The sequence below is a fragment of the Thermococcus aegaeus genome, from assembly GCF_055393685.1.
In genome coordinates this window covers 1166506-1276907 of sequence record NZ_AP042464.1, presented here as the reverse complement: position 1 = coordinate 1276907, position 110402 = coordinate 1166506, and the positions used below count along the sequence as shown (strand labels likewise).

Sequence of the window (110402 nt, the reverse complement as noted above, 5' to 3'; positions counted from 1 at the left end):
TGAGACCTTTGATACTTTCAACTGCAAAATAAGCCAAGGGGATGCTCAAAAGAATTCCAGCCGTGCTGATAGGCAGGTTTTTCTTCAAAATCGCAGGTAATAGCATTAAAACAAGCATGAAGTACAATATCACGAAGGGGTACTTAACATGCCCAGTTAATAACGCCACTATACCCAAAAGACCTCCAAAAATGGAAACGAGGAGTAGGGAATTGTTTGTTTCCATTTTGCACACCTCCTATGATCCGATTATCGTACGTGTTTCCTTACTAATTTTTCAAAAGTTATAAATGCTAATACTCCGACAATAGCGTTCGACATCTTTAGAACAACAGTTCTAACAACTTGCTCGGATAACGAGCCCGCAAGGAAGTTTACTAACAGCATCATAATGCCCCACACTGCACTCGCTAGAATAATACCGGGAAATTCCTTCCAAGTTATGAGAAAATATCCCATTACCATGGGGAACGCTATCGTGCCAAAGGCTATAAGAGGCGGCGTGCTGTCCAATATCGCCAACACTGTAAAAAATAAAGATACTATAAGAACCAAATAAAACCTCTTATTCTCTAACCTCTTCATGATCTCCCCCACATTTTTATCTCTCCTACTCCCCTTCACGCATGTTTCTTTACTTCTTCATTTGCTAACAAAAATCCACATAATGGACACTATGACTGTAATAATTCCCCAAACCAGTATATTTAGCGAATCAAGCCCATGCCTATAGTTGTAAAAGGCAATTAACATGAAGAGAAAGATCAACGTAAAAAGTCCGGAAGCTTTTCGTTTGTATTGGAGGTTTAGCTTTTTTGAGAGGGTTTCACTAATAGTTGGAATCCATACTGCTATTGCTGCAAGAAGTAGAAGTTCGGTAAAATTGGTAGAGTTTGTAACTCCATAGTAAACAAGAGAGGAAAGGACAAAAAACATGCTGAGGACTACTGTTTTCAGATATATGCTTGGAGACATTGTTTTTACCCCCCGCTACTATGGTCCGGTCATGGGTTCACAATAACGAGCTGTTTGATCACAACATCTCCAATATCCGTATATACCACAGTACGCTCCAACCAAAAGCAATATTACAAGCAAGCTTAACGTTTTCCTCATTCGCTTCACCCACTAATTAGAGTGACTAGGATGTCCCTAACTCCTTTTTGCATGCAACCACTTCCTGAACCACACTCGTTGAGGAATTGTTAGCACGATTATTATGAATGTTACGACAAAGACCATGTAAGCGGGCATGTCTAATTTTCCGGCCTGCCATGCTCTAGCCCCTATAACAAAGAGAATAAAGTAAAAGAGTACTGACCGTCCAATTTCTTGTTTAACGATCTCGTCCATGCTCATTCCTCCCTAATCTTTTCTATTATGGCCGGTACTCTATCAGAGAATGGTTTGTAATTAAGGAGTTTCCCAATGAGGAGTGTTGTAAAGCTGAGCCCTAATGTGAGAATGAAGAACAATCCATTATTCCTTCGAACTTCATCCCTGAAGACTGTTAATGAAAGCAAAAAGCCCGCTGCAAGGCCAATCCAGGCGTAAGTTATTTGGGGGGCGTAGTAAAAGAGTTTGTCGCCAAAAGCATAGAATGTTGCAGCCACGCCAGCGCCGGCAAAGTAAGAGTACGCAAGGTGTCTATTGTATGGATAAATGAGGGAACCTATTGTGAATATTATCCCAAAATGCCACGCGAAAGTTATAATCCTGTTTTTGAACCTGTTTGGGAGAACTGTACGGAGGAGAATGAGGGTTACAAGAGCGAACAACGTTAAGTAATTCAACTCCTTGAAGGGCACGAGAATGTTAAGTACTCCAATTCCAATCACAAGAAAAGGAAGAGAAAAATACATATAAGCTGTCTTCATTAGTTATTCCCTCCTTAGCTTACCCCGTCAAACTTGCGCACGTTGTAAAACAAAATGCATATGTTAATTGGCCTGACTCTTCTAAAGCTAGATATACTGCTATACATACTGGACATGCGGGAGGATAGAGAGCACAACAACCATATACTCCCATCGCAATGAGTAAGTGGCATAAGACATCACAGGCTATCTCTCCAATTTCGCTTTGTATCCCTATCTTGCCTGATGAACCCGAAGACGTTGAAATTATTTCTTTTGTATTTAAATCGTATGTGATGGATGAGTTCTGAGTTTTTAGAGCGCTCTTGTCATAGAATGCCCTCTCAAGTGTGAATTTGGCAATATTACTCTCTCTATTCACATAAATGGACATCTTATATAATTGAGCAGGTAACTCCTCGTAACCAACTGCGATTTCTTTATTAATTATGGGGACCTGAACAACACGGCGAGGCATTAATATTTTGATAATGGCAACTGTAGAGATTGTAGAGTTATCTATTCCCTTTTCATTCTCGGCAGGGATCAATGGGACATATATCGCTTTTATCATTTCATTAGTGATGTACATTGTGACTCCATCTTCGTACACTTTATATCCCTGTTCCTGGGCTACTTTAATAAGCTCCTTGATGTCACTATACTTGGAGATGTCCACATTTCGCTTTTCCCAAGAGTTTACCTCTTGGAGGATAGCAGACAAAGATTTGCCACACGTTTTGCAACTTGTGCAGTTTGGAAGGGCTTTTGTTTGCTCTGCTTGACTAACTGCACTCCCTGCAACCATTCCTAAAACTAAAACCAAGACGAACAAACTTGCAAGTGCAATTCTCTTCATTCGCCCCCCCCAAGTATGAGGAAATCTTCACAAATAATAAGTACTCAAACTATATAAAATTTACCATTGGAAAAAACAAAAAGACAAAAGTAAAAACAACAAACCACTGAACAAAGTAAAAAAGAAAACTTAATAAGAGAGATGAAAGTGCACGACGTTTTAGCTCAGGTATTCAGATGCCCATCAAACTCTTCGCTTTTTACAAAGTTGGCGTATCCTTTCTTATCGAGCCTCTTACTTACGTAGGGGCCGTCTTTTCTATAACCAAACTTTCTGTAATATTCCCTAACACCAACGCCGCTTATGATGAGCATCTTCTTTACGTCGAACTCTTCCCTCGCTATCCTCTCCGCTTCGGCTAAAAGTTCTCTTCCATACCCTCTGTGCTGCCACTCGTATTTGGGTTTTCCACCTATCGGCACTAATGGACCGTAAACGTGGAGTTCCCTAACAATCGCTGACGGACAACAGTTTATCTCCTTTCTATGGGCCTTTTCGCTTGGAATTCTGAGTCTTATGAATCCTATTAAGATATCATTCTTCACATCCTCGAAGCTCAAGAAAATCTCTTGCCCTTCGCTCGCTTTATAATCCTCCCTCAGCAATTTGATGTGCTCAATTTCTGGCTGAACTCCAAACTTCTGCATCTGGTGACCAACTTCCCTAAAACGGATCTCTCTTGGCCTTATACCCCTCTTTATGAGCTCATTAAACACCAACTGGCCGAGATTGGAGTGCTTCACACCAGCCTCAACAAGCTGAACCGGGATATCTCTTTGAATCCTCATAACCCTAACCCATTTTGGAAGGAGTTTGTAAACCTCAACAAGCAGCTCAACGGCCTCTTCAGTTGTATAAGGCCTGTATTTCCCTTCCTTATACCATCTATAAAGGAGTGTATCCTTGGTGACCAAAGTTGGATAAATTTTAAGCATATCAGGCCTGAAACGCTCATCTTCGAAGATTATTTGGAAGGCCTTTAAGTCTCTCTCAAAGTTGCTCCCCGGCAAGCCCGGCATCATGTGGTAGTTTATCTTGAGACCAGCGTCTTTTAGGAGCTGTGTGGCTTTTACCGTATCCTCAACGGTGTGCCCCCTCTTAACCCTCTCATAAATGAAGTTGAAGACCGTCTGAACCCCAAGCTCAACTCTCGTGGTGCCGAGTTTAAGCATTCTGTCAATCTGTTTTTCCATGGCCCAATCGGGCCTTGTTTCGATAGTTAACCCAACCATTCTAACTTTTGCCTTCTCATTCTTCCTCTGTTCTTCCTCAAGATAGTAGTACGGCTTCCTGTGAGTTCTCTCCCAGGCTTTTCTAAAGAGGGGATCTCTATCAATCTCGCCAAAAAGGACGGCCTTTCTAATCTTTTCTTCAAGATTCTCGATATCTTTAAAGTGTGGAAAGTCATTCATAGCCTTGAAGGCCTCTTTTATGAACCACTCCTGATAGTCCAAATCCACAGCAGGAAACGTTCCCCCCTGTATGATAACTTCGACTTTGTCTATGTCGTGACCAATATCGTAGAGCTGTTTTAAGCGATTCATCATTATCAGATAGGGATGATAAGCGTTCTGAAGAGCCCTTAAGGCAGAGGGTTCTTTCCCCGTGTAGCTTTGGGGAGAGCCTTCACTTGGACCGCCGGGACAATAAATACACCTACCATGAGGACATGGGAAGGGCTTTGTCATCATCGCTACAACAGCCACACCACTTATCGTCCTAGTTGGCTTCTTTTTGAGAAAGTCCTTAAACTTCTCCCTCTCTTCTTTGCTCATCACCCTAAGAACGTCTGAGTTAGTGGGAATCTTTGATAGGTGATATTTCCTCGCTATCTTAACCTTAAACTTGTTAAGCTCTCTCCTATCCCTAATCTCACCAGATATTATAGCCCCTGCAATTTCCTCGCAGGCTTTCCTATATTTTTCTTCCATCCTCATCACGTTCATAAGATAGTACGGGCATTTAAAAGTCTTCACCTGAAAGTGTTTTAAGCATTAGAACGTACTAATTTCGGTGAAGAAAATGACAAGCAGAGACAAAATCGTAAGCTTTCTCGATGAGTTTCTAACCATAAACTCTTTTCCCGACAAATCACGCAATGGTCTGCAGGTAGAGGGCAAAGAGGAGGTAGAAAAGGTTGCCTTTGCAGTTGATGCCTGTATGGACACCTTTATTAAAGCCAAAGCTTTAGGAGCAGATATGCTGATAGTCCACCATGGCTTAATATGGGGAGGAATAGAGTACGTTAGAGGTCTTGTGCAAAAAAGGCTTAAGTTCCTTCTCGAAAATGAGATAAACCTCTATGCTGCTCATTTGCCCCTTGATGTCCATCCCAAGGTGGGCAACAACGTCCAGCTTTTGAGACTTTTGGGATTAGAACCAAGAGAACCCTTCGGAGAGTATAACGGACTGAACATAGGTTATACCTCAGAATTCGACGAACCAAAGCCTTTGCCATTGGTTGCTCAGATACTTGTAGAGAAGCTGAAAACTGACTACGTGAAGGCCTATGAATTTGGGGTCGAGGAAGTAAAAAGCGTTGCAGTGGTCAGCGGCAGGGGAGGATTTGCCATTCCAGAGGCCATAGAAAAAGGAGTTGATCTTTTCATAACTGGTGAATTTTTACACGATGATTACCATACGGCCAAAGAGGGGAGGTTAAGTGTTATAGCCGCCGGCCACTATGCAACGGAAACCCTTGGAGTTAAGGCCCTAATGCCCATCCTAAGAGAAAAGTTTGGGGTAAAGACTGTGTTTATTGACAATCCTACAGGTTTATAATGAAGCCAAAAATTCTTTTACTCTATCTTCAATTTTCTCCGGGGAGATAACCTCTACTTCCACTCCAAGTTCTCTGAGATATTCCTTTACCCAGCTGTTCCTTAAAGGCTCGTCTCTAAAAGGATACACTACCCAGAGGTGTTTAAAGCCAGCACGGTGGGCCTTTATTGCATTGTAAAGAATTCTCTGCTTTATCCATTTATAAGAGTTCTCAAACTCAATTGCCAGAATTTTTTCGTCCTCTCTTAGAATCGCCAAATCTATTCTCGCATTATCCATTGTGGGAAACTCTTTAACTGCCTTAAACCCCATCTCCCCAGCTATTTTGCTTAATTCTTCAGTAAGAGCTCTTATTTTGATCTTAAACCCTCCAAAAATTTGAAAAATTAGAGAGCCTTTTTAAGCTCTCCCAGAGCTTCCTTGGCCTTTAGGACGTTCTTTATCTTTCCTTGAGCAAGATCTTTCTTACCTCCTCCACCGCCACCGGCGACCTTCGTGATTATCTTTATCAAATCCCCGGCTCTATGCGGCACTCCATCCCCAACGCTGACCACAACGGCTTTGCTGTCTTCACTTATCAAAGCAACAACCCTGTTTGCCTTCTTAAGGCTCAGGGCAGCCTCCCTCAGATGATCTATATCCCCCTCAACCACGGCTCCAATGAACTCAATCTCCCCTATCTTTTCAACTTTGCTCTCGAGCTCATAGACTAAAAGCTTTGCAAGCTCCTTATTGAGCTTTTCAACTTCTTTTCTTGCTTGCTTCCATTCTTCAAAGAACCTCTCTGCAGTTTCTGGCAGTTTCTCTGGGGGCACTCTAAACACTTCACTCGTTCTGCTTAATATCTCCCTCTCCTTTTGCCACTCCTTGATGGTTGCTTCACCACATGTGAAGATTATCCTCTCCACCCCATCCTGTATTCTCTCAGTCCTTAGTATCTTTATCGGGCCTATTAAACCCGTTCTAGGCAGGTGGGTACCACCGCATGCCTGTACATCCCAGTCTTTAATGTTCAAAATTCTAATTATCCTCCCCGGCACAATTCCACCCTGGTAAAGCCTAAAGCCATACTTTTGCTCTGCCTCAGTTCTCGGCAACCATTCCCATTTTACCTCTCTATCTTCCATCACAACCCTATTTGCTAAGAGCTCTATCTCCTTGAGCTCCTCTTCGCTGATGCGCTTGTAGTGAGCTATGTCCAATCTAGCCCAATCCGTGCTTAATTGGGAGCCAGCTTGCCAGACGTGCTTTCCAAGAACCCTTACAAGAGCCCCCATGAGAACGTGAGTTCCTGTGTGATGCCTCATGTGCTGTATTCTCCTCTGCCAGTCGATTTTTCCGTGAACGCTGTCTCCCTCTTTGAAGTCTTCAGGCTTCTCCACCTTATGGAGAATTACTTTGCCAACTTTCTGGACATCAAGTACCTTAACACCATTTAGCTCCCCCAAATCGCATGGTTGACCTCCGCCCTCGGGATAAAACGCTGTCTGATCCAAAACCACCCAGTCATCTATTACCCTAAGCACTTTTGCATCAAACTCCTTCATAAACGGATCCTCGTAGTAGAGGGTTCTCGTATCTGGTAAATCTTGGACTAGCTCAAAGTCCACTATTCTTTTCTCCTCTTCTTTTTTGGCAGTCTTTTCAGCCTCTTTGGCAACTAGGCTGTAGAAGTTGTCCGGAACCTTGACTTTCATGCCTTCTTTTTCAGCTACTTCCTTAACGATTTCAGGAGTCAAGCCGTGGCTTTCATAGAAGAGGATAAGCTTTTCAAGCGGAAGTTCGTTGATGCCCTGCTTTTTGAGCTTCTCGATTTCTCTCCTGACTAATCCACTTCCTCTCTTTAGAGTCTCTGCGTATTTCTTCTCTTCTACATTCACCATGTCTAGAACAACGTCTTCCATTTCCTTAAACTCTGGGAAGGTCTTGTGTAGAGCCTTTATATGCATTGCAACTATTTCGCTGAGGGGGATTTCCAAACCAAGTTCCCTAAGGTGTCTTATGCTCTTTCTTATGAGTAGCCTAGCGAGGTAACCCGCTTTAACGTTAGAGGGAACAACGCCATCAGAAAGCATAAAGGTCAGGGCCTTTGTATGGTCGGCTATTGCGTATATTAGTTCGTATGGTCTAACGAGTCTCGTAAGTTCATCTGGATCAATTCCAACTCTCTTTGCAACCGTCTCTCTCAATACTCTCAAATCACCCATATCTTCAATATCAAACATTCCCGCTAATTTTGAGTTCTCCATAAGGATTCTATCGTCTATTTTCTCAATTCCAGCCATCTTTTTAAGGGGTTCAACCACATAGTCCAAGACTGCATCGTAGGCAGTTGGAGTGCCCTGACTCATCCAGACAAGCCTCTCAAGGCCGTATCCGGTATCAACCACTCTAGTCTCCATCGGGACGTATTTATCACCCTTAATCTCCACAACTTGAGAAGGATCAGCATCTGGAGGAGCTAGCTTATACTGCATGAAGACCAAAGTAGCAACTTCTAAACCGCGATAGAGAACCTCAAATGCCGGGCCAGCGTTTCCTCCACCAGCCCATGGGTTTTCCTTGAAGGTTATGTCCTCCCCCTTCATCCCTAGGTCTTTAGTGAAAAACTCGTAAGCGTATTCAACAGTCTCATCCATCCAATAAATTGGCTTTCCCGGATAGTTGAAAGCATGATGAGCCATCATCTCAAATATCGTGAAGTGTCTGCCGGTTATGCCGACGTTGTCTATGTCGGTGAACCTTATTGAGGGCTGGCTTATCGTGAGTGGATTTGCGGGAGGATCGGCTTCACCGCTTATAACCCATGGTTGGAAGTCCATTATGCTCGCTCCAACTAAAAGAACATCGTCCCTCCATCTGGGTAAGACGGGGTAGCGTTTCACCCTTCCATGTCCCTTTCTCTCGAAAAAGCTCAAGAACTTCTCACGCATCTCGTCAAGAGTATACTTCCTCGGTATGCCCGGGTTTCCTATGAATTCATACTCATCACAGGGAGGATCTCCGCAGGTTTCTCTATCAGGATCCAGTGTCCAGAAAGGCTTTCCACAGACCTTACAGGTTTTTCTTACCCACCCTTCTTCCTTAAACATCCTTGTACTCATATCCATGATCATGAGAATCACCTCTCGCATAAAGCTAACTCTAAAAATGAAGGGGTGCTAATTAATGTTTCGGTTCTTCCATTTGATCTTCAGGGATGGTGTAATAGTACATTATGCCCTCTTTGATGAAGAAGAACATGTCGGAACTTTCATCATGTACAACTCTTTCATCCATATCTATGGCTGAGTCTACGAGATCTTTGAGCGTCTCCATCCGTATTTTGGCATAGGGTATGAAATTTTCAAGGTGTCCTCGGCTTATCCACTTTTCGAGCCTCTTTCTCTGTTCAAGGTATTCCATAATGTCCTCAGGAATTTTTGTTTTCCTAGCACTCACCCACAGAACAAGGGAAAGCAGTCCAACTACTGAAGAAGCAATGGCAGTGGCCTTGTAGACCGTGCGCCTTTTCTGATTGACCTCCACGGTGTAGAGTACTTCTCTCGAGGTAGTCACGGTTGAGTTTTTTGAATCTCCTTTTATAGAGTAAAAGCCAGGATATGGGAAGTTTATCTCCCCCCTGAACGTCTGGTTGCCCTTAACAGAGACTCCGTCGATTTTACCTGAATACCTGACCTCGCCGACTAAATCAACACCTATCTCCTCCTTTGGTAACCTGAGGTAAGATCTCATTGCTTCAAGTTCTCGGTACAGGTCAGTTACGTTGAGCGTTATTGTCTCCCTGAAACCCCTTCCACTTTCGCTTTTGACGAGACTTGTATACGTACTCTCAAATATCCTGTTTTCGTCGTAGGCTATGTAATAAACAACTTTAAACGTCCTAGTGAGGGTGAGGTTCACTTCTTTGCCCGAAACATTGAACGAGAACTCCAGTTTGCTCTTTGAAAACAGGTCTTGAGGATACAGGGGGAGGAACACCAGAGAGCCCTCCGGCCACAAGGGGTTGCTCTCGCTGACAATCCCCATCCCACTTATTCTTCCTTCCCAGGAATAAAGGTTCTGGGTCACTATTCTTGTTTTCTGTACGCTTGAAGGGGTTGTGAGGTACGCATAGGCAGAGAAGAAGGCGGTCAGAAACAGCAAAACTGTGAGTGCAACTCCGTACTTCCTGAAAAAGAACCCCTTCTTATACCCTGCGGATAGCATATTTGTTCCTCCTCCTCTCGATTCTAAACCTTAACTCCTCCTTTACCCAGATAGGAAAGGATAGGATAGTTATAGCCAGTGATAGTATAATATTGAGTTCTTTTAGTATAAAAGGATTGACTTCATAGATACGCACGATCCACATCACGGGGAGAATCGAATTAACGGCATAGTCGTACTCACCACCGATGTCCTCACCAGGATGGACGAGTTCATAATCGGGAACTCCCTGTCTAAGAACCAGAACGGACAGCCTCCCAGTGTTCTTCCCGTTCTCGATGGATGGGGGAAGCAGGATCGTGAAGAACACAAGAGACACCAAGAATATCCCTAAAAGTCGAGGGAGGTTCACTACTTCTCTTGATCTCGACCTCCTGATGGAGATCCTAGTTAGTATTTTATCCAGCTTTGGGGAGTAGTAGATTATCTTAGGGAGCTCAGTCATGATGACTCCAATTCCGGGTATTAGGATCGTGAATAGATAAAATAGAAGTCTGACCCGCCTGTTGGGGTTGTGACGTGTCAAAAAGCCCAGCTTTGGGATTGAAAAGACGGCCTTTCCGTAAACGTTCTGCTGGGACACGAGGAAAGGATCCACATCTTCGTTGTTATCACCTTTCGTCTTAAAGTAAAGCGTCCCGTTCTTTTTGATAACGTCCACAACCCTGTGGGTAACGAAGGTTGTTTTGTCCTTCGCATCGGGAGGGTTAAATGCTATGACGTCCCCTACCTTCACCTGTGCCGGGTCTGTTCTTTCGAGCAACACTATGTCCCCAGGGTTGAAGTAGGGAACCATCGAGCCACTAAGGACTACCATAGGTGTTAGGCTTAGAAGATATGGGATAGCCATGGTAAAAGGTAGGACAATGAGCAGAAGTAGAAGCGAGCGGATCTTCACTCTTCATCCCCCAGCCAGAAGCTGATTGTCCTACTGTAGTTGCCTTCGAAGATAAACGTTATCCTGAAGGAGTAACTGTCTCTCAGCCCCATGTTCCTGAACTTGAAGGTTACTGGATACCATTTGCCGTCCCTAAGCTCTTTGTTCATAGGAAAGCTCGCTGGAGAGGTCTGGTTTATTCCCTCAACACCATAAAGACCTACCCAGAACTCTTCCAGCTTTCCTCCGCCATCCCAGCTTATTAAAACCCTCTCCAGAGTAACGTTCCCCTCAACGGGCCGGATCCATATGTTCGTGAGCATGCCTACGCAAGATAACTCATGGCACTCCACACCGCTATGTGATACCAACACAGTCTCTTGCGTATCTGTCTTCCAGCCCCTAGGAGTTACGTTAAAGCTCAGGTCCTTTGAAATCCCCCTACAGTAAAGGAACAGGACTGGATTGGAGTAGAGAACCTCAACTTCCGGCTTCTCCCAGACGCCGGCGGTTATGGTTACGTTCTCTATAGTTGCGGTGTCCGAGAAGTACGAAAAAGTACCGTAGTATGAGTAGAAAGAGAGAACCGATGATAGGATGACCATTACGATGAGAAGCTTCTTCATCATTTAACCACCAGCGAGGTTATTACGAGAAGAAACACCGAAAGAGCAATGATTAGGAGATTCAATTTGATGATTACCTCGATCGTGTTCAGAAGCCCTTCGTAGGAAATTTTCGTATTCGTCAGGCCGATGGATTGCCCGACAACAGCCGAATCATTGGAAACCGTCAAGTTGAGTATCTCCCGGGAGTTTGAGACCATCCTACTGGTTTTAGCAGTGTTCTCGGCAGAGATGAGAACACCTCCTGAGGGAGCATTCTGAATAGTCACGTAAATCATCGAGCTGTACATGACGAACGCCAATGCTACAAATAAAAAGAGGATGGAGAGCGACCTCATCGGCCTCGGCCTCATGAGGACTGGTACAGTGGAACCATTCCTGGCCCGTAGACGACAACGCCTCCTGGAGTGAGTACCGTCTGTCCTGGGGCTTGGGCGAGGGCGACGTGTATTATCATTTCGCAGACGTCACCCTGCCAGTCGTTCTGTGGGGTATTCTTGTTTTCAACCCCATTTATGGTTATGTCCAGTAACGCATAATCGACTCCATTGTTTAAAGGAACGTCGCTCACAGTGAATATCTGGTTGCTAAGCTCCTCCAGAGTACAGTCCTCACAGAGAGTTGTGTAGTTCAACCCGTGCTCATAGGCCAAGTCAGCTGTAATCTCTTCCAGCCATGTTCCTATTCCTGACTGGTTGGTATCTGATTCTGGCCCTACAATGTGCTTTGAGGAATTATAAGTGAAGTCCTGGCCCCAGAGATCAACAAAGATGTCCCCATCGTTATCCTCGTAGCACTTGAATTCAAAGGAAATCTCTATGTGGTCTCCCATGAGAGTGCCATTGTTGTATATAGCCACTTGCCCGTCTATTCCTGGATGATAGTCGGTATCTCCTGGAAACATGTATAGCCATATCCACTGGGAATTTGGATCCGGGTGGTCTGTGAGGTAGATGTCCAAAGTCCCAGCCTGCACGTAGTTCCCTTCACTGGTTTCGGTGTCCTGGTAGACCGCCCACGTGCCGTAGCCGGCCCCTGCAAATACAAGGCCGATGAGGAGGAAGGCCACTGCAATGCTTCTCATCTCTGGTCACCCCTGAAAAGAAGTAAAGGGGGTCACGGAGATGCTCCATCCTGCATGAGCTTGAACTCAACGTCAACAGTTACACTGTCTCCCTGTATCTCGTTCCCGACGGTAGTGGGTATGTACACCTCGATCTTTATATGAGCCATGTTCCCAGCGGCTAAATCTCCAAGTGAATAGTATCCCTGGCTCTGCCACCAAGAGAGGGTCTGGTTGTCTTGGAGAACGCCATCTACGTATACCGCAACGTAGAGGTTATCGTCGAGGACTGCATCATCGGGAGTGCCTTCAGCCTCGGGGTTGTCTCCACCACTCTCAGTGTATGTGACTTTCATGTAGAGGTCCCCATCAATCGATCCGAAGTTTTTGGCATAGAAGTCGACCCAGTCACTCCAGCCTGGGTACACATCGTTGATGGTATAGCTTGGTATGTCCGGGTCGTCGTACCAGTTGCTGCCTCCATCTCCTAGTTTAAGTTCCAGAGTCCCCGCGGCGATGTAGTTGCCGCTGCTTGTCTCGGTGTCGCTGAAGTAGGCCCAAGTCCCTGCTCCAACTCCAACGGCCATCAGGCCGACCAACAACATAGCAACAAACACTGCTTTCATATCCCATACCTCCTGTTGTGGGGGTGTATCCCCCAATTGAATACTATGGTTCAGCCGGTATTTAAGCCAACAGAAAAGAACTTACTAAAACATGTTACTGACGGATGTTAATGATGCAAAATTCAGTAACTATGATCCGGAACAAAGTTACTGGTGAGCTTTAACTCCCAATTTAGCCAACTGGTCACAAACAGATTTTTGATAAAAGTAAAATTTCAAAGAAAGCTGCGTATATCCCGGGTTATCTCAAAGAACTTTCTAAGAAAGGCTTGACCCTTTTCTGTTGAAATGAATACCTTTTTCCTACCCCGTTCTATTTCTTGGATATAGCCGTTCTCTATGAGGTACTCGAGGTACCTACTCGCAAGTTTGAAGTTGAGGTTAGCCCTGTATACTATCTGGGTTTTTGTTGCGCCAACCCCATTGGCAGCGCGGATTATATCCGCAATTATCTCAACTCTAGACCTCCTCATAAAACGACCTCCCCGAATGCTGACCCCAGTAAGTTTTGTTAATTTTAAGTAATGAGTTGTTATTATAAGTTAAGCTAGTAAAAAGTTATTATATAACAGCGTTATTCCTAACTATTTAGACTTCGTCCTATTTAACTTTTTCGGAATCTTGTAAATAAAATTTTCACTAATGCAAATACTTTATGACTTAACATAAAATAATATCAAAAATCATAAACACATATTGGATAATATTTAGGTATGATGCTAACTTGTTTTAATATTTTTAATAAGGAAGTATATTCTATAAGTTTCTTCCGAAACATTGATTCTTTGATTAGATATATTACATAACATTACAAGCCATATTCGATACATAAAGACCATGCAGACAGACACTCAGAGACTACTCACCGGGGAGGTCGATATCCTCAAACTCATCCTCATTTATGACAACAAATGGAATTTTCATTTTTTTAAGCGTCTCAATGAGCTGTTTGTGACTTTTTTCTAGCATTTCTATTTTGTATCTCAGGTTTTGATTTTCGATATAAAGGCTCGTGGCCTCTTCGGTTTTCATGTTGAGTTGTGTCTTTAACTCAATTATTTGCTCCTCAAGCTCCACAACAGAGCGTTCAAGTCGCTCTATTTCTTCATAGAGGTCTTTGCATAGTATTCTTTTTATCATTGCGGTCAGCCCCGCGAAACTTCCTCATCGGTCAGGGGGCTCCAGACTCATCATTCCGTTTTATACTTGACCATTTCCTCTTTTAACTTTTTATTTATTTTTTCCTTAAGAATGTTTATCTCATTTTGAAGTTCTTCTGGCCTCTCAATTTTCAGGTTCTCCAAAGCTTCGTTTATGTTCTCTAAAACATCTTTTTCTTCTCTGGGGATCACATCGATAAGGTTGCTGAGCATGCCTAAGGCTTCAATAGAAGTATTTTTGTCTATGAGTAGATCTTTCAACTTTTCCCAGACAAGAGCCCATACATCTCTATCCCACTTGTGAGAAAGGTAGTATTTGAAAAACCTCACGGCCTTGGTTTTTTCTTTTCCTTCCAAAACAAGAAAGCTTAACACTTGAGATAAGTAACTCCTAGAGGAAGAGTATGCTAAAATCTTTGCCAGTATCATGCTCACTTTATCCACTACCCATTCATTACGAGAAGATGAGAATATCCTAATCAGCTCTGGTACAAAGATGAGAAACTCATCTCCATTTTCGGGTGTTATATTCTTTGATAATTCATACAATTCCCATATCCCGTCTATAACTTCTGTGGGGTCGTTGCTTCTTAATTTCTCCAAAATCTTTTCCACACCTAGAGTTTTTGCGCCTTCATTGCTCCTGTCAATTCCTCCAGAAAATCCAACTTCTGTTTCTTCCTCTTCCTCGCCTATCTTCCTTCTTCTTATTGTGAGGGAACCCAAACTTGGTATGTAGAGTGTCTTCTCTTGCAGATTAAGAGGAGGGGCAGCATATTTTGGCCCTTTCACGATTCTCGGAAGATCATCAATTACTTCTCTCTTCTTCGAAAGGTTTATTTTGTGAGATAACCACCTCAGCATATCCTCATTCCCTATTAAACCCGCTATAAAGATGGCATCTTCATACTTCTCTTGTTTTACAAGCTCTTCAAGCAGTTTTAATGCCTCATTTATTCTTTCACGGTAGTACTCTCTCACAACCTCCGATAAATACTGAATTGCATTTTCAAGTTCGCTTCTTATCAGCCAGCTTCCCGATTTTTTGAGCTCTTTCATTTCCTTTATCCAGGGAATAACCCTTTGTATAATGTTCCCTGAATTCCTGTATTTTGCAACGATTTCCTTAACAAGCTGGAGTGTAACTTCCACCACTGTCTCATCAAGGCTCTCCATCAGAGAAGGTATCTTAGATATTATTTTTTCCAAAATTTCAGCAGCCTGAACTCCCATAATAACAGAATTAAGAAGTCCCCACAGCCCCCATACTCCTAGAACCCTTATTCTTTCGTCCTTAGAGAGAGTCATCTCATTAAGGGCGGTTAGTATTGAAGGATGGTATTTTATGAATTTCAGCCGTTTAAAAATCTCCACAAATCCAAGAAACACAAAGTCGTCTTCAAGCAACCGAGGAATACTCACCGCTTTAAAAATTTCCAACGCCTCTTCAGGAAATAGAGAGACTTCCGTTATTAAAGCCGATAAAACCCTCAAACTCAATTCTTGGACTCTTCTATTGTCATCAAAGAGGTTTTCAAGAAGGGGAGATAAGAGGATATCAAGAATCGATCGGCGTTTCTCTGCAGGCAATTTGGGTATAATTTCGCTTAGCACTTGTAGTATCCTTATCTTAACCGAATAATTTCAAGAGTCCACTAATTTAACTAACTCCTCTAGAGTTTTCTCATCTTCCACTCCTCTCTGAATAAGTTCACCACTATCTATCGATAAGAGTTCGTCTATCATTTTTCCATGCATCGCTCCTTTCATAGACCACAATTAAAAAATTAAAGTTTTGGAGTTACAAAGCATAATATTCGGGCCTTCTATCCTTGAAGATGTCATTAAACTCGTTAAGCTTCTTGTTCCTTGCCTCTTCGATGTTTATCTCAACGACTCCCACTTCTTCCTTATCTTCGCTTGCCCTCAGCAGGATTTCCGCTTTCGGTGAGTTTATTTGACTCATGCCTATAAACCTCAGCCCTCTCTCCTCTCCGATTCTGTTTGCGGTTATGCTGAATACTCTATTTTCAAGGCTCCTTATTGGCATAGCCCTTGGTGCATATGGAAGAACCAGATTAGCTGGATGGGCAACTACATCAGCCCCTTTAAGGGCAAGTGTTCTCATCGACTCTGGGAAGATCCAGTCAAAACATATCATAATCCCAACTTTTGCAATGCCTATGTTAAAAACGTGAAAGCCAAGATTTCCAGGCTCAAAGAAAAGCTTTTCCCTGTAGAAAAGATGGATCTTCCGGTATTTCCCAATGTAGCCCCATCCTATTGGCCCCACGATAACAGCAGAGTTGTAGAGCTTTCCCCTTTCATCTTTCTCAGCGGTTCCAGCCACTATGAATGCTTCATGCTCCCTTGCCTGCTCGACGAGAAATTGAGTAGTCTCTCCATCTGGGATCTGCTGGGCTATCTCTTCCACCTCTTCTTTTGTCTCAAAATTGTAGCCCACGTCAAAAAGTTCTGGAAGAACAATGAGCTTTGCTCCTTGCCTTGCAGCTTCTCTAATTAATCTTTCAGCTTTGCTCAAGTTAGCATTAAGATCCAAAAGCTTTGGCTCCATCTGGACAAATCCAACTTTCATTTCGATCCCTCCTTAATATTTTAAGGTTTCAGCGGTTAATAACTTATCGAACCCATCTTTATCCGAGTAAAGGTTTATAAAAAGAGAAAATCTTCATTGCACAATATTCCAGACTTGCAAAATTTTCTAAATCAACAGAATTGCCAGATACGCCAAGAAAGCCTTTCACAGTATCACAATTCTTGCTATAGACTCTCTAATCATCTCTAATCCGCTATAAAGGTTTAAAAGCCATTTATACAATTTCGACTAAAGACAAGGCTCTGCTTGACCAGATTTTCCTTTAATCTCCTTTATTTTGTTCTTTTTGTCTTTGCTATTTGCTAATTCCTTTTGATGGAAAAGCTTAAAAACCAAGCAAAGTGAGCTTAGTCTGGAACGATTATCGGGGTGATGATCATGAAGAGGAGACCAAGGAAATGGAAAAAGAAGGGAAGAATGAGGTGGAAGTGGATTAAAAAGAGGATCAGGAGACTAAAGAGGCAAAGAAAGAAGGAGAGAGGAATCATCTGATCTCTCTTCAATCTTTATATCTCTTTTAAGTGGTGATCATGAAAAGCTTCCCTTATGATATGCTTTCTCTTGAACTGAGAACTTCTTCTGAAAAGACTCTTGTTCTTGCAGACCCTCACATAGCTTTTGAACTTTCGAGGGGATTAAGGGTAAGGACGAAATTCGAAAAAAGCCTTGCTGAGTTTATAAAAGAAAAAGATCCGGATCTGGTAATTATTCTAGGTGACATAAAAGAACCCCTCGGAATGAATAGATTTGTCAAAAAACTACTGATGGAGTTCTTTTCTGAGATTTTGGATTACAACATTGTCATAACAAAAGGGAACCACGATGGGAAGATAGAAGAAGTCACAAAGGAATTCAAAAATGTAAGCGTTGTTAGTCATTTTATACTAGATGATATGCTCTTCCTCCATGGACATCAAAATCTTCCAAAAGTTGACTTTGAGAAAGCTTTTCTAGGACACATCCATCCTGCAATCAGCTTGAAGATCGGAGGAACAATCAAGAAGGTTAAATGCCTCTTTAAAGTCAGGAATTTTCTGATTTTACCCACGGTAAATCCATACATAGAAGGATTCGACGTAAGAGAGGGTATAAAGATGATTCCATTTTTGAAAGATTCTCCGTCAGGAGAGGCTTTTCTTGGAGATGGAACATATATTGGCAAAGTTGAGCTAAACCGTAAGGCTTAAAATGTATGAAGTTAAATATTCATAGGTGTGAGAGAAAGATGGGGGATGTATACGATAAGCTTGAGGGACTATTGAGGACGTTAGGATTCAAGAAAAACGAACTTAGAATATACCGCCTGCTCTTAGAAAAGAAAGCACCTATGAGGATAACTGAAATAAAAGAGGAGCTTGGAATAAGCGAGAGAAGTGTTAGAGAACATGTCCTCAACTTGTACAAGAGAGGAGTGCTCAAGAGGGAGCTTATTCAGAAGGGTTGGCTCGGCTATGTTTATTCAGCAGTCTCACCTTCAGAACTTTTGGCAAAACTTAAGGAAAATGTTGTCAAAAAGATAAATGAAATTGAGAAAGAGCTAAAAAACGATGATATCTAAAGATCTTAGTATTTCAACTGCTTTTTCAAGCTTTTCTTTCTCGAACTTTCCATACTCCTCTTCCAGAGCTCTGAACGCGTCTTCTTTTGGCATTATCTCTCCGAGCATTAGCAGCTCATGAAGCAAAACACCCATTTTTCTATCTTCCAATATTCTTCCCAGTTCCTCCCCTTTCTTTTCATCAATTTGCTTTATTGATCTTGGGGAGATTATGCCTTTTCTGTTCCACTTTAGCCAAGGTTCAAAAGTAAACTCGTGCCCCGTGTTTAGTCCTAAGAACTTAGAATCCCTTGACAGTCCAAGCATCACCAACTTTTCTGCCACTTCAAGATTCCTTTCAATACTGAGTTCTCCGAGATACTTCATTGTAAAGCCTCTGGCAAATCTTTCTAAATCCTCTTTCTTTCCCTTTGCAAGGGCTAAAGCAGTGGCCAGCACTGCTTTTCCTATGATTTCAAGGCTTTCTTTGCTTATCTTCTCAACACTATCCTCGCTTGAGTGATAAAACTTATCAGGCCAGGTTATGGGCATTACGCTTGGAATCCCAAAGAAGTTGAACACATCATGATCGCTTCCAACCTCATATGGATAGCTTTTGGCCTTCATTTTCGGCAGTGCACTCCCTCCAAAGCTCTCTCCTTCAGAATTTGCAAGACTGATATAATACTCCAAGATCCCAGAAGCTATTGAAAATCTTGACAATGGAGTTCTAATTACCATTATCGTTGAACCAGCCCTGTCTTCACTTCCTCCAACCATGTCAAGGTTTATTGCCACGTAATAATCATCAAGCTTTGCATATTTCTCTATAAATGCCTGCGTCCCATAATGCTCCGGAATCCAGAGGAAGGCAAAGCCAAAGCGGAACGAATCATCGTAAAGGTTGTTAAGCGCCTTAGCTATCTCAATCAGCATTGCCGCTCCGCTTGCATTGTCGTTTGCACCCGGCTTTGGGTGGCAGATGTGGGCTGTGAACAGAACATATGGTGCCTCTCCCACTCTTGCGTAAACAATTGGAAGAATTTGCCTCTCAGAGATCAGAGTGTCAACCCTGATTTTTGCCGTTACCCTCTCACCCTTCTTTAGTTTCTGAGTAACAGTGTTTGCAATCTCTTCGCTTAGAGCAACTGCCGGGATTTTCGCCCATTCTAAATCCCTCTTTGTCAGAAATAATCCGATATAAGGAAAAGCCTTGCCTGTTCCCTTTCTGTAAGCGATAAACGCAAGTGCTCTTTTTTCATTCGCCTTTCTGTAGTTTTCATGCCACTTCTCATTTACCATAACAATCTTGCCATTTGCATTTTCCCAGTCTTCCTCTCTTTCTATTGCTATAATTTCTCCCCCTACTTCTCCGGGTGGCGAGTGTGCCATTACTAGAAGGGGAGTTTTGGAAGTTGTTATTTTCTTCCCAATTATCTCCACTTCCCCATAAATTAGATCCCATGCTATTGGAGAAGAAAGGGTTAGATGCCATTTTTTCCCGTCATAGGAATCTTCAAGTAGTTCCGCTTTTATGCCGTTTACCCTAAGCTCTTCGATTATGTATCTAGCTACTTCAACCAGCTCTTTGGAGCCTTGTATCCTGTGAAACTTGCTTATTTCTGAGATATACCCCAAAACATTTTCCGGATTAAAAACTTCGGCTTCTTTCAAGAACTCTCTCATTGATAACACCAGAATAAGGATAGAACAAAACTACCAATAAAGTTTACTTTTTTCTTTTGAAAGCCTCGCCTTTCAGGGCGGGGAGGAGGTCAGTCCTCTTTACTCAGCATTTTAGGAGGGGAGAGGAGTTTAGGTGCTTCAAGTGTTTTTATAAGTGCAAGTATTTCTGGAGGCTCCACAATTTTTGGAGTTTTTGAAAATCGGGAAAATTCAATTTCAAGCTCTTCCTTTTCCTGAGCATTATCAACCTTTTGTTTTTCTGGCAGGATTTCATCTTCAAGTTTTTCCAGCCCCTGTGTTATCTCCTTCATTCGCCTCTCTTTTCCATCTTGGAGACCTTTCTCATAGGCAATTTTAACTTCTTTATATATCCCCAGCTCCTCAGCCCGCCTGTAAATCTCTCTTTTCTTTCCAGCTATCCAAGAAACCCATTCCGTGTGCCCCTTATACCCAACAAAGTATCCAAAGCGGTATGCCTCTTTTATCAGGTCTTCCTTTTTCATAGTAATCACCATGGAGCCTCATTGTACACAACTATCCCATCTTCGGTGAACTTTATCTTTTTCAGGTTGTTATCGTGTGCAGTTCCCCTCATCTTCAGTATCTGAATTGCCCTGACCATTTGGAACTGCCTCATAAAGTGATGCATCACTATCACTCCACTCGCCACGTAATAATCATCCGTATATTTATCAGACTCCATCATTTCGGTTATTATAATTCCGGTTATTTCCATAGTAGAAAGGAGCTTTATCAGTCTGACTATTTCCCTTCTTTTATTTTCTGGATCTTTCACCATAAACTCTAATGGGGTAAAAGAGTCTATGACAACTCTTTTTGCATTTTCATGGAGAATGATTCTCTTTATCTCCTCGAGGATTTCTCCCCAAGTGGGCTTTGTATTCCCCTTCGTAATGGTAGAACTCAGATCGTATATCACTATTTTCTTGCTTCTAAGGAAAGAAAGCAGATTAAATTTATAGTGAAGCATATCCTGAATTATTGTCTTTGAATCGTCAACGAGAGATATATACAATCCCTTTTCCCCATTTTTCGCGCCTTCCACAAGAAACTGAATTCCAAGAGTTGTTTTGCCACTTCCGGGTGGGCCCGTAACAACATAAACCCTCCCAGGGATTAGGCCCCCTCCAATAAGTTCGTCAAGTCCTTTTACTCCAGTAGAAATTCTTCTATAGAATCCGCTTGAAGAACTCTCCATCCAATTCCCCCTGAAATTTTACAATAGTGGAGTATTTAACAATTACGCCCATGTGATGTTCCGATTGAAGAGGAACCTAACAATGAAAGACCCACCTATGCCAAAGAGGTTGGCTATTAGATAGTTAACACCCAGATATAAAAGAATCAGATAGATACTCCATTGAACCAGAGCTCCTGTAAGTGCGGCAAGATGGAAGTTTAGCAAGCGCAGGTGAGCTGGCTTTCTCTTTAGATCCCTAAACGTCCAGAGGTCATTCCATATAAAATTGTTTAATATGGAAAGCTCAGTTGCTGGGATTACTGCTATCCTCTTGTCCCATCCCAAAAACTCGACAAACCCCAGAAGAGAGCCTTCATTTACAAGGATACCGCTTAAACCAACTATGGAGAATTTAACAAGCCTATCTATCTCTCCCTCCCACTTCATGAGCCTGTAAAGATGGTGGAGGTAATTCAGTATCTGCTTGGTACCCAGCTTACTTTCTCCAGAACTCCTTAACCCAAAGGTAAAGGGAATCTCCACGGCTTTTGAATACTTGCCCTTTATAAGGAGCTCAAGGAGGATTTTGAAACCCACAGGATTGAGCTCAACGTTTTCAATAACTTCTCTCCTAATAGCAAAAAACCCGCTCACGGGATCTCTAATTGTCCTTATTTTTGGCAAAGCAACTCTGCCTATCATTATCGCTCCTTTTGAGATGAGTCTTCTCCACCAGTACCAATTTTCAACTTTTCCTCCCTTCACGTACCTGCTTGCTATAGCTATATCAGCTCCGTTCTCAATAGCTTCAGTCAACTTGGGGATTACTTCTGGAGGATGCTGCAAGTCAGCATCCATAACTACAAAAATTTCTCCCCTAGCTTCTTTGAAACCTCTGATAACAGCAGAAGAAAGCCCTCTTTCGTTTATTCTTCTTACAACCTTTACGGGATATTTTTTCGCTAGCTCTTCTGCTTTTTGCCAAGTTCTGTCCGGGGAATCATCATCTACAACTATTATTTCAAACTCTTTTCCTTCTAAAGCTCTCGCTATCCGTTCAAATAGCTCCTCCAAGTTTTCTCGCTCATTATATGTAGGCACTATTATGGATATCATTGGCATCCTACACCACTATGCCGCTCAAAATTTATATCTTTTGCTAAGAGAGTTGGGAAAGATTTATAACCAGATGCTTGAAAGTTAGCGCTGAGGGGCCGTGGGGTAGCTTGGTCTATCCTTCCGGCTTCGGGAGCCGGAGACCCGGGTTCAAATCCCGGCGGCCCCACCATAAAGTTTCTGGGTGAGAAAAATGCCGTATTTAATAATAGAGCATCTCGAAAAGCTTGGAGAGTGGGTTCTACTTGAATACAAGCATGCAAGCGAGTGGTGGGGAGATAAACTCATATTCACAAACGTTTTACCTGAGGAAAGAGAGGAGCTTGCCAAACTAGGTGGGGTTATTCCACAGAGCGTTACCGAATTCCCCTTTGATCGTTCAAAGATGATAATCCTCGATCCCTTTGCTGAGGAGGAGCTTAAACCGGAAGACATAGAGGAAGAAACGATCATAGTTGTAGGAGGAATTCTTGGAGACTTTGAATTCACAGGAAAGACGAAGAAGTTCATAACCTCAAAGATTGAGGAGGCAAGGGCAAGAAATATCGGGAAAGTGCAGTTCTCGATAGACGGTTCAGCTATAGTTGCAAAGCTCATAGCAGAAGGAAAAAAGCTGGAAGAAATCGAATATGAAGAGCACCCAACGATAAAACTTGATGAGTTCAGCGAGATAACTCTCCATTATGCCGTTCCAAAGCTTAATGGAAAGCTTTTGCTCACCCCCGGCCTAATAGAACTCCAGAAGAAGGAACTTGGGTACGAGGAAGACATAAGCGATGAAGAGCTTATTGAATTCTTTGAGGGAAAAAGAGAACTTTAAACTACCACTTCAAATAACTAAACCCTCTTTTAACGCTTCCCGCACGATTCCAAGGCTTTTCTTCTTTCTCTCAAACTCCTCCGGAGTGTAGCACAGAATTTCAAAATCCCCAACAATGCCATCATTCCACAAAGCTCTCAACACATCACTTGACCTTTTAGTGAAATGCTTCCCTTTAAAAGCCTTGGAAACGATGATAATGTCATAGTCGCTGTCCCTGAGATAATCTCCCCTAACCCGGGAGCCAAAGAATATAATTTTTGCATCGGGATAGCGTTGCTTTATAACCTCCGCAATCCTTAAAGTCCAAGTTTTTGCCTGCAAAACTCAATCACCTTCTTGGCTTTCTCAAGATGCTCAACAGCCATTCTTTCATTATAAATCCTTGCCGGAACTTCATTTGCGGCATCGGGATATCTTACAACGATTTACTCCGGGTTCAAGTCAAGGACAGCGTCATATGCACTAGTGGATTTAACTCTTTCTCCACTTTTCACTAATTCTCTCTATCTCCTCACTAACCCTTTTCCTATCCTTCTTGTCAACAACTAAGAAAATTTCCTGAACACTGCCATCACTCTTCGCTAAAAGCTTCAATCCCGTCAGTGTTTCTCTGACAACCTTAATCTCAAAGCCTCGAGAATCACTTGCATAAATCCTCCCCGGAATAACTTTCTTAACGCCCGGTATACGGGCTATCTCTTCAAGTGGCTTTTCAAGTCCCTTGAGAAAATGGTGCTCTCGCTTGACACCTCTTTTGAAGTATTTTGGCATGGTTTTGAATAATGAAAAAACATTAAAAGTTTTTTCTGACCAGAACCAATGGGAGTAGTAAAACTACTAAAAGTGCTGCAGAACCACATACACTCTCAGCTTTTGTATTGATGGGGGAGGAAGTTTCCAAAGGAGAAGTAGTTGAAGTTGACGTGAAGCTTTCAGCGGAATTTTCATCTTCTTTTTGGAAGATGATCCAGTTGAGAGCCTCTGTATCTGACCTTATATTACCGTATTCAAGTTTAAGTAAGCGTATTGGTCGCATTTTATTATTTTTATAAAAGAACGCATACACATCTGGCGAAAAGTCACTGCTTGATTCATTACTAAACTCGACGACTTCCCTTGTGCTGTTGCCGCAGGGGGCAAAGTAGTGCATAAAGGGAGAAGGGAGTATTATATAGGCATCACCCACTTCAAAAGCGTGCAGGTGCCTTACCTCTATTGGACTGACTGTATAATTTTTAACTGCCCATAAAGGGATCGAAAAGCTACCAAAGGATATTTTATCTCCCTTAACTTCACCGCGTATGTTTTTTTCTGCTCCCAGTGAATTTTTGCCTTTGAGATAAATAACATCTCCGTTTCTTCCTACATTTATCCCTGGGATAATCCCGTTTTCCAGTTCTTTTATTTTCATAGTTTTTTTCTCTCCGGTGAGAACATTGTAAACTAGAACGTGCTCTCTATCCACCCTTAGAGCTACATAAGGAATCGAGACTGCAAATTCACCATAAAGCCAGTTGGCAGTTAGGTTTGCTATGCTTTCAATGCCCTCAACAGAGACGCGGTATACCTTGAGAGTGTCATTGAAGGTGTTATGGGTGAAGGTGAAGATGTAGTAGTCTTCCGAATACCTGTGGATTTGGAGAACATCCGAGAATCCGAGGAACTCAACGGTAGTATCATTCACAAAAAAGTTGGCTAGCAAGCAACAAAAGCCAGATGGTACAAGTGCACATCCGCATCCCTCAGGACACATTCCAGGAGAATAGGGTGTGTAGCTGGCAGATATTACTGCTCCGCTATCTGAAAGGGCATATACCCTGAACCTAAGGCTTTCAGCTCCGTTATAGTCTGCCTTAACTGAAGGGAATAAGAATAAAACAAGAACACCAATGACAATCAACTTTTGCTTCATATTTCTCCCATAATATAATGGAGAATAACTTAAAAAATTTTCATGTCTTCTTCCTGACCTTAACCGCAACTCCTCTCCTTGCCTTCACCATCTCTTCTCCGCTTAGAACGGCTTTTCCAACGCCAACGACTTTTTCATCCCTTACAACACCAACTATATCATTGGGCCGTATCTTCTCATCGGCCTCACCAACTCCCACAGCAAAAACATCTCCCCTGAGATCGAAGTCAATCTTTACATAATAGCTCCCCGTTGCATCGTAAATGCGCTGCATGCCGAATGGAGTTACACTTATCACGCCCTCTTGATACGTTCCGGTCTGCTGGTTGTCTATGAGAATGCGGAGCATTTTAGAGCCAACGATCCTCGCTTCATCAGGAAGAACAGCCTCTCCTGCCCCTATACCAAAGTAAAAATCGAACACCTTCCTTATGTTCTCATAGAAGCGATAGGTTCTGTCTTCCTTTTCAGCAACTAACTCAAGGCCGAGTTCCTTTATCGTCCCCTTTAAGCCTTCTAAGCTCTCTCTACTTGTTGTGCCGTTTTTAACCGGAGTGAATATTATCTCTCTCCCACTAATCTCGCCGGCCCTCTTTGCAACCTCAACATACGCCTCATCCAAATGGGCTATTATGGGAACATCCTTAGGATACTTTTCAAGGGTTTCTGCTAAAAGCTGAGCGGCTGAGCTTATCTCCTCCTCACTCCAGTGACCTGTGACAACAATGTCGTATTTAGCTAACCACTCCCATTCTCTGGGCACAACACCGAAAGGTGAGGTAAGGATAAGCTCGTGTATCTTATATATTCCCTGCCCAAGGGCTTCTTTGAGGGCTTTTCTATAAAGGGTGTGGGAGCGAGAGTGGGAGTAGGGCTTTTTAGCGGAACATGGGAAGAGGAAGAGAGCCTCAATATTCTCAGGGGGCTTAAATCTCTCAACTACTCTCTGCCTCCACCTCACGACTTCAGGCCTGTTTTGGGAGGCATCGCTTATGAAGTAAACGGTATCCCTTTGTATGGGGGTGTATTTTTCAAGATAATCCGAGTGTTCTCTATCCGCTATTCTTAATACTCCAGCATGAGCCTGGGTGTAGAAAAAGTTTTCAACCAGATAACGAAGCTTTCCTTCCTCAAGACCCTTTTTAACCAGGTTTATGATCTCCCTAGCGAATTCTAGAGAATTTTCATTTTCACTCCAAAGGATTGGAGAAAACTGCGTAAAGCCCTTCTTGTGGAAGTCGTAAAGCTTTAAGGAACGGGTATCAAAGGCATCGATGCCAAGATAAACAGCTAAGGGGTAGAAGAAGGGTTCAAGATCCGTAACAAGGAGCAAATTTGGATCTTTTTCTCTAATGATCCTGATGGCTTGAACAAATCTCCGATAATCTTTTACAAAAATTTTTGCACTTCCTATGTAAATAGCATCAAAAGAGTACTGAGAAAGGACATTTTCCAGAAACTCGTCAATGTATTCAAGGTTTCTCACAACCGGAACATAGAGGGCATTGAATTTTGAGTAATCAACATCATACAACCTATTCAGTGCTTTCTCTATTATCTCCCTTGGAGTGTAAAAACTGAGGGGAATTGAGGGCGCAAGGTTAAAGTCATATTCTCCAAAATCTTTGGGGTAGAAGTAAGAATTGAACGGTGAAATGGTAAAATCTACTCCAGACAAAGCAGGCGTCTTAAAGGTCTTATCATTAATTTTGACTAACCCAAGCCTCCCTGGACCCTCGTGTTTTATGATTTCCATGCTTCACACCAGATTGTATCTCTGGAGTAGCAAGAGCTCATCCAAAGTAAGCTTTTCACCGCGCTTGAACTTTTCAAGGGCTTCAACTGCCTTTTCGAATGTGGCGTCCTTCTTTGCCCTCATCTTTGCGACCATCTTATACGCTATAAGCTCCTTGTGCTTCTGATCAAATTCGAATATCTTTCTCTCTACCTCTCTGAGGTCCATCCTAACTTCCCTAATCTTTTCTCTGAGCTCAACTACCTTCTGGTGGTACTCATCAGCTTCTTTTTTAATCTCATCTGCCTGCTGGTAAGCCTTTAGCATCTGTTCATGGAACTGCTGGCTCTGATTGGCAAGCTTTTGAATCTCCATTCCTATCGCCCTTCTTGCTTTCTTCAAACTTTCAATCTTCTTTCTTGTTTCCTGGAGTTTCTTGTGGAATCTATCAGCTTGTTGGAGAATCTCAAGCTCTGTAGCCAAAACCTGTATTTGATCGACTATCTGTTTTTCCCTTTCGGGAGTTATGTTCGGATTGGTCTGGAGTTCCCATTCAAGCTTTTCAATTCTCTCCTCTATCTTCTCCTTTGGCATCTTTAATCTTCTCAGCTGTCTATATTCATTTCTCTTTGCCCTGTACTCCATGGCTTCCTGATAGAGAAGATCAAGCTTGGCGTTTATCTCTTCCCTGTTCTTTTTAAGCTCCTGAATCTGCTGATTGATTTCATCTCTTTTTATTTTATATTCTCTTGCTTTCTCCCTCAACTGCCTTACTTCTTTATTTTTCTCATCTCTTTTTTGTATCCAAATATTCAGCTCCTTTTGGAGCTGCTCCAATCTCTCCTGTATCTCTTTTTTCTCTCTTTCTAAAGCCTCTATTTCGGCTTTTATCCTCTTAATTTCCTCTGGGTCTACTTTCACTTGCATGGTCTCTTCCCCTTCCTTCATTTTAGAATAGTTGATCATAATCTCACCCTGATTTAAGCCTAACTAAAGGGATGTAAAAACCAAATAAAAACTTTTTGGCTGAGACGCGAAATTATTCACCAGAACTGAGAACCAGTGCTTAGCTTTTCAAAAAGGATGTAAATAAATAAAAAATTTGCCTAGCTAATCTTTCCCCTGTTGCTTTACCGGATAAGGCATGAACTCTACAGTTCCCCTTTGCTTTATAGGCTGTTTATAGAGCTCCATTAGAGCATAAACTTCTTCTGGAACGTCCGTTTCAACATGAAGACCGAGCTCCTTTGCGTGCTCAACAGTTATTGGATAGTCATGAGTCCATCTTCCCTCGGTTAGTATTTGGGCAAGTTCTCTGGCTTTTTCTTCACCATATTTGTCCTTTAAGAGATCGTACACAAACTCCTGAACCTGGTTTATCGCTTTCTTTGCCACATCAGCAAGGATAAGAGTTTGATCATCAACTTTTTCTGCACCTTTTTGTTCAACTGCCCTTATTATGCTCGGAGCTGGATACTGGCCTAGTTGAGGATCAATCGGCCCCAAAACCGCATGAGGATCCATTATAATCTTATCCGCTGCGAGAGCTATTAAGGTTCCACCACTCATTGCGTAGTGTGGCACTATCACCCTTGTTTCTGCCGGATGATCTTTCAAAGCCTTTGCTATTTGTGTTGCTGCCAATACCAAGCCTCCGGGCGTGTGGATAATTAGGTCAATTGGCTTGTCTTTTGGAGCCATTCTTATTGCCCTCAATATCTCTTCACTGTCCTCAATGCTTATGAACTTGTACACAGGGATTCCAAAGAGACCTATGCTCTCCTGCCTGTGAATCATTGTGATCACTGTGGAGTTTCTCTTTTTTGCCAATCTTTCCAGCAATTTTGCCCTCGCAATTTGCAGTTGCCTGTACTGTATCTGAGGGCCCATGAGTAAGTAGAAGAACAGTATCCACCATATCAACGAACCTATGAATCCGCTTAGCGGGTCCATAACGTCACCTCCACAGAATTATTGTAACTTGATATTTTTAAAACTTTTGATAAATAAAATCGAGATTCATATATTGTAAGGAGTCGGAAAAAGAGGGAAAATCACTTAACAACTTGAGTGCCTGTTTTGCCCTCTAAAGCTTCAACTGCTTTGTCCAAAGAGGCAATTACAGCCCTTTCCCCACCCCACTCAATGAACCTTATCGCAGCAAGAACTTTTGGCCCCATGCTACCCTTCTTGAAATGCCCCTCCTCGTAGTATTTCTTAAGTTCATCAACTGTGACCCTTCCAAGCCACTGCTCATCTGGCTTGCCGTAGTTGATGGCAGCGCCGTTAACATCCGTGAGTATCATGAAAATATCCGCATTAACCTCCTCAGCAAGCTTCTCTCCGGCCAAATCTTTGTCAATTACAGCCTCAACCCCTTTAAATTCACCGTTCTCCTCAATTACCGGTATACCTCCTCCGCCTGAGGCTATAACTATGAAGCCCTTCTCAACTAGGTCTTGGATTATTGGAGCTTCAACATGCCCAATTGGGTCTGGTGAAGGAACAACTCTTCTCCATCCCCTTCCTGAGTCCTCTATAACAACCCACCCCTTCTCTTGGGCAAGCTTTTTGGCGGTTTCCTCATCATAAAACGGTCCCACTGGCTTTGAAGGATTCTGAAACGCTGGGTCATTTTTGTCAACGATTGTTTGAGTAATTATTGTTGCCACAGGCTTATTTATGCCCCTTCTATTTAGCTCATTAATCACAGCCTGCTGTATCATGTACCCAATCTGCCCTTGGCTCATTGCACCACAAACATCCATGGGCTGAGCGGGAATCCCATATATCTGCTCTCCGGCATCTTGTTGCAGTAAAATCGCCCCAACTTGAGGACCATTCCCATGAGTTATCACAACCTCATAATCGTTATCGAGGATGATATCAACAATTTGTTTTGCAGTCTTTCTCACATTCTCCATTTGCTCTTCATAAGTCCCCTTTTGTCCTCTCTGTAGAATAGCATTCCCACCCAAAGCTATAACAACCCTCTTCCTCATGTTACTCCCTCCAGCACTGGTGTATAAAGTTAGACCTTAGCGAATTAAAAGGGTTTCTTAGTCATAAAATAATTCTTTTAGAAAAAACTTCGAAAAATAATTGAAAGGGCTTGCAAATTTAAAGGTATCCAAGAAATCTCTTTGCTGTTTTACTCAGAGATACCACTCGCTAAACCTTCCAATACCTAGGCTCTCCAGGGTTTTCATAACGCCAAGCGCTATTCCTTCTACCTCTATTCCCCCTTCTCCCTTGTTCGCATCCCCAACTATGTAAACGTTTTCGATTGGGAAGTCAAGATGGGTTCCAGAGGCTACTCTGTTAACGGGATTTCCGTCTAAATAAGTTTGAACCATTAGAATCTCTCCTTCTTTGTCAAGCTCCGGGAAGAGATAATGGAGGTCTTCCAATCCAAGTTTCTGCTCTTTCCTTATGTTTCTGCTTCTTAAAGCCTGATGCGTCATAATGAGAGTGTAGCCTTCTCTTGCAAGCTCTGGAGTCAAGGCAGAGGGTTCATTGTATCCATTTATCCTTTGAGTATCTAGGGCAAAAACAACGGTGTTGCCTATTCTAGGCCCTCCCTTTAAGGCTATGTTGATTTTAATCCCCTCTGCTGGCTTTAGGGCGTCCACTTTTTTCAGATAATCCTTATCGAATTTATCCCTTCCAAAAAGCTCTACCGTTTCCTTTATCCCTATGTTGGATATAAGTACATCATAAGGGTATTCCTCCCCATCTGCCGTTATTACTTTGCCATCCTCTACCTCAACAACCCTCTTTCTGGTTATTATTTTTCCCCCACTCACTCTTACAATCCTCGCAAGTTCTTCGGTTACAGCTTTGCATCCACCTTTTATGAGTCCCGGACCTCCCCACTTCAAAGTTGCTTTTATCTCCTTAGCCAACTCTATTGCCGGAACTTCTTCCGGAGTTAGGCTAACTGCCCAGCCGAGAAAGCTCTTTATGAAGAGATAAGCAAACTCGTTATCACCGATTTTTTCTTTGAGCCATTCCCAAGAGTTCATGTGTGCATCTTCACCACTTGGAAGTCTATTGGCTCTTATCTCTGCCAGGAGCTTCATCGCTTTGGCCTTCTCTTTGAGTGAAAGATACTTCCAACCCTCTCTGTAGTGGTAAATGTTTCCCCCTATGAAGAACTTACCCTTTGGGTTTGAGTTTACTATTTTCACGTTGGCATTCAAAAGCTTTAGTAGATGAGCTAAGGGCCCATTTTCTCCATGAGGAACCATATGAAGGGCTCCAGTGGACAATTGAAAGCCTTTGTAGTTGAGATTTGTAAACCTACCACCAACAAAAGGAGCTTTTTCCAGAACCTTCACTTCATGACCTGCCTTGGCTAAAAAAGCGCTTGTCAAAAGTCCTCCAAGTCCAGCCCCAATTGTGACTACTCTCATTTTATCACCTCTTTGGATTCCCAAAAGGATCTATCAAACCAGCCCTTATTAAGGAAGAGCTTATTTTATCTCCAAGCTTGCTTTTGATTAGCTTTATGGTAACAATGTCGAGGGGTTTTAGACCTTTTTCCCTTCTTGCTCTATTCACCAAGAGGGCACCTTTATACGTTTCTTCGCTAACAACTATTGCCTCCAAACTCTTTATCCTGTCTGCAAAGCCTATTGCGCTGTGTATCTTTATTATCCTGTAGTTTTTATACCCGTTTATCTCAAAGAACTTTAGCAAATCCCGCAGTCTAATTTCATATGGGAGAATCCTCTCAGCGTAGGGCTTGGTCTTTATCATTTCATCAGAAGTGAGACCGATGTAGACATACTTCCCCACTTCAAAAGCCTTTCTAAGCAAAGCCTTATGACCTAAGTGGAGTCTGTCAAAAGTGCCCCCAACTACAACTTTCCTGTACTTCCTCATCGCTATCCCTCTTTATCAATGAACCAATAAATTTTTGTATTGGTATTTGAAAAAGTTTTGGAGGTGAGAAAATGAAGAGAGGTGCGTGGATTCTAATTGCGGTTATGCTACTAGCATCGTTTTCCCAGGTTTACGCTTATGAAGATCAACACCTCTTTAACATTGACATTTATGTAACTCTCTATCCCAGTGGAACAGCCCTAGTTAAAATCAACGCCCAACTCAAAGATCCATTCTATTTAAACTACTTTGAAAACATCTCCCAGACAAATCCACAGAGGGCAGAGAAAGAATTCCATGACTTTGTTTACTCATTAATATACGGCAATTTTAAGAGGGAAGTGGAAAAGCAATCCAAAAAAGCATTGGTAGTAGTGCCTGAAGAAGGTCCCGTAAAACTTGGGAAAAACTGGACTGCTGTTGTAACCTTTAAAATATACAACTATCTTGTGGAGAAAAATCAAACACTGCAGAGTTCAGTTTATGGGCCTATGCAGTTTTTGTTTAAAAATAGGGTTTTTGAATACAGCTGGAGAAAGCTCACAATGATTCTTCCAAAAGGTGCTTATCTCATTACCCTAGCCCCAAAACCAAAGGAGCTCGTGGAGAATGTTGCATCATGGGAGAACGGATACTATCTTCCAATAGTTGTGATAACCTTTGATTCCTCCGTCTACGAGGCTATTATGAACAAAACGTCAGAAAATACCACCAAGTTTGTCTCTTTTGATGAATTTCTGGCAAAGACTACGAAGAGCATCCAGCTCTATTATGACCCCCTAAGTGGGCTTGTAGAGTTCAATGCAACCTTTGAGGGAGTTAATGCCACTATCTACCACGAGACAAAAATAAGAGAGGAGTTCAACAAAACCATGGAGATTCAAGAGATAAACTCAAAAATTGAAGGCAATAAGGTACTTGTATGGGGCAAAGCAAAGCCAAAAGTAGATTACAAAGAGAGCCTCACCAGAAAAACCTGGAGTGCAAATATAACCTTACCTTTTAGATTTGATAAAGTGAGTGTTAAAGCTCCAGTCAGTTTAGGGATTAAGGATCAGAGAACAGACGGCAAAAACGTGATCATTATAGTGGAACAGAAAAAAGGCGTCTGCGGCCCGGGATTTGTTTTGTTAATAGTGCTGCTCCCCCTGTTAGCAAAGCGGAGGTGACCCAATGGACTTCTTCTTTTATCCTTCATCGGTAGCAGTATTCGGCTCGTTTAAGAAGGGCGCAATAGCATACGAGATACTGAAGAATATAGTCGAAGGAGGCTTCAAAGGGGAGGTTATTCCCGTAAATCCCAAAGGGGGAGAGGTCGAAGTAGCGGGGAGGAAACTCGAGATATCGGAAAAGCTTGAGAGAGATGTTGATGTTGCCATAATAGCAATTCCCGCAAGGCTTGTTCCATCTCTAATTGATGAAATTGGAGAAAAAATCAAGGGAGCAGTGGTTATAAGTGCCGGGTTTAGTGAGATAGGAAATACTGAGCTCGAGAAAGAACTGGTTAAAAAAGCCCGAGAGAAGGGAGTAAGGATTATCGGGCCAAATTGTGCCGGAATTTTTGGAGTTCATGCTGACTTCTTTGGGTCCTTTGAAGTTAGGGTTAAGAAAGGAGGTCTAGCTCTGATCTCGCAAAGCGGGGCATTTGGTGGTGCAGCTCTGGCCATGGGGAACGAGGAAGGAATAGGATTTTCCGCTTTCGTTTCTTACGGCAATGCTGCTGATTTAACGGAAAGTGACTTCTTAAGATATTTTGCCGATGATGAGAACACCAAAGTGATAGCCCTATACATCGAAGGGGTAAAGGATGGGAAGAAGTTTGTCGAAGCTTTGAGGTATGCCACCGCTAAAAAACCTGTGATAATTCTCAAGGCCGGAAAAAGCAAAAGCGGCAGCAAAGCGGCCCAAAGTCACACGGGGAGTTTGGCAGGAAGCTACGAAATTTACAAAGGCGTTTTTATGCAGTTTGGAGCAATAGAAGTTGAAGAAATGGAAGAACTCTTTGATGCGGCAAAAATTTTTGAGATGTACGAGAGTGGAGGAAAAAGAATAGCAATAATAACAAACTCCGGTGGTCCGGGGGTTTTAGCTACTGACAAAGCTGAGAAGCTAGGATTAGAGATTGCAAAACTTGAAGAAGAAACCGTGGAGGACCTTAAAAAATTCCTACCCCCACAATGCTCAACCAGAAATCCAATTGACTTGATAGCAGATGCAGACTATGAGAGATATAAAAAAGCAATAGAGGTCGTTTGCAAGGATAAGAACGTTGATGGCTTACTCGTTATCTGCGTTCCGCCCATATTTATTCCAAGTGAAGAAGTAGCAAAGGCTATCATAGATGCCAAGTGCAATAAGCCAATTGTGACCAACTTTATGGCCGGAGAGCTCGTAAAGGAGGGCGCAAAGCTTCTAAACGCTCACGGCATCAAAAACTTTTCAACCCCAGAAAGAGCAGCCAAAGCTCTTTACTGGCTCAGCTTAAGAAGGACTTTTAAAGAACAAAGCAGAGAGACATAGGGGTGGGAGGGGATGTACAGGTTGATTTACCCAATGAGAACCTATTTAATAGTTTCGGGACAGGAGGAGGAAACAAACGTCATGGCAGCCGACTGGGTGACAGTTCTCTCTCACAAGCCTACCTTAGTAGGGGTAGCGGTTTCTCCAAAAAGATACACCCACAGGCTAATCTCTAAATACAAGGAGTTTGTTATCAGTGTTCCGAGTTTGGAAATGCTTCGAGATGTCTGGATTGCCGGAACAAAAAGCGGGCCTTCCAAGCTTAAGGAAATGAACATAACCCTCGTTAACTCCACAAAGATCGCCACACCAAGCATAAAGGAGGCATTAGCAAACATAGAATGCAAAGTAGTAGACGCGAGAGACTACGGAGATCACACGTGGTTTGTTGGCGAAATTGTGGGCTACACATACAAAGAGGAAGCTTTTAAGAACGGAAAACCAAACGTTATGGAGGCAAACTTCCTAGCACATGCAGCATGGACGGACTTTGTCACATTTGAGAGGAAAATTTACAGGGCAGAATGACGGCCAAATACCTCATATCATGGTTCCATCGATGATTTTTTAAATTTTCCCGCTTTTTGTGTTCTTATTTTGGATTTGAGATTCTAAGGTTGCTCTGGAAGTCTTTAGTAACCGGAAGTTACTATCAAACAGAGAGTTACAAAATCTTAGGGGTTTTGTGACGAAATTTTTTCGGAGTTTTGAGCGGAGGTCTTTAAGGGCCCCTTACATACCTCCTCCTCGTGGAAATTTGACTTTTTTGGATTTGGTAGTTTTATAGTCCTTTAAATTTGGTTTAAACTTTTGTTTTCCTTCTGGAAGTCTCGTGGACAAGAGTGTACACTAAAAAATTCGGGTGTTTTGGAGTGTTTAATGAGTCCTGTCTCTTGAGTTATGCTTGGAATTGGGGGCTTTTGAAGGGCTTTTTACTGACCCTTCAAGGAAAGGCTTATAAGTTTCGAGTGTTCTAATACTCTTATAGAGGGATTAGAGGAAAATTCGCCCCTGTTCCAATAAGACTTTAGAAGAATTGAAAGACTTACATGGTAATGGTCTTAGACTATGCAAACAGAGGTTCCAATAAGACTTTAGAAGAATTGAAAGAACAACATTCACTGTGGTCAAAACGATTAGTATAAGCGTTCCAATAAGACTTTAGAAGAATTGAAAGCAGGCCTCATTATCTGGCTTGACGACGTAATCGGTTACGTTCCAATAAGACTTTAGAAGAATTGAAAGATCGCGAGGGCTTTTTCATTGTCGGTGAGTATATAAGGTTCCAATAAGACTTTAGAAGAATTGAAAGTGCGCTTGCTTTCACATCTACGTGCCTTGGGATCCACGTTCCAATAAGACTTTAGAAGAATTGAAAGCAACTATTCGTTTAATGAAGTCATCAATGCTGTCAAATGTTCCAATAAGACTTTAGAAGAATTGAAAGAACTTTGAAAAATCAAAACATCCTTCATCTATTGATAGTTCCAATAAGACTTTAGAAGAATTGAAAGCTCTTTGTCTTTAAATTTAAGTTACTAAAGGTTAAAGGTTCCAATAAGACTTTAGAAGAATTGAAAGCAAGAAGCAAATCGGAAGATAATAAGGCAGTTGAGGCAGTTCCAATAAGACTTTAGAAGAATTGAAAGATCCCTCGACAATATCTCTAAGGCCCGAATCCTCAAGTTCCAATAAGACTTTAGAAGAATTGAAAGTTGCTATGTTGAGAGTTTCCTCAAATGGGTTTGAAACAGTTCCAATAAGACTTTAGAAGAATTGAAAGTCTGCTCGACAGAGAGCAATAATATCATCTTCTTTGAGTTCCAATAAGACTTTAGAAGAATTGAAAGTTCCTTAACACTTGCAGTTACAGTCATCGCAATTCTCAGTTCCAATAAGACTTTAGAAGAATTGAAAGCGTCACTGCAGCGGCGAGGGAGGGCTTCACGGTGCTGGTTCCAATAAGACTTTAGAAGAATTGAAAGTCTGCTCGACAGAGAGCAATAATATCATCTTCTTTGAGTTCCAATAAGACTTTAGAAGAATTGAAAGTTCCTTAACACTTGCAGTTACAGTCATCGCAATTCTCAGTTCCAATAAGACTTTAGAAGAATTGAAAGCGTCACTGCAGCGGCGAGGGAGGGCTTCACGGTGCTGGTTCCAATAAGACTTTAGAAGAATTGAAAGTCTAAGCAAAGCTTATATAACACTTCATACTATATAGGTTCCAATAAGACTTTAGAAGAATTGAAAGATGCTAAATGTTGGGTTATCCTCATCTCCTTTAAGTACGTAGGTTCCAATAAGACTTTAGAAGAATTGAAAGTACCCAATGCAATTTAGGAAAATATTGGGCAAAAAAGTTCCAATAAGACTTTAGAAGAATTGAAAGTGAGGAGGACAATTGAGGGATTGACTGTTATATCCCACGTTCCAATAAGACTTTAGAAGAATTGAAAGAGTGTTTGGCTGTAATGACACGTTGCTCGTTAAGACCGGTTCCAATAAGACTTTAGAAGAATTGAAAGCGTTGGAGGGAGGATGAAATAAGAAATGTGATACTCGCGTTCCAATAAGACTTTAGAAGAATTGAAAGTTCAATTACGCCCTTAACTAGCTCCAGCTCCTCACTTGTTCCAATAAGACTTTAGAAGAATTGAAAGAGAGATAAGCACGGTGGAAGAGTTAGCTGGGAGGATAGGTTCCAATAAGACTTTAGAAGAATTGAAAGCTACAATTACTGCACTTCTAGCTGTTATTGCATTTACATGTTCCAATAAGACTTTAGAAGAATTGAAAGATCCAATGAACAACACTTTTAAATCCTCATCAAATACTCCTTTTGATGATAGCATTAGGGATCGAAGGAACAGCACATACACTTGGCATAGGAATTGTGACGGAAGAGAAAGTTCTCGCCAACGTATTTGACACTCTCACAACTGAAAAAGGAGGCATACATCCAAAGGAAGCCGCCGAACACCATGCAAAGCTTTTAAAGCCCCTTTTGAAAAAAGCCCTTAGAGAAGCCAAAATTGATATGGAAGACATGGATGTAATTGCTTTCTCTCAAGGGCCCGGGTTGGGGCCGGCTTTGAGAGTCGTAGCAACGGCTGCAAGGGCTCTAGCCATAAGATACAACAAGCCCATTGTTGGAGTCAACCACTGCATTGCCCACGTGGAAATTACAAAGATGTTTGGAGTAAAAGACCCGGTTGGTCTTTACGTAAGCGGGGGCAACACTCAAGTGTTAGCTTTGGAGGGTGGTAGGTATAGGGTTTTTGGAGAAACCCTCGATATAGGCATAGGCAATGCCATAGATACTTTTGCCAGAGAGCTCGGTTTGGGATTCCCAGGGGGACCTAAGATAGAAAAGCTCGCTCAGAAAGGAGAGAAATACATCGAACTCCCCTATGCAGTTAAAGGCATGGACTTGAGCTTCTCTGGAATTTTGACAGAGGCTGTTAGGAAGTACAAGACCGGAAAGTATAAGCCAGAGGATTTGGCGTATTCCTTCCAAGAAACGGCCTTTGCCGCTTTAGTTGAGGTTACTGAAAGGGCTGTGGCACATACTGGAAAAGAGGAAGTGGTTCTTGTAGGAGGAGTTGCCGCTAATAACCGCCTGAGAGAAATGCTTAGAATAATGTGTGAGGATAGAGGTGTGAAATTCTTTGTTCCCCCATATGACTTATGTAGGGACAATGGAGCGATGATAGCCTATACCGGCCTGAGAATGTTTAAAGCCGGCATAAAGTTTAATCTCGAAGAAACAATAGTCAAGCAAAAGTTTAGGACTGACGAAGTAGAGGTAACATGGTAGCTTAAAACTTCTTCTTTATCTTTAGGGTGTATTTTGGATAGATTCTCTTCGAGAACCTTACAAACTTTGTTTTTCTAGGAGATTTCTCAATTCTTATTCTCAAATGGGGAGGTAGTTGAGTGTAAAACTGCCCATCAACGGTGAGAATAATTTCTCTTTCCGTCAATACCTCTATCTCAATCGAGGAAGAGTCTGGTACAACAAGAGGTCTTGCAGTAAGGGCAACTGGGGCTAATGGGACTAGAAGAATGGCGTGCAAGCGAGGATCAACTAAAGGACCACCAGCTGAAAGGGCGTAAGCGGTTGAACCGGTGGGGGTGGAAATTATTAACCCATCAGCCCTTATCTCCTCGGCAAGCTCTCCATCGATGTAGTATTTGAGATGAGTTATCTTGCCAGGAATTCCAGTTAAAACTACAACGTCGTTAAGTGCGTCCGGTATGTTGTTAAAGCCTTCAACAAAAGTCCTGATTTTCATCCTCTCATCTATAAAATAGTCCCCCTCAAGAACCCTCGAAATTGCAAAAAAAGTTTCAGCAGGCTCAACTTCAGCCAAAAAGCCCAAAGTACCCATGTTTATTGCCAAAATGGGGACATCTTTAGGAATTTTGTGCTCCACCCTCAAAACAGTTCCATCCCCTCCAATGACTATCATCATATCCACATCCATTTTCTCGAGGGGGATCACATCTTCAGGGGAAAAATGGGGAAAATTTTCATGGGCTTCTTCATCAACGTAAACCTCGTAATCGCTCACTTTGAGAAAGTCATATACCCTATAGGCAAGCTTTAAAGCCTCTTCACGATCTCTTCGAGCGGCTATCCCAAACTTCATGATCTCACGCTCTACCCTTGCTTAGCTTTGTACCAAGATAAACGCTCAATCCTCCTCCAATAATTGTTGGTAGCCAGAAGGATATAAACCTATCTAAGATCGTCGCGGTAACGGCCAAGCTCTTATCAATTTTCAGGCTGAGATAGAGGGCCGAATTAACCGCCTCCGTTATTCCAACTCCTCCGGGAAGGATGCTTATCATCCCCAGGGCAATGCCGGCCATTTGAACCATTAGAATTTTTTGTATCTCAAGTGGGTATCCGATACTTTCAAAGACAAAATAAGTCCTAAGGAGCATGAATACCCATAGGGCTAGGGAATAGAATAAGGTCTTGCCCAATACAATGGGGTCTTTGGAAAGCTCCAGGAAAGTCTTTCTAAAGTCCATTATGGATTTCTTAAGCTTTTCTTCAAGCGTTTCCTCTATTCCTACAAACTTTTCTGGAAATATACGTTTTATAAGCGCCGCTATTTTGTTAAGCACCCTAAAGGCCAAACTCTCATTCAAAGAAATCAAGAGGCTTATAATCACTATCAAAAGAAGCACTGCTGTTGAGATGGAAAGAACAGAGAGCAGAAGCTTTACCTTTAACGAGAGGGCATACTTGAACGCAACAAGGGTAAAAAGCAGAACTGGGATAACATCCAAAATCCTATCTGCCATTATAGTTGCAAAAACCTGGCCATAGCCGCTATTGGACTTTTTGGTTATCACATACATTCTGGCTGGCTCCCCTCCTGCCCTAGCACCGGGAGTTAGGTTGTTCGCGAATATTCCAACCATAGTGGCCATTATAATGTCTCTTATTCGAACCCTCACTTCGGCTCTTTTTAGAAATATTCTCCATCTAAAAGCCCATGCAAGGGTTGCGAGAATCTGCATAAGCAATGCCAAGAGAAAATATTCCAATTTAGCCTCCATCACAAGCTTCAACGTTTCTTCTATCCCCGCCCACCATATAAGGGCTATTATAACTCCAATTCCAACAAAGATCATGAGAGAGTTCCTTTTTTTCATCAGCTCACCTTCCTTAGTTTTGCAATGAAGAAGCCTTGAGTGAGGTGCTTATGAGGGTAAAAACGTTGTACCTCCCTTATTCCCAATCCTGGTGAGCCTATAAAAATTTTCTGCTCCTCGAGCTTTAGCCCCTTCTTTAGCATATACAGCACATTCCCTTCATTTTCTTCGTAGCTTAAGGTGCATGTGGAATAAACGAGCACTCCACCTTTTCTAAGGCTTTTTATTGCAGCGTTTATGAAATGTCTCTGGTATCTTGCCGTTGCTTCAATGTCCTTTGGTGTTCTGCTCTCCCAGAGCTTTGGTCTTACCCCTAGGGCCGTGCATGGAGCATCCAAGAGAATTTTATCGGCCTTAATTCCAAGATCCGGCAGATTCCTCGAGTCCATTTGAATAAGTTTAACATTTTTCACCCCAAGTCTAGCGAGTTCTTTCTCCATTTTAGCAAGCCTGTTTTTTGATTTGTCTATTGCTATTATTTCTCCCCTGTTTTCGAGGAGTTGTGCTATGTGAGAAGTTTTCCCTCCCGGAGCAGCTGCCATATCAACTATAAGGTCTTCTTCCTCTGGTTCCAAAATGTGAGCAACGAGCATAGAAGGAAGGCTCTGGGCGTAGAAGTAGCCCTTTTCATAGGCTTTTAATTCGTTCAGACTTGGCAGCTTGAATTTAGGGAGGGTTACTTCAACGGCTATTCCCCTCGTGGATACAATCATCTCCTTAGCATTCATCCTCGCAATTCCTATACCCACAAGAAGTCCTTTTGGATCTCTGATCTGCACTTCATCCCCTTCTTTTATCCCCTTATCGGCCTTTAGTACACCTGGAGCATAGAGCTGAGCACCCTGGTAAACGCTCTCCGCTGCAAATTTATTTGCAACAACTTTTGGTAACTTGGGCTCGTAATCATCAGGAAAATTCGGCCCTTCCCTCTCAAAATATATTCCTTCTTCGAGGTATGGACTTCTTTTTGGTTTTAACCCTTCTCTTCTAAGCTCTTCTATGAGTTTCTGCCTGCTTATCTTAAGCGTGTTGACCCTTATGTAATACTTCTCTACCGGCTCCCTCAGCTTTTTCATTATCTCCTCCGCTTCACTTCCAAAAAGGCTGTAATAGTACCTTTGTAACTCTTCTGGGAAAGCTTCCCTGTACATGGAACCACCTAAAGCTCGAGGACTTTATACTTCTTTGCCAATTCTATAAATTCAAAGAGCTTCTTCTCAACATCTTGGCCATCTTTGGCCTCAACTTCAAACTGAAAAACCTGCTCTTGACTTGTTTCTATCTCCCCATAAACTTCATCGGGGTTTCTGGGGAAGTGATGATTGTAAATATCCTCCAAAAAGTTCTCCGTCCCATAAATATAACTCTGCGGAAATTTTTTGAGAAACTCGACGACAAATTCTTTGGTTATTTTTTCCTTAGGAATTCCAAAAACGAAATAAAAGCTTTGAATTGTCGCCCCTACTTCTCCCTGAGGCTTTATCTCAAAAGCAGGGTGTGGGTAGAGCATCTCTCTCCATTCACCCTCAAGAAAGATATATGCATTAAAGACCTCTTCTACCGGTTCGACTTTAAAGCCAAGGGGTTTGAGCTTTTTTCCCAGCATCTCGTTTAACTTAAAAATCTCACTCCAGATTTTGTTTAGATGATTGTGAATTTCAATCATTTTCATAATTCCCACCTCTAAGGAAAAATAGAAGGGAAAATTTAAAGGTTTAGGTCATCTAAGAATCAAATTCAATTGTTCGATTATGTTCGTCTCAACCCTCTTCTTGATTTCTGGGAGCGGCATCTCTATTTCTCGGTTGAGCACCTTCACAGTCAGGGTGAGCTTTAAGGTTACCTCGCTTCTCTCTCCCCTCTTTATGTGTTCTGCAATTACCTTTGGAAGGATGTTTGTATCAACTATCGTTCTTATTTTTGCCGTCCCCCTGGCATTTGCTGGAATTATGACTTTCTCAAGGAGTTCCCCTTGTGCTACTTGATATCCATTGGCATCTATATAATATTTGACCCCAAAAAGTGGCAGAGGGAAAGGATTAGGATTGTAAAGCTTTACATCGCTTAAGATCTCAATTCCATTTTCATCAATTTTTCCCCATTTAGATGGCATCCCTTCGACTGCAGGAGTCTTGATCAAGTCCCCAGAGCTTTCTATCGTTATGTTGCTGATATAGGCCAACAAGTCAGTCTCGAGTGGCTGCGAGAAACTTCCCCTTATAATGGGGATGCCAAATATTGAACCCCTTACTTGTATCTCAATATCACTCTGCTCCCCATTTCTTATGTGTTCCTTTAGGGCTTCAACGATCTCTCTGTTTTTGAGTACAAGCACTCCTCTTGCACTGTCCTTTAAGAATCCAATTTTTAGGTCTTTCAGTGTGCCCACCTTTATTCCTGCCCAGTACAAATCTGCTTCCTTAATATTTGCCGAGACTGGAAGAGACTTACCAAAATATACTGTTACGTCAAGTTCGATCGTGTTCTCATCAACATATCCCCATTCGGCTCTTATTTGGGGGGTTAAAGTAATTAGCGTATAACCCAAGTAAGCTACCCAAAGAAACACAATGAGTCCTATTACTCCAAGTATCTTGCCTATTCCCATAGCTCCCACCTAAAAATTGAAAGAATTAAAAGCTTAAAAGGGTTTGCCACCTTTTTTCCCTCTCCAATACGTCCATAAGATTACTACTAAAGCTAGAATCCCAACAAGCACTCCAACGGTTCTCAGGTTTCTTTTTGTATTTGTATTTTCTTTAACGGGAACCGTAATTGATTCCTCAAAGACGTATACATTGTCGTCTCCACTTTCCTTATCGCCAACTGCCCTTATCCTTACCTGAATCACATAATCTTTGGGGATGGCATTGTTTGCTATACTTAACTCCAAAACGCCTTCCCCCTCTTTGCCCGGATCAAGAGTTCCAATGTAATCGGATCTTTTTGATAGTGTAAAGGGCTGATCAGCTTTTACAACGCCTTCTATTATCACATTCTCAGCCTGTTCCCCGCCGATATTCTTGACCTTTATGTACAAGAGTACTTCTTCACCCTGCATAGGTGTTTTATCAAAACTGACTTTCTCAACAGTTATTTTTGGTTTTTCATTCACTATTATCGGTACCTTGATTATGTCCTCCCTAGCATTGCCTGACGAGTCCTTGTATTCTATTTTTACTGGAATCTCATATGTTCCTCCTTTTGCCCCCTCCTTGACGTTTACTTTGAAGCTAGCTTTTGCTGAGTCTCCTTGTCTTAGGGTACCTAGGTTTATTATTTGCTCGCTTGTTTCACTTAACTCAAATGGGTCCTCAGGCATTGGTTTTAGAATTACATAACGAGCACTCCCACTACCGATATTCTCTACTTCGAAGTTTATCTCTACGTTGTTCGTTCCAGCCAAAACCCTGCTCGGAGATGTTGAAACCTTTGAAATTATAATATGCTCCCTGCCGAGAATCGGCACACCAATTAACCTATCGTCCGTTAGCTTTTCATCATTTGGCGTGCTCAGATACTCCAGCGAAACCTTTAGGGGGTAGATACCGTTTTCAAGTCTTTCATTTGCTTTTAAGCGAAACTCAAAAATCTTCTCTTCTCCTGGACCCAATTTGGATAAGTACTTTATGTTGTCCTCCCCAACAGGCAGGAAAGCATCAATGTTCTCCCTAGCGAGCTGTTCCATTATTTGGTTTATAGCAACTTGGAGGTTTTCACTTATGCTTTGACTTCCCTGTATCGGGAGATTCTGAAGAGAGGAGAGATCAACTTTTGTAACTTCTCCGGGGACAGTTACTTCACTTGGCTCTATTCTGAAGGAAAAAGCTCTTGCCGTCTCATCCCCAACGTTTTTCACTTTTACTTTAAGCACAAACTCGTCTCCAGGTTCTATTGCTTTCGGATCCATTTCAACACTCTCAATTTCAATAAAGGCTTGATTTCTTCTCACAACTTGGATTGAAAAATCAAATGTTTGCTCTCTTTGATCCTTTGAATCACCGCTGTAGTACGAAACCTTCAACCGCATCGGATAGCTTCCAGTAGAGGCATCTTCACTTACGTGAAGTCTGAACGTATACTCCATAACCTTGTTGGTGTTTATTACATAAGTAAAGTGCTGTTTTGTTGTGTTATCGATTAATATAGCCCCATTCTGAAATTCTAGTGATGGTGAAAGATCAACTAGAACCTCCTTCGCAGGCTCGAAGCCAAGGTTCCTAAGACCAATGGTTATCTCAAAATCTTCCCCTGGGTGAACTATTTCCGGTTTTTCAATACTCTCTACCTCAAAAGTCGCCTCTCCCTCTCGAATTACAGTTATAGAGAAATAATCAAAGCCTTGCAGCATTTGCAGATTCTCTCCCCTCTGCACGTGATATGCAAGTGAAATGTAGAGAGGGTAAATACCCGGATCAATGTTTTCATTTATCTTGAACTTGAATTCAACAACTTTCTCTTCTTTTCCATCCAAATACTCTATGTACCTCACCGCACTATCTACAGGCAAAAGAACACTCTGCACAGCTCCGCTTTGGGATGCAACTTGAGCTATTACCTCACCTGTCCCTCCCCCCGAGGGAGCAAAAGAAACAGGGGTTGGAGACACAACTACCGTGATAAACTTTGCTTTTAAAGCTCCCTCGTTCTTTATATGAACTTTGACAGTAATTTCATCACCCGGCCTAACTTTCTTCGGAGTTTCAGCCCATGCCGTGAGATATGCTGGTATCATCGAGGCTTTCCACTCAGAAGGACCGCTTATGCTTATTCTTGCACCATTTGGATAAATCTGAAGGGCAGTAATGGATACCTTTTCCCCATCAACTTCAACTTCTACGGTCTCATTTTCGCCTATAAGGGTTATATTGGGGTAAGTGATCGTCATGAGAAGGTCTTCTTTTGAGATGCCCAATTCGGGATGCTCTTCAACAGTCTTGAACACCGCATCTACAATCTCCTCTTGGGATGCATTGCTAAGCCACAAATAGAATTGAGCAAGCTCTATGGGATTCGTTGTGTTGTATCCGAGAGTTTCTGCCATTGCGTAGAGGAATGTAGTGTTTGTGAGGAGCCCTTGTATTTTTTCTGGATTGGGGACCTTAAAAGAGGTATAGTTCATGTTAAGTACCTTGTTGTCTTTTATAATGAGTATCATAGCCTTGTACTCGTTTTCTATATAATCCTTCTGGACATCCTGGAGGACAACTACAAGGGGACCTACAAGTATTGAGTCGCCTTTGTTGAGGTAACCCTCAAAGAGAAGCTCTTCCTCAGCCATAACAAGATTAAAACTGCTCATGACAATCAACAGCCCCAATATAAGTCCAAAATGTTTTCTCATCTTCCCTCACCTCTTATCTTTTTTCCATAAAACAGCTGGAGTAAAGCAGGTGTTACCGTGAAAGCGGCAAACATTGAAGCGAAGATTCCTATGGCCAAGGTCTTTCCGAAGTCGTGTATTGCAGTGAGCTCTCCACTAAGCAAAGCTAAAAACCCTCCAGCTGTTGTCAATGCTCCAACCAAGATTCCAGGGCCAACTCCTTCAAGGGCGGAGATTATGGGATATGGGTTGCCCTCTCTAAGTTCTTCCAAAAACCTGTGGGTAAGGTGCATTCCGTAGTCAACTCCAAGACCAACTATCATCGAAATAACCCCAGCTAAAGTTTGAGTGAAAGGTATGCCTGCGAGCCCCATGTAGCCAACGGTCCAAAGGGCACCAAGGAACATTGGCAGTATCATTGCAATTGAAACTAGCGGCCTTCTGAAGAGCAGTATAACTACCAGCACAACAAGAATGCTACCATAGGTGGATATCTTGCCGAGCTCTTGATTTGTAAGACCATCTAAAACGTAGTTCAAGTACAAATCTCCAGCAGGTCTTATCTCAACTCCTGGAGGAAGGTCTGCACTTTTTGCCTGCTCTTCAAAATAGTGCATAATAGCCCTAAAGTCGTCCGGTCTAACCCCGCCGAAGTTACCCCTTACTTGGATTAGAGTCATCGAGTAGTCTTCATTTATGGGAGCTCCTCCCTCTTTTATGGCTTCTTTTATTTTTTCCCTGTCTTCGGGAATGTAGCCGTATTTTCTGACAACTACATCCGCTATGCTGTTGGTCTCAAAGACATTGTTGTAATGAGAGTCAGCAAGTATCTCCTGCTCAAAGCGGTATATGTCCCTCACTATTGTTGGATCCCTTACGTCCTCTGCCTTCACTATTAAATTCACTTCATCCTGGCCACCGAATTCATATCTAACATCCTTCATAGCCTCAATTTCAGGTATACCTTCGGGGATCATTTTCTCAAGTCTAACCTCCGTTGTTACCTGAGTTAAGCCATAAAGAAACACAAGAGTCATCAGAGACACAATAAGCAGAGTTGTTTTCGGATGCCCCTTAATGATCCTGCCAAGGATGTTAAAGGATTTAGCAACAAAACCTGAATGGGCTCTTATCTCAGGAACTTCGTGTTTCCCCTTGATTTTCTTTACAATATCCTCGTAGAGCATTATAAGCGAAGGAGTTATTACAACCGCGTTTATGGCTGCCAAGCTGAGACCCATTATTAAGACAAAACTCAGCCTCCGAAGAGAGGGCAAAACAGATAGACCTAATGCAGAAAATCCAGCTATGGTTGTCAGAGCTGCCCCTAACAAGGCTTTCCCCGTCTCTGCCACAGCTTCTTCTGCAGCCTCTTCAATACCTCTACCCTTTTTCCTTTCCTCAAAATAACGGTTGGTTACGTGAACACCGTAGTCAATACCCATTCCAACTATCATTGCCCCAACTACGGTAGTTACCATGTCTATTGGAATCCCAAGCAGTCCCATAAAACCAAGAGTCATCGTTACACCAAATATCAGAGGTATCAGAGGAAGCATTGCCCTAAAAACAGACTTGTAGAAGTAGATTAACAGAAAAGCCACGAACAGGAAGGCAATTACCATTGTCCTATTTAGATCACCTTGAAGCATTCCCAGGATCCTATATGTGATTCCAATTGTTCCAGTTTGAATAACTTCCACATTTTTTGGAAACCTTACCTCATTTATATCCCTCTCAATGTCCTCATAAACCCTCCGCACCGCTTGAGAGCCAGAGCCCGCTGTAAGAGTAGCTATTATAATGGTTGTTCTATAATCAGAGCTTATCAATCCCTGTAGGGCTTCTGGGGGTAGAGTATTCAAAACAAATCTAGCTTCCTCTTCGTTTTCAGGCAACCTGCCAAGAATTTGAATAAAAACGTCCGCAATGCTTGTTGTATCCGTTACGTATTCATGGCTCCTTAAACGCTCCTCGAGTTCGTAGATTGACTTTATCACCTCGGGGTCTCGAATATCATAAACCCCTCCCTCTTCAATGGAGGCTATCTTGACAATTATAAGCGCAGAGTCTCCACTTTGAAACTCGTTTTGGAGTGTCAAATAATCTCTCACCGCCGGCAAATCCTGGGGGAGCTGTTTAGTAAGGTCGCTTTCGAATTCCAGCAGCTGCACTCCGTAACCAGAGAGAATCAGTAAGAACAAGGCTATCAACGAAAATGCCACCCTGTATTTTACTATTATTCTCGCGAGCGTCTTAAGCATTATCTCACCTCTGAACTTTCGGAACTTTCCGAAAGATTTATAGCCTTCAAGTCTTAAAAACCTTGTGGAGATGGGGGTGTAGGCATGGGTGTTGAGGAAGCTAAAAAGATCATGATGGAGCACTTTGCAAATACCGCAAGAAAATTCGGATTAAGCGAACTCTATGGATACATATATGGCGTGCTCTTCTTTGAAGACGAACCGCTAAGCCTGGGGGAAATTGCCGAGAGAACAGGGTACTCGCTTTCTCATGTGAGTACTGCACTAAAGCTCTTGGAAAATATCGGGCTTGTAAAAAGGATCAAAAAGCCAGGGGATAAAAAGGCATATTACACAGCAATAAACAATATTCGAGAGTGGAGAAAAGAGGCGTATTATAAAAAAATAGAGGAAGATGTAAAGCAAACCAGAGAAAACCTTTTGAAAGCATTAAGGGAAGTAGAAAATGATAAAAGCGAAGAGGCAGAAAAAATCAAACAGAGGATAGAATTTGCCCTTCAGAGAAATGCCATCACAGAAAAAATCATAAACATCTTCCTGAAGAATGAAGACGAGCAAGTATTGAAAGCCCTCCTAGAATGCCTCGAAGAAAAACTAAATAGTAAAAACCCTTAAAAACAAGCCCAGGTTAATTAAGGCGGTGGTTAAATGAATGAACTGCTCGAGGCTTTGTGGTATATTCTCCCAGCGTATTTTGCAAACGCCTCTCCAGTAATTTTCAAAGGCAAAATGCCGATGGACTTTGGAAAGAATTTTATTGACGGAAAAAGGATTCTTGGTGATGGAAAAACGTGGAGAGGCTTTTTTGGAGGACTTTTTACAGGAGTTTTAATAGGGATTATTCAATATCAAATTAAGCCTGATTTTTATGGCTCGTTTTCGGTTGCCTTAAAACTTGGCTTTGCACTCTCTTTTGGGGCTCTTCTTGGAGACTTGATTGGGAGCTTTGTTAAGAGAAGGGTAGGTATGGAAAGGGGCTATCCAGCAGTTGGTCTCGACCAATGGGGTTTTTTAGTTTCTGCGCTGGTTTTAGGTTACCCAATAAAAACTCTCACAACAGGACAGGTCCTGTTCCTTCTTGTTGTAACTCCGTTCATCCATTGGGGAGCCAATGTTTTGGCATATAAGCTAAAGTGGAAGAGCGTTCCTTGGTAAGCACTTTATTTTATAACAAACCTTTTATAAAACACACCGATAATTTTAGATGGTGGGATAATGAAGGTAAAAGTGAGATATTTTGCTCGCTTTAGGGAGCTAGCTGGAACAGGAGAAGAGGAAATTGACCTACCAGAGGGAAGCAAGATAAGAGATCTTGTTGAGAAGATAAAAGAGCTCCACCCAAAGTTTAAAGAGGAAATTTTTGGTGAGGACTATGATGATAACGCAGATGTAAATATTTCAAAAAACGGCAGATACGCTTCTTTTGATGAGGAATTAAAAGATGGCGATATTGTAGCTCTATTCCCGCCCACAAGTGGTGGATGATATGTTAACGAAAAAAGAACTGGAAAGGTACGATAGACAGATCAGAATTTTCGGTGTTGAAGGACAAGAAAAGCTCAAGAAGAGCAAAGTAGCCGTTGTAGGTATTGGGGGACTTGGGAGTCCTGTGGCATATTATTTGGCCGCTGCAGGGGTAAATCTTTTGCTCATAGATGAACAACTCCCGGAACTGAGCAATTTAAACAGACAGATTCTTCATTGGGAAGAGGACTTAGGGAGAAATCCAAAGCCAATCTCTGCAAAATGGAAACTCGAACGCTTCAATTCTGATATAAGGATAGAAACCTTTGCTGGAAAGTTAACAAGAGAGAACATAGGGGAGATTCTCAAAGACGTTGATGTTATAGTTGATTGTCTGGATAATTTCGAGACAAGATATCTTCTGGATGAGTTTGCCCATAAAAAGAGAATTCCCCTTGTTCACGGAGCAGTTGAGAGCCTTTATGGGCAGGTAACTACTATCATCCCAGGAAAAACAAAAAGTCTTAAAGAAATCTTTCCCATTCCGCCAAAGAAGAAAGAAAAGTTCCCAATTTTAGGGGCAACAGCCGGGGTTATAGGAACTATACAAGCGGCAGAGGTTATAAAGCTGCTAACCGGTAAAGGAGAAGTCTTAGCAAACAAACTGCTCATTGTTGACCTAATGCACAATTCCTTTGAGGTGATCGACCTTGAAGATTAGGCTGTTTAAGAAGCCCGAAGATTTCAACATAACTGAAGCAGTTGAACTTGTCTCGTCCCCAAAAAGTGGGGGAATTGCGATATTTCTTGGAAAAGTTAGAAACGAAAGCCATGGCAGGAGAGTTAAAAAGCTCATTTATGAGGCCTATGAAGAAATGGCGATAGAAGAAATGAAAAGAATCCGAGAGGAGGCACTAAAAAAATTCCCAATAGTAGACATGGTCATATGGCACCGTTATGGAGATCTTGAAGTTGGAGAGAACACAATTCTCATAGTAGCCGCTGGAAAGCACAGAAAAGAAGCATTTGAAGCATGCATATGGGCTGTAGATGAAGTGAAAAAGAGAGTTCCGATATGGAAGAAAGAAGTGACTGATGAAGGTGATTTCTGGATTGAAGGAGAAAAAGCAATACCCGACAAAAAGGTACATTAGGGTTACTTTTTGACTATTATTTATTGTAATTTAAAAACAATAAAAAATAGTAAAATTAATAAAGCTTATCTATTGTGTAATTAGCGGTGATCGAATGGAGATAAGTGGTAACGATGGAGCTTTTACTAAGGCTCAAAACATCGTTACCTTTGCAAAACCACCATGGGTGGAAAGAGAGCATACCGGAAAGCTCGAAAGACTCATAATACAACTGGGATCAGGAAAAGGAGAGTTTTCGGAAGTTGAAGGGATAGCAAGATCAATAGGGTGCATTGGTAACAACAAGTTTATCCTTCGGGACACCCCCATGGAACTTGAGCTGATAAAAGATGTAATACGGGAGTTCTCAATAATTTCTGGTAAAGACCTTTACCTGACAAACTACGATGATTTATCTCTTTTGGAAGATCTTTCTCGCTTCTCCGCAACACTTCCAATTGAAAATGTTTATTCAGTTGTTAGGCTTGAAGACTTCGAGAGAGTATCTTTCCCCACAAATGTAAAGCTTATTGTAGAAGCTAGATACTCCAGCAAAAATATAAAAAAGCTTCAAAGTATAGAGGAAGCTCACGCTGTACTTCTCATGATTAAAGAAAATGAGATTAAAGATATTGAAGATTTTTCGTTTCCTGGGGAAGTTTATATTGATGTCCTCTTTCCGGGCTCACTGAGAAAAGTGGATTTTGATTTAATGGAGGCTAAGAGAACATTTAAAGCCCACAGTACCTTCCATCCATGTTTAAGTGGTACTCTGGCTATAACTTGGGAAGGCTTTGCTCTCCCCTGTCCCCTTCTGCGGAATTTTGTAGTAGGGAGCGTAAAAGAGCTGAGCCTAAAGCAGATACTCAGGAAACAGAGATTGAAAAGATTTTGGAAACTAAGAAAAGGAGACATAGAAGGCTGCAAATTTTGTCCATTTAACTCTACATGTCACGATTGCAGAGCATTGGAATACTATGCCTCTGGTGACATAATGGGCCTAGAGTACTGCCCGCTAGATCATCCTCTAGGATATAATGTCCAAAAAAGTTTTATGTATGAAAAATTAAGTAATGGATGGTGATGGAAATGGTCAAAATAGAGGTTGTAGAGGTAGAAAAGCCAGAGGGGGTAGAATGCATCATCGGTCAGGGGAACTTCTCAATCTTCACCGTTGACGACTTAGCTAGGGCTCTTCTCACAGCGGTTCCCGGGATAAAGTTTGGGGTTGCTATGAACGAGGCAAAACCACAACTAACAAGATACACCGGAAACGATAAAGAACTCGAAGAGTTGGCTGCAAAAAATGCTTTGAAGATTGGAGCGGGTCATGTGTTCGTAATACTTATGAAAAATGCCTTTCCAATAAACGTACTCAATACCATAAAAAACCATCCAGCAGTTGCGATGGTCTATGGTGCAAGTGAAAACCCCATGCAGGTTATAGTGGCCGAAACAGAACTTGGGCGCTCTGTTCTCGGAATAGTAGATGGAAAAGCTGCAACTAGAATTGAGACCAGCGAACAGAAGAAGGAGAGAAGGGAACTTGTTGAAAAAATTGGTTACACTATAGATTAATTTTTTAATCTTTCATCACTTTTTTCTTTAGGTGAAAACAATGCGAATAGTGTTTGTAACGTCTAACAAGGGAAAAGCTAAAGAGGCTAGAAACTACCTGTCCCCTTTAGGCATAAAGGTTGTGCAGAAGAGCATAGAATATCCCGAGATACAGGCAAACACTCTAGAGGAGGTTGTCGCCTTTGGGGTAAACTGGTTAAAGGAGCACATAGCTGAACCATTTTTCATAGATGATTCTGGTCTTTTTATTGAGAGTTTAAAGGGATTTCCAGGAGTTTACTCAGCTTATGTTTACAAAACCCTAGGAAACGAAGGGATTCTCAAGCTCATGGAAGGAGTTGAAGATAGAAGGGCATACTTCAAAAGCGTAATAGGGTACTATGATGGAGAGCTTCACGTATTTACGGGAATTGTGAACGGAAAAATAATTAATGAGAAACGCGGCAATAAGGGATTTGGGTTTGACCCAATATTCGTACCAGAAGGATACAGCGAGACATTTGCCGAAATGGAGATAGAGGAAAAAAACAAAATCTCCCACAGAGGACTAGCTCTAAAGGAGTTTACACGATGGCTAAAAGAAAATCTTAAAAAGGATTGAATGACAATAAAAACTGATATTTTATTGAAAATTTGACAATTACGGGGGATTTGTATGGGTGAAGTACTAGATACAATTGATTTAAAACTACTAAAAGAGCTTAAGGAGAACTCAAGGGAAAATATAGCCAGCTTAAGCAAAAAGCTCGGCATTCCAAGGACAACTGTCCATTACAGGATAAAAAAGCTCGTAAACGAGGGCATCATAGAGAAATTCACTATCAAACCCAACTACAAGAAGCTCAATTTAGGAACTACGGCATTCATCCTTGCTAGGTATGAGCCTGATTCAGGACTAACGCAGAGGGAAGTCGCTAAAAGGATTGCCCAAATTGAAGAAGTTTATGAGGTTCACATAATTGCTGGAGAATGGGATCTTCTGATAAAGGTTAGGGCTCCTTCAGCCGAGGACATCGGAAAGGTTGTAATTGATAAGCTTAGAGAGATAAAGGGTGTCGGGCAAACAGTAACTATGGTTTCGTTCGTTACTGTGAAAGAAGAACCCTAAAGCGGGCGATGATTAGCGTTCTCCTTTCTGATTTTTATGATGAAGTAGCAAGAAATGAGCCTGCAAAAATCGCTTTTATTTTTAAACGCTAATTCCTACCAGAACAAATTGGTGGGGGCGCGGGGATTTGAACCCCGGTCCGCGGGTTTCTCCGGGTCAGAGCTCCAAAGGCTCATCCCCCAAATCAGCAAACCCGCTCGTCTTCACACCTCTGGAGCCCGCGATGATGGACCAGGCTACACCACGCCCCCGTCAATAACACTAAAGCCAACGCCAACTTATAAACTTTACGATGCAGTGGAGCAAACAACACGAAATTTAAACTATTTTGCTGGTTTTAGAGGAATTTACCCTAGGAAAAGAGATGCACGCCCAAGCTAACCTTTTTCCAAGGATGAGGAATAATTCTGTGCCCAAAGTGCACAGGAAATATCACGCTGTGACAGGAGAGGGATACCTAAAATTTGAAATCCTCCTCAAAAGGTAAGCATTGCCAGAGCTTTGGCTCAAGAACCGAAGGTACTTCTCCTGGACGAGCCCACAAACAATCTCGACCCAAAGAGCCAGCTTGAGGTCATGAAAATAGCCCAAGAGTTCGCAAGATCAGGGAAAGTATCAATAGCAGTTATGCATGATGTTAACTTGGCCCTACGCTTTGCTGACAGGTTTGTATTTATGAGAAACGGCAGGATAATAGCAGATGGAGGAAAGGAAATCTTAAAGCCCGAGATTTTCGAAGAGGTTTATGGAATCAAAGGACTCGTGGACGAAGTCTCTGGAATACCAGTTTTCATAGCCCGCTCAGAGAGTTGAGATGTGGAACAGGTTCTCCATCAGCCTTCCAAAGAGATAGCTCAAGAAAGCCGCACCCAGTCCAGTGGAGACCATTTCAAGGACTTTTTTCCTTATTGAAATTCCCGAAAGTATAGAGATAACACTCGCAACTATTGCCAGGGCAGTTCCGGCTAAGAGAATTGAAAAAGGCAGAGCCAATAACGAAGAAGAAGCAACAAAATACGGCAACACTGGAAAGGCCACCCCAGTTAAATAAGCCAGGCCGGTATAGAGAGCTGAACGGAGTTCATTCTCATTGCTTTCCTGCACGAGAAGTTTTATCACTGCATTTTCATTAGAAGAGAGCCTTTCTGCAACTTCTTTCGCAACCTCCTCTGGCATGCCACTCTCTAAAAGTCTCTCTATCAACTCTTCCCTCGCCCTCTCCGGAGAAACTTTAAAAAGCACTTCCATTCTCTCTTTTACACTCTCATTTACCTGCCTTTGAGATCTTACCGATATAAATGCCCCTATTCCCATCGAAAGGGCTCCAGCGACCCCAACTATCAAGCCGCTAATTCCTACAATTTTCGGGTTGTGGAGGTAAACTGCCGAAAGTCCCGTAACTGCTCCCAAAAGCTCTACAAGACCATCGTTCATTCCAAGGACAAAATCCCTTATATTTTCCACATGGAAGCGTTTCTTACTCTCGTAGAAAAAGCGCTCATGCTCAAGTTCATCGAGGATTATTTTTGAAATTGCTTCCCTCTCTTCCTCGCTAAGCTTGTATTTTGTCAGAAAGCTGAAATACTTTTGAATAGCCGAGTTTTCCCCCATTTCAAGCAGAGAAACAACAGTTCCTGGCCCCAGAAGTTTTCTAAGCAGTTTCACGGAAAAGAAACTGAGCCTGCCTATTTTTATTTTCTCAGGTTTTTCCCCTCTTTTGGCCAAAAAGTCGTGCCAGAATTTTGCATGATTAGATTCTATGTGAGATAGTCTTAAAAATTCCTCCCTCAACTTTGGATCTTTTTCCTCCCTACTCAATGAAGCATAAAGAACCGAATCTTTGTATTCATCCTCGTAAAATTTACTCGCTAATTTCAGCATTTCCTCCATCTTCGTCCACCAAAAATATGAAATGCCTAAGGGTTAATAAAACAAACGGAAATCACTCAGCAGGAGCGTAGTAGCACCTCTTCGGAGAAATTATCTTCCCTTCCTTTTTGAGCTTTTTAATTGCTTTATCTACTTCTTTCTTGTTAATTCCAGCCAATTCTGCTATTTCAGCGCTCTTTAAAGGTCTTCCTGCTTCTTTTAATACTTTAAAAACTAACTCCTCACTCATAGCTATCACCTTCAAAATTTGCGTTAAAAATTAGATCTTCGAACTTATAAAGTTTTCAGTTCAAAACAAAAGAGTGGGAAAAATCAAAGGTACTCCCAGACTCCATATCCCTTAAAGTTGTGCACTATCGTTTTTGTGGTTGTAAGCTGCTCTACCGAATAGCCTATCCCTTCTCTCCCCACACCGCTGTCCTTCATACCTCCAAATGGATAGTACCCTATGCCGTGTCTCGGGTACTCATTTATGAATACGCTCCCAACCTCAAGCTTCCTCGCAACTTTTCGTGCCCTTCTTTCACACTCACTGAAAACAGAAGCATCCAGCCCAAAACGAGAGGAATTCGCTATATCAACTGCCTCGTCTTCATCCTTGACCTTAATAATCAAAGTGAGCGGACCAAAAACGTCCTCTTGAAAAGCTCTGAGCTCTTTGACCTTTTCTTTATCGACCTCAAGGAGTACTGGCCATACATAGTTGCCCTCTCTTTTGAATTCGGTCAAAGGCTTTGCACCCTTCCCTATGGCATCTCTGTATACCTCTTCAATGTAATCCGCAGAATTTTCATCAATAAGCGGCCCCATTACGGCATTTTCATCCTTCAGCGGGTTTTTAGGCTCTATTCCTTTCAGTTTTTCAAGAATCTTCGTTTTGAGGTCTTCATAAATTTCCTCCTGTGCCAGTATGAGCCTTATTGCATCGCACCTCTGGCCAGAATAGCTCACCATCCCCTTAATGATTTTTTCACTTGCGAGCTCTAAATCTGCATCATCCAAAACTATGGCAGGATCTTTGCCCCCAAGTTCAAGATGGTAAGCTTTTATTCCACCGGTTTTTATTATGTGCTCTCCAACCTCTGTACTGCCAGTGAAAGTTATAGCCCTTATACGCTTGTCTTTTACCACATCATCCATAAGCTTCCCAGGTATTGTGAGTAGAGCAAAACTCTCTTTTGGAAAGCCTGCAAGCTCTAAAACCCTGATGAATAAGAGTGCCGCAAGGGGATCTGCGGATGCAGGTTTTAACAACACTGCATTCCCACTAAAGAGAGCGGGTATTATCTTTGTAGCTGAGATGAACAGCGGATAATTGAAGGGGCTGATTGCCAATATAACACCATAGGGTTCCCTTTTCACTATTCCCTCACTCTCAAGGGTCTCTTCACTCCAGTCCCCTGGAATATAATCACCAAGCATTCTCCTTGACTCAAAAGTGGTTTTCTCGAGCCTTTCAATAGTGGCTTTTGTCTCTCCACTTGCATTGCTCCTTGGCTTGCCGGCATCAAGTATCAAAACATTCACGAAATCTTCAAAGGCCTCTCTCATTAACTGTGCCGCCTTTAAAAAGCTCTCTATCCTCTTTTCTCCGGGATAATTCCTTATTTCCTCCCTTCCTTTTTCATAAACTGTGGAAAGAATATTCTCGATTTGTTCTTTGCTAAGCCTCGAAACCCTTGCTATAATACTGCCATCTATGGGGCTTTTAACCTCAGAGAAGCTTTCTCCAAAAATCCATTGTCCTGCAATGTAGGTTTTAAATTCTGGAACACCATCTTCCCCTATCCTGTAGATCTCATCAAAAATTTTGTTACGAACAAGTTTGTTCATTTATAATCACCAATATATACTAATGCACAACAAGTATAAAAGGTTTTATCTAACCAAACTGAAATTTTATATTCCAAAAACTTTCCAAGAAACGGATCATTAAAGTTCCGAAAACGTTAATAACCTTAACGAAAATATATAATCGGTGGTTTCTATGGAGATAACTGATAAGGAAGTTTTTGAAATTGCCGTAAATGCCGAAATAAAAGCAAAAGAGGCATATGAAAAGATGGCGTCCCTTGTAAAAAGCGATATTATTAGAGACGAGCTTCTGTTTCTGGCTAAGGAGGAAGACAAGCACAGACAGATAATAGAGAAAATGGCCGAGAAGTTTAAGGAGAGCGAAGAAGAACCAAAAAAGATCGAAATTGAAATAATGGGAGAGTTCAAAGTTATTGCAGAAAAAATGAGTGAAGCCATTAAAAAGCCAGATATCAACCTTGACGAAGTTTATGAGATAGCCATGGAAGCTGAACTTGTGAGTGAAAAGCTCTACAACGAACTTGCAAACTATGCAGCAAATGAAAAAACCAAAGTTTTGCTCAACATGCTTGCCGACATGGAGAGACAACACTTTAACATCCTTAAAAAGCACTATGACTACATGATGCAGTATCCCGATGTTTATAAGGAGGAGCTCTACGACCAGCTTATGAAGGACATAAACTTCAATTTCTGAGGCTTTTAACCTTCTTTTCTATTTATAAAAACGAAGTTTTTAAAGTAGAATTATTCATGCCCATTAAGTGTATAGAAAAGGGCAGAGAGGCTTTTTAAATCCGTCACATCCTTGAAATTGAGTACAGCAGACCAACCCCAAAGAGCCCGCTAAGTGAGAGCAGGATCAAAGGTCCCGCAACTTCTTTCCCAAACCCCATGCTTGCCCACTGGACATAGAAGGTCATAGCTAGAAGGCTCTGAAGCACAAAAACAAGGGAAACTCCAAAGAGTCTCTTCCCCAATTTTGTATTCTTCATCCCTAAATAGTTCCTGAGGAGCATGAGAGCTAAGACTAATTCAATTAGCACTATAAATATATTGACTTTCCAGTAAAGTCCTATCACTTTTCATTCACCTCGATTAGGCTTTCAATTTCGTTCCAACTTTTTTCAACTTTTTCAGAGAGGACATAAATGGCCCCGTAGTCCTCGCCAACCCTCTCAACGATTCCGTGTTCAAGCATGAGTTCAAGATGGTACTTTACCGTGCGGTAGTTGAGGTTGAGTTCCTTGGCGATCTGGTACACGTTAGAAGGTTTCCTTCTAACTAACCTGAGAATCTTAACTCTCGTTCCACCACCTTTTGAACCTACCAGTAACCAGAGAAGGAGGTTCCTGAGGCTTCTGTCCATGTTCAGTATTTGGTGCTCACCCCTAATAAAATTAACCTATTTCTCGGGGATATAATAAATTAAAGGGGGATCACGGAAAGCTGAAGGGGTCAACAACGAACCAGACGTCCTTGACGCCCTGCCCCATCAGTTCTCCCCTCTTCTCGTCCTTGAAGAAGTAGTAGAGCGGGTAGCCCCTGAAGGTCGTCTGCTTGCTCCCGTCGTCCCTCGTTATCTCGCCGAAGTCGTTCGCTATGACCGAAGGTGCCGCCGGGTTCTCGCGGTAGAACACCGGCCATTTCTGGGCGCAGTCGCCGTAGCAGGCGCTCACGTTAACGCTGTCCTTAGCGAAGTAGTACAGGCTCATTCCCCTGTCGTCAACGAGGTACGTCCCGACGCTGGGCTGGTAGGCTATCATGACGTCGTAGTCCCTCATAACGTACCAGACGTGCTTGACATCCTCGCCGTTCGTGTCTCCAGCTTTTTCATCCTTGAAGAAGTAGTAGAGTGGCCACCCCTTGTAAGTTAACTGCTTGGTGCCCTCTTCCCTCGTGATGTAACTGAAGTCGCTTGGCTTGAGTGTTGATGGGGCTGAAACCTCTTCCGGAGCGAACACTGGCCATTTCTGGGCACAATCTCCATAGCATACGCTCGTCCCGTTTACATCTTTCGCGAAGTAGTAGAGGGCCATTCCCTTTGAGTCAACGAAGTAGGTGCCTATACCGTCCTTGTAAGCTATCATCACCGTGTAGTCGGGCTTCATAACGAACCAAACGCCCTTAACGCCTTCACCGTTCGTATCCCCGGCCTTTTCATCCTTGAAGAAGTAGTACAGAGGCCATCCTTTGTAGGTGAGCTGTTTCTTTCCGTCCTCGCGGGTTATGACCGAGAAGTCGTCCCTGTTGAGCCCGGTCGGGAGGTTGAGCTCTTCCTCGTAAAAGACGGGCCACTTCTGGGCGCAGTCCCCATAACAGGCGCTTTCCCCCGAGTTGGGCACGTCCTTGGCAAAGTAGTAGAGCGCCCTTCCGTCCTTGTCCACCAGATAATAGCCTATGCCTTCCTTGTACGCTATGTTGACGGTGTAGACCCTTCCTTTAAGCTGGCTCACCTGGTTCTTATAGTCGGTGAGCTGTTTCTGGAGGTCACCTATCTGGCTTTCGTAGTTCTTCACCTTGTTCTGGAGGTCGCTGAGCTGGTTCTCCAGCTCGTTGTACTTTTCCTGGTCCACACCCTTTGGCGCGAGCCCGTATCCGGCGAGGGCCCCGATGAGGAGCCCCACCAAAAGGAATCCCAAAACTTTTACGTCCATTCTCAACATCCCCATATCTATGTAACAGTATGTTCTTCAGATATAAAAGAATTTTTTATTATTGATACAAAATTTGGATACAAATTGGGTACAAATGTTACATAAATGGAAAATCTTAAATAATTTAAAGGCAGAAATATTATTAGGTGACATTGGATGAAAGATTTGAAAAAACTAAGTTTTGTTGTTTTGTTCCTCGTAGGAGTGGTGTTTCTAAGCGGTTGCACGCAGTCTGGAGGTGGATACGGAAGCCCCTCCACAACTCCTGCAACAACTACCCCCACCACCCCAATCCAGCTTGGGGAGTGGGGGGCAGATGGAGTAATAGGTGAAAACGAGTATGCTCACGAGGTTTCCCTTGCCGGTGAGGAGCTCGTTGTTTACTGGAGGAACGATAATGAATACCTCTACATGGCCCTTAAGGGCAAAACAACCGGCTGGGTGGCGATCGGCTTCGAGCCCACCGATAAGATGAAGGATGCAGACATGGTCTTCGGGTGGGTGCAGGATGGAAATACTGTGGTGATCGACGCCTACTCAACCGGCACATATGGGCCACATCCGCCAGATGAACAGCTCGGGGGTACTAATGACATCTTAGAGTTTGCGGGGAGAGAGGAGAACGGCTACACAATAATTGAGTTCAAGAGAAAGCTCAACACAGGAGATAAATACGACAAGGCCTTCACTCCAGGGCAGGAGATTAACTTCATCTTTGCATTAGCAAATGAAGACAACTTCACCACCAAACATAATATAGCGAGGGGTTATGGAAAGTTACAGCTCGATGGGTGACTCCAATGGAGCCGTTCCAGCTTCACGCGATAGTTCAGGTTACGGCGCTCCTTCTCTTGCTCTTTGGGGTTTACTACGCTAGAAAGCATAGACGTAGGGTACACCATTACTTCGTTTACTCGGCGGTGGGCCTGCTCACGGCGGGAGTTGCCTACATGCTCTACACAGTTGGCGGAGTTCCATCAGCCCACGGCAGGTTCGGCCTCTTCGTCTACGCCTACGTCCTCTTTGCGGCTGCGAGCGGGCGATTATTTTGGAGAAGGAAAATAGAGAGAAACACACACAAGACGATTGCATTATCGGCAGTTCTGCTCCTGTCCCTTCAAATACTGCTCGCACTTTATCTCTATGTCCTCTAACTCTCTTTTTTCAGCACCACGAACTCTTTATAATCCATAAGCTTTTTGAAACCCTTCCTAAGGTAGTATGAATAAGCCTCAAGCTCCGGAAAGGTTATCACATATGCCTCTTTTCCGAGCTCTCTAAGCCTTTCAACTGCAAATTCAAGGAGCTTTGAACCATAGCCTTTGCCCTTGTAAGACGGATCGACCATGAAGAACTCGATGAGGCCAGTTTTTTCGTTTTTTATCTCCTCCGGCACCCACCATACTTCTTTGCCCTCGAGGTTGTAAACAAGAGCAACAGTGCCTATTAGTTTCCCATCTTCATTGCGGAGAACGTAGAGCTCATCAAACTCATCCCTAAGCCTGAACTCAAGAAAAGGCTCATAAACTCTTTTAAATCCTTCAAAATCATCGGGAGATGGTTTATTTTCCACCCACTCCAGTGCTGGATAAGCCCCATTTGTTCCTTGGTAAACCCTGAAGACAAATCTGAGAAGTTCCTCTTTCAGCGAGAGCGGCTTTTCAATTTTTACAATCTTCATGGCCTATCCCAAAAAGTTTACCTCTGTTTCCTTAAAAAGCCTTGCGAGAAAAGCTTATGAATTAGGTTGTCCTAATAATTTTGGTGGTTACATGAGCTATCTCAACATTAAGGTTATAGATGAAGAGGGGAAAGAGGTTCCCTTAAGGGATTTTGTGCAGGGAAAGTGGACTGTGCTATACTTTTATCCGAAAGACAATACTCCAGGTTGCACAACAGAGGCAAAAGAGTTCACTGAGCTTATTGAGAAATTCGAGATGCTCGGAGTTCAGGTTATAGGAATTTCTCGGGATTCCCCGGAGAGTCACAGAAAATTCAAAGAGAGACATGGGCTTAAGATTAAACTGCTCAGCGATCCAGATGCAGAGCTCCACAAAGCTCTTGGAGCCTGGGGAAAGAAGAAGCTTTACGGCAAAGAATACGAGGGAGCAATAAGGAGCACCTTCATCCTTAGCCCAGAGGGAGAAATAGTCTGGAAGAAGATAAAAGTTAGGGCCAAAGGGCACGCAAAGGAAGTGTTCGAAGAAATCAAAAAGTTAATATCTCCAGAAAACCAAATCTAAAGGGGTGATTGAATGAAGGAAATCAACGCCCTTGCACTCGCTTTAGAAGTTGAAAAGGCAGAGCTTAGGTTTTACATTGAGATGGCCAAGAAGGCAAAGGATGAAAGGGCGAAAAAGATGTTTCTCTTTTTGGCTGGAGAAGAAGCTGAACATTGGGATGTTTTTGAGAAGAAGTTTATAGAAAAGCTCCTTCGAAAACCGGAAATGCCACAGGTTGATAAGGAACTTTTGGAAAAGCTCACCCCGAAGTATGAGGGAGAGCTTAGTGAAGTCAAGGCCGTAGAACTGGGAATGGAGCAAGAAAAACTCACATGGGAGTTCTATGAAAAAGCCGCAAAAGAGGCGGAGGATGAAAATGTTAAGAAAATCTTCAACGAGCTGGCGAAAGTTGAAAAGGCACATTATGAACTCCTTAAGGCTCAATACGATTCGGTAATGAAGACTGGAATATGGATGGACTACCAAGACTTCAGCCTTGAGGTTGATTGAAGAGCAAAAATCATCTGCTCTCAATTAGAACGTTAACAAGCTTTATTTCTTTTCCTAACTTTTCCTTGATCAACTCAATAATTTCCGGATCTGTAAGATCCACTATCTCACCATTTTCAATTAAATTCACATGAGGTTCGGTGTTGACTTCAATTCTGGTCTCCCCCTCAACAGAAAAAAGTTCTATGAGACCGAGTTCTTTTAGAGCCACGACATTAGAATACAAGGTAGAGAAGCTAATAGTGGGGAGCTCTTCGTTGATTTTCTTGAAAACTTCACTAAGGGAAGGGTGTGAGGCTCCCAGCTCTTCAAGTACTTCAAGTAACTTAAGTCTCTGAGGAGTAAGTTTATATCCTCTCTTCCTGAGCACCCGAACTGCTTTTTCCTTCCACATGTTTTCTAAATGTGCACTACACTTTATAAGCTTTCCTAATTAGAAATTATTTCTAAATAGAAACATTTATTAAGAAGAAATACATACTAAAATTGGTGAAGCATATGTCGGAACACAATAGGAGATTAATTGAAAGGGCAGGGATCGATGTGGAAAAGTTGCTAGAACTTCTAGTTAAAGCAGCTGCGGCAGAGTTCACAACGTATTACTACTACACCATACTTAGAAACCATGCAACAGGGCTCGAAGGAGAGGCTATTAAAGAGATAATCGAAGATGCAAGGCTTGAAGATAGAAACCATTTTGAAGCCCTTGTGCCGAGAATATATGAACTTGGGGGAGAACTACCGAGAGATATTAGAGAGTTTGCCAATCTAGCTTCTTGTAGAGATGCCTATCTGCCAGAAGAGCCTACTATCGAAAACCTTCTAAAGGTTCTCCTTGAAGCTGAGAGGTGTGCCGTTGGAGTCTATACGGAGATATGCAACTACACACTTGGTAAAGATCCAAGAACCTATGATCTTGCACTCGCTATTCTGCATGAAGAAATAGAACATGAAGCATGGTTTGAAGAGCTCTTAACTGGAAAACCGAGCGGTCATTTCAGAAGGGGAAACCCTGGTGAAAGTCCCTACGTTTCAAAGTTTTTGAGAACGAGATGAGTTTTGAATTAACATCCTTTTTATTTTCTTTGGAAAACCTTATTAACATGAAAGTCGAACATTAAAATGGTGATTTGAGTGCTGGCAATAAACCCAACTCTGATAAATAGGGAAAAGCCCTATTCTAAGGAAGAGCTCATGGAGGCCCTAAGACTTGCCACAATAGCTGAACTCGATGCCGTAAACCTGTATGAGCAGATGGCAAGATTTACAGAAGATGAGAGATTTAAAAAGGTCTTTCTGGATGTTGCGAGGGAAGAAAAAGCACACGTTGGAGAATTCATGGCCCTCCTGCTAAGTTTAGACCCAGAACAGATTAATGAACTTAAAGATGGATTTGAGGAGGTTGAAGAATTAACAGGAATTAAAACCGAACTCAACTCCGGGGAGGAAAACGAAATGGAGGAAAATGAATACCTCAAGGTTTTAAGAGAAGCCCTCCTTGATGCGGTTGAAAAGGGGAGAACGTTAACCCATTCACTACCAAAAACAAAAATAGCTGGTCAGTCATTTAGAGTAGACATCATAAGCTTCAAAGATGGTGTAAAAGTGGTTAAACAGGAGTACAAGCCAATCCCTATGCTCACAAAGAAGTTCTATATTGGACTGAGGGAGCTTAACGATGGAACCTACGATCCAGCGATAGCGGTGAAAGCTGGAGAGTTGCTTGTAAAGGACGAAGAGAGCTTGATAATAAGTGATATACTCTCGAATGAAGGCATAAAAAGATTAAAGCTCGGTCCATGGGAGAACACGGAGGAGGCACTGGATGAACTTATGAATGCCCTTCAAGAAGCATCAAAAGCTTCTGCAGGTCCTTTTGGAGTAATAATCCATCCGAAAAGATATGCAAAGCTTTTGAGAGTACACGAGAAAGGCGGCAGAATGCTTATAGAGATTTTGAAAGGAGTATTCAAAGGCGGTATCCTAGTGACTCCAAGTATCGACGAAAACAAGGTAATTGTGTTCGCAAACACCCCTGCAGTTCTTGACGTTGTCATCGGCCAGGATGCGGATCTAAAAGAACTCGGCCCAGAAGGGGAAGAAGTAGCATTTTTAGCAAGTGAAGCCTTAGCAGTGAGAGTAAAGAGCCCAGAGGCAATTGTAGTTCTCGAATGATCTCTTTTTACTTTTTTGGAGGAAACTTAATGGGGGAGAATGTTCAAAAAGAGATTAAAGAGATAAAGAACAACCTCAAAGGACTTCTAAAAGAATTGCCAGCAGAAGAGCTTTTGCTGCTTTATTCTGATTTTATTCTTCAAGAAAAATTGCTAAAAGAGCTTCCTAAAGCAGAGATGGAAGTGGAGAGAGTTCTGAAAAAATTTTGGAACGACAGTGTTGTAGAGAACGTTGAGGTGTACAACCTCGGTGGAATGTGCTATAAAGAAAAAGTTCCAGCACTCAGAAGAGGAAAAGAGGAGCTTACAGAGAGGAGAGGGCTTTTTTATGCTGAACCCTTTCCAGAGAATCTCCCTAAGGCAAAGAAAGCTGCTGTCAAGAAGATAGTATCCACATTGATTGAGGTTAACAACGCGGAACTTAAGATTTTTGAAAAATTGGAATCACCGACTCCTTTAGAAGACGTGGTTTTCAAACTAATTAAGGAAAGTTTACTTCAGCATTCGAGGCTTTTAAAGGAGTTACTGGATCTTCTCTGACGCTATAATGGGAAAGGTATATAACTTCCAAATACCATATTATAAACTGGTGATTCCTATGGTCGAACCTCTTGTTAAGAAGGCTGCCGAAACTGAGGATAAGGCAGCTAAGAGTTATACCGAAGGACTGGCAAAAATTAGGGGTCAAGGATTGAAGTACACCGACACAGAGGCGGTTGTAACAAGGATAGCCGTCGATACAATTATACACAAACACTTGATGAAAGCTATTCTTGAGGCCCAGAAAGAGCTCGAAAAAGTTAGAAAAGGTTACGAACATGTAAAAGAACCTGCGGAAATAGAACCCACTAAGGAACAGGCCCTTCTTGTGAAAAGGTTTGCCGAGATGCACTTAGAGATTGAGAAAGATATGATAGAGACATACAGAAAGATGGCTGAGAAGATGACCCATCCGCTCTTCAAAGGGCTTGCCGAGGCTCTTGTTAAAAATGAAGAAGAACACCACAGGCTTTTGAAGAAGCTCATTGAAAAATATGAAGAGCTTTGATTTTTTCTTTTTATCTTGATAAAAGATGAGCTAAAAACTCTTCCGCTATCTCCTCCTCTTTTCTTTCTTCGAAGTCAAACTTTCTGTTGAGTTCTCTCATAATCTCAACGCTGATTTTTTCTTCAAGCCTCTTTAGTGTGGTAACGGCTTTTTCAGGAAGATCTTTGCCTACTATAATAGCTTCGTAAACCGGAATGGCCTTTCTATCGTCCTTAAGTGTTCTCAAATTAAACACCTTTACTCTCGCATCGGTGATGAAAGCCGTTATTACATCCACTTCGCCCTTTGAGATGGCCTCGTACATCTCCGAAGGCATCATTGGCTTAACTTCCCCGAACTCGAGGCCGTAAACATCTCTAAGCCTTGGCAAACCATCGGGTCGCTCGATGTAAGGTCCAGGACAGGCAAAGGTGAGGTCTTTTGAGATTCTCGCTAAATCACTTATAGTCCTAAGGTCATTTTCCTCGGCAAGCTCTTTTCTTACAGCCAAGGCAAAGTCGTTCCGGAAGCCGAGTCTTGCGATTACCTCTATACCCTTCTTTTTAAACCCCTCCTTAACCGCCTCAAAGACCTTCTCCTCATCCCACTCCTCCATAGGCGGAAGCTTTAGGAGAACACTGTATGCTGTTCCCGTGTATTCTACATAAAGGTCTATCTCTCCCCTTTCAAGAGCTTCAAAATTCGCTTCCAGTCTCGGCTCACTTTCCCTAACCTCATACTCAAAGCCTTCCCTCTGAAGGAGCTTCCCTAGTATGTGAGCGAGTATCTTCTGCTCGTTGAAGGGCTTTGCACCTATAACAATTTTCATGTCAACCACCTCGGATTTCATTTGGGGTAATTCTCTTCTCAATACAGGAAAAGCTCACATCTATGAAAATTGCCATTAATATTGCCGGAATAGATCCAGCGAGAATTTTGTCTGTGTTAAAGCTAGCCAGACCTTCAAAAACTAAACTTCCCAGTCCTCCAGAACCAATTATTGCGGTTAATATTGCTATCGAGTTTGCTAAAATAGCTGCAAACTTTATGCCAGCGAACATGGCCGGATAAGCATGTGGAAAGCGAACGTATCTTACGATCTCCCACTCTGTAAGCCCAATGCCTCTAGCCGCTTCCACCATCGCTTCATCTACCTCGCTGAGACCAACATACGTATTCTTGACTATAGGAAGAAGGGCCCTCAGGAATATTGCAAAAACCGCAGGAGTAAACCCTATTCCAAGAAGGGGAACTACTATCGCAACAACGGCAAAGCTTGGTATTGCTTGTACGAGGTTTGCAAATCCCATTATAAGTGAGGCTAACCTTTTACTCTTGAGTGAGAGTACAGCCAAGGGTATTCCGACCGCTATGCTGAGAAAGAGAGATGCGTAAGTTAGTATTATATGCTCAGTAAATGCACCAAAAACCCTCTCAATGCCTACCATAGCGATCCCTCAGATAGCGCTCTATCAATGCAGCGGCTCCATCCAGTATTAATGCCAGAAGTCCAACCCACAAACCGGTGACTATGATTATCCCCCTGTCGTAGAGGTGTATGCCCGTCTGTATTGGTGCTCCTAGACCGCCTGCCGCCACAAGCCCACCTAGGGTAACCACTCCCATGGTAAAAACAACCGCTATTCTTACGCCAGCTGCTATAAGTGGTAGGGCAAGTGGAAAGCGAACCTTAATGAGTATTTCCTTCTCTGTAAGGCCAAGAGCCTCAGCCACCTCCAAGTAACTTCTATCAACGCTCGTTAGTCCTGTATAAGTGTTTCTAGCTATGGGAAGGATGGAATAGAGAACAGAAGCTGCTATCGTTGGCTTTTCCCCAAGTCCGAGTATTGGAAGAAAAAGAACGAGCAGAGCAAGGGTAGGAATCGTTTCAATGACGTTGAGGATATTGAAGGTTAAAGATGCCAGCTTTGGCCGTTTATAAAGGATAAGACCCAGGAGGATCCCGATTATTAATGCCAAGATTAAGGCTATCCCAAACATCCAAAGATGCTCTATGGTTCTTTCTGTAAGGTTTTGACTCTCCCATACCCACCGGATGTCCATTGAAGACCCTCACAGGAGCTTTAAGAGAACTTCATTAGCAAGTAAAATTCCAACGGGCTTTTCCCCCTTAACCACAACTCCAAGAAAAGCATTCTTACGTTTCATTTCAGCTAAAGCAGAAGCTAAGGAATCTTGGGGGAGAAATACGAGAGGCTCCATAAGGGCTTCCTCCAAATTCCGTGACTTTAAAAGGGATTTTAAATCCGTAACCCCTTTGAGCACTCCTTTTTCAACTATAACTGCGAACTCAAGGTTTTTGTCTTTCATCCACTGGAGCAACTCGTCCTTTTTCTGCACCTCCACTGTGTATTTCCCAACATCCACCATTAGATCCTTCACCTTCAGCGTGTCGAGGTGCTTGAACTTCTTGTCCGCGTTAACTAATCTAGCAACGAACTCATCCTTTGGGTTAAGCACTAGCTCATCAGGATAGCCCACTTGGATGAGCTTTCCTTCTTTCATTATCGCTATTCTATCGCCGAGCTTAAAGGCCTCTTCTATGTCATGGGTTACGAAAACAATTGTCCTTCCAAGAACTTCTTTTATTCTCAGGAACTCCTCCTGAAGCTGTTTTCTCAAAATTGGATCTAAAGCCCCAAAGGGCTCGTCCATTAACAGAAGGGGAGGGTTCAAAGCTAAGGCCCTTGCAAGACCAACCCTCTGCTGTTGGCCACCGCTCAGCTGGTGAGGATAACGAATGGCGAAGTCTTCCGGAAGGGCAACAAGGTTCAAAAGCTCTCTAACCCTTCTATCAATTTCCTCCTCACCCCAGCCCTCCAGTTTCAAAAGAAGGCCTATGTTATCTCTCACGGTCATGTGGGGGAAAAGGCCTATCTGCTGGATAACATAGCCAATGCTCCTCCTAAGCTTTACAACATCAAATTCCTTAATGTTTCGCCCGTTGATAAAGATTTCGCCTTCATCTGGCTCCACAAGCCGGTTTATAGTTCGCAGAAGGGTTGTTTTTCCAGAACCACTTGGCCCTATAAGTATTAAAAGCTCACCGCCTATGATCTCAAGATTAACATGGTCAACAGCCGTGAAATTCCCATATCTTTTTGTAACATCTCTGAGCTCGACGGTCTCTATTCTCCTGAAGAGCATCTCAACCACCATAAAATAAAAAGAATCAGCCCTTAATGAGGCCTTTCTCAATTAAAAATTCCTTTGCTATTTCTCTCGCATCCTTTTTCTCCACGTCGTACTCGTAGTTAAGCTGTCTCATCGTGTCCGTATCAATGAGCCCCTCAAGCTTTTTGAGAATCTCAACTATTTCTGGATACTTGTCCGCAAAGTCCTTCTTGATTAAAATCACGGCATCATAAGGTGGCAAAGCTCCCTTGTCATCCTCAAGGATTTTGAGGCCAAAAAGATCCACTCTTGCATCTGTTGTGTAAGCTGAGATAGCATCAACCTGACCGTTTTTTATGGCTTCATACATCAGTGTAGGCTCCATCTGCTTTACTTCCCCAAAGGTGAAGCCGTAGACTTCCTTAATTCTCGGAAGGCCGTCGGGACGCGTTGCGAACTCCGGATCTGTTCCTAATGTCATCTTGGGTGCGTATGGAGCGAGATCGCTGAGTTTTTCTAAGTTGCTCTTCTCTGCAAATTCTTTCTTAACAGCTATTGCATAATCGTCTCTGAAACCAAGCTTTACAAGTGTTAAAACACCATCGCGCTTTAACATCTCTTCCTTGCTTTTTTCATATACGTAATCCGGATCCCACTTCTCGGGGGGCTCAAGCTTAAGGATGTTGTTGTAAGCAGTTCCCGTATATTCAACATAAACGTGTATCTGTCCCTTCTTCAAGGCTTCATAATTAACCAAAGTTCCCCCAAGACCTTCCTTAACCTCCGCTTTATAGCCATTCTCCTCTAAAAGCAGAGCAATCATGTGAGCTAGTATGTACTGCTCATTGAAGGGCTTAGATCCTATTACTATCGTGGGGACTTCTTCCTTCTGGCTAATGCAACCGCTTAAAAGAGCGGCCATAATCAAACCAGCCAAGGCCAATGCACCAAACTTGTTCATCTTTACACACCTGTATTTAATTGTTCGGTCTTTCTAATAAAGTTTTCGAAAAATTAAAAACAAAAGTGCCAACTTCGAACTACCCAAGCATCGAGTCAAGGAAAAGCATTATATAAAACCCCAAGAAAAAGCCGGCAGTTACCAAAAGTTCATTCTTCTCATGTTTGTAGATCTCTGGAATCATTTCCTTTACCGTTACGTAGAGCATAGCTCCCCCAGCTAAACCAAGACCATAAGGAAGCAAACCATGAAATAGGGTAAAGAAAAATGCCCCTACAAGAACCATTATCATTTCTGCAACTCCGCTTAATGCCCCCATCAGGATGGGCTGGAATCTTCTCTTTTGAAGGGTTGCGAGAGGCAATGAAACAACCGTGCCCTCGGGAAAATCTTGTATCCCTATGGCTATTGCTGTCACGACGCCTGTTTTGATGTCAAACACAATAGACGTCCCAACTGCCAAGCCTTCGGGCAGGTTATGTATTATAACTGCCAGGACTATCAACCAAACAACCCTCAGCTTGTTCTTGAGCTCTTCAGGGCCTTCATAGCCTTTGACCAAGTGCTCATGAGGCACAAAGCGATCGATGGCGTATATAAGAACTATTCCAAGCAAAATTCCAACTCCGGCAGGTATGAAGCTACCAGTAGCTTCAATTCCCGGGAGTATCAAGCTCGTAAAGCTCGCAACAATCATTACCCCAGCTGCAAACGATAAACTGAAGTCCATACCCCAATCAGGCATTTTGTGAGAGATTATCGCAAGTAAAGAGCCAAGAGTTGTCATTAAAGCTACAAAAAGACCTGCATAAAAAGCGACCATCATCAAACTCCCGTTGGAGATTGTAAGAAGGTACATGCTTAGTGATGTTACGAAGTTCTCTAACATAATTAGGTCACCCTAACTAAAAATTAGGCGAAGAAAATATATAAAGGTTGTGGAGAAAATCAAATCGGAGTCACATGTCCCCACTTTTCTAAAGCCCTTGCAAGCTCTTTATGGGTTTTTGCATATTCTTCCAAAGATATTCCTTGCATTATGGCATCTATTGCCTGTCTAACCGCTTTCGCCCCAGCAACAGGCCCATCCGGGTGGCCAAGGGTTCCACCGCCAAGCTGAAGAACAATATCCGTTCCAAGAGCCTCTATGACTGCAGGTAAGTTGCCCGGATGCAGACCACCTGAGCTCGTGGGGAATGCCGGCCTTATGTGGTAGAACTTCTGCTCAAGGTGGAACACATCGTTTTCATCGGGCTTGTACTGGCTCTCCCTTAAAACTCTGGCGTTTTGAATAACATCCCACTTACCGCCTTCGAGCTTACCTGCTCCAGCTGTTCCGACGTGAAGCTGATCGATACCTATTAACCTGTAAAGCTTGGCCAACACAAACATTGAAATACCGTGATAGGGGTTTCTCGTGAAGGTAGCGTGCATTGCCCTGTGTCCGTGTATAGCTAAGCCATAATCCTCAGCTAAGTCCCTTATATATTCTAATGCTCCCCAACCTGTAATCACCACATCAACCATCGCATGTTTAAGTCCAAAGTCAGCTAGGATTTCAAGCCTAGTTTCCATTTCCCTTATGTCTGCAGTTATGTTGGCAAACCAGGTCTTCTTCTCCCCAGTTTCGTTCTCGACTTTTTCAATTATCCTTGCCATTATTTCCGCTCTTTCTTCAAAGCGGTTGTACCATGGGCTTGTAAGGTTTTCATCGTCCTTCATGTAATCTGCCCCTGCAGTGAGAAGATCATAGGCAAGCTTCTCAAACTCCTCCGGAGAATAGCCGACTTTTGGTTTTGGAACTACACCATATATAGGCCTGTCTTTTATTTCAAGCATCTTTCTTACTCCTTCTATACCAAATGCAGGTCCATTGAATTCTCTGATTATCTTTTCAGGTAAGTAAAGGTCTTCAAGGCGAAGCCCTTTTACCCTTTTCATCCCAAAGACGTTCCCTGCAATGCTTGCAAGAAGCCCCGGAAGGTTGGCTTCTTCAAAAGCGTGGAACGGATAGGCAATCTTAACGATCCAGCTACCATCCCCCATATCATGGAAGTCGTAAGCTTTTGCAGAGAGATCAGCCCATCTTTCTTCCTCGTACCATGGGTAGAGGGTAGTCCATGTTCCCGTTGAGCTTTCCGCAGCAACTCCTCCAGCGGCCTGTTCAATTGTGTATCCCTCAGCCGGGGTTATTCTAAAAACAGCTACTATGTCCCTTTTCTTGCTGGGCTCATAGCCCTTGTCAACATAGTAGTCATATATTTTGTCAAACTTTTCAGGCATTTTTCACACCTCCCTATTAATTAGGTTTTCCTAACTATTAAGCCTTTCGTTGGGGGGCATATAAATAGAAAAAGAAAAGTTATTAAGCTTTCGATAACGGCAAAGATACTGTTAGGATAACTGGGGCATCACCTCCTGAAGCCATTCAGTAACATCACCAGGCGGATCACCAAAACTAGAATGAATTCTGACAAAATTATACCAGAAGGCAAACAGAAAAACAAACCTATGAACCCTCCTCCAGTCTTTACCCCTGAAATTATTCCAGAAACGCTTCGTCCTCTCCTTCAACGTCCTAAACCAGCGCTCAACACTGTTCCTCGGCCCGAAAGTCACATGCAGATAACCCAACCTCAAACTCTTAAAAGCAGACTTATACCAGCTCGCCCTGTCAACCAGAAAGACAGGCTGCCCTTCACACGACTTTAAAACAACCAGAATGAAATCCCTGGCAACCCACCAGTTTCTAACAGTCGTAATCCAGACTGCTAAAACTTCCTTGCTCTCAACGTCAATTGCAGCCCAGAGGTATCTTTTCTTCCCGTTGATTTTTATTACTGTTTCGTCAACTGCGATGAAGTTTCGCTGTTTTTTGACTGCGAGGATTTTTGGCTTGTAAACTGCTTCTGCGAGTTTTTGGACTGCCTCCCAGACTGTTACGTGACTGATTTTGAGTATTCTGGCGGTTTGCCGGTAACTGAGGCCTCGCAGGTATAATTCTACTCCCCTGATTTTCTTTTCTGGTGGGATTTTGTTGCGACGAAAGGGTTTTAAGGCTGAAACCACCCAGTAAATAATGGTTTCAGACTTCATGTTCCCCCTTCTTTTTCTAAAGTACTGCCAGTAACTTAAACCTGACACCCCACAGCTTATCCTAACAGTATCACGGCAAAAAACGAAAAAGACCTCTCCATAAGAGAGCATCATTTGTGCTTGTCTTCCTCATTTATCGTTATCGTGGATACTTCCAAGACGGTGACATCCTCCACTTTGGATATTTCGGACCTATAGTCAAACCTACCGTCAGCCCCAATTAGCTTTACAAAGGCCACCACGCTTTCTTCACCGGTGGTTGGCTCTCTGAGAGTCAGTACCTCGATGATGAGCCCGTCCAAAGTGTGTTCTCCCATTGTATGCCGAGGAATCTCCATGCTGAATTCAGGAATCCCATCTTTAACCTCGCCACCGATTATTATGACGAACGGTATCTGCTTTTCATCCGATGCCCCGTAGTCCGGTTGGAAAATCCTCTCCCCAACGGCGGATGGAACGGAAACATCCTCAAAGTTAGCACCGCCTATGCCCACAGGAATAAACGAGGCATCGAAGTTCAACGGCTCCAAAATTCCTGTCAGGAACGGGTTGTATGGGCCCGGGAATGCTGTGGTTTCGTTTACGGTCAGCGGGAAGCCCCAAGCTGTACTGTTGGCTTCCCCGTCAATTCCCTCGATTTTCACAAACATGTCTACCGCGGATTCAGGTTCAAGAACGTCCTTTAGCTTCATGGGGCCAAAAGGCGTATCTGCAGAGTCGTTTGGGCCTTCTATATCCACCATAATCCTCTTCACACCTCGTTTTCCCATTTCTTCTTCGCTTATGGTAATCCTGGTGATGGTTATGTTGTCCTCCCCTACGAAGACATCCCCTTCTTCCAATGGAATGCGTTCCACCTTTGGGACATCAGTTGAGCTTTCAGGGCTTACGCGAAGAAGAACCGGAGAGTTACATTTTTCTTTCATGTTCAGGGTTATGTTCCCGTCTTCGTCTGTTTCAACAAGCCAGCAACCAACCTTTGTAGCTTCGGGAGTCCCTCCCATCAAGGCCAAAAAGAACTCCTTCGACACTGGATTGATGGTGATGTCCTTCCGAATATCGCTCCCTTCCCTTAACAGGGCCTCCCCGATGATCTCCCCCGTCTCGGCATCGACCATTGCAAGGCCGAAGCCTTCGGTAGTTATCTTATAGTCTCCAGCTGGGATCCCAATTGCCTCTGAATAGTTCCTTGTCTCCGGAATTTCCCGTTGTATCTTGGCGAGTTCCTCCTGGCTAAGCTCCCTGGGCACGCTGTAGTTTCCTACCACAAACAGCGTGCCGTTAACGGGGTATTTGCAGGTGGTGAAGGGGTTGTAGGGTGTTATCGTTATGACGTTGTCACCGGTTAAAATCTCATCGTGAGGAATGTTGGCCGCAAGGCATCCGGCACCATCGATCGCGTACACTCCGGGGTCGAGCTTAATCCCCTGAGGTTCTCTATAGGGGCCTTCGCTGACAATGTTTCTTCTCCTCATGTCCTTCACGACCACATTACCCGTTGGAAGTGCCTTGTTCACCGCTTTGGAAAGCTCAGAACCGGCTTTGAACTTCACCATCCTGCCCTCTGGAATCAAAATCTTGAAGGGGTTTTGAGAGGTGATTTTCCATCCTTGGTTTGGGTCTTTAGTATCTATGAATCTCAAACCGCTTTCCGGGTGGTATACCTCGATGGAAACGATTTCCTTGCCCTCAACTGCCTTCAGAGTAGCATGAACCATCTCTCTTGCTGGTACATGCTTTCCGTCAACAATAAAGATTCCATTCTCATTGTAGAACTCGTCAAGGGGTTCGCCCTTTATTACTCTGTCCCAGTAAACCCCTTCAACTGCAGCTACTATAAAGGCGTTTCTCAGGCTTACCAGCTGGGCAAAGCGGATGAGATATGCATCGGATAGGTATTCAAGCCTTTTGGTCTTGTTTTCCTCGCTTCCCGCAAGCTCCATCAGTCGGTGGAAGTCTTTCTCTTTCGGTGGTGCCCTTATCTTCATAACGGCGAAGTTTGAGAAAGATTCCTGCCCCATTGCGGACTCAATAGCTTCATCAACAAGCCCTATGGCTTCCTCAACCTCCTTTAGCTTTGCGTCAATTTGGGCCTCCTGAGGCTCTTGGGTTGCAGTTTCTGTGGGGGTTTCTGTGGGTGCATTTGTTCTTGTTTTCGTCTTTGTCTCAGTGTCAGTTGGGGTTTTTGTGTCCGTTATCGGACTCTCTGTCTCTGTTTCGGTTTCTGTTGATGTTGTAGTTTCTGTTTCGGTCTTTGTTTCTGTAACGGTTTCTGTTGGCCTGCTGGTGGTTTCTGTTTGTACGCTCTGGTTTATGCATCCAGAGATGAACGCTCCAAGCAATACTACACTCAAAAGCAGGGCAAAGCCTGCAAACCTGCCTCTCATATTTTCACCATCTTTTTTCACACGGCGACAAAAACGTCAAAAAAACCATGTGATTATGATTCGTAATAAGTTGTCAAACTATAAAACGCTTTCTGTTTAACATTTGCATATGAAGTAAAAAGATCAGCTTAACAAAAGGAAACTAAAGAAAAATATTTAACAAATGAAAAGCTTCACGGCCCAACATGCATCATCTGGCTGTACATCTCCCAGTCCAAGAGGAGCTCGTATTCCGTCTTTAAGATAAAGTAATGGGTGTTCTCCATTGAGGCAAGGTATCTGAGAAGACCCTTCTTTGCATTGTCATCCGTCATCTCCTCAAGCTTGGAGTAGAATTCCTTGGCAATCTTCTCTGCCTCCATAGCCCACCTGAGAAGCTCCAACATGTCCTGAACGTTTTTAATTTTCTCCGCAACGGGCTTCAGCTCTGGCCCCACATGTTCCTTAGGAAACACTATCTCCTCCCCGGGAAATGACTGGGAGTAAAGTTTCCTTAAAAATTCCTCGTGCTTTTCCTCCTCCCCTGCTAAGAATTCAAGCTTCTTCCTTAGGGTTTCTATATCAACATTTGCGGCCATGCTTTTGTAAAACTCCCTCGCCCCTATTTCTGCTTTTATGGCCATTCCTAAAAGTTCCTTAAGGGAAAACTCATTCACTTTCTCTAGGGGAATCCCCATGTCAATATCCACCATTCCTTTTCACCTCTTCAAAAACAAGACACTTATTAATAGGGCACTTCCATACTAAAATCTTTCCATCAAATTAGGGATACTGTCAGGATAACTGGGGTATCACCTCCTGAAGCCATTCAGTCACATCACCAGGCGGTCCACCAAACCGAGAATGAATTCTAACAAAATTATACCAGAATGAAAACAGAAAAACAAACCTGTGAACCCTCCTCCAGTCTCTAGCCCTGAAGTTATTCCAGAAACGCTTTGTTCTCTCTTTAACAGTCCTAAACCAGCGCTCAACACAGTTCCTCGGCCCGAAAGTCACATGCAGATAATCCAGCCCGAGAGATTTAAACGCTGATTTATACCACGGCCCTTTGTCAACCAGGAAAATTGGCTGTCCCTCGCAGGATTTCAAAACAACTAGAATGAAGTCCCTGGCAATCCACCAGTTCCTAACGCTTGTAATCCATACTGCTAGGATTTCTTTGCTCTCAACGTCGATTGCAGCCCAGAGAAATCTCTTCTGGCCGTTGATCTTTATCACTGTCTCGTCAATTGCGATGAAGTTTCTCTGTTTTTTGACTGCGAGGATTTTCGGCTGGTAAACTGCTTTCGCGAATTTTTGGACTGTTTCCCAGACTGTTGTGTGGCTGATTTCGAGGATTGTTCCTACCTGTCTGTAACTTAGTCCGTGCAGGTACAGGTTTATTGCCCTGGTTTTCTTTTTTGCTGGGATTTTGTTCCGGCGAAAGGTTTTTAAGACTGAAACCAGTAAGTAAATAATGGTTTCAGTCCTCATTTCTCTCCCCTTTTCTGAAGAGGTATCAGAAACTTAAACCTAACGTCCCACTGCTTATCCTGACAGTGTCAAATTAGGAATTTTAATGACAAACTCTCTAACTCGAATATAAAAGCCCCTTGGTAGAATTGCCAAGTCTTTCAGATGCTACATAATGAAGCCTCACTAGGGTGTAAATCCACAGGCTCGTGGAAAAGAAGTATATCGCTGGCGCAATTTCTCCAATAAAGATGTTAAGCCAGATAAACCCTACAAAAGCCCAAGAAGATATTTTCGCAAGCTTCTTATACTCCTCAGGGGTTCTAACGTAGCCCGAGATGGCATTAATGAGGAGAAGAATAGCCACTGAAGAAGCCAGCTCAACGGTATAAAAGCTATCCCTCACAAAAATTGCACTTCCAGCCACAATACTAACTTGCAAGAGCATTGTCCAAGTAGCCCTAACAAGTCCGCTTTCCGAAAGGGAGTAGGCTATTAAAACAGGCCCCAAAAGAATTGCAGTGGTTATAATACCCTTATGAACTTCAAACATTGTTGCTATAAAACCGAATGAAGTCAATATTCCCCCAAAGAGGATATACCAAGAAAGCTTTCTATGCCCCAAAAAGAAGGTCTCAATCTTCCTTGAAAGGTTCCAAGTAAGGAAAATTCCCGTGAGGGTCAGCACCCCGCAGATGCTCATGAGAGTTTGATAAACACTTGCCATGCTTCCATCGTCCAAGTTTTTACCTTGGTATTTGGGAAGGGAACTAAATAAACCTTCCGGTAAACTTTTGCAGATTTAGGAAACGTGCTGAAGTTTACTCCCAAGGAGGGCTTCTTTTCTTTATGTTCTTCAAAAAGCCTCAAAAACGTCAGCAACCATCTAACAGAGAAAGTAGAAAAATCATCAAAATACCATAACAAAGAAAAATTAATAGAGAGAATCACTCGAGCTGAACCTCATTCTCCCAGAGGCCGTGAATGTTGCAGTAGCTCAGGGCATAGAGCTTGCCCTTCTTCTTGGTCTTAAGGACAAAGTAGGCTATGGGCTCGGTGTATACATCACTCGTATTTGGCCCGTTTACAGACTCTCCATGTGCTGTAAATTCAGCCCTTCCAACATGGTAAACAAAGTTCTCGCCCTCTGGCAAGAAGTAAAGCTCTATGTATCTAATGTGGTGCTCGGTGGTGTTTGGATGTGGGATTTCTTTACCTACCTGAACCTTGACCTTGACAAGGTCTCCTTCCCTTTCGTACTCTATAACGGGGACGTGCTTTTCTCCTTTCCAGTCCCCACTCCTTATGGTTTCACCAATCATCCCGATCACCTCAATCCTCTATCTTTTCAAACATATCTTTTGGAGCTCCACAGAGCGGGCATACCCAGTCATCCGGGATGTCCTCAAACTTTGTTCCTGGGGCAACCCCACTATCTGGATCCCCAGCCTCTTCATCGTATATGTATCCACAGACTATGCACTTCCACTTCGCCATGTTTCCACCACCCTAATATTATTAGATTAACCTTATAAAGTTTGCGCTCCGAACTAAATGGAGCAAAAAACGAAAGAGCTACTCAAACACCACGAACTTGTCTCTGGAAGCCCCACATACTGGACAGTACTCCGGAGCTTCATCTACAGCGGTGTAGCCGCAAACTGGGCATATGTAAACTCTCTTTATCTCGATATCTTTCTTTTGCTCTGCAAGCTCTTTTGCTTTCTTGTAAAGCTCTGCATGGATTTTTTCAGCTTCTAAAGCAAAGTTGGTACTCCTAACAGCCTCTTTTTCTCCTTGAAGCTCGGCTGTTGCTTTATAAACTGGGTACATCTCTTCCACTTCATAAGTCTCACCATCTATTGCCACCTGGAGGTTGCTTGGAGTGTCTTTGACATTTCCTAGGGCCTCATAGTGATTTCTGGCATGTACAAGTTCAGCAAAAGCTATAGCCCTGAAAAGCTTTGCTATGTTTGGAAATCCTTCCCTCTCAGCAACATCTGCAAAAATCATGTACCTCATGTGGGCCATACTTTCCCCGGCGTACGCTTCCTCAAGAAACTTTTTGGTCATTTTTCTTTCAGCCACCATGTCCATCACCCCAAAACGGCATTATTAATTTCGATAGAGAAATATAAAAGGTTTTCTCTCCGAAATTTATAAGATAGGGAAAGAACATCACAGTTCATCTATGCTAACTCCAGCTTTTATCTTCTTCTCCAGCATCATTGCCCTCCTTACGTCCTCCAGAACTACTGCACCAACTATATTACCTCCTTCAAGGAAAACCTTTGTCTTCTCATCCAGCCACTTTCCTTCTCCCTTTGTTTTTCCAATCAAGGCTATTGGGAAATCACCGAATTTAAAAACTGTGGAGCGAAATTCGAAGTCATATCTGTCCTCCCTACCTTTTAGAAGGTTTGCAAGGACTCTTGCATGCCCCATAGCGGCCTTGGCAGTGCCGCAGATTATTCCATTGTACTCGGCACAATCCCCAATAGCATACACATCCTTTGCTGAAGTTCTGAAATGATCGTCAATCAGTATGCCCCTTCCAGCGTGAATACCGCTTTTAATCGCTATTTCCTTGTTGGGAACAATTCCAAAGGCACATATTTTGACTTTCCCCTTTATATAACCCCTATCAGTAAAAACCCCCTCTTTATCTGCTTTCAGTGCATTTGCATTAAGATAAAACTCTACTCCATGACATTCGAGCTTTTCCATTATTATCCTCGTGAGCTCTTCATCAAGGCCGAGGAGGTTATTCCTTCTGTGAACTAACTTAACTTTGTAGCCTGCTTTTGCCAAGTTTCCGGCAAGTTCGAGACCTATAAAACCCCCTCCAAGTATCAAAACGTCTTCATATTTCTCTATTTGCTCCTTGATTTTCTCGGCATCTTGGAGTGTTCTAAGGGTGTGTACTAACTCTTTGCCCTCAAGAGCTGGCTCTCTTGGCCTAGCACCGGTGGCTACAACTAACACATCGTAGGGGATTTCACCCTCACTTGTTATCAGTCTTTTTCTAGCCCTGTCTATTAGCTCCGCTTTTACTCCTAGATTTAGATCTATTCCTTTCTTTTCATACCATTCGAGGGAATACGGGAAAAGTTTTTCTTTTTTAACAAATCCCGCTATGTAATGACTCAACATGGGCTTGCTGTAATGCGGAACATTTTCCTGCTCAACTATCGTTACCTCTTCCTCAGAAAGCTGATTGGCTAATTCCACTCCCCCGGGCCCATTTCCAATTATGACCACCTTCATAACTCTCCCCTTCAGAGAACTCTTGGCTTGTAGTAGATCTCTACCTGATTAAATATCACATGGGCAGGGATATCGGCATTATCTGGCTTCCCTCTCATAAGGCCCTCGAGATATTCCTTATGAACTTCGATTGCTTTGTAATGAGCCCTCTCCTGTGTTGCCAAGAATCCAAAAAGAGCTTCATGTTCAGGTAGCCTCTTAGCCAAAAGCCTATAAACTCTCTCCGCCACTTTTTCGTTCATTAATGCAGTTCTCATGGCCTCAACCATTGCACCCAGAGTTACAACATTGATAGTACTCTCAAGGAAGGGGATCCCCTCAGGCACCGGATAGCTTTCATCCCCGAAGAGTTTTTTATATAAGTTCAGCAAGAGTTCTCTATGTGCTTCTTCTGCCTTTGCGAGGTCTTTGAAGAAGTTCTCTATAAGCTCACCTTTTCCCTCCGCAAGTTTAAGATAAAAGGCCTTGGCATCTTCTTCAGAGGCTACTGCATAGCCCAAAATTTCCTTTTCAGAAAGGGCTTCCAGTTTTTTAACAATATCTTCTTCCATGAATACACCTCCTACGTTAAAGATTTTCTTGTGATTGTATTTAATGTTTATCACCCCAATTCTTCTGAAGAATCAATAGGGCTTAGTCCTCGGTTTATAATACTGTCCGGGGTTTGAAAAGAGCTGTGCTGTTATAGGGGTTTTAGAAACCTCGTCCCCTTCAAGTTGGGCTTCAAAGTAGTCCTTGTACATTTTTAGAGCTTCTATATGGCCCGCTTCCTGAGTTGCCAAGTATTCAAAGACCTCCCTATGTTCAGGGGCATTTTTGGAGAGATATTGGTAGATTCTGTATGCGTTTTCTTCATTTTCAAGGACAATTCTAAGAGCATCAACCAAGTTCTCACAGCTTTCTGTATACGGAGAAGTATGAACTGAAAGTATGTCTTTAACTGACTGTACTGTTTCCTCCCCAAATTTTTCTCTATAAATTCCCAGAAGAACTTCCCAATGAGCTTTCTCATCGTTGGCAACTGTTTCAAGAAACTCCGCTATCAGCTGCCCTTTATCTTTTGAAAGATCTCTATAGAAGAGTTCAAGTTCTCTCTCAGAAGCAATTGCATAGCTTAGTATTTCTTTTTCAGAAAAAGCCTCCAGTTTTTCAATAATATTGCTTCTTTTTTCCACAAAAATCACCTGAATATAATTACACTTAACCTTATTTAACACTTCCTGAAAGAAATATTCATATGAGTTCGTTTAGCGAATCTAAAAGCATTTGCCCTCTTTTTAGTGCCTCCAAAAGGTATTTATCCTCTACCTCACCCCTCTCAAGAAACTCTACCACTTCCCCCTTTATATCCAAAAGATGAGCGCGTCTTTGCTCTTCGCTTAAGGGCTTTTCAGCTTGGAGTTTTTCTCCCCCTTCTTTGAAGCCCTCTGGAAAGTACCAGTCCTTAAACCATGTAAAGCCTAAGTTAAAAAGCTTAAAGCCGAGCCTTGTTGTTGGAGCTGGAGCCCCAAAATAGAGGGCCCTTTTGGTTTCAAGATCTTCAACATAGCTGACAAAGATATGCTCTCCCGGCTTTAAATGACTTGAAAAAAGTTCCAGCAGAGTCTCTTCTACAGGAGAGTTAAAGTACAGTAACCCAACGCTTGGAGTCGGATTTATAGAAGACATTTCAACCCAAGAGCTGTAGTATCTCCTACCAAAATAAACCCTCGCATAAAGGAGGTGATCCTTTAAAGAACCTTTTTCAATGAAAATCCTAAGAAGAACCTCGTTTGGGAATCTGCCAGGGTATTTTTCTGCATATATCTCAAGCTCGCCAACTTTAATTCCACTCAGGAGTTCTTCAACAGCCTTTTCAATCATAAGGGCACCTCTAAAAATAAATAAGAAACAAGGCTCATCTTCTGAGCCTTTTCACTAGTTTTCTGACACCTTCCCTAATTTTTACCTCATCTTCTGGCGTAGTTCTACCCTTTACCTCTATGGTGTCAATGTGATCAAACCTTGACCTCTTGATTAGTGTCTCTATCTCTCTTCCAGCCACTCCAGCCCATCCAAATGTGCCAAGTACAAGAACGGGCTTTTCATAGTTGGCCTTATCAAGCATTTCATATAGGAGATACCTTATTCTCGGATGTATGCCTGCTTCGTATGTTGAAGCTCCAATAATAAGAGCTTCACTATCTGGAACTTCTCCAAGAATGTCGCTCACAGCTGGAGCCTCTTTGTCAGTAAACCTGTAAACTACAGGAGTAAAGCCGAGCCTTTCAAGCTCATTAACTGCCACTCCAACACTTTTTTCAACAAAACCGTACATCGAGTCATAAATCACCAAGACCTTGCCCTTCTTTGGCACTCCAGAGCCAACGTTTGCATAGTGTTCAAAGATCTTTTGTGGGTTTTTACGCCATATCAGCCCATGCCCCGGAAGAATCATCCTGACATCATCCACTATACCAAGCTCTTTTATCTTCTCAATGTTCTCCACGATGTACTTGTGATAGTGGCCAATAACCGTAACTATGTACTTGGTAACGTAGGGAAGATACTTCTCAACGATTTCATCGTCACTGTCATCTATGGCTTCGGGAATTGAGTACCCTCCCCCCGCATCACAGCCAAATATTATCTTGTCCTCAACCACGTAGGTTATCATCGTGTCAGGCCAATGAAGCCATGGGACCGTTATGAACTTTAAAGTCCTGTTCCCTATCTTCAGCTCTTCTCCATCTTCAATTGCATGAACGTTCTCTTTGATATCATAAAACGCCTCTAAAAGTCTCTTTGCAAATATAGTCCCTATAATCTTCGCCTTGTACCCATTTGCTTTAAGAATCTTCGGTAAAGACCCGCTATGATCCGGCTCCATGTGATGGACAACTATATGGGTTATCTCCTTGGGATCAACTATACTTGAGAGTGCCTCAAGAAACTGATCCACATAGTCCTTTTTCCAAGCGTCAAAAAGTACAACCGCACTGTCTGTTTTCATAACGTAAGCATTATAGGTGATTCCTTCTGGAATATCCCATGTTGCCTCAAAGTACTTTACCTGGTCGTCATCAATCCTCAAAAGATAGAGCTCAGGTTCATCAAGAAGTTTCTCTATCCAAACCTTTGGCATTTTTTCACCACCCCAATTTAGTTCAAAAATAGAAATATAAAAAGTTTTTCACCTTTCCAGAAACTCAAATATCTCCTCCAAGTTCGGTACTTCTCTTATCGGATAGACTTTGTAAAAGATTACCTTGCCCTCTTCATCCACAATAACATTGGCTCTCTCGGATATTCCTTCTTTTTCTCTAAAAAGCCCATAGAGCTTGGCAACTCCTCCGTGAGGCCAGAAGTCACTTAAGATTCTTAACTTCTTAAGCCCCATGTGTTCAGCCCAGGCCTTTTTAGTAGGAACTGGATCAACGCTTATGCCAATCGGAAGGACGTTCAGGCTTTCAAATTTTTCGTAATTTTCCTCCAAAGCTTTCATCTGCTTTTCGCAGATACTTGTCCATGCTAAAGGATGGAAAGAGAGAAGAACTTTCTTCCCTTTAAACTCTGAAAGCTTAAATTCTTCCCCGTTCTGGTCTTTCAACACAAAATCCGGTGCTTTTTCCCCAATCACCTTACTCACCTCAAAGATTTATAAAAAATCAAAAGGTTTTCTTAGCCTCCAAAATTTTTCTGATCTCTTCAATCTTTGGCTGTCTCTGCCACAGCGGTGTTTTGTCCTTCTTATAAGCAGGAACCTGCTCTTCAAAGGTTGGCTTTTCGTGGATGTAAAATACTCCAAGCGGAAGAGGATCACTTTCTATAGCTCTCTTAAAGGCTTCCTCCCTATCGTATGGGTTGTGGTCCTTCATCCAGTAGGTATGTTCCCGGTACCATTCGTAGGTGTTTACCTTGTTGAAGCTCACACACGGATGGAAGATGTCCACTATAGCTAGTCCTTTATGCTGGATGGCCTTTTTGATTATTTCCACGCTCTCTTTGAAGTATCCCATGAAAGTCCTTGCCACGAATGAAGCGTCCAATGCTATTGCCAGACCTATCGGGTTGAACGGCTCTTCAAAGACCCCCCAAGGTTGGGTTGGTGTTTTCATTCCCAGCATGGTAGTTGGTGATGCTTGACCCTTTGTTAAACCATAAATCTGGTTATCGTGGACTAAAACCGTAATATCCGGATTCCTCCTTATGGCGTGAATTAAATGGTTGCCGCCCTCTGCATACATGTCTCCATCTCCACCCTCCGCTATTACCGTCAAAGACGGATTTGCGGCTTTCACAGCAGTGGCTATTGGGATTGAACGGCCGTGAAGGGTGTGGTAACCGTTAACGTTTATGTAGTGAGGCATTTTTGCTGCCTGACCAATTCCGCTTATTATGACAACATCCTGCGGCCTTAAGTTGAGTTCTGCAAAAGCAGACCTCAAAATGTTCCTAATACCGAAGTTCCCACACCCGGGACACCATGCTATGTCCTTGCTACCGGGTCTTTCAGGCTCAAAAATAAGCGGAGAGATCATTCTAGCACCCCCTTAAGCCCCTCAAGAATCTCTTCAACAGAGAAAGGCCTCCCATCGTACTTCAAGATCTTATGGTGAACCTCAATGCCAAGTTCTTTCTTTAAAAGCTCCGCAAACTGTGCCGTAACGTTCTGCTCTATGTCTACTATCACCTTGCCCTCTAGGAAATCTTTAACCTTCTCAGGCAAGGGATACAGCCACTTAAAGTGTAAAAATGCCATGTCTTCTCTTCCAAGTGTCTCAAGGGCTTCTCTTATTACATGATAGGTTGAGCCCCATGCAACAATGATGTATTTTGCATCCTCTCTTCCTACAAGCTCTGGCATCATGGCGTTTTTCCTTATTGTTTCGAGCTTCTTTATCGCTCTTTTTTCTTGCATTAGCCTTGAAAGTTCTTCGTCTTCGGTTATATCTCCCCATTCGTCATGTTCGTTTCCGTTAGCTACCACGACGCCCTTTCCATATCCCGGAATGCTCCTTGGAGAAATGCCATCTTCGGTGAGCTTGTACCTTTTGTAGTCTTCATCGCTCTCTACAATGTATTTTTCCACTTTAATTTTGCTTAGATCAAGCTCCGGAAGGTTGTAATAGGTGTCAACAAAATACTGATCTGTGAGGATTATTACTGGCACTTGATATTTGTCAGCCAAGTTGAACGCCTCCGCCGTAAGGTAAAAAGCCTCCTCTATACTTCCGGGAGCTAAAACTATCCTTGGAAATTCTCCATGGCCAGAATAAAGGACTAGGTTAAGATCTCCCTGCATTGTTCTCGTGGGTAATCCGGTTGCAGGGCCGGGTCTTTGAGCGAGGTGTATTACCACAGGATTTTCTGCCATTCCCGCTAAGCTTAAGGCCTCGCTCATTAGAGCAAAACCGCCTCCTGAAGTTGTAACCATTCCCCTTGCTCCAGCAAACCATGCCCCTAGGGCCATGTTTATTGCAGAGATTTCATCTTCCACCTGTTCAACTATTATTTCAAAGTCCTCAGCATGCTGGGCAGAGAAAACGGCAACACCAGTAGAAGGGCTCATGGGATAAAAGCTTAAGAAGTTCATTCCCCCAGTGACTGCTCCTAAAGCCACAGCCTCCGTGCCGCTTAAAAGAACTTCTTTCTTAACGTTCTCATCTTTTTTAACTTCAATTCCGATTGTTCCTTCTTCACACAGCTTCACTCCAAGTTCATAACCTTTCTTAGCAGCTTCAATGTTTTTTAACACAACTTCCTCTCCTTTGCTGCCAAATCTTTTTCTCAGATATTCCTCGAGGGCCTCAAAGTCCCCATGGAAAAGTCCAACCACAAGTCCTGCTGCTATTGTGTTTAAATACAAAGGACTGCCGACCTCTTTTGCCATCTCATTGAGAGGGACTTCAACAAATCTTACCTTATTAAGGTATTCCTCTTCAACATTCTGTTTTTCTCCCAAAACCACTGTGTTCTCTGTGAGCCTTTTTTCCACCCAAGGAAGAACTCCACGCTTGAAAGGAATTAAGATGTCAATTCTCCTTACAAATGCCCTTACTTTTTTTGAAGACACCCTAATTTCAGTGGTGTTTATACCTCCCCTAACCCTTGACATATACTCCTTGTTTGCATAGACATTATAGCCAGAAAGCTTCAAAACTCTCGTAAGGATTTCTTCAACGGTCTGAATTCCCTGACCTGCTGCACCTCCTAAAACAATAGAAACATCTTCCTTAAACTCGACCATATGCCATCACTTCCAATAAAGTTCGACTTTCGTCATAATAAGGTTTGTGAATTAGGTTTATATAATTTTCTTCTAAAGCCCTAACAATGGAGAAGGCAAACAAACTCTGAAAAAAAAGACAAGGTTAAAGAAAAGGAATCATTCGAGCTTCTTGTAGCAGAACCACCAGTCGTAACACTCTATCTCGCCCTTGGCTTTGGCCTCTTCGCGCTCTTTAACTTGGTCAACCGTGCTAGCTGGTGGGACGATAACCTTGTCCCCGATAAGCTCATTGTTGGGCCACTTGTGAGGTAAAGCTACGCCCTTTTCTGTGCTTATCTTTAGAGCCTTAACGAGCCTTAAAATCTCGTCCCAATCTCTACCTACTTCGGCTGGGTAATAAACTATTGCCCTGATGATGCCTTTATCGTCAACAACAAAAACAGCTCTAGCCGTTATTGTTGCACCACTGGGTATCATGCCGAGCCTATCAGCCAAGTCCCCTCTGTCGTCGGCGATAACTGGGAAAGTTATTTCCTCGCCAAGGTTCTCCTTGATCCATTCCATCCACTTGATGTGGCTAAATACTTGGTCAACGCTTAGTCCTATGGGCTCTACGCCAAGTTCTCTGAACTTATCAATTCTCTTTTGTAGAGCGTAGAACTCTGTGGTACAAACTGGAGTGAAATCTGCTGGATGGCTGAAAAGCAGGAACCACTTGCCTTTTTCTGCAAAGTAGTCTGGGAGCTTTATTAGACCATGGGTTGTCTTTACCTCAACCTCTGGGAACTTTTCACCAATAACCACCATCCTCATCACCTCATTTTGTTTTCATATGAAACTTTCAAAGTTCGAATATATAAGGTTTTCGGTTTTCCTAACAAAACTCAGAAACCCTAATAAGTTCAGCGACATTCCCTTTATTAAGTTCGAAAGGACAACTCAAAGGGACACAAGTTGTAAAACTAGCTCGGATTTTTCACAGTATTTTTTCAATCTCTCCATGACCTTCTTCTCCCCTCCAAGCACGGGCCAGAGAATTGAATCTATATGTAATGGGGGTATTCCAACTTCTCTCGAAATTTCTCTCCAAAATTTCACTGGATCCTTGGCTGTAAACCTCTTTGTGTAGTTTTCAATCCTGAAGTCTTTTGGAATGTCAATTTCCATTGGATAGGGAATAAAGTCTTCAAAAGCTATTCTAGATGCATAACCGAACATTTTTACAGCAAAAACGATTGTTTTTGCGTCTTCCTTCGAATTCATGACCTTTGCTAAATGATCCCGAAATCTCACCATGTTTTGGTAGTATCCCCTAAGGTCGCCCATCGTTAAGGAGTCCAAAAAAGGCTCCAGCCTTTTAAGACGATTTAGCTTGGGCTGGATTAATCTCCTGTTGGTTTTTGAGTTTGGCAAGAAGTTAAAATACGCCTTTACAATGTCCTTTACAGGATTTTTTGAGAAGTAATTTGAAAATTCCCACCACCAGCTTTCTCCTTTACCAGAGAGTTGATAGCTCACAATTGAATTGGCTATCACGAGCTTGAGGAAAAGTTCATCGTTATTGAGGCTTTTGTGGAGATTCTCCAAGGCTAAAAACTGTAAGTCAACTTTCTCCTCAATGGTTCTAGCGCATTCAATACCTAGTTCTTTAAGAATGCTTTTGAGGGCTTCGATTTTCAATTTCTCCACCAAAAAGAAAAGGAAGTAGAGCCTTATAGAATTTGCGAAAAATAAACGGATTACTCTGCTTTCTTTTCTTCTTTAGCCTCCTTCTTTTCCACTTGTTTAGGCTTTGCTGGCGGTTTAAGGCCGTAGCCGAGGATCCTAAACTCTACAACGTCTCCATCCCTCAAGATATACCTGACTTTGCCATCCTCAAGGTGCTCTATCTTCGCTAAGGGATGTCTGTAATCTTTGAACTTTCTCACTTTCTCCTCCGGCAGTGGGACCCAGTCAAACAGCTCAAGCTCTTCCTCTTTCCATTCGGTTGTGAGTATATAGTTCTCCACATAACCCAAGGCATTTGTTGGGCAAACATCAACACAGAACTGACAGAATGTGCACCTTCCGTAGTCTACTTTAGGATGAGGCCTCTTTTCTCCCTCTATCCAGGTCATTTCTATAGCCCTTGCGGGACATATCTGGCCACACATATTACATCCTATGCATGTTTTCCAGTTGAGTGTGTGGAACCCCCTATACTTCTCGGCTATTTGTGTTTGTTCATAGGGGATCTTAATGGTAACGGGTTTTTTGAAGAGATACTTAAGTCCAAGCCAGGGTTTGAGGAATGAAGGTTTCTTCTTGACTTTCTCCTCAGGGGCAATTTTAAACTCAATCTGCTTTGCACTCTCCATTTTTATCACCTGTCTATATCGGGTGGGCAGTTATCAAGGCTCACCAAAATCACGGGCACGTCTGCTAACCTTGCTCCTACTAAAAGCTGCTCTATCACCCTGATTCCGTGGGCTATGCTTGGACCCCTTATCTGAACTCTGTAAGGCTTGTTTCCTCCATCACTTACGACATAGGCTCCAAAGTCTCCTTTACTTGACTCCACGTGAGCGTAAGCGTCCCCAGCTGGCACTTTAAACCTTGGAAGAGCCTTGAAGCCAGCATGCTCAACCTTGTAGGGCCCACTTGGTGGCCCCATTTCTAGCAGCTGTTCGAGAATATAAAGGTCCTGTTCAAGCTCAAATCTTCTTACGAGAGCTCTTGCCAATGCATCCCCCTCTCTAAGCACCGGCACCTCAAAATCAAGCTCTGGGTAAAGGAGGTATGGGTCGAGCTTTCTGACATCCGCCTTAACTCCGGTTGCCCTAAGGTTTGGCCCGGTTACGCCTTCAGCTAAAGCAAACTTCTTGTCCATAACCCCAATTCCTTCAAGCCTCTTAAATGTGATGTAGTTTTCGAATAGGACGTTGTCAAAGTCTTTAAGCTTATCCTTTAGGTATTCCACGGTGTCTTTCAGCTGTCTTAGCCACTTATCTCCAGGTATGTCTCTTCTGACTCCTCCTGGGATTGTATAGATGTGGTAAACCCTTGCTCCAGTAAGCTGTTCGAAGAGTGCCATGAACCTTTCTCTATAAGCGGCAGCCCACTGTCCAGCGGTGTAAACACCCAGCTTAAACGCCATTCCCATAGTCCAGAACAAATAAGCGCTAACCCTCGCCATCTCGAGCACTGTTGTTCTAATCCATTGAGCCCTCTCAGGAACCTCCCATCCCATGAGCTCATCAACAGCCATTGAGTAAATTGCCTCCGGTACATCTGGCTCAGGAACACAGATTCTAAGGAGGAGAGCTATGTTAGTATACCAAGGCCTGTACTCTGCAAGTTTTTCAAAACCTCTGTGGAGGAATCCAGGGTTAGCTATAGCTTTAACCACCCTGTGACCATCCATTTTAAGGATCAGGCTGTAGTTCTCGGTGGCCATATGCTGCGGACCGAAGAATAACTCATAAGTGTCCTTCTCAAGGGGCAAAAGCTCCATTCCATTTTCTCTCGCTTCTCTAATTAACTCTTGTTGTGAAACCATCCTTCTCACCTCAGATCACATAGTTCTCCTTATCCTCTTCAAACCTATCGAGCAGTTTGTACTTCTTTTTAACGTAGCCAAGCATATCAAAGTCCTTCCTATGAGAAACCCCGGCTTCTCTGTCTTCATCTTCAAGAATCCATGGCATTTCAAGCTTATCGTTGCCTTCAAAAGTTACTTTATAGAACTCATGAGCGTCTCTTTCATAGGTTTCTGCAGCTGGATAGATGTCCCTAACACTCGGCACCCTTGCTTTATCAACGTCCCTTGGAATCCTCGTCTTTACAAAGGCATGAACCGCATAGGTGTAGCTCCACATCTGATAAACGAGCTCTATCTCCCCATCCTTTAGCCAATCAACTGCCGTTATCTGCATCATGGATTCAAAGTTGTTTTCCTTAAGAAGGGCAAGAAACTCTCTTATTCTGTCAGCTGGGATTTTAAACTCTATTCTTCTCTGCCTTCTGACCTTTCCTTCTGCATAAGGTGCTTTTTGGAGTATAGCATCAACGATCATCTGCTCTTTTTCAAAGTTCATTGCTCTCCCCTCCAATTTCTTTCTTCTTATTCATTAGCCATGGAATCCATCTTCTCGCGGTTCTCTCTCTCCAGCCCTCGCCAAAGAGCTCGTCTTGATTCTTCTTGTAGTACTCGTAGTTCTCCCTGTAGCGCTTCCATCCATCGGCCTTTCCTGTTTCGATAAGCTCCATCATCTTCTTTATTCCGTCCATTACAGCTTCCGGCCTCGGCATGCAACCGGCTATTGCCACATCCACCGGGATGTACTTGTCGAGGTGCTTTATTGCATTGTAGGCGTCCCAGTAGATACCACCATTGAGGGGACAGGAACCATGAGCAAGGACGTATTTCGGATCGGGCTGCATCTCATAGGTTATTATTATCCTTTTTAGGGTCTTTGGAGTCACGTAACCAGTAATTAGGAATAAATCGGCCATTCTCGGTGCTGGATTAGGCATCATACCGAAACGCTCCAAGTCATATCTTGAGGTCATCAATGGGGGCATTTCTATACCCCCACATCCCGTACAAAATGCAACAATCCACATGCTTCTCTTTCTCGCAAAGTTGATGAGCGGTTCATACAATCTCCAATCTACCATCTTTACCACCTCACAGACTTGCTAAGATAGCTCCTAGGGCAGCTATTATTGTGGGCCACTTCCAGTAGAACTTTGCCGCTTGATCTATTGTAAATCTCGGGAATATTGCACCCATGAAAGTCGCAATAAGCAGCACTGCCACCTGCTTAATCAGGAGTATTCCTAAGCTTGCTATTGTGTTAAGTATTGAGCTTCCAAATGCTGTAACTACTGCCCCACCAAGGAATATATTGCTGAAGAACAATGTTTCTGCAAAGAGGGCTATAGCGTGCTGTATCTGGAGTATTCCCATGTGCTTTCCGCCAAATTCCACCATCGGTCCAAGGGAAATCTCACCTGGGGCTATCATTATGTCGAATGGCTCCTTTCCAAACATTGCCTGTAGAACGATGTCATAAGCTATCGCTGCCAGCAACAGCGGAAGGTGAATTATGCTCCATCCCATCGTCTGCTGTGCCATAACTATCTCGTAGGTGCTGAACGTTCCGTAAAATTCGGCCAAGGCAACTATGGCAAACCCAAGGGGTACCTGAATTGCTAAAAGCGTGAGCAGTGCTCTCTGAGCACCAATACCTGCATAGGGATTTCCTGAGCTCATTGCAGCGAACATTATCCCAAGCATCGGTATTTCAAGGAGGAAAGTGATGAGGATTAGATCACCGTAGGCCCTAAGGATTCCAATGCTACCAAGCGGAATGAACATCAAAGCTAATATTGTTGCTCCCAGAGCGTAAATTACGCCGAAGTCGTATATTAAACCGTGGGTTATGTTGCTCTTCTTTGAGAGGAGCTTTATGGTATCAAGGATGGGCTGGTAAATTGGTGGCCCAACTCTCCTGTGAATCCTTGCCGTAACTATTCTGATTATCCCCATGAACATGAATCCTACAAAGGTCGCATAAATTAAAATTAGGAAAGCCTTCAAAGCAGTCTCAATCATTCTTCACACCCCCCACAGTGCAAGGACTAGCAAGATTATCGCCAGATACCACGCGTAGCTTTGGACGCTTCCATTGTAGATGTAGTTCCTTAAAACCTCGGCTAAGTCCTCAACCCATGCTCCTATGTCCCGATAAAGTTTGTCGAAGCTTATCCTGAGCCAGAAGGCAAGCGCCTCTTTTAGTGGAAGGAAGAAGTTTCTCCTTATGGTTAAGTTGTACTCCATTGTAACTGGATTAGCAGATTGGTAGGTATCTGTGACAGGAACTTTCCTGACCTTTGCTCCAAGGAAGTAGATTATTCCGGCGATTATGATGCCTACTATCAGATAGATGAGTATTGCCAGTGCATTGTATCTTCCAAACCCCAGGTCAAGTACGAAGAGGTTTCCTCCAATAACTTCCTTTCCAAATATTTTGTTGAGCTCTCTAGCAACTAATCCTGGAGCTATGCCCAAAACAACGTTAAATAATGCCAGTATTGCCATTGCTATCGCCATTGGCAGTGGAGCGTCTTTTGTATCATCCAGATCTGTAGGCCTCTGACCAAACCACACTGCGTACGTGAATCTTATTAGGTAAACAAAACCTATTGCGCTTCCAAAGAACACCATACCGCCGAGTATTGGAAGATTCTGACTTATAACCGCCTCAAAGAGCACCCACTTACTCGCGAACCCAACAAGTGGAGGTATTCCCGCCAAGCTTAAAATTGCTACAAATGCCATGGCAAAGGTGAAGGGCATTTTCTCAGCTAATCCCCCCATGTCTGCAAACCTCGTCTTCCCTGTGCGGTAAACAATTGTAGCTACTATAAGGAAGAACAACCCCTTGAAGAGCGCGTGGCTTAAGGCGTGGAACAAAGCGGCTTGCATGCTTAAAGCTGTGCCTACCCCTATGCCTACCAGGATGTAGCCAATTTGGCTTATACTTGAATAAGCGAACAGCTTTCTTATATCTTCTTGTAGGGCAGCTAACAGACCGCCGACGATTATTGTTAACCCCCCAAGAAAGGCTATTACATAACCGAACTTTGTCGTGCTTCTAAACCCTCCAAGCTCAATTGCTAGGCGAGTTCCCATGAGGAGATATAGCATTATGAATCCATAAACTCCAGCCTTGCTTAGAACTCCGCTGAACATCGCTGTATAGCTCTGATTGGTCTCGGAGTAAGCATCAGGCGCCCACACGTGGAGCGGGAACATCCCGGCTTTAACTCCAAATGCAATGAGGAAGAGCAGGTATATAAGAGCGCTCTCACCTTTGCTGAAAACCGTATCGGCTCCAAAAGCCGCTGCATAAGCTTCCTTGTACATTGCCTGCTGTATCTGGGCAAAGTCAAATGTGCCGAGCTTTGCGTAAATCATTCCCAGCGCAATAAGCATCGCATATGCACCAAAGACGCTCAGCAGGAAGTATTTAAGCGAGGCAGCTTTGTTGTAGTGGAGAACCATCATAAAGCTTGCAAAGGTCATTATCTCCCAGAAGATGAAGAACGTCATCAGGTCGTTTGCGAGGAACACTCCAAGTACTCCACTGAGGCTCATTAACGCAAACAGCCACTCGTAGCTGTCTTTAGCCGTCGAAACCAACGCCAAGATTGCTGAGAATCCTACCAATGCCCCTATTCCTAGGAAGAACCAGTTCAATGTATTTAGAGCAAAGGTTAGCTTGAAGACTCCCAAGTTGAGGACAAAGCTAAGGCCTTCACCAGTTTTTTGATAGAGCAAAGCGGTATATCCGAGTGAAATTCCTGCCCCTAAAATACCAAGGATCTCCCTGATACCTTTCATGTCAATGAGCCACGCCAAAGCGCCGGCTATTAAAGGAGCAAATACCACTATAGCAAGTTCGTTCATGGGTTCACCCCCATTAAAGGAACGTTCTTAACATATTGGGCAACGTTGAAGATATCACTTCCAGCTTTTTGCATAATATTCCAGAACGGTTCTGGATAGACTCCAATGACTATTATCAACGCCACTAGCAAAAGCATCACCAATGCTAGCACGCTGTTTTCTTTCACTTTCTCTCCTTCTCCCTTGAACCATATTGTGTGTATCAGCCTTATGTAATAAGTAGCCTCCACCAAGCTTGCACCCAAGACCAATGCTACCACCCAGGTGTACTGAGCATTTAAAGCGGCCAGTATAAGCTGCATTTTGCTCCAGAAGATGTTGAAGAGTGGTATTCCGATGATGCTTATAGCACCAACGGTTATTGCAAACGCAGTTACTGGCATTCTCTTCCCCAATCCTTCAAATTTGTCCATTTCCGCCCCTCCAAGTTCCACTGCAACATAGCCAACTGCTAAGAACATAAGGGCCTTAACTATTGCGTGATTGAACATGTGAAATACACTAGCACTTACACCGTTTGCTGTTCCCAGGGCTAGGCCCACAGCAATCAGACCAACTTGGGCTATACTGGAATAGGCAAACATTCTCTTAACATTGCTCTGCCTTAATGCACTCATCTCGCCCACAATAACAGTGAGAGTTCCCATGATTATCAGCAATCTCAAGATTGAGCTCCATCCCTCTGCGGCACTGAGAATGTACACAACCCTTCCAATTGCATATAGAGACGCCTTGACTACAAATGCCGAGAACATTGCCGTTACTGGATGTGGAGCTTCTTGATACGCATCAGGTGCCCAAGCGTTAAGTGGGAACTGCTCGGCCTCAACTGCCAATCCAAAGATAAGCAACGCCAGTCCAGCTTTGGCAGCAGTTGGATTTATCATTGAGGCCAGTTGGGCAATATGGGCCATGTTGAGTGTTCCAAGGCTTCCATAAATTAAGGCAATACCAACAAGGAAGAAGCTTGAACCCACTCCTCCGAGAACAATGTACTTAAGTGCAGCTTCGCTCGCTTCTCCGGTTTTGTTGTAAGCGGTTAATGCATAAGCACTTATTGCCGTGATCTCCATGAAGACGAATAGGTTGAAGATGTCCCCAGTGGAGATCATGCCGGTTGCACCGAGCATGAGAAGTAAGAACAACATTGCGTATTTGTCCTTTGGTTCAATGCTAACGGCTTTAATGCTAAAGACTGCCATTAGAAAGCTGGCAACTGCAATAACTAAGACGAAAAGTGCTGCAAAGTGTCCTATGTAGAGATTGATTCCAACAGGAGGTTTAAATCCTCCCGCTAAGATTATTATTGGTTTTCCTGTTGTGTAAACTTCACTAAACACCCAGGCTGCTATCCCAGTCTGTACTAACGTCACCAACGCCAAGAAGGGCATTACTGCATTCTTACTTATTCTCTTGAGTATTGGAATGAAGAACGCACTAAATAACGGTAATGCAATGAGGAGTGAAGCGTACTGGCTCATCCCCTCAACCTCCTTATCTCTTCTACGTTAAGGGTCTTGTACTTCTCATAGAGGTTTATAACAACGCTCAAGGCCATTGCAGTTGTTGCAACGCCAATAACTATTGCTGTAAGCACCAAAGCTTGAGGAATTGGATCTACAGCTTTATCTGGGGTTATCCCCTCGCTAAGTATGGGTGCACTTCTCCCGCTAACATAGCCAACACTTATGAGCAGTAAGTTAACCCCAGTCTCCATTATGCTAAGCCCAACGAGCATCTTTAGGACGTTTCTCTTTGCCAATACTGCGTAAAATCCAATAAGGATTAATGCGATTGAAGCGAAGTAGTACGGGTTCATTGCCCTCCCTCCTCGGGCTCTTTAACCATGTTATCAACGATTCCCGTAAGCTCGGTTCCAACTTTGAGCCCAATTAGTGTGTAAATTATTGGTATGAATCCTGCACTGAGGAGCCTTCCGATGTTCTCCTTTCCAATTCCCCATGTTTGCCATATCCAGTCAAAGAGGAAGTACCCACCTATTGCCAAACCTATAAGACCAACCGTGACGTAGCCAACCCCAGCAAGGCCTTCAAGAGGTTCAAAGATTTTGTGATCTATTTCGTAGACCGTGAAGGCTAAGTAGAGGAACAAGAAAGCTGTTGCGATTGTTGCTCCACCGGGGAATCCTCCTCCCGGAGTTAGGTGTCCATGGATAAAGATGTAAGCTCCAAAAAGCATTATGAACGGCAAAAGAAGCCTTGCGCCCGTTGTTAAAACAACACTTCCCTCTGTTTTCGCTGTTCTCTTCCTCTTCTTTCTCCATAGAAGAGCGGCAACGCCGGTAGAGGCTATGAAGAGCACGGTAACTTCTCCCAGAGTATCAAAACCTCTATAGTTAACGACCACGGCGGTTACGGCGTTTACTGCTCCAGTCTCCTCAGTTACATGATTAAGGTAGTATTTGCCTACGAGCATTCTATCTTCGCCGAAGGGAACCTGATCGAGAGCCTTTGCCATCCAGAAACCTATTATCAAGATGAAAACTATGGCAAGGATTCGCTTCACCATCTCACCCACCATCCTGTGCCTTCTTCCTCACTCTCGTATCTCTCAGTTCTCTTTATTGCGAAGATGAAAACTGCAGCGCTCAAAGCGGCTCCTATAGCTGCTTCCACCATAGCTACATCCGGTGCTTGAAGGAAGAAGAAAGCTATTGAGGCAAATAAGCTCACGGCAGCCATTCCCACCACTGCTGCTAAAAGATCTCTCCATTCAACTGCGAAGATTGCGGAGATTACCATAAGAGCGGCTATAAAAATAGCAACCCAGTCACTCATTCGTCTCAACCTCCTGCGAAGGTTCTTCCAATTTCTCCTTTATTTCCTCCACTCGCTCCAAAGAGCTTTCTGCTTCTTTGTATTTGTCCACAACACTACCTTCCCACAAGGGCACTCCACTCTTGTAAGCAGCTCTGATTAATGCATGTGCCGCTATTGGATTCGTGAGGAGCAGAAATACGGCAATTATCAAAGTCTTTGGAATCCAAGAGTAGCTTCCCACTTCTCCAATGGCCCATATCCCGGTTCCTATGATAACACCTAGAGACCCTAAAGTAGCGCTCTTAGTTGCCGTCTGCATTCTATTGTAAACATCGGGCATTCTAATAAGACCCAGAGACGAGAGCACGTAGAAGAAAGTTCCGAAGAGCACAAGGGCTTGGCCAATTATTGATGCAACGCTCATAAGCCTCCCTCCATGTATCTGGCGAAGGCTATAACTCCAACGAAAGCGAGTACAGCATAGACCAAGGCCACGTCAAGGAATATTGCTCTTCTGTAGTATAGGGCAAACAGTACCATCAATCCAGTAGTTAGGGTCGTCATTATGTCTACCGCAACTATTCTGTCGGCTGTTGTTGGACCTCTGAAAAATCTGTACATGCTCAAAATAACAGCAAGGGCAATTAGGATTAGATAGACCTCTATCATTCGAAGATCACCTTCAGGAATTTTTCAAAAGGTTTTGTTATGTTCTCAGAAGCTCCCTCTACACTTTTGTCTTTAACATCAATCCAGTGGATGAAGTAGCGATCTCCTTTAACGTCTAGAGTAATTGTACCTGGAGTTAAGGTTATTGAATTGGCAAGGGCCAGCTTTCCAACATTATTCGTGAGAACTGTTTTACATTCAACGATTCCTGGGTTTATGGGTCTTTTTGGATGCAAAACACGGTATGCAACGTCCAGGTTTGCCATTATCATTGCCCAAAGGAAATATGGAATATAGGCTATGAAATAGAGCACCCTTTTTGGATTAAGGTTCCCTAGGCCTCTCTCTGTAAAAACTTCATACGTTAGCGCTCCAACCACTAATGAAAATATCGCCCCAATGGTGATTTCTTGAGGATCAAGGCTGCTGGTTAAAAACAACCAAATAATAAACAATATCAAAACAGTATAGATGTATCGGCTTATTTTGCTTGCTTCTCCCATTTAACAACCCTCCACAAGCCAAGGTTGAAATTTTTTACACCTAATGTTTCTAACCTTTATTGGGGGATTGATATTTATAAACCTTATCAAAACACCAAAAGGTTAAAAACCAATGGTTAAACAAATAGAAACTCCCTTTCCCAAATTTAACAAAAAGAAAAATTATAAACCCAAATTGTACAAAAATTAAAAGCAAACACTGACAAATAGTATTAAGATCATGCCCTAATCTGTACATCAAGATAAGAAGTTAAAAAAGAGCTCAGTAAATAGAAATCCTCTTGACACCCTCAAGCTTTGATAGTTCATTTATCAGCTCTCCAGGAATGGGCTTCTCAGTAATTATGGTTAAAGTTGCCTCCGGATAGAGCTCCGGATCTTCTGCAACAACCTGTACAATGTTTATTCCTCTATCCGCAATCTTTGATGCTATCTTTGCTAGTATTCCTATGGCTCTTGGCTCGGGCTCTATCTCTATGACCCCATAGCCGACATGCCTTCCGACGAACTTCATGTGAACTGTGGGTTCGAGGTTCGTGTACACCTCTCTAAGCTCTGGGATTTTTAGTATCATGGCAACAGTTTCTTTGACAACCCTCCTGTCTACATCAAGGGCTTTGGCTATTTTTGTGTATGGAACTTCTATGTTGCCGCATTTTATTTTCATGTCATCCGAAACCTTGAGACCATATTTCAATAACAGTTTTGCTATTTGTTTTCTGACTGGATACTCATCAAAGTAGTGCTCAAGTTTGCCCCACATTTTCCCCACCCCTGTTCATAATAGTTCATCATTAGACCATTTGCTACAAAAGTATTAAAATGTTTCCATGCAGAACTGTGTCCAATTATATTTTATAAATTTTGCTAAAATTTTAAAAGACCATGCCATTAAAGGGGAACGTGATGAGAATAAAGCTTCCAAATTCGTATTTCGAGGAAGTTGACAATAGCATAAGATTAATCTGGAGAAACACCCTCTATGCTGATTTTGAAAAAGCCCTCCTTGAAAAGGCCATTAGAAGAAAATTTAGAATTAAACCCGAAATTCATGTTGAGGACGGATATCTTGTAGTGAATACGGAAAACGAAGAGATTGAAAAATTTATTGCTTTCTTAATTCAGAGCCACCTTGGAGAATTTTTAAAAAGCAGATACACGAGAAGAAAAGTGATATACATCCACGAAGGGATGGAAATTCCTCTTTTAGGATATAACGGATTTGGTTTAATAGATAGGGGAACAAATCTAATCCAAATCAGAGGCTCGACCGGATGTAATGTCTCATGCATCTTCTGCTCTGTTGATGAGGGACCATACTCAAGAACTCGGCTTCTCGATTATGTTGTTGATATTGACTATCTCTTGAAATGGTTTGATGAAGTTGCCAAGTTTAAGGGTAAAGGGCTTGAAGCCCATTTAGATGGGCAAGGAGAGCCTCTGCTGTATCCATTCATTGTAGAACTCATCCAAGGGCTTAGGGAAAACCCAAACGTCAGTGTAATTTCGATGCAGAGCAATGGGGTATTGCTAAACGACAGGCTCATTGAAGAGTTGGCAGAGGCGGGACTTGACAGGGTAAACCTCTCAATCCATTCCCTTGATCCTGAAAAGGCAAGAATGCTAATGGGAATGAAAGATTACGATCTCAATCACGTTTTGGAGATGGCCGAGGCACTTGTAAATGCTGGAATTGACGTTCTTCTGGCCCCGGTAATAATCTTTGGGATAAACGACAATGAGGCAGAGGCATTTATAGAGTTCGCAAGAAAGATTGGTGCTGGAAAAAGGTGGCCCGCTTTAGGCTTCCAGAACTATGTTCCCTATAAGTTTGGGAGGCATCCCACAGTAAAGTTCCTTTCTTTTAAAGAGTTCTACGAATGGCTGAGAATCCTTGAAGAAAAAACCGGGATGAGGCCTCTTGTCTTAAGACCTGAACACTTTGGAATGCACCGGAGAAGATTTATCCCCCTGCAGTTCCACATCGGGGAAGTTGTCAAAGTAAAAATCGTCCTCCCGGGAAGAATCAAAGGGGAAATGCTTGGGATTGCAAGAAACAGGCTAATAGAGGTTATAAACACGAATGCAAAAGTTGGCGAGGAAATTAAGGTCAAAATCGTGAGAACAAGGCATGGAATCTACGTTGGGACTCCTGTTTAGAAAAATTTATTAATTTCCAGCTCTACGAAGATCTTTGGGAGAGTTAGATGAAGCGTTCATATATTGCCGCACTTATTGGAATAATAATCGTAGCTTTTATTTTTGGGAATTTTGCATTTATCAAGTCAAAAACAGAAAGCGGAGCCTCAGTAGGAGCGGGGAGATCCTGTGGAAACGTAACCGTCAAAGATGGCTTTTGCATCTACCCAAATTCCAATTTTGGAAGGCTTGTAGCGGAGGAACTAAAAGCCAGAGGGGAAAATGTTGTAATGCTTGAATCCCCTACAAAATGCAACGGGCAATTTTTAGCGGTGTGGGTTGAAGAAGTAAACATCACATACACCCCGTTCTTCTCAAAAGGCAGTGCAAAAGTGCGCTTCATATACTCCAACACCGGCAACCCAAGCCATTATCTAAGGTACGAAAACGCCACAGAAAAGGAAAGAGAGTTTATCACATACATAGTAAACAATTCTGAAGTTGATGCTTCGGGAGAGATAGTATTAACTGACCAATCCAAGGGCTTGATGAGCCTTAAAGGATACCAGAAATATTTGCTAAAGCAGGCAGCAACTGGTATATTGAGGGAAGTGCAAAAAATTGCTCTCGACAATATAGAATGTCCAACTTCATCTTAATTCTCCACTTAGCGAAACCCTAATATATCTGGAATATAATCACTACTGGTGATACATGAAATGAAAAGGTGGACTTCTGGAGTAGTGATGCTAATTTTCATAATGGGAATAATAGCTTCTGGATGTCTTCAACAAACCCCAACTCAAAGTACTGAACAAACTTTAACCCTTCCAGAAGGCAACTACAAAGCGATTTATTTCAATGAAGAAACCAAAGATACTTGTCCTCCAGGAAAGGTTCCCACAACTTTCACTTATAACCCGCAGGGAAAGAACGTCACTTCTGTTAGCCTGCGTGGAACTTTCAATGATTGGGGAGAGTTGCCAATGAAAGAAAAGAATGGTACGTGGATAAGAACACTCTGCCTAGAACCCGGCCAATATGAATACAAGTTCTTCATAGATGGAGAATGGGTAAAAGACATGTCTGCAGTTGATCCAACAGCCGACAGTTACGTTGATGACGGCTTTGGAGGCAAAAATGCGGTTAAAATTGTAAAAGGCGAAAAAGGTTTAGGAATAGAGCACGACCCCAAAAATCCAGCATATCTATCCATTGCCGACAACAGAACAGTGATCAGGTTCAAGATATACCCCAGCCAGATAAAATCAGCTCTTCTTATAACCTCCAATGGAGAATACGAAATGGAGAAACAACTATGGTGGGGTTCCGGAGAAGTGTGGAGAGCCGAGACTCAAGGAGTGAGCCCTATCAAATACTATTTTAAACTCACCACAGACAACGGAGATATTCTTATTCTCAACACCTCTACTAACCCTTTCTTCACATTTGACGGGATAGATAGCTTTCCTCAAATTGAATGGGTAAGTAAAGGAATAGGGTACCAAATATTCCCGGATCGCTTTAATAACGGTGACCCGAGCAACGACCCTCTAGCACTTCAAACCGATGAGTTTTGGTTCAATGAGTTAACAGATAAAAGACCCATCCTGTCAAACTGGAGTGATCCCATAAGTCCACTCCACTGCTGCCACCAGTACTTTGGTGGAGATATTAAAGGAATCATTGAGAAGCTCGATTATCTACAAGAGCTTGGAGTTACGGTTATCTACCTCAATCCAATCTTTTTGGCTGGAAGTGCTCACGGTTATGATGTATACGACTATTATCGCCTTGATCCACAGTTTGGGAGCGAAGAAGACTTAAGGATCCTTATTGAAGAAGCCCACAAAAGGGGTATCAGGATTATCTTCGACTTTGTCCCTAACCACAGCGGAATTGGACATTGGGCATTCCTAGATGTTGCATCAAGAGGAAAGAAAAGCCCCTACTGGAACTGGTACTTTGTGCAGAGATGGCCCTTTAAGCTGGGAGACGGAAAAGCCTATCTCGGCTGGTGGGGGATAGGAAGCCTTCCCAAGCTCAACACCGCTAACCCAGAGGTCAAGGAATACCTGATAAGTAGTGCTTTGTACTGGCTCGATTTTGGATTTGATGGTATTAGGATAGATGCCCCGCAGGAGCTCATAAACGGTGAGGAATTTTTCTCCGAGCTGAGAAAAGCTATTAAAGAAAAGCACCCCAATGCGTATATAGTTGGGGAAATCTGGCAGCTCTCTCCAAAATGGGTTCAAGGAGATATGTTTGATTCTCTCATGAACTACGCCCTCGGAAGAGATATCCTCTTAGCTTACGCAAAAGGGGATTGGAACGGAGAAAGAACACTTGAGCTTCTGGGAAGATACTATGCAAGCTATGGAGAGAACGTCGTTGCCATGGGCTTTAATCTGGTAAGTTCCCACGACACATCGAGAGTTCTCACCGACCTCGGTGGAGGTGATATAGGCGATACACCTAAGCCAGAGGCAATCCAAAGACTAAAGATTCTCTCAACACTCCTGTATACGCTTCCAGGCATGCCTGTGACTTTTCAAGGGGACGAACGTGGATTCCTTGGAGATAAGGAACACTTCGATTCACAGAGATATCCAATACAATGGGACAAAGCTAATGAAGAAGTTTTGAACCACTATAGAGAGCTTGCAGACCTGAGAAAAAGCATTCCTGCATTAACAAGCAGCAAAATAAAGCTCTACACTGCAAAAGAAGGAGTATTAGCCTTTTTCAGGGGACATGATGATGAAGTTCTTGTAGTTGCCAACAACGCTCCAAAAGATACGGGCATTCCTCTTCCTCCCGGCAGATGGAGACAAGTATGGCCAAATGAGGATAAAACATACGAAGAGGAGTTGATTGTCCCCGGGTTAGAAGTTTTGGTGCTTGTGAGGAGCTGAGTTCTCCTTTTTTCCTGATTTTTAAATAAACCTCGAACTCTTCACCTTGAGCTCTCCCCTTTCGTAAAGATCAAGAAGTATTTCAGCAATTCTCTCTCCAGCCTTTCCATCCCCAAAAGGATTCTCAGCATTTGCCATTCTGTTGTAGAACGCTTCATCGTTTAAGAGCTTATCAACATAATAAAGGACCCTTTCCTTCTCAAGACCGACTAAAACGTTTCCTCCTGCTTTTATTGTTTCCGGCCTTTCTGTATTATAGCGTAGGGTTAGGCACGGAACGTTAAGGATTATGCTCTCCTCTTGAATCCCACCTGAGTCTGTTAAAACAAATTTAGCATTTTTCTGCAGCTTTAAAAAGTCGAGATAGCCAAGCGGTTTTGTTAGAATGATGTGCTCATTTGCTCCCAGTTTTTCCCACAATCCTAGGGCTTTTAACCTTTTTTCCGTTCTCGGATGGACGGGGTATACCACAGGTATTGGCAGAGAGCTAATTATTTCCACGAGTTTTTTGAGGTTCTCTTCACTGTCGGTGTTCTCAGCTCTATGAGCCGTTAAAAGAGCGTATTCTTTTGGCTTTAACTCCAAAGCCTCTAAAATCCGGCTTTTTCTTTCGGCTATCTCCGAATTCTGAAGGACTGCATCAACTATTGTATTTCCCACCACATAGACCCCTTCGACAATTCCCTCCTTCTCAAGATTTTTCTTTGCATCCTCCGTAGGTGCAAAAAGAACTTCACTAGCATGATCTGCCAGTATTCTGTTTATCTCTTCCGGCATTGTCCTATCAAAGCTCCTTAAGCCCGCTTCAACGTGTGCAACGGGAATTTTGAGCTTAACGCTTGCCAAAGCCCCAGCTAGAACGGTATTTGTGTCCCCCTGAACCAAGGTAACATCGGGCTTCTCTTTCATAAGCACTTCCTCTATTTTGATCATTGCAATTCCAGTTTGATAAGCCTGGGTTCCAGAACCCACCTCAAGATGATAGTCGATCTTATGTAGCTCCAGCTCTTCCAGGAAAATCTTGCTCATCTCGTAATCGTAGTGCTGTCCCGTGTGGATTATTAAAGGCTCAATCCCCTTTCTCTCGAATGCCCTTATTACCGGTGCAAGTTTTATTATTTCCGGCCTCGTACCAAAGACAAACGCCGGCTTCAATACTCGCCCCTCCCGATTCCCTTAAATACAAACCCTTTTGGAGGATCTTTTACAACATGTCTTCCATCTATGAGTATTTTATTTCTCATAAGGCCTCCAAGAGCCTGCCAGTCCAAAGTCTTAAATTCTGAATGGTCTGTTGCTATAACAACTGCATCTGCTCCTTTTAAGGCCTCTTCAAGGTTCTCATGCGTCCCTTTTACATAGGGATCATAAGTTCTCACTTCAGCAACAATCTCCTTTATCTCCTCAATGAAGTTGAGAGAGGGAGAATTCCTAGTATCATCCGAATTGCCCTTGTAAGATAGCCCCAGAACTACTACGATAGCTTCTTCCGGTGGAAGGTTAATCACCTTTAGAGAATCCATAAGGAGGTCCTTTGCAAAGAGCGGCATGTCTTCATTGATTTCTCTTGCTTTCTTTATCAGTCCAAAGTCTTCTTTTGCAGAACTGAGAAGCAAGTATGGATCTTTCGGCAAACAGTGCCCTCCAACACCGATTCCTGGTATGTGAATTTTAACCCTCGGGTGAGTGTTGGCGAGCTCTATCGCGTCAAAAACATTGACCCCATACTGGTGAGCAAGAAAGGCAAACTCATTAGCCAATGCAATGTTTACATCCCTAAAAGTGTTCTCCATCAGCTTTACCATTTCGCTTGTTGTAGAGTTTGTTTTAAAAATTTGACCCTTTACAAATGCTCTATACAATAGTTCAGCCAGTTCAGAACTTTCTTCATTTATTCCCCCAATTATTCTGGAGTTATAAACGAGCTCTTTGAATATTCTACCGGGCATTACTCTCTCAGGAGCATGAGCCATGTAAAAGTCCTTTCCAGCTTTGAAGCCTGTCAGATCCTCCATAAGCCTCGCCATCTTTAAAGTTGTCATAGGCGGCACGGTACTCTCTATAATCACAAGAGAACCCTTCTTTATAGATTCAGCCGTTGTTCTAACAGCGTTTTCAAGATAGCTCAAGTCAGGAGTTTTGTCCTCCTTTAGAGGGGTCTGGACGCATATTATATAGACATCCTTACCCTTTATCTCCTTCTTATCTGAGGTGGCCCTCAACTTTCCGTTTTCAATTGCCCTCTTTAGCATCTCTTCTATCTCCGGCTCAATTATGTGGGAATTCCCTGAGTTTACCTTTTTCACGACCTCTTCTCTTATTTCATACCCTATCACATTGAATCCGGCATTGGCAAACATAATTGCCGTGGGAAGACCGATATAACCTAAGCCTATGACAGCAATTTCTGCACTTCTGTTCATTATCTTCTCTCTCATTCATTCTCACCAAGAAGAAAGATTGAGCACCAAAATTTAAGGTTTTTCCACGAAACAATTTCGAGTGGTAATTTCAAAGATTTCTCGAGAAACTTTGGGAGGTTTGTCCAAAAATACGCTTTTTTGAACAGTTTTGCAGAATTATCCCAATATTGAACCTTCTTTCAAGAACAGAAAGCGTAATAAACAATTAACAGAACAAAGAACTTCTAAATAGTTCGAAAAATAAAGGGCGGAAAACCGTTTTACGGAAACCCTTTTAATGGACAAAGCTGTCCATAATACTGGGTGAAATCCGTGAAGATATGGGTAGATATTGTTAATGCACCTCACGCTCACTTCTTCAAGGGTATAATCAGGGAGCTCGAAAAGAGAGGATATGAGGTTTTGGTCACCACAAGGGAATTTGACGGCCTAACTGGAATCTTGGATATGTTGGGAATAGATTATTACACTGTAGGAAAACACGGAGGATCAACCCTCGAGGGGAAGCTTATAGCAAGTGTTGAGAGACAATACAAGCTTGCTAAGCTGATAATTGAAGAAAAACCTGATTTGGCACTCTATAAAAATTCCCCCGAAGCTCCAAGGGTGGCTTTTGGATTGGGAATTCCAACAATTGGATTCGCCGACAACGACACGGCTATAGCAGTCAACAAGCTCATGCTGCCCTTCACAAGGAGATTAATATATCCAAAAGCCATAGACGCGTATGAGCTCATAAAATGCGGGGCAGACGTGAATTCCCTCAAGCCGATAAACGGTATACCAGAATTGGCCCATGTATATGGCTTTATTCCAAACAAAAAGCCTCTAAAAGAATTAGGCCTATCTGCACACAGCTACATCGTAATGAGAACCGAGCCCATAAAGGCAAACTACTTCAACGGAGATGCCGAGAAAAGCGTTCTTGAAAATATAATCCCTCTGCTCCCGGATATCCCTATAGTTTTATTCCCAAGAACAGAAAGCCAAAAGAAGCGCTTTGAACACTTCGAAAATGTCATAATCCCAGAGCACGTTACGGACAGCTTGTCTCTCCTCTACTATGCAAAGCTAATGATTGGTGCGGGAGGAACGATGAACAGGGAGGCCTTAGCTTTAGGAACTCCAACCATTTCAACTTACCCGGGTAAGCTTTTGGCGATCACGAGGTGGCTTATAAACCTTGGCATTAAGTTTCACTCTACAGATCCGATAGAAGTGTCCGAAAAAGCCTGGGAGCTTATGAGAAAGAATGGAGCCTTTAGGAAGCATATAAGGAGCATAATATCCTCTATGGAGAATCCAATAGATGCATTCTTAAGGGAAATCGAAATTTATGAAGAGTATGACACCTTCCCCGCTCCGGAAATTCCTGCAGAGGAACTGGTGGACAAAGGATGAAAGGCAAGTTTATTGCGGTCATTTTTCTTCTAATTCTCTACGCTTCTCCAACTAAAGCTTTTGAATACTACGTCCACGGGACTGGAAAGATAATTGACGATCCTCTAACAACCATTTCTCTGAATATCCAAGAAATTCCCGCAACTTACGTTGTAGGCCCCGATCGAGAGGGGTACCTTTACGGGGTCGAGTACAAAAAGCTGAGGCACGAGAGGAGGAAAATACTGAGAAGCAGGGATGGAATAAAGTGGGAGCCTATATACGAGCACAGGATAGAGATCAAATCCCTCTATCTCTGGAAGGGGATTCTCTTCTTTTCAGACTCAAACGGGAGTGTATTCATGAAGAACGGAGAAGAATTCGAAGAGGTCTTAAGATTGGAAAAAGGCAAGTATGCAATATGGTGGTCATGGGCAGGAAATGAAGAGTTTTTGCTCATAGGAGAATATGGGGCCAAATCCAACAGCGCAAAGGTTTACAGGAGTTTTGATGGGAGGCATTTCGAGGTTTTCTTCGATATAAAAGATCACTATAATGTAAAAGACAATGGATGCCATATTCATCTGGTAAGCGTAGACCCTTATGATGGGACTGTATACATAGGCGTTGGAGACAATCCCCCTTATAGGGGCTTGTATATATACAAAAACGGCAGATGGACATTTAGAAACACCAACAATCACATACTTAACAGCATAATGAACAGCGGACCTTTGGCGGCAACATATGATGAAAAAAGAGTTCTCTTTTACAACGACAATTTCCCACAGATAGTGGAGTACAATAAAGAAAAAGACGAGCTCAAGCCTATCGCAGCTTGGTTTGGAGAGTATTATAAGGGCGAGATGAAGTTCTACGATGCTGCAAAGGACCTAAAAACTGGAGTCTACTATGCTGTAAGCGTAGATTACAACAAAAAGGGGCTCCATTATCTCTGGATCTCTCTCGACGGGGTAACGTGGAGAAAAATCAGCGGGGGAGCGATAAACGGCACTCACATTTTGTATCCCCTCCATATAGCTGGGGAGTACCTCTATATGAACAATCTGCGGATGAGACTTTTCACACGTGATGAAGCCCTGAAGTTGATATATAAAGAGAGCAAACCACCGATATCAATAACCCTTGTTGAGGATCGTCCCATAGTGGTTTACCTGAAGAGCGAGAAGCCGCTTGAAGTTATAGTAAAGGGAAAGAGGTTCAGAAATCATCTCTCCCCTGACCTAGACTGGAGTTCAGCAAACGGAACCTTGGAAAAACGAGACGGGCTTTTAATATTTACTGCATCACACCCTTCTGCAGTTCTTAAGCTCAAACTTCCCCTAGAAAAGGGGTGGTATACTCTAAGTCTGTGCATGAAAAGCTCCTGCTCTTGGGATGAGATTGGTCCAGTTCTTGTAACAATTCAAACAAAAGGAAAAAGCTACGGAGGTTTAGCCCAAGTCAGCACTGAGTGGAGGCCTTTTTACTATGTATTCAACATGCCGGAAGAGGGTATAGCGGGGATTGCAATAACGTTTAACGGTAGCGCAGTTTACCAGATTGGGTGCCTCTTTCTATCAAACGATTTGAGCACATCAAAGCCGAATGGTGAATTCCTAAAAGAGGAGGGATACTCAAAGAACGTGACGTTGATGATAGATGGAAAGGTTTACCATATAGGCGACCTTAGACCGGGAGAAAGGAGAACTATCCGCGTAGAAAAGCTTCAAACTCTGGAGCTTCTTTCTGGAGGAGCTGTCGAAGTAGTGGTGAGGGAAAGTCCAGAAGGGGAAAAAGAAAACCTGAACAGTGCTCCCTTACCTCTCTTCGTAACTGTTGCATTTCTCGCTTTTGTGTATCTAGTTAAACGCCTGAAGCAACGGCTGGAGTGATGTAAGCCTCAACAAAAGCCGCCACTAAGAGCATTATAAGAGCTAAGGCAAGCATTTTCATGGATCTCTTAAATCCTCTTAAAAACCTCTCTCCAACGGTTCCTTCTCCGTCGATTATCTCAAGATACCAATCTATTCCGCCCATTCCGGCAACTGCAAAAGCTGGGATCTCTATCACTCCATGGGGGATGATGGCGAGAAGAATCTTTGCCAAGCTTTCCCCTTGTGCATTGAAGTACTGGATAACTATCCCCACTATAAAGCCGTTAAAGAACAATATCCCTGCAGGAACTATACCAAAAAGAACCCCACCGAGGGCACATATTACCGCAACTCTTGAGTTGTTGAGGAATATGAACGTAAAAAGGCTGAACTTGTCGGTATTTTCTCCTATAGTCCCTCCAAAAAACTGCCTGAGGTTTGAGAATACGCTTTCTGCAGAACTTGGGCTTAGCACGGAAAACACCATACCAAAGAGAACTCCAGTGAGGAAGATTCCAAGAAAGGCATAAAAAACTTTAGTCCTCATTTTCACCACGCAGAGCGTTTTTGAGGGCAATTTTGAAGTCCTCAACGTTTATGTAGGGCATCTCAATGTCTAGTCTTACTGCGAAGAAGTCCTCTATCTCCTTTTCAAGTTCCTCAAGCTTTTTTCCTTTTAAAGTACTCTCAAGTTCGCTGATTACCTCCTCTGGATAGATAAAGAAGTCGCCAGTGATCTTTACATCCTTTGCAACGCCTTCCTCTTCTTCAATCTCAAATCTTATAAGGCCCTTTTTGGCTTTGTGCTCGCCTATCCTTCTCATGCCCACCACAGACAAATTTAAAGCGGGTAGTTTTTAAAGGTTTATGAAAAATGAGAAGCAGGTGATAAGAGTGGCTTACGATGATGTCAAGAGAGAAGTTGGGGAGATAGTAAAAGGAGTTATCTCTGAAATGCTCAAAAAAGAGGGCAAAAGCTGGGAAGGAGAGGTTTTATTTGACGAAACGCCCAGTATGGAGCTTGGTGACTTTGCCACCCCCATTGCCTTTCAGCTCGCAAGGGTGTTTAGAAAGTCTCCGAGGGTTATAGCTCAAGAAATTGTCTCAAACTTAGAAGGAAAGCTTCCCGAGTATATTTTAAGGGTAGGGGTTGCCGGGGCGGGATATATAAACTTCTTCTTAGACTATGAGAAATTTGGGAAGATCACCACGGAAGAGATCCTCAAAAAAGGTGATCGATTCGGAGAAAGCAATCTGGGAAATGGAAAAAAGGTTATAGTGGAGCACACCTCCGTAAATCCAACCAAGCCCCTCCACATGGGGCATGCAAGAAACTCAATTCTTGGAGACACAATTGCGCGGATCATGAGAAAGCTAGGTTATAAAGTGGAGGTTCAGAATTACATAGACGATCTGGGAGTCCAGTTCGCACAGGTTCTGTGGGGCTACCTAAATCTAAAGGATGAACTTGAGAAAATCACTGAAGAGCTCAAAGAGAAGGGGCTTTCTAAAGAGGATATAATTGACCACGCTTTGGGTTTGCTCTACGTTGAAGTCCACAAGAGAATGGAGGAAAATCCAGAAGTGGAGAGACAGATAAGGGAGCTCATGAAGAAGCTGGAAGAAGGAGACAACGAGATAGCCGAAGAGGGTAGGAAATTGGCAGAAAAAGTAGTTAGAGCACAGATGGAAACCACCTACAGGATGAACATATTCTACGATCTCCTCAGCTGGGAAAGCGACATAGTAAGAAGCGGAATATTCGAAGAGGCTTACGCAATGATAGAAAAGAACGAGCACTTTGAATGGGCAAAAGAAGGCAAATACAAAGGAGCGTTCATCATGAAGCTTGGAGATCTATTTCCAGATATGGAAAACCCGGATATGGTTCTCATAAGGAGCGATGGAACTGCAACTTACACGGGAAAGGATATAGCATATCATTTGTGGAAATTCGGTAAAGTTAGAGCAGACATGCGCTACAAGCTCTGGGATAAAAAGGAGAACCATGAAACGTGGACAACGGCAAAAGATGGCGAAAAAATGCCGGGAAGATTTGCCAACGCTGACATAGTGATAAACGTTGTTGGTTCCGAGCAGAGGTACGAGCAAAAGGCAGTTGCATATGCCCTCAAGCTTCTCGGTTATGAAGAAGCATACAAAAACTTCTATCACCTAGCCTATGAGCACGTTGTAAGACCAGAGGGCAAGTTCAGCGGGAGAAAGGGCACTTGGATAGGATTTACCGTGGATGAGGTGTTAGACGAAGCCGTAAAAAGAGCCAAAGAGCTTGTAGAAGAGAAGAACCCCGGATTAAGCGAAGAGGAAAAAGAGAGGATAGCGGAGAGGGTTGGAATAGGGGCTGTAAGGTACAACATGATAAAGTACTCGCCGGAGAAGATAATAACGTTTAGATGGGATGATGTGCTGAACTTTGAAGGCGAAAGCGCCCCATACATCCAGTATGCTCATGCAAGATGCTGTTCCATCCTTAAGAAGGCCAAAGAAGAAGGGATAAGCGTTGAGACGGAGAAGCTTTTAAGCAAAGCGGCCTTCTCAAATCTGGACTTAAAAGAAAAAGAGCTTATAAAGATCCTTTCTAAATTCCCAGAAGTTATAAAGACGGCTGGAAAAGATGTTAAGCCCAACATAATAGCAACCTACGCAAACGAAGTGGCAATGATCTTCAACAGATTCTACATGGCGTTGCCGGTCCTAAAGGCTGAAGAAGGGACAAGGGAGATGAGGCTGCTTTTGGTAATGGCCACAAAGCAGGTTCTAAAGAACGCTCTTGAGCTTATGGGAATCGAGGCTCCAGA

122 protein-coding genes, 2 tRNA genes, 1 pseudogene and 1 CRISPR repeat array (2 of these 126 only partly in view) are annotated in these 110402 nt (G+C 42.9%); of the genes and pseudogenes, 34 read left to right on the top strand and 91 right to left on the bottom strand.

Going from position 1 to position 110402, the window contains the following annotated elements:
* The 7 genes from ACZ5NL_RS06930 to ACZ5NL_RS06900 form a co-directional block, all read right to left on the bottom strand.
* Positions 1-226: the 5' portion of a hypothetical protein gene (locus ACZ5NL_RS06930; RefSeq protein ID WP_464841554.1), read on the bottom strand. It extends 77 nt beyond the left edge of the window; only the first 226 of its 303 coding nucleotides appear in the window; it begins with the start codon at positions 224-226; the stop codon falls past the left edge of the window.
* A 23-nt stretch (positions 227-249) separates the two neighbouring features.
* Complete coding sequence (locus ACZ5NL_RS06925; protein ID WP_464841553.1) at positions 250-585, bottom strand: hypothetical protein; 336 nt, start codon at positions 583-585, stop codon at positions 250-252.
* A gap of 57 nt (positions 586-642) precedes the next feature.
* Entirely contained in the window at positions 643-975 is a 333-nt protein-coding gene (locus ACZ5NL_RS06920) for a hypothetical protein (protein ID WP_464841552.1), read from the bottom strand.
* 177 nt (positions 976-1152) lie between these two features.
* On the bottom strand, positions 1153-1353 hold the full coding sequence (locus ACZ5NL_RS06915) for a hypothetical protein (RefSeq protein ID WP_464841551.1): 201 nt from the start codon (positions 1351-1353) through the stop codon (positions 1153-1155).
* Between the two features lie 2 nt (positions 1354-1355).
* Complete coding sequence (locus ACZ5NL_RS06910) at positions 1356-1877, bottom strand: hypothetical protein (protein ID WP_464841550.1); 522 nt, start codon at positions 1875-1877, stop codon at positions 1356-1358.
* A gap of 19 nt (positions 1878-1896) precedes the next feature.
* The gene (locus tag ACZ5NL_RS06905) at positions 1897-2715 is read right to left on the bottom strand and encodes a hypothetical protein (RefSeq protein WP_464841549.1); all 819 of its coding nucleotides are present in this window, start codon (positions 2713-2715) and stop codon (positions 1897-1899) included.
* Between the two features lie 164 nt (positions 2716-2879).
* Positions 2880-4646 carry a tRNA uridine(34) 5-carboxymethylaminomethyl modification radical SAM/GNAT enzyme Elp3 gene (locus tag ACZ5NL_RS06900; protein WP_464843377.1) on the bottom strand — a complete coding sequence of 589 codons (1767 nt, stop codon included), beginning with the start codon at positions 4644-4646 and terminating at the stop codon, positions 2880-2882.
* A 91-nt stretch (positions 4647-4737) separates the two neighbouring features.
* Here ACZ5NL_RS06900 and ACZ5NL_RS06895 point away from each other — a divergent pair, with 91 nt between their 5' ends.
* Positions 4738-5496: a Nif3-like dinuclear metal center hexameric protein gene (locus ACZ5NL_RS06895; protein ID WP_464843376.1), complete on the top strand. Its 759-nt coding sequence runs from the start codon at positions 4738-4740 to the stop codon at positions 5494-5496.
* Here the strand turns inward: ACZ5NL_RS06895 and ACZ5NL_RS06890 are convergent.
* From ACZ5NL_RS06890 to ACZ5NL_RS06835, 12 genes are all read right to left on the bottom strand, one after another.
* On the bottom strand, positions 5491-5808 hold the full coding sequence (locus ACZ5NL_RS06890) for a hypothetical protein (protein WP_464841548.1): 318 nt from the start codon (positions 5806-5808) through the stop codon (positions 5491-5493). The two genes, ACZ5NL_RS06895 and ACZ5NL_RS06890, sit on opposite strands and share 6 nt — an antisense overlap.
* 74 nt (positions 5809-5882) lie before the next feature.
* The gene (gene alaS / locus ACZ5NL_RS06885) at positions 5883-8612 is read right to left on the bottom strand and encodes an alanine--tRNA ligase (protein ID WP_464841547.1); all 2730 of its coding nucleotides are present in this window, start codon (positions 8610-8612) and stop codon (positions 5883-5885) included.
* Between the two features lie 49 nt (positions 8613-8661).
* Entirely contained in the window at positions 8662-9705 is a 1044-nt protein-coding gene (locus ACZ5NL_RS06880; protein ID WP_464841546.1) for a DUF5305 family protein, read from the bottom strand.
* Complete coding sequence (locus ACZ5NL_RS06875; protein ID WP_464843375.1) at positions 9686-10522, bottom strand: signal peptidase I; 837 nt, start codon at positions 10520-10522, stop codon at positions 9686-9688. Before ACZ5NL_RS06875 ends, ACZ5NL_RS06880 begins: the two co-directional genes overlap by 20 nt.
* A gap of 77 nt (positions 10523-10599) precedes the next feature.
* Positions 10600-11211: a SipW-dependent-type signal peptide-containing protein gene (locus ACZ5NL_RS06870; RefSeq protein WP_464841545.1), complete on the bottom strand. Its 612-nt coding sequence runs from the start codon at positions 11209-11211 to the stop codon at positions 10600-10602.
* Positions 11208-11498 (bottom strand): hypothetical protein, encoded by a 291-nt coding sequence (locus ACZ5NL_RS06865; RefSeq protein WP_464841544.1) that lies wholly within the window; start codon positions 11496-11498, stop codon positions 11208-11210. The genes ACZ5NL_RS06870 and ACZ5NL_RS06865 overlap by 4 nt, the downstream gene beginning before the upstream one ends.
* Positions 11499-11557: 59 nt before the next feature.
* The gene (locus ACZ5NL_RS06860) at positions 11558-12292 is read right to left on the bottom strand and encodes a TasA family protein (protein ID WP_464841543.1); all 735 of its coding nucleotides are present in this window, start codon (positions 12290-12292) and stop codon (positions 11558-11560) included.
* Between the two features lie 32 nt (positions 12293-12324).
* On the bottom strand, positions 12325-12897 hold the full coding sequence (locus tag ACZ5NL_RS06855; RefSeq protein WP_464841542.1) for a TasA family protein: 573 nt from the start codon (positions 12895-12897) through the stop codon (positions 12325-12327).
* Between the two features lie 215 nt (positions 12898-13112).
* Positions 13113-13370 (bottom strand): winged helix-turn-helix domain-containing protein, encoded by a 258-nt coding sequence (locus ACZ5NL_RS06850; protein ID WP_464841541.1) that lies wholly within the window; start codon positions 13368-13370, stop codon positions 13113-13115.
* A 385-nt stretch (positions 13371-13755) separates the two neighbouring features.
* Positions 13756-14037: a hypothetical protein gene (locus tag ACZ5NL_RS06845; protein ID WP_464841540.1), complete on the bottom strand. Its 282-nt coding sequence runs from the start codon at positions 14035-14037 to the stop codon at positions 13756-13758.
* A gap of 50 nt (positions 14038-14087) precedes the next feature.
* The gene (locus ACZ5NL_RS06840; RefSeq protein ID WP_464841539.1) at positions 14088-15671 is read right to left on the bottom strand and encodes a hypothetical protein; all 1584 of its coding nucleotides are present in this window, start codon (positions 15669-15671) and stop codon (positions 14088-14090) included.
* A 187-nt stretch (positions 15672-15858) separates the two neighbouring features.
* A complete protein-coding gene (locus ACZ5NL_RS06835; RefSeq protein ID WP_464841538.1) occupies positions 15859-16653 on the bottom strand; it encodes a nitrilase in 795 nt (264 codons plus the stop codon).
* A 551-nt stretch (positions 16654-17204) separates the two neighbouring features.
* On the opposite strand from ACZ5NL_RS06835, the gene ACZ5NL_RS06830 reads away from it, so the two are divergent.
* The gene (locus tag ACZ5NL_RS06830; protein ID WP_464841537.1) at positions 17205-17861 is read left to right on the top strand and encodes a metallophosphoesterase; all 657 of its coding nucleotides are present in this window, start codon (positions 17205-17207) and stop codon (positions 17859-17861) included.
* A gap of 38 nt (positions 17862-17899) precedes the next feature.
* Positions 17900-18232 (top strand): helix-turn-helix domain-containing protein, encoded by a 333-nt coding sequence (locus ACZ5NL_RS06825; protein ID WP_464843374.1) that lies wholly within the window; start codon positions 17900-17902, stop codon positions 18230-18232.
* Here the strand turns inward: ACZ5NL_RS06825 and ACZ5NL_RS06820 are convergent.
* The 4 genes from ACZ5NL_RS06820 to ACZ5NL_RS06805 form a co-directional block, all read right to left on the bottom strand.
* Positions 18212-19897, bottom strand: coding sequence for a DUF4910 domain-containing protein (locus tag ACZ5NL_RS06820; protein ID WP_464841536.1), 1686 nt, complete (start codon positions 19895-19897; stop codon positions 18212-18214). The two genes, ACZ5NL_RS06825 and ACZ5NL_RS06820, sit on opposite strands and share 21 nt — an antisense overlap.
* 89 nt (positions 19898-19986) lie before the next feature.
* Positions 19987-20400 (bottom strand): hypothetical protein, encoded by a 414-nt coding sequence (locus tag ACZ5NL_RS06815; protein WP_464841535.1) that lies wholly within the window; start codon positions 20398-20400, stop codon positions 19987-19989.
* A 5-nt stretch (positions 20401-20405) separates the two neighbouring features.
* A complete protein-coding gene (locus ACZ5NL_RS06810; RefSeq protein ID WP_464841534.1) occupies positions 20406-21116 on the bottom strand; it encodes an RAD55 family ATPase in 711 nt (236 codons plus the stop codon).
* Between the two features lie 42 nt (positions 21117-21158).
* On the bottom strand, positions 21159-22214 hold the full coding sequence (locus ACZ5NL_RS06805) for a glycosyltransferase (protein WP_464843372.1): 1056 nt from the start codon (positions 22212-22214) through the stop codon (positions 21159-21161).
* A gap of 94 nt (positions 22215-22308) precedes the next feature.
* Between ACZ5NL_RS06805 and ACZ5NL_RS06800 the strand changes: the two genes are divergently transcribed.
* Positions 22309-22386, top strand: a tRNA-Pro gene (locus tag ACZ5NL_RS06800).
* Between the two features lie 21 nt (positions 22387-22407).
* Complete coding sequence (locus ACZ5NL_RS06795; RefSeq protein WP_464841533.1) at positions 22408-23034, top strand: hypothetical protein; 627 nt, start codon at positions 22408-22410, stop codon at positions 23032-23034.
* A gap of 9 nt (positions 23035-23043) precedes the next feature.
* On the opposite strand, the gene ACZ5NL_RS06790 is transcribed toward ACZ5NL_RS06795, so the two are convergent.
* The 9 genes from ACZ5NL_RS06790 to coaD form a co-directional block, all read right to left on the bottom strand.
* Positions 23044-23358: a nucleotidyltransferase domain-containing protein gene (locus ACZ5NL_RS06790; protein WP_464841532.1), complete on the bottom strand. Its 315-nt coding sequence runs from the start codon at positions 23356-23358 to the stop codon at positions 23044-23046.
* Between the two features lie 150 nt (positions 23359-23508).
* A complete protein-coding gene (locus tag ACZ5NL_RS06785; protein WP_464841531.1) occupies positions 23509-23808 on the bottom strand; it encodes a DUF2103 domain-containing protein in 300 nt (99 codons plus the stop codon).
* A gap of 22 nt (positions 23809-23830) precedes the next feature.
* A complete protein-coding gene (locus tag ACZ5NL_RS06780; RefSeq protein WP_464841530.1) occupies positions 23831-24949 on the bottom strand; it encodes a hypothetical protein in 1119 nt (372 codons plus the stop codon).
* Positions 24950-24989: 40 nt separating this feature from the next.
* Positions 24990-26705 (bottom strand): archaeosine synthase subunit alpha, encoded by a 1716-nt coding sequence (gene arcS / locus ACZ5NL_RS06775; RefSeq protein ID WP_464841529.1) that lies wholly within the window; start codon positions 26703-26705, stop codon positions 24990-24992.
* A 3-nt stretch (positions 26706-26708) separates the two neighbouring features.
* Entirely contained in the window at positions 26709-27611 is a 903-nt protein-coding gene (locus ACZ5NL_RS06770; protein WP_464843370.1) for a coiled-coil protein, read from the bottom strand.
* Between the two features lie 183 nt (positions 27612-27794).
* Positions 27795-28637 carry an SDH family Clp fold serine proteinase gene (locus ACZ5NL_RS06765; RefSeq protein WP_464841528.1) on the bottom strand — a complete coding sequence of 281 codons (843 nt, stop codon included), beginning with the start codon at positions 28635-28637 and terminating at the stop codon, positions 27795-27797.
* A gap of 101 nt (positions 28638-28738) precedes the next feature.
* A complete protein-coding gene (gene arcC / locus ACZ5NL_RS06760; protein WP_464841527.1) occupies positions 28739-29686 on the bottom strand; it encodes a carbamate kinase in 948 nt (315 codons plus the stop codon).
* A gap of 153 nt (positions 29687-29839) precedes the next feature.
* Positions 29840-31099, bottom strand: coding sequence for a phytoene desaturase family protein (locus ACZ5NL_RS06755; RefSeq protein ID WP_464841526.1), 1260 nt, complete (start codon positions 31097-31099; stop codon positions 29840-29842).
* A 4-nt stretch (positions 31100-31103) separates the two neighbouring features.
* The gene (gene coaD / locus ACZ5NL_RS06750; protein WP_464841525.1) at positions 31104-31571 is read right to left on the bottom strand and encodes a phosphopantetheine adenylyltransferase; all 468 of its coding nucleotides are present in this window, start codon (positions 31569-31571) and stop codon (positions 31104-31106) included.
* A gap of 71 nt (positions 31572-31642) precedes the next feature.
* On the opposite strand from coaD, the gene ACZ5NL_RS06745 reads away from it, so the two are divergent.
* The 4 genes from ACZ5NL_RS06745 (at position 31643) to ACZ5NL_RS06730 (ending at position 37911) form a co-directional block, all read left to right on the top strand.
* Positions 31643-32740: a CGP-CTERM sorting domain-containing protein gene (locus ACZ5NL_RS06745; RefSeq protein ID WP_464841524.1), complete on the top strand. Its 1098-nt coding sequence runs from the start codon at positions 31643-31645 to the stop codon at positions 32738-32740.
* 4 nt (positions 32741-32744) lie between these two features.
* On the top strand, positions 32745-34091 hold the full coding sequence (locus ACZ5NL_RS06740) for an acetate--CoA ligase family protein (RefSeq protein WP_464841523.1): 1347 nt from the start codon (positions 32745-32747) through the stop codon (positions 34089-34091).
* Between the two features lie 12 nt (positions 34092-34103).
* Positions 34104-34619 carry a flavin reductase family protein gene (locus tag ACZ5NL_RS06735; protein WP_464841522.1) on the top strand — a complete coding sequence of 172 codons (516 nt, stop codon included), beginning with the start codon at positions 34104-34106 and terminating at the stop codon, positions 34617-34619.
* A gap of 485 nt (positions 34620-35104) precedes the next feature.
* Positions 35105-36891: a CRISPR direct-repeat array (repeat unit 30 nt; unit sequence GTTCCAATAAGACTTTAGAAGAATTGAAAG).
* A 45-nt stretch (positions 36892-36936) separates the two neighbouring features.
* A complete protein-coding gene (locus ACZ5NL_RS06730; RefSeq protein WP_464841521.1) occupies positions 36937-37911 on the top strand; it encodes a bifunctional N(6)-L-threonylcarbamoyladenine synthase/serine/threonine protein kinase in 975 nt (324 codons plus the stop codon).
* Between the two features lies 1 nt (position 37912).
* Here ACZ5NL_RS06730 and ACZ5NL_RS06725 read toward each other — a convergent pair whose 3' ends face one another.
* Genes ACZ5NL_RS06725 through ACZ5NL_RS06695 form a run of 7 tightly spaced genes read right to left on the bottom strand, consistent with a single transcriptional unit; the run spans position 37913 to position 47351 of the window.
* Positions 37913-38746: an NAD(+) kinase gene (locus tag ACZ5NL_RS06725; RefSeq protein WP_464841520.1), complete on the bottom strand. Its 834-nt coding sequence runs from the start codon at positions 38744-38746 to the stop codon at positions 37913-37915.
* A 4-nt stretch (positions 38747-38750) separates the two neighbouring features.
* The gene (locus ACZ5NL_RS06720; RefSeq protein ID WP_464841519.1) at positions 38751-39764 is read right to left on the bottom strand and encodes a flippase-like domain-containing protein; all 1014 of its coding nucleotides are present in this window, start codon (positions 39762-39764) and stop codon (positions 38751-38753) included.
* On the bottom strand, positions 39764-40915 hold the full coding sequence (locus ACZ5NL_RS06715) for an NOL1/NOP2/sun family putative RNA methylase (RefSeq protein ID WP_464841518.1): 1152 nt from the start codon (positions 40913-40915) through the stop codon (positions 39764-39766). Before ACZ5NL_RS06715 ends, ACZ5NL_RS06720 begins: the two co-directional genes overlap by 1 nt.
* An 8-nt stretch (positions 40916-40923) precedes the next feature.
* The gene (locus ACZ5NL_RS06710; protein WP_464841517.1) at positions 40924-41436 is read right to left on the bottom strand and encodes a DUF3201 domain-containing protein; all 513 of its coding nucleotides are present in this window, start codon (positions 41434-41436) and stop codon (positions 40924-40926) included.
* Positions 41437-41484: 48 nt separating this feature from the next.
* Positions 41485-42372: an LEA/WHy family protein gene (locus tag ACZ5NL_RS06705; protein WP_464843368.1), complete on the bottom strand. Its 888-nt coding sequence runs from the start codon at positions 42370-42372 to the stop codon at positions 41485-41487.
* Positions 42373-42405: 33 nt separating this feature from the next.
* Complete coding sequence (locus tag ACZ5NL_RS06700; RefSeq protein ID WP_464841515.1) at positions 42406-45108, bottom strand: COG1361 S-layer family protein; 2703 nt, start codon at positions 45106-45108, stop codon at positions 42406-42408.
* Entirely contained in the window at positions 45105-47351 is a 2247-nt protein-coding gene (locus ACZ5NL_RS06695) for a hydrophobe/amphiphile efflux-3 (HAE3) family transporter (RefSeq protein WP_464841513.1), read from the bottom strand. The genes ACZ5NL_RS06700 and ACZ5NL_RS06695 overlap by 4 nt, the downstream gene beginning before the upstream one ends.
* A gap of 84 nt (positions 47352-47435) precedes the next feature.
* Here ACZ5NL_RS06695 and ACZ5NL_RS06690 point away from each other — a divergent pair, with 84 nt between their 5' ends.
* From ACZ5NL_RS06690 to ACZ5NL_RS06650, 9 genes are all read left to right on the top strand, one after another.
* Positions 47436-47966: a GbsR/MarR family transcriptional regulator gene (locus tag ACZ5NL_RS06690; protein WP_464841511.1), complete on the top strand. Its 531-nt coding sequence runs from the start codon at positions 47436-47438 to the stop codon at positions 47964-47966.
* Positions 47967-47999: 33 nt separating this feature from the next.
* Positions 48000-48506 (top strand): CDP-2,3-bis-(O-geranylgeranyl)-sn-glycerol synthase, encoded by a 507-nt coding sequence (locus tag ACZ5NL_RS06685; protein ID WP_464841509.1) that lies wholly within the window; start codon positions 48000-48002, stop codon positions 48504-48506.
* A 60-nt stretch (positions 48507-48566) separates the two neighbouring features.
* Positions 48567-48836: a ubiquitin-like small modifier protein 1 gene (locus ACZ5NL_RS06680; protein WP_464841508.1), complete on the top strand. Its 270-nt coding sequence runs from the start codon at positions 48567-48569 to the stop codon at positions 48834-48836.
* Position 48837: 1 nt separating this feature from the next.
* Complete coding sequence (locus ACZ5NL_RS06675; protein ID WP_464841506.1) at positions 48838-49536, top strand: ThiF family adenylyltransferase; 699 nt, start codon at positions 48838-48840, stop codon at positions 49534-49536.
* The gene (locus ACZ5NL_RS06670) at positions 49526-49969 is read left to right on the top strand and encodes a molybdenum cofactor biosynthesis protein MoaE (RefSeq protein WP_464841505.1); all 444 of its coding nucleotides are present in this window, start codon (positions 49526-49528) and stop codon (positions 49967-49969) included. The genes ACZ5NL_RS06675 and ACZ5NL_RS06670 overlap by 11 nt, the downstream gene beginning before the upstream one ends.
* Positions 49970-50063: 94 nt before the next feature.
* Positions 50064-51032: an SPASM domain-containing protein gene (locus tag ACZ5NL_RS06665; protein WP_464841504.1), complete on the top strand. Its 969-nt coding sequence runs from the start codon at positions 50064-50066 to the stop codon at positions 51030-51032.
* Positions 51033-51037: 5 nt separating this feature from the next.
* The gene (locus ACZ5NL_RS06660; protein WP_464843366.1) at positions 51038-51526 is read left to right on the top strand and encodes an adenosine-specific kinase; all 489 of its coding nucleotides are present in this window, start codon (positions 51038-51040) and stop codon (positions 51524-51526) included.
* Positions 51527-51566: 40 nt separating this feature from the next.
* Positions 51567-52127, top strand: a complete 561-nt coding sequence (locus tag ACZ5NL_RS06655) for an XTP/dITP diphosphatase (RefSeq protein ID WP_464841502.1) — start codon at positions 51567-51569, stop codon at positions 52125-52127.
* Between the two features lie 54 nt (positions 52128-52181).
* Positions 52182-52634, top strand: a complete 453-nt coding sequence (locus ACZ5NL_RS06650) for an Lrp/AsnC family transcriptional regulator (RefSeq protein WP_464841500.1) — start codon at positions 52182-52184, stop codon at positions 52632-52634.
* Between the two features lie 109 nt (positions 52635-52743).
* On the opposite strand, the gene ACZ5NL_RS06645 is transcribed toward ACZ5NL_RS06650, so the two are convergent.
* Positions 52744-52885 (bottom strand) — tRNA-Trp (locus ACZ5NL_RS06645).
* A gap of 226 nt (positions 52886-53111) precedes the next feature.
* Here ACZ5NL_RS06645 and ACZ5NL_RS06640 point away from each other — a divergent pair.
* A pseudogene (locus ACZ5NL_RS06640) lies at positions 53112-53447 on the top strand (ATP-binding cassette domain-containing protein); the annotation flags it as partial.
* Here ACZ5NL_RS06640 and ACZ5NL_RS06635 read toward each other — a convergent pair.
* The 3 genes from ACZ5NL_RS06635 to gapN form a co-directional block, all read right to left on the bottom strand.
* On the bottom strand, positions 53436-54524 hold the full coding sequence (locus ACZ5NL_RS06635) for a VIT1/CCC1 transporter family protein (protein WP_464841498.1): 1089 nt from the start codon (positions 54522-54524) through the stop codon (positions 53436-53438). The pseudogene ACZ5NL_RS06640 and the gene ACZ5NL_RS06635 sit on opposite strands and share 12 nt — an antisense overlap.
* Positions 54525-54576: 52 nt before the next feature.
* On the bottom strand, positions 54577-54753 hold the full coding sequence (locus ACZ5NL_RS06630) for a MarR family transcriptional regulator (RefSeq protein ID WP_464841496.1): 177 nt from the start codon (positions 54751-54753) through the stop codon (positions 54577-54579).
* Positions 54754-54836: 83 nt separating this feature from the next.
* The gene (gapN, locus tag ACZ5NL_RS06625) at positions 54837-56357 is read right to left on the bottom strand and encodes an NADP-dependent glyceraldehyde-3-phosphate dehydrogenase (RefSeq protein ID WP_464841494.1); all 1521 of its coding nucleotides are present in this window, start codon (positions 56355-56357) and stop codon (positions 54837-54839) included.
* Between the two features lie 154 nt (positions 56358-56511).
* Here gapN and ACZ5NL_RS06620 point away from each other — a divergent pair, with 154 nt between their 5' ends.
* Positions 56512-57036, top strand: a complete 525-nt coding sequence (locus tag ACZ5NL_RS06620) for a ferritin-like domain-containing protein (RefSeq protein WP_464843364.1) — start codon at positions 56512-56514, stop codon at positions 57034-57036.
* Positions 57037-57139: 103 nt separating this feature from the next.
* On the opposite strand, the gene ACZ5NL_RS06615 is transcribed toward ACZ5NL_RS06620, so the two are convergent.
* The 3 genes from ACZ5NL_RS06615 to ACZ5NL_RS06605 all read right to left on the bottom strand — a co-directional run bounded on the left by ACZ5NL_RS06615 (position 57140) and on the right by ACZ5NL_RS06605 (position 59011).
* Entirely contained in the window at positions 57140-57421 is a 282-nt protein-coding gene (locus tag ACZ5NL_RS06615) for a hypothetical protein (RefSeq protein ID WP_464841492.1), read from the bottom strand.
* The gene (locus ACZ5NL_RS06610; RefSeq protein ID WP_464841491.1) at positions 57418-57708 is read right to left on the bottom strand and encodes an ArsR/SmtB family transcription factor; all 291 of its coding nucleotides are present in this window, start codon (positions 57706-57708) and stop codon (positions 57418-57420) included. Before ACZ5NL_RS06610 ends, ACZ5NL_RS06615 begins: the two co-directional genes overlap by 4 nt.
* 70 nt (positions 57709-57778) lie before the next feature.
* On the bottom strand, positions 57779-59011 hold the full coding sequence (locus ACZ5NL_RS06605) for a hypothetical protein (protein WP_464841489.1): 1233 nt from the start codon (positions 59009-59011) through the stop codon (positions 57779-57781).
* A 141-nt stretch (positions 59012-59152) separates the two neighbouring features.
* On the opposite strand from ACZ5NL_RS06605, the gene ACZ5NL_RS06600 reads away from it, so the two are divergent.
* Positions 59153-59791, top strand: a complete 639-nt coding sequence (locus ACZ5NL_RS06600) for a DOMON domain-containing protein (RefSeq protein ID WP_464841488.1) — start codon at positions 59153-59155, stop codon at positions 59789-59791.
* 5 nt (positions 59792-59796) lie between these two features.
* Entirely contained in the window at positions 59797-60150 is a 354-nt protein-coding gene (locus tag ACZ5NL_RS06595) for a hypothetical protein (protein ID WP_464841487.1), read from the top strand.
* Here the strand turns inward: ACZ5NL_RS06595 and ACZ5NL_RS06590 are convergent.
* A complete protein-coding gene (locus ACZ5NL_RS06590) occupies positions 60147-60677 on the bottom strand; it encodes a GNAT family N-acetyltransferase (RefSeq protein WP_464841486.1) in 531 nt (176 codons plus the stop codon). The genes ACZ5NL_RS06595 and ACZ5NL_RS06590 overlap by 4 nt on opposite strands.
* A 91-nt stretch (positions 60678-60768) precedes the next feature.
* Here ACZ5NL_RS06590 and ACZ5NL_RS06585 point away from each other — a divergent pair, with 91 nt between their 5' ends.
* Positions 60769-61239, top strand: a complete 471-nt coding sequence (locus tag ACZ5NL_RS06585) for a peroxiredoxin (RefSeq protein WP_464841484.1) — start codon at positions 60769-60771, stop codon at positions 61237-61239.
* Between the two features lie 12 nt (positions 61240-61251).
* Positions 61252-61728 carry a ferritin family protein gene (locus tag ACZ5NL_RS06580; protein WP_464841483.1) on the top strand — a complete coding sequence of 159 codons (477 nt, stop codon included), beginning with the start codon at positions 61252-61254 and terminating at the stop codon, positions 61726-61728.
* Positions 61729-61738: 10 nt separating this feature from the next.
* Here the strand turns inward: ACZ5NL_RS06580 and ACZ5NL_RS06575 are convergent, their stop codons facing one another.
* Complete coding sequence (locus tag ACZ5NL_RS06575) at positions 61739-62122, bottom strand: transcriptional repressor (RefSeq protein WP_464841481.1); 384 nt, start codon at positions 62120-62122, stop codon at positions 61739-61741.
* 104 nt (positions 62123-62226) lie between these two features.
* Here ACZ5NL_RS06575 and dps point away from each other — a divergent pair, with 104 nt between their 5' ends.
* From dps to ACZ5NL_RS06555, 4 genes are all read left to right on the top strand, one after another.
* Positions 62227-62784 carry a DNA protection during starvation protein gene (gene dps, locus ACZ5NL_RS06570; protein ID WP_464843363.1) on the top strand — a complete coding sequence of 186 codons (558 nt, stop codon included), beginning with the start codon at positions 62227-62229 and terminating at the stop codon, positions 62782-62784.
* 78 nt (positions 62785-62862) lie between these two features.
* On the top strand, positions 62863-63903 hold the full coding sequence (locus tag ACZ5NL_RS06565) for an encapsulin (RefSeq protein ID WP_464841480.1): 1041 nt from the start codon (positions 62863-62865) through the stop codon (positions 63901-63903).
* A 29-nt stretch (positions 63904-63932) separates the two neighbouring features.
* A complete protein-coding gene (locus ACZ5NL_RS06560) occupies positions 63933-64442 on the top strand; it encodes a hypothetical protein (RefSeq protein ID WP_464841479.1) in 510 nt (169 codons plus the stop codon).
* Positions 64443-64500: 58 nt separating this feature from the next.
* Positions 64501-64950: a ferritin family protein gene (locus ACZ5NL_RS06555; protein ID WP_464843361.1), complete on the top strand. Its 450-nt coding sequence runs from the start codon at positions 64501-64503 to the stop codon at positions 64948-64950.
* A gap of 10 nt (positions 64951-64960) precedes the next feature.
* Here ACZ5NL_RS06555 and ACZ5NL_RS06550 read toward each other — a convergent pair whose 3' ends face one another.
* From ACZ5NL_RS06550 to ACZ5NL_RS06360, 39 genes are all read right to left on the bottom strand, one after another.
* Positions 64961-65758 (bottom strand): glycine betaine ABC transporter substrate-binding protein, encoded by a 798-nt coding sequence (locus tag ACZ5NL_RS06550; RefSeq protein ID WP_464841478.1) that lies wholly within the window; start codon positions 65756-65758, stop codon positions 64961-64963.
* A 1-nt stretch (position 65759) separates the two neighbouring features.
* Positions 65760-66377, bottom strand: a complete 618-nt coding sequence (locus tag ACZ5NL_RS06545) for an ABC transporter permease (protein WP_464841477.1) — start codon at positions 66375-66377, stop codon at positions 65760-65762.
* A complete protein-coding gene (locus ACZ5NL_RS06540; RefSeq protein ID WP_464841476.1) occupies positions 66364-66993 on the bottom strand; it encodes an ABC transporter permease in 630 nt (209 codons plus the stop codon). Before ACZ5NL_RS06540 ends, ACZ5NL_RS06545 begins: the two co-directional genes overlap by 14 nt.
* Before the next feature lie 9 nt (positions 66994-67002).
* The gene (locus ACZ5NL_RS06535) at positions 67003-68109 is read right to left on the bottom strand and encodes an ABC transporter ATP-binding protein (RefSeq protein ID WP_464841475.1); all 1107 of its coding nucleotides are present in this window, start codon (positions 68107-68109) and stop codon (positions 67003-67005) included.
* A gap of 13 nt (positions 68110-68122) precedes the next feature.
* Positions 68123-69025 (bottom strand): glycine betaine ABC transporter substrate-binding protein, encoded by a 903-nt coding sequence (locus ACZ5NL_RS06530; protein ID WP_464841474.1) that lies wholly within the window; start codon positions 69023-69025, stop codon positions 68123-68125.
* 79 nt (positions 69026-69104) lie between these two features.
* Entirely contained in the window at positions 69105-69914 is an 810-nt protein-coding gene (locus tag ACZ5NL_RS06525) for a ZIP family metal transporter (protein WP_464841473.1), read from the bottom strand.
* A 59-nt stretch (positions 69915-69973) separates the two neighbouring features.
* Positions 69974-71308: a type III ribulose-bisphosphate carboxylase gene (rbcL, locus tag ACZ5NL_RS06520; RefSeq protein WP_464841472.1), complete on the bottom strand. Its 1335-nt coding sequence runs from the start codon at positions 71306-71308 to the stop codon at positions 69974-69976.
* Positions 71309-71419: 111 nt separating this feature from the next.
* Positions 71420-72121, bottom strand: a complete 702-nt coding sequence (locus ACZ5NL_RS06515) for an IS6-like element ISPfu1 family transposase (protein ID WP_011011522.1) — start codon at positions 72119-72121, stop codon at positions 71420-71422.
* Positions 72122-72231: 110 nt separating this feature from the next.
* Positions 72232-74508: a hypothetical protein gene (locus ACZ5NL_RS06510; RefSeq protein ID WP_464841471.1), complete on the bottom strand. Its 2277-nt coding sequence runs from the start codon at positions 74506-74508 to the stop codon at positions 72232-72234.
* A gap of 173 nt (positions 74509-74681) precedes the next feature.
* Positions 74682-75200: a ferritin-like domain-containing protein gene (locus ACZ5NL_RS06505; RefSeq protein ID WP_464841470.1), complete on the bottom strand. Its 519-nt coding sequence runs from the start codon at positions 75198-75200 to the stop codon at positions 74682-74684.
* 82 nt (positions 75201-75282) lie between these two features.
* Complete coding sequence (locus ACZ5NL_RS06500) at positions 75283-75984, bottom strand: IS6-like element ISPfu5 family transposase (protein ID WP_011011653.1); 702 nt, start codon at positions 75982-75984, stop codon at positions 75283-75285.
* 97 nt (positions 75985-76081) lie between these two features.
* Positions 76082-76705, bottom strand: coding sequence for a hypothetical protein (locus ACZ5NL_RS06495; protein WP_464841469.1), 624 nt, complete (start codon positions 76703-76705; stop codon positions 76082-76084).
* Between the two features lie 205 nt (positions 76706-76910).
* Entirely contained in the window at positions 76911-77285 is a 375-nt protein-coding gene (sorA, locus tag ACZ5NL_RS06490) for a superoxide reductase SorA (protein ID WP_464841468.1), read from the bottom strand.
* A gap of 10 nt (positions 77286-77295) precedes the next feature.
* Positions 77296-77460: a rubredoxin gene (gene rd, locus ACZ5NL_RS06485; protein WP_252744083.1), complete on the bottom strand. Its 165-nt coding sequence runs from the start codon at positions 77458-77460 to the stop codon at positions 77296-77298.
* 78 nt (positions 77461-77538) lie between these two features.
* Positions 77539-78054 carry a rubrerythrin family protein gene (locus ACZ5NL_RS06480; RefSeq protein WP_464843360.1) on the bottom strand — a complete coding sequence of 172 codons (516 nt, stop codon included), beginning with the start codon at positions 78052-78054 and terminating at the stop codon, positions 77539-77541.
* A gap of 87 nt (positions 78055-78141) precedes the next feature.
* Positions 78142-79230, bottom strand: coding sequence for an NAD(P)/FAD-dependent oxidoreductase (locus ACZ5NL_RS06475; protein ID WP_464841466.1), 1089 nt, complete (start codon positions 79228-79230; stop codon positions 78142-78144).
* Between the two features lie 11 nt (positions 79231-79241).
* Positions 79242-79781: a ferritin-like domain-containing protein gene (locus ACZ5NL_RS06470; protein ID WP_464841465.1), complete on the bottom strand. Its 540-nt coding sequence runs from the start codon at positions 79779-79781 to the stop codon at positions 79242-79244.
* Between the two features lie 72 nt (positions 79782-79853).
* Positions 79854-80414, bottom strand: coding sequence for a ferritin-like domain-containing protein (locus tag ACZ5NL_RS06465; protein ID WP_464841464.1), 561 nt, complete (start codon positions 80412-80414; stop codon positions 79854-79856).
* A gap of 49 nt (positions 80415-80463) precedes the next feature.
* Entirely contained in the window at positions 80464-81093 is a 630-nt protein-coding gene (locus tag ACZ5NL_RS06460) for a DUF1122 family protein (protein WP_464841463.1), read from the bottom strand.
* Between the two features lie 34 nt (positions 81094-81127).
* Positions 81128-82354, bottom strand: a complete 1227-nt coding sequence (locus ACZ5NL_RS06455) for an FprA family A-type flavoprotein (RefSeq protein ID WP_464841462.1) — start codon at positions 82352-82354, stop codon at positions 81128-81130.
* 48 nt (positions 82355-82402) lie between these two features.
* Positions 82403-82849, bottom strand: a complete 447-nt coding sequence (locus tag ACZ5NL_RS06450) for a peroxiredoxin (RefSeq protein ID WP_464841461.1) — start codon at positions 82847-82849, stop codon at positions 82403-82405.
* Between the two features lie 28 nt (positions 82850-82877).
* The gene (locus tag ACZ5NL_RS06445; RefSeq protein ID WP_464841460.1) at positions 82878-83750 is read right to left on the bottom strand and encodes a thiamine pyrophosphate-dependent enzyme; all 873 of its coding nucleotides are present in this window, start codon (positions 83748-83750) and stop codon (positions 82878-82880) included.
* On the bottom strand, positions 83747-85459 hold the full coding sequence (locus ACZ5NL_RS06440) for a 2-oxoacid:acceptor oxidoreductase subunit alpha (RefSeq protein ID WP_464841459.1): 1713 nt from the start codon (positions 85457-85459) through the stop codon (positions 83747-83749). The genes ACZ5NL_RS06445 and ACZ5NL_RS06440 overlap by 4 nt, the downstream gene beginning before the upstream one ends.
* Positions 85460-85597: 138 nt before the next feature.
* A complete protein-coding gene (locus tag ACZ5NL_RS06435; RefSeq protein ID WP_464843359.1) occupies positions 85598-86248 on the bottom strand; it encodes a peroxiredoxin in 651 nt (216 codons plus the stop codon).
* 132 nt (positions 86249-86380) lie between these two features.
* On the bottom strand, positions 86381-87133 hold the full coding sequence (locus tag ACZ5NL_RS06430; RefSeq protein ID WP_464841458.1) for an N-glycosylase/DNA lyase: 753 nt from the start codon (positions 87131-87133) through the stop codon (positions 86381-86383).
* 47 nt (positions 87134-87180) lie between these two features.
* The gene (gene nuoI, locus ACZ5NL_RS06425; protein ID WP_464841457.1) at positions 87181-87798 is read right to left on the bottom strand and encodes an NADH-quinone oxidoreductase subunit NuoI; all 618 of its coding nucleotides are present in this window, start codon (positions 87796-87798) and stop codon (positions 87181-87183) included.
* Between the two features lie 5 nt (positions 87799-87803).
* Positions 87804-88979, bottom strand: coding sequence for an NADH-quinone oxidoreductase subunit D (locus ACZ5NL_RS06420; RefSeq protein WP_464841456.1), 1176 nt, complete (start codon positions 88977-88979; stop codon positions 87804-87806).
* A gap of 10 nt (positions 88980-88989) precedes the next feature.
* On the bottom strand, positions 88990-89517 hold the full coding sequence (locus ACZ5NL_RS06415; protein ID WP_464841454.1) for an NADH-quinone oxidoreductase subunit C: 528 nt from the start codon (positions 89515-89517) through the stop codon (positions 88990-88992).
* Complete coding sequence (locus tag ACZ5NL_RS06410) at positions 89507-90100, bottom strand: NuoB/complex I 20 kDa subunit family protein (protein WP_464841452.1); 594 nt, start codon at positions 90098-90100, stop codon at positions 89507-89509. Before ACZ5NL_RS06410 ends, ACZ5NL_RS06415 begins: the two co-directional genes overlap by 11 nt.
* Positions 90101-90110: 10 nt before the next feature.
* Positions 90111-91040: a respiratory chain complex I subunit 1 family protein gene (locus ACZ5NL_RS06405; protein ID WP_464841451.1), complete on the bottom strand. Its 930-nt coding sequence runs from the start codon at positions 91038-91040 to the stop codon at positions 90111-90113.
* Positions 91041-91043: 3 nt separating this feature from the next.
* Positions 91044-92897, bottom strand: coding sequence for a proton-conducting transporter transmembrane domain-containing protein (locus tag ACZ5NL_RS06400; protein ID WP_464841449.1), 1854 nt, complete (start codon positions 92895-92897; stop codon positions 91044-91046).
* Positions 92894-94378, bottom strand: coding sequence for a proton-conducting transporter transmembrane domain-containing protein (locus ACZ5NL_RS06395; RefSeq protein WP_464841447.1), 1485 nt, complete (start codon positions 94376-94378; stop codon positions 92894-92896). The genes ACZ5NL_RS06400 and ACZ5NL_RS06395 overlap by 4 nt, the downstream gene beginning before the upstream one ends.
* The gene (locus ACZ5NL_RS06390) at positions 94375-94716 is read right to left on the bottom strand and encodes an NADH-quinone oxidoreductase subunit K (protein WP_004068081.1); all 342 of its coding nucleotides are present in this window, start codon (positions 94714-94716) and stop codon (positions 94375-94377) included. Before ACZ5NL_RS06390 ends, ACZ5NL_RS06395 begins: the two co-directional genes overlap by 4 nt.
* The gene (locus ACZ5NL_RS06385) at positions 94713-95426 is read right to left on the bottom strand and encodes a Na(+)/H(+) antiporter subunit B (RefSeq protein ID WP_464841445.1); all 714 of its coding nucleotides are present in this window, start codon (positions 95424-95426) and stop codon (positions 94713-94715) included. Before ACZ5NL_RS06385 ends, ACZ5NL_RS06390 begins: the two co-directional genes overlap by 4 nt.
* Positions 95420-95695 (bottom strand): DUF4040 domain-containing protein, encoded by a 276-nt coding sequence (locus ACZ5NL_RS06380; protein WP_004068079.1) that lies wholly within the window; start codon positions 95693-95695, stop codon positions 95420-95422. Before ACZ5NL_RS06380 ends, ACZ5NL_RS06385 begins: the two co-directional genes overlap by 7 nt.
* Positions 95688-96101, bottom strand: coding sequence for a monovalent cation/H(+) antiporter subunit G (gene mnhG, locus ACZ5NL_RS06375; RefSeq protein ID WP_464841443.1), 414 nt, complete (start codon positions 96099-96101; stop codon positions 95688-95690). Before mnhG ends, ACZ5NL_RS06380 begins: the two co-directional genes overlap by 8 nt.
* A complete protein-coding gene (locus ACZ5NL_RS06370) occupies positions 96098-96346 on the bottom strand; it encodes a monovalent cation/H+ antiporter complex subunit F (protein ID WP_464841442.1) in 249 nt (82 codons plus the stop codon). The genes mnhG and ACZ5NL_RS06370 overlap by 4 nt, the downstream gene beginning before the upstream one ends.
* Entirely contained in the window at positions 96343-96849 is a 507-nt protein-coding gene (locus ACZ5NL_RS06365) for a Na+/H+ antiporter subunit E (RefSeq protein ID WP_464841440.1), read from the bottom strand. Before ACZ5NL_RS06365 ends, ACZ5NL_RS06370 begins: the two co-directional genes overlap by 4 nt.
* Before the next feature lie 262 nt (positions 96850-97111).
* A complete protein-coding gene (locus tag ACZ5NL_RS06360; RefSeq protein ID WP_464841438.1) occupies positions 97112-97612 on the bottom strand; it encodes a regulator in 501 nt (166 codons plus the stop codon).
* Between the two features lie 140 nt (positions 97613-97752).
* Here ACZ5NL_RS06360 and ACZ5NL_RS06355 point away from each other — a divergent pair, with 140 nt between their 5' ends.
* From ACZ5NL_RS06355 to ACZ5NL_RS06345, 3 genes are read left to right on the top strand one after another with little or no spacing between them, the layout of a single operon-like run.
* Positions 97753-99009 (top strand): radical SAM protein, encoded by a 1257-nt coding sequence (locus tag ACZ5NL_RS06355; RefSeq protein WP_464841437.1) that lies wholly within the window; start codon positions 97753-97755, stop codon positions 99007-99009.
* Between the two features lie 47 nt (positions 99010-99056).
* Complete coding sequence (locus ACZ5NL_RS06350; RefSeq protein WP_464841435.1) at positions 99057-99647, top strand: hypothetical protein; 591 nt, start codon at positions 99057-99059, stop codon at positions 99645-99647.
* A 48-nt stretch (positions 99648-99695) separates the two neighbouring features.
* Positions 99696-101903, top strand: coding sequence for an alpha-amylase family glycosyl hydrolase (locus ACZ5NL_RS06345; RefSeq protein WP_464841433.1), 2208 nt, complete (start codon positions 99696-99698; stop codon positions 101901-101903).
* Positions 101904-101924: 21 nt separating this feature from the next.
* On the opposite strand, the gene wecB is transcribed toward ACZ5NL_RS06345, so the two are convergent.
* Both wecB and ACZ5NL_RS06335 read right to left on the bottom strand, forming a co-directional pair.
* Positions 101925-103058: a non-hydrolyzing UDP-N-acetylglucosamine 2-epimerase gene (gene wecB / locus ACZ5NL_RS06340; RefSeq protein ID WP_464841432.1), complete on the bottom strand. Its 1134-nt coding sequence runs from the start codon at positions 103056-103058 to the stop codon at positions 101925-101927.
* Complete coding sequence (locus tag ACZ5NL_RS06335; RefSeq protein ID WP_464841430.1) at positions 103055-104341, bottom strand: UDP-N-acetyl-D-mannosamine dehydrogenase; 1287 nt, start codon at positions 104339-104341, stop codon at positions 103055-103057. The genes wecB and ACZ5NL_RS06335 overlap by 4 nt, the downstream gene beginning before the upstream one ends.
* Before the next feature lie 297 nt (positions 104342-104638).
* Between ACZ5NL_RS06335 and ACZ5NL_RS06330 the strand changes: the two genes are divergently transcribed.
* Entirely contained in the window at positions 104639-105727 is a 1089-nt protein-coding gene (locus ACZ5NL_RS06330) for a DUF354 domain-containing protein (RefSeq protein ID WP_464841428.1), read from the top strand.
* Positions 105724-107601, top strand: a complete 1878-nt coding sequence (locus ACZ5NL_RS06325) for a hypothetical protein (RefSeq protein WP_464841427.1) — start codon at positions 105724-105726, stop codon at positions 107599-107601. Before ACZ5NL_RS06330 ends, ACZ5NL_RS06325 begins: the two co-directional genes overlap by 4 nt.
* Here ACZ5NL_RS06325 and ACZ5NL_RS06320 read toward each other — a convergent pair.
* Together ACZ5NL_RS06320 and ACZ5NL_RS06315 are read right to left on the bottom strand one after the other, a co-directional pair.
* Positions 107573-108130, bottom strand: coding sequence for a stage II sporulation protein M (locus ACZ5NL_RS06320; protein WP_464841426.1), 558 nt, complete (start codon positions 108128-108130; stop codon positions 107573-107575). The genes ACZ5NL_RS06325 and ACZ5NL_RS06320 overlap by 29 nt on opposite strands.
* Complete coding sequence (locus tag ACZ5NL_RS06315; RefSeq protein WP_464843358.1) at positions 108120-108407, bottom strand: lipoate protein ligase C-terminal domain-containing protein; 288 nt, start codon at positions 108405-108407, stop codon at positions 108120-108122. Before ACZ5NL_RS06315 ends, ACZ5NL_RS06320 begins: the two co-directional genes overlap by 11 nt.
* Before the next feature lie 70 nt (positions 108408-108477).
* Here ACZ5NL_RS06315 and ACZ5NL_RS06310 point away from each other — a divergent pair, with 70 nt between their 5' ends.
* Positions 108478-110402 carry the 5' portion of an arginine--tRNA ligase gene (locus ACZ5NL_RS06310; RefSeq protein WP_464843356.1) on the top strand. The gene runs 10 nt beyond the window's last position, so the window shows 1925 of its 1935 coding nt (coding positions 1-1925); its start codon is at positions 108478-108480; its stop codon lies off the right edge, out of view.

Bases quoted from the DNA above. Each gene is read 5' to 3' on its own strand.
- ACZ5NL_RS06620 (WP_464843364.1), top strand. From the start codon at position 56,512: ATGGAGATAACTGATAAGGAAGTTTTTGAAATTGCCGTAAATGCCGAA.
- ACZ5NL_RS06855 (WP_464841542.1), bottom strand. From the start codon at position 12,897: ATGAAAGCAGTGTTTGTTGCTATGTTGTTGGTCGGCCTGATGGCCGTT.
- ACZ5NL_RS06815 (WP_464841535.1), bottom strand. From the start codon at position 20,400: ATGAAAAAGGAAGACCTGATAAAAGAGGCATACCGCTTTGGATACTTT.
- ACZ5NL_RS06805 (WP_464843372.1), bottom strand. From the start codon at position 22,214: ATGATATCCATAATAGTGCCTACATATAATGAGCGAGAAAACTTGGAG.
- ACZ5NL_RS06780 (WP_464841530.1), bottom strand. From the start codon at position 24,949: ATGAAGCAAAAGTTGATTGTCATTGGTGTTCTTGTTTTATTCTTATTC.
- rd (WP_252744083.1), bottom strand. From the start codon at position 77,460: ATGGCGAAGTGGAAGTGCATAGTCTGTGGATACATATACGATGAAGAG.
- ACZ5NL_RS06785 (WP_464841531.1), bottom strand. From the start codon at position 23,808: ATGCCAAAATACTTCAAAAGAGGTGTCAAGCGAGAGCACCATTTTCTC.
- arcS (WP_464841529.1), bottom strand. From the start codon at position 26,705: ATGGAAATCATAAAACACGAGGGTCCAGGGAGGCTTGGGTTAGTCAAA.
- ACZ5NL_RS06665 (WP_464841504.1), top strand. From the start codon at position 50,064: ATGGAGATAAGTGGTAACGATGGAGCTTTTACTAAGGCTCAAAACATC.
- ACZ5NL_RS06320 (WP_464841426.1), bottom strand. From the start codon at position 108,130: ATGAGGACTAAAGTTTTTTATGCCTTTCTTGGAATCTTCCTCACTGGA.
- alaS (WP_464841547.1), bottom strand. From the start codon at position 8,612: ATGATCATGGATATGAGTACAAGGATGTTTAAGGAAGAAGGGTGGGTA.
- sorA (WP_464841468.1), bottom strand. From the start codon at position 77,285: ATGATTGGTGAAACCATAAGGAGTGGGGACTGGAAAGGAGAAAAGCAC.
- ACZ5NL_RS06890 (WP_464841548.1), bottom strand. From the start codon at position 5,808: ATGGGGTTTAAGGCAGTTAAAGAGTTTCCCACAATGGATAATGCGAGA.
- ACZ5NL_RS06715 (WP_464841518.1), bottom strand. From the start codon at position 40,915: ATGTACAGGGAAGCTTTCCCAGAAGAGTTACAAAGGTACTATTACAGC.
- ACZ5NL_RS06870 (WP_464841545.1), bottom strand. From the start codon at position 11,211: ATGATGAAGAAGCTTCTCATCGTAATGGTCATCCTATCATCGGTTCTC.
- ACZ5NL_RS06875 (WP_464843375.1), bottom strand. From the start codon at position 10,522: ATGGTAGTCCTTAGTGGCTCGATGGTTCCCTACTTCAACCCTGGGGAC.
- coaD (WP_464841525.1), bottom strand. From the start codon at position 31,571: ATGAGGAAGTACAGGAAAGTTGTAGTTGGGGGCACTTTTGACAGACTC.
- ACZ5NL_RS06835 (WP_464841538.1), bottom strand. From the start codon at position 16,653: ATGAAAGTTGGATTTGTCCAGATGGAGCCAAAGCTTTTGGATCTTAAT.
- ACZ5NL_RS06395 (WP_464841447.1), bottom strand. From the start codon at position 94,378: ATGAGCCAGTACGCTTCACTCCTCATTGCATTACCGTTATTTAGTGCG.
- ACZ5NL_RS06710 (WP_464841517.1), bottom strand. From the start codon at position 41,436: ATGAAAATGATTGAAATTCACAATCATCTAAACAAAATCTGGAGTGAG.
- ACZ5NL_RS06410 (WP_464841452.1), bottom strand. From the start codon at position 90,100: ATGGTAGATTGGAGATTGTATGAACCGCTCATCAACTTTGCGAGAAAG.
- ACZ5NL_RS06700 (WP_464841515.1), bottom strand. From the start codon at position 45,108: ATGAGAAAACATTTTGGACTTATATTGGGGCTGTTGATTGTCATGAGC.
- ACZ5NL_RS06315 (WP_464843358.1), bottom strand. From the start codon at position 108,407: ATGAGAAGGATAGGCGAGCACAAAGCCAAAAAGGGCCTTATAAGATTT.
- ACZ5NL_RS06555 (WP_464843361.1), top strand. From the start codon at position 64,501: ATGGTCGAACCTCTTGTTAAGAAGGCTGCCGAAACTGAGGATAAGGCA.
- ACZ5NL_RS06360 (WP_464841438.1), bottom strand. From the start codon at position 97,612: ATGTGGGGCAAACTTGAGCACTACTTTGATGAGTATCCAGTCAGAAAA.
- ACZ5NL_RS06575 (WP_464841481.1), bottom strand. From the start codon at position 62,122: ATGTGGAAGGAAAAAGCAGTTCGGGTGCTCAGGAAGAGAGGATATAAA.
- ACZ5NL_RS06695 (WP_464841513.1), bottom strand. From the start codon at position 47,351: ATGCTTAAGACGCTCGCGAGAATAATAGTAAAATACAGGGTGGCATTT.
- ACZ5NL_RS06740 (WP_464841523.1), top strand. From the start codon at position 32,745: ATGGACTTCTTCTTTTATCCTTCATCGGTAGCAGTATTCGGCTCGTTT.
- ACZ5NL_RS06820 (WP_464841536.1), bottom strand. From the start codon at position 19,897: ATGAGAGAGTTCTTGAAAGAAGCCGAAGTTTTTAATCCGGAAAATGTT.
- ACZ5NL_RS06545 (WP_464841477.1), bottom strand. From the start codon at position 66,377: ATGGTAGGCATTGAGAGGGTTTTTGGTGCATTTACTGAGCATATAATA.
- ACZ5NL_RS06915 (WP_464841551.1), bottom strand. From the start codon at position 1,353: ATGGACGAGATCGTTAAACAAGAAATTGGACGGTCAGTACTCTTTTAC.
- ACZ5NL_RS06505 (WP_464841470.1), bottom strand. From the start codon at position 75,200: ATGGTGGATATTGACATGGGGATTCCCCTAGAGAAAGTGAATGAGTTT.
- ACZ5NL_RS06435 (WP_464843359.1), bottom strand. From the start codon at position 86,248: ATGGTGGTTATTGGTGAAAAGTTCCCAGAGGTTGAGGTAAAGACAACC.
- dps (WP_464843363.1), top strand. From the start codon at position 62,227: ATGTCGGAACACAATAGGAGATTAATTGAAAGGGCAGGGATCGATGTG.
- ACZ5NL_RS06500 (WP_011011653.1), bottom strand. From the start codon at position 75,984: ATGAGGACTGAAACCATTATTTACTTACTGGTTTCAGTCTTAAAAACC.
- ACZ5NL_RS06530 (WP_464841474.1), bottom strand. From the start codon at position 69,025: ATGAACAAGTTTGGTGCATTGGCCTTGGCTGGTTTGATTATGGCCGCT.
- ACZ5NL_RS06325 (WP_464841427.1), top strand. From the start codon at position 105,724: ATGAAAGGCAAGTTTATTGCGGTCATTTTTCTTCTAATTCTCTACGCT.
- ACZ5NL_RS06685 (WP_464841509.1), top strand. From the start codon at position 48,000: ATGAATGAACTGCTCGAGGCTTTGTGGTATATTCTCCCAGCGTATTTT.
- ACZ5NL_RS06895 (WP_464843376.1), top strand. From the start codon at position 4,738: ATGACAAGCAGAGACAAAATCGTAAGCTTTCTCGATGAGTTTCTAACC.
- ACZ5NL_RS06445 (WP_464841460.1), bottom strand. From the start codon at position 83,750: ATGATCTCTCCGCTTATTTTTGAGCCTGAAAGACCCGGTAGCAAGGAC.
- ACZ5NL_RS06830 (WP_464841537.1), top strand. From the start codon at position 17,205: ATGAAAAGCTTCCCTTATGATATGCTTTCTCTTGAACTGAGAACTTCT.
- ACZ5NL_RS06415 (WP_464841454.1), bottom strand. From the start codon at position 89,517: ATGAACTTTGAAAAAGAGCAGATGATCGTTGATGCTATACTCCAAAAA.
- ACZ5NL_RS06795 (WP_464841533.1), top strand. From the start codon at position 22,408: ATGCCGTATTTAATAATAGAGCATCTCGAAAAGCTTGGAGAGTGGGTT.
- ACZ5NL_RS06475 (WP_464841466.1), bottom strand. From the start codon at position 79,230: ATGAAGGTGGTCATAATTGGAAATGGGCCCGGGGGAGTGGAATTAGCC.
- rbcL (WP_464841472.1), bottom strand. From the start codon at position 71,308: ATGCCTGAAAAGTTTGACAAAATATATGACTACTATGTTGACAAGGGC.
- ACZ5NL_RS06860 (WP_464841543.1), bottom strand. From the start codon at position 12,292: ATGAGAAGCATTGCAGTGGCCTTCCTCCTCATCGGCCTTGTATTTGCA.
- ACZ5NL_RS06825 (WP_464843374.1), top strand. From the start codon at position 17,900: ATGGGGGATGTATACGATAAGCTTGAGGGACTATTGAGGACGTTAGGA.
- ACZ5NL_RS06735 (WP_464841522.1), top strand. From the start codon at position 34,104: ATGTACAGGTTGATTTACCCAATGAGAACCTATTTAATAGTTTCGGGA.
- gapN (WP_464841494.1), bottom strand. From the start codon at position 56,357: ATGAACAAACTTGTTCGTAACAAAATTTTTGATGAGATCTACAGGATA.
- ACZ5NL_RS06510 (WP_464841471.1), bottom strand. From the start codon at position 74,508: ATGAGAGGCAGGTTTGCAGGCTTTGCCCTGCTTTTGAGTGTAGTATTG.
- ACZ5NL_RS06845 (WP_464841540.1), bottom strand. From the start codon at position 14,037: ATGATAAAAAGAATACTATGCAAAGACCTCTATGAAGAAATAGAGCGA.
- ACZ5NL_RS06560 (WP_464841479.1), top strand. From the start codon at position 63,933: ATGGGGGAGAATGTTCAAAAAGAGATTAAAGAGATAAAGAACAACCTC.
- ACZ5NL_RS06440 (WP_464841459.1), bottom strand. From the start codon at position 85,459: ATGGTCGAGTTTAAGGAAGATGTTTCTATTGTTTTAGGAGGTGCAGCA.
- ACZ5NL_RS06550 (WP_464841478.1), bottom strand. From the start codon at position 65,758: ATGAAAATTGTTATAGGTGCAAAGCCCTTCAACGAGCAGAAGATACTC.
- ACZ5NL_RS06770 (WP_464843370.1), bottom strand. From the start codon at position 27,611: ATGCAAGTGAAAGTAGACCCAGAGGAAATTAAGAGGATAAAAGCCGAA.
- ACZ5NL_RS06920 (WP_464841552.1), bottom strand. From the start codon at position 975: ATGTCTCCAAGCATATATCTGAAAACAGTAGTCCTCAGCATGTTTTTT.
- ACZ5NL_RS06705 (WP_464843368.1), bottom strand. From the start codon at position 42,372: ATGGGAATAGGCAAGATACTTGGAGTAATAGGACTCATTGTGTTTCTT.
- ACZ5NL_RS06590 (WP_464841486.1), bottom strand. From the start codon at position 60,677: ATGAAGATTGTAAAAATTGAAAAGCCGCTCTCGCTGAAAGAGGAACTT.
- ACZ5NL_RS06600 (WP_464841488.1), top strand. From the start codon at position 59,153: ATGAAAGATTTGAAAAAACTAAGTTTTGTTGTTTTGTTCCTCGTAGGA.
- ACZ5NL_RS06580 (WP_464841483.1), top strand. From the start codon at position 61,252: ATGAAGGAAATCAACGCCCTTGCACTCGCTTTAGAAGTTGAAAAGGCA.
- ACZ5NL_RS06370 (WP_464841442.1), bottom strand. From the start codon at position 96,346: ATGATAGAGGTCTATCTAATCCTAATTGCCCTTGCTGTTATTTTGAGC.
- arcC (WP_464841527.1), bottom strand. From the start codon at position 29,686: ATGAGGAAGAGGGTTGTTATAGCTTTGGGTGGGAATGCTATTCTACAG.
- ACZ5NL_RS06880 (WP_464841546.1), bottom strand. From the start codon at position 9,705: ATGCTATCCGCAGGGTATAAGAAGGGGTTCTTTTTCAGGAAGTACGGA.
- ACZ5NL_RS06400 (WP_464841449.1), bottom strand. From the start codon at position 92,897: ATGAACGAACTTGCTATAGTGGTATTTGCTCCTTTAATAGCCGGCGCT.
- ACZ5NL_RS06540 (WP_464841476.1), bottom strand. From the start codon at position 66,993: ATGGACATCCGGTGGGTATGGGAGAGTCAAAACCTTACAGAAAGAACC.
- ACZ5NL_RS06380 (WP_004068079.1), bottom strand. From the start codon at position 95,695: ATGAGTGACTGGGTTGCTATTTTTATAGCCGCTCTTATGGTAATCTCC.
- ACZ5NL_RS06650 (WP_464841500.1), top strand. From the start codon at position 52,182: ATGGGTGAAGTACTAGATACAATTGATTTAAAACTACTAAAAGAGCTT.
- ACZ5NL_RS06585 (WP_464841484.1), top strand. From the start codon at position 60,769: ATGAGCTATCTCAACATTAAGGTTATAGATGAAGAGGGGAAAGAGGTT.
- ACZ5NL_RS06455 (WP_464841462.1), bottom strand. From the start codon at position 82,354: ATGCCAAAGGTTTGGATAGAGAAACTTCTTGATGAACCTGAGCTCTAT.
- ACZ5NL_RS06420 (WP_464841456.1), bottom strand. From the start codon at position 88,979: ATGGTTTCACAACAAGAGTTAATTAGAGAAGCGAGAGAAAATGGAATG.
- ACZ5NL_RS06405 (WP_464841451.1), bottom strand. From the start codon at position 91,040: ATGATTGAGACTGCTTTGAAGGCTTTCCTAATTTTAATTTATGCGACC.
- ACZ5NL_RS06390 (WP_004068081.1), bottom strand. From the start codon at position 94,716: ATGAACCCGTACTACTTCGCTTCAATCGCATTAATCCTTATTGGATTT.
- ACZ5NL_RS06630 (WP_464841496.1), bottom strand. From the start codon at position 54,753: ATGAGTGAGGAGTTAGTTTTTAAAGTATTAAAAGAAGCAGGAAGACCT.
- ACZ5NL_RS06680 (WP_464841508.1), top strand. From the start codon at position 48,567: ATGAAGGTAAAAGTGAGATATTTTGCTCGCTTTAGGGAGCTAGCTGGA.
- ACZ5NL_RS06865 (WP_464841544.1), bottom strand. From the start codon at position 11,498: ATGTACAGCTCGATGATTTACGTGACTATTCAGAATGCTCCCTCAGGA.
- ACZ5NL_RS06660 (WP_464843366.1), top strand. From the start codon at position 51,038: ATGGTCAAAATAGAGGTTGTAGAGGTAGAAAAGCCAGAGGGGGTAGAA.
- ACZ5NL_RS06745 (WP_464841524.1), top strand. From the start codon at position 31,643: ATGAAGAGAGGTGCGTGGATTCTAATTGCGGTTATGCTACTAGCATCG.
- ACZ5NL_RS06675 (WP_464841506.1), top strand. From the start codon at position 48,838: ATGTTAACGAAAAAAGAACTGGAAAGGTACGATAGACAGATCAGAATT.
- ACZ5NL_RS06480 (WP_464843360.1), bottom strand. From the start codon at position 78,054: ATGGTGGCTGAAAGAAAAATGACCAAAAAGTTTCTTGAGGAAGCGTAC.
- ACZ5NL_RS06350 (WP_464841435.1), top strand. From the start codon at position 99,057: ATGAAGCGTTCATATATTGCCGCACTTATTGGAATAATAATCGTAGCT.
- ACZ5NL_RS06655 (WP_464841502.1), top strand. From the start codon at position 51,567: ATGCGAATAGTGTTTGTAACGTCTAACAAGGGAAAAGCTAAAGAGGCT.
- ACZ5NL_RS06910 (WP_464841550.1), bottom strand. From the start codon at position 1,877: ATGAAGACAGCTTATATGTATTTTTCTCTTCCTTTTCTTGTGATTGGA.
- ACZ5NL_RS06720 (WP_464841519.1), bottom strand. From the start codon at position 39,764: ATGAAAAAAAGGAACTCTCTCATGATCTTTGTTGGAATTGGAGTTATA.
- ACZ5NL_RS06535 (WP_464841475.1), bottom strand. From the start codon at position 68,109: ATGGTGGTTGAGATGCTCTTCAGGAGAATAGAGACCGTCGAGCTCAGA.
- ACZ5NL_RS06365 (WP_464841440.1), bottom strand. From the start codon at position 96,849: ATGGGAGAAGCAAGCAAAATAAGCCGATACATCTATACTGTTTTGATA.
- ACZ5NL_RS06690 (WP_464841511.1), top strand. From the start codon at position 47,436: ATGGGTGTTGAGGAAGCTAAAAAGATCATGATGGAGCACTTTGCAAAT.
- ACZ5NL_RS06900 (WP_464843377.1), bottom strand. From the start codon at position 4,646: ATGGAAGAAAAATATAGGAAAGCCTGCGAGGAAATTGCAGGGGCTATA.
- ACZ5NL_RS06515 (WP_011011522.1), bottom strand. From the start codon at position 72,121: ATGAAGTCTGAAACCATTATTTACTGGGTGGTTTCAGCCTTAAAACCC.
- ACZ5NL_RS06335 (WP_464841430.1), bottom strand. From the start codon at position 104,341: ATGAGAGAGAAGATAATGAACAGAAGTGCAGAAATTGCTGTCATAGGC.
- ACZ5NL_RS06925 (WP_464841553.1), bottom strand. From the start codon at position 585: ATGAAGAGGTTAGAGAATAAGAGGTTTTATTTGGTTCTTATAGTATCT.
- nuoI (WP_464841457.1), bottom strand. From the start codon at position 87,798: ATGGAGAGTGCAAAGCAGATTGAGTTTAAAATTGCCCCTGAGGAGAAA.
- ACZ5NL_RS06610 (WP_464841491.1), bottom strand. From the start codon at position 57,708: ATGGACAGAAGCCTCAGGAACCTCCTTCTCTGGTTACTGGTAGGTTCA.
- ACZ5NL_RS06595 (WP_464841487.1), top strand. From the start codon at position 59,797: ATGGAGCCGTTCCAGCTTCACGCGATAGTTCAGGTTACGGCGCTCCTT.
- ACZ5NL_RS06470 (WP_464841465.1), bottom strand. From the start codon at position 79,781: ATGGAAGAAGATATTGTTAAAAAACTGGAAGCCCTTTCTGAAAAGGAA.
- ACZ5NL_RS06460 (WP_464841463.1), bottom strand. From the start codon at position 81,093: ATGATTGAAAAGGCTGTTGAAGAACTCCTGAGTGGAATTAAAGTTGGC.
- ACZ5NL_RS06850 (WP_464841541.1), bottom strand. From the start codon at position 13,370: ATGAGGAGGTCTAGAGTTGAGATAATTGCGGATATAATCCGCGCTGCC.
- mnhG (WP_464841443.1), bottom strand. From the start codon at position 96,101: ATGAGCGTTGCATCAATAATTGGCCAAGCCCTTGTGCTCTTCGGAACT.
- ACZ5NL_RS06905 (WP_464841549.1), bottom strand. From the start codon at position 2,715: ATGAAGAGAATTGCACTTGCAAGTTTGTTCGTCTTGGTTTTAGTTTTA.
- ACZ5NL_RS06765 (WP_464841528.1), bottom strand. From the start codon at position 28,637: ATGGACCCGCTAAGCGGATTCATAGGTTCGTTGATATGGTGGATACTG.
- ACZ5NL_RS06635 (WP_464841498.1), bottom strand. From the start codon at position 54,524: ATGGAGGAAATGCTGAAATTAGCGAGTAAATTTTACGAGGATGAATAC.
- ACZ5NL_RS06755 (WP_464841526.1), bottom strand. From the start codon at position 31,099: ATGAGAGTAGTCACAATTGGGGCTGGACTTGGAGGACTTTTGACAAGC.
- ACZ5NL_RS06605 (WP_464841489.1), bottom strand. From the start codon at position 59,011: ATGGGGATGTTGAGAATGGACGTAAAAGTTTTGGGATTCCTTTTGGTG.
- ACZ5NL_RS06810 (WP_464841534.1), bottom strand. From the start codon at position 21,116: ATGGAGAGTTCTTCAAGCGGATTCTATAGAAGAATTTCTACTGGAGTA.
- ACZ5NL_RS06725 (WP_464841520.1), bottom strand. From the start codon at position 38,746: ATGAAGTTTGGGATAGCCGCTCGAAGAGATCGTGAAGAGGCTTTAAAG.
- ACZ5NL_RS06730 (WP_464841521.1), top strand. From the start codon at position 36,937: ATGATAGCATTAGGGATCGAAGGAACAGCACATACACTTGGCATAGGA.
- ACZ5NL_RS06385 (WP_464841445.1), bottom strand. From the start codon at position 95,426: ATGGTGAAGCGAATCCTTGCCATAGTTTTCATCTTGATAATAGGTTTC.
- ACZ5NL_RS06525 (WP_464841473.1), bottom strand. From the start codon at position 69,914: ATGTTAGAGAACTTCGTAACATCACTAAGCATGTACCTTCTTACAATC.